At 44.7% G+C, this 81,585-nt stretch carries 70 protein-coding genes; 35 read left to right on the top strand and 35 right to left on the bottom strand.

The annotated features are described in order from the left end of the window. Window positions 1-627 precede the first annotated feature (627 nt). The gene (locus tag JWH17_RS14365) at window positions 628-2,586 is read left to right on the top strand and encodes an STT3 domain-containing protein (RefSeq protein WP_205223321.1); all 1,959 of its coding nucleotides are present in this window, start codon (window positions 628-630) and stop codon (window positions 2,584-2,586) included. Between the two features lie 8 nt (window positions 2,587-2,594). Here the strand turns inward: JWH17_RS14365 and JWH17_RS14360 are convergent, their stop codons facing one another. The 5 genes from JWH17_RS14360 to JWH17_RS24120 form a co-directional block, all read right to left on the bottom strand. After that, window positions 2,595-3,455, bottom strand: coding sequence for a hypothetical protein (locus JWH17_RS14360; protein ID WP_205223320.1), 861 nt, complete (start codon window positions 3,453-3,455; stop codon window positions 2,595-2,597). After that, window positions 3,449-4,261: an ABC transporter permease gene (locus tag JWH17_RS14355; protein WP_205223319.1), complete on the bottom strand. Its 813-nt coding sequence runs from the start codon at window positions 4,259-4,261 to the stop codon at window positions 3,449-3,451. The genes JWH17_RS14360 and JWH17_RS14355 overlap by 7 nt, the downstream gene beginning before the upstream one ends. Continuing rightward, window positions 4,258-4,998 carry an ABC transporter ATP-binding protein gene (locus tag JWH17_RS14350; RefSeq protein ID WP_205223318.1) on the bottom strand — a complete coding sequence of 247 codons (741 nt, stop codon included), beginning with the start codon at window positions 4,996-4,998 and terminating at the stop codon, window positions 4,258-4,260. Before JWH17_RS14350 ends, JWH17_RS14355 begins: the two co-directional genes overlap by 4 nt. A gap of 66 nt (window positions 4,999-5,064) precedes the next feature. Beyond that, a complete protein-coding gene (locus JWH17_RS14345; RefSeq protein WP_205223317.1) occupies window positions 5,065-5,484 on the bottom strand; it encodes a hypothetical protein in 420 nt (139 codons plus the stop codon). A 56-nt stretch (window positions 5,485-5,540) separates the two neighbouring features. Then, a complete protein-coding gene (locus JWH17_RS24120) occupies window positions 5,541-5,771 on the bottom strand; it encodes a type IV pilin protein (RefSeq protein WP_205223316.1) in 231 nt (76 codons plus the stop codon). A 407-nt stretch (window positions 5,772-6,178) separates the two neighbouring features. On the opposite strand from JWH17_RS24120, the gene JWH17_RS14335 reads away from it, so the two are divergent. From JWH17_RS14335 to JWH17_RS14280, 12 genes are all read left to right on the top strand, one after another. Continuing rightward, window positions 6,179-7,663 (top strand): sensor histidine kinase, encoded by a 1,485-nt coding sequence (locus JWH17_RS14335; protein WP_205223315.1) that lies wholly within the window; start codon window positions 6,179-6,181, stop codon window positions 7,661-7,663. After that, entirely contained in the window at window positions 7,660-9,054 is a 1,395-nt protein-coding gene (locus JWH17_RS14330) for a sigma-54-dependent transcriptional regulator (RefSeq protein ID WP_205223314.1), read from the top strand. Before JWH17_RS14335 ends, JWH17_RS14330 begins: the two co-directional genes overlap by 4 nt. Before the next feature lie 26 nt (window positions 9,055-9,080). Beyond that, window positions 9,081-11,252 (top strand): STT3 domain-containing protein, encoded by a 2,172-nt coding sequence (locus tag JWH17_RS14325; RefSeq protein ID WP_205223313.1) that lies wholly within the window; start codon window positions 9,081-9,083, stop codon window positions 11,250-11,252. Window positions 11,253-11,517: 265 nt separating this feature from the next. Continuing rightward, window positions 11,518-12,066 carry a GspH/FimT family pseudopilin gene (locus tag JWH17_RS14320; protein ID WP_205223322.1) on the top strand — a complete coding sequence of 183 codons (549 nt, stop codon included), beginning with the start codon at window positions 11,518-11,520 and terminating at the stop codon, window positions 12,064-12,066. Further along, on the top strand, window positions 12,063-12,713 hold the full coding sequence (locus tag JWH17_RS14315; RefSeq protein ID WP_205223312.1) for a prepilin-type N-terminal cleavage/methylation domain-containing protein: 651 nt from the start codon (window positions 12,063-12,065) through the stop codon (window positions 12,711-12,713). The genes JWH17_RS14320 and JWH17_RS14315 overlap by 4 nt, the downstream gene beginning before the upstream one ends. Next, a complete protein-coding gene (locus tag JWH17_RS14310; RefSeq protein ID WP_205223311.1) occupies window positions 12,703-13,158 on the top strand; it encodes a type IV pilus modification PilV family protein in 456 nt (151 codons plus the stop codon). Before JWH17_RS14315 ends, JWH17_RS14310 begins: the two co-directional genes overlap by 11 nt. A 9-nt stretch (window positions 13,159-13,167) precedes the next feature. After that, on the top strand, window positions 13,168-13,773 hold the full coding sequence (locus JWH17_RS14305) for a pilus assembly PilX family protein (RefSeq protein ID WP_205223310.1): 606 nt from the start codon (window positions 13,168-13,170) through the stop codon (window positions 13,771-13,773). A gap of 66 nt (window positions 13,774-13,839) precedes the next feature. Then, window positions 13,840-20,022 carry a pilus assembly protein gene (locus JWH17_RS14300; protein ID WP_205223309.1) on the top strand — a complete coding sequence of 2,061 codons (6,183 nt, stop codon included), beginning with the start codon at window positions 13,840-13,842 and terminating at the stop codon, window positions 20,020-20,022. A gap of 307 nt (window positions 20,023-20,329) precedes the next feature. Then, the gene (sat, locus tag JWH17_RS14295; protein WP_205223308.1) at window positions 20,330-21,607 is read left to right on the top strand and encodes a sulfate adenylyltransferase; all 1,278 of its coding nucleotides are present in this window, start codon (window positions 20,330-20,332) and stop codon (window positions 21,605-21,607) included. A 299-nt stretch (window positions 21,608-21,906) separates the two neighbouring features. Then, window positions 21,907-22,992 carry a 3-dehydroquinate synthase gene (gene aroB, locus JWH17_RS14290; RefSeq protein WP_205223307.1) on the top strand — a complete coding sequence of 362 codons (1,086 nt, stop codon included), beginning with the start codon at window positions 21,907-21,909 and terminating at the stop codon, window positions 22,990-22,992. A gap of 57 nt (window positions 22,993-23,049) precedes the next feature. Beyond that, window positions 23,050-23,544, top strand: a complete 495-nt coding sequence (locus tag JWH17_RS14285) for an FmdB family zinc ribbon protein (RefSeq protein ID WP_205223306.1) — start codon at window positions 23,050-23,052, stop codon at window positions 23,542-23,544. Window positions 23,545-24,210: 666 nt separating this feature from the next. Next, window positions 24,211-25,434, top strand: a complete 1,224-nt coding sequence (locus JWH17_RS14280) for a bifunctional nucleoside/nucleotide kinase/histidine phosphatase family protein (protein ID WP_205223305.1) — start codon at window positions 24,211-24,213, stop codon at window positions 25,432-25,434. 65 nt (window positions 25,435-25,499) lie between these two features. Here the strand turns inward: JWH17_RS14280 and JWH17_RS14275 are convergent, their stop codons facing one another. Continuing rightward, entirely contained in the window at window positions 25,500-25,850 is a 351-nt protein-coding gene (locus tag JWH17_RS14275; protein ID WP_205223304.1) for a hypothetical protein, read from the bottom strand. 275 nt (window positions 25,851-26,125) lie between these two features. Between JWH17_RS14275 and JWH17_RS14270 the strand changes: the two genes are divergently transcribed. The 5 genes from JWH17_RS14270 to JWH17_RS14250 all read left to right on the top strand — a co-directional run bounded on the left by JWH17_RS14270 (window position 26,126) and on the right by JWH17_RS14250 (window position 31,405). Continuing rightward, window positions 26,126-27,256, top strand: a complete 1,131-nt coding sequence (locus JWH17_RS14270; protein ID WP_205223303.1) for an SPFH domain-containing protein — start codon at window positions 26,126-26,128, stop codon at window positions 27,254-27,256. 72 nt (window positions 27,257-27,328) lie between these two features. Then, window positions 27,329-28,573, top strand: coding sequence for a TFIIB-type zinc ribbon-containing protein (locus JWH17_RS14265; protein ID WP_205223302.1), 1,245 nt, complete (start codon window positions 27,329-27,331; stop codon window positions 28,571-28,573). A gap of 61 nt (window positions 28,574-28,634) precedes the next feature. Continuing rightward, a complete protein-coding gene (locus JWH17_RS14260; protein WP_205223301.1) occupies window positions 28,635-29,153 on the top strand; it encodes a nucleoside deaminase in 519 nt (172 codons plus the stop codon). Between the two features lie 5 nt (window positions 29,154-29,158). After that, complete coding sequence (locus JWH17_RS14255; protein WP_205223300.1) at window positions 29,159-30,184, top strand: radical SAM protein; 1,026 nt, start codon at window positions 29,159-29,161, stop codon at window positions 30,182-30,184. Window positions 30,185-30,190: 6 nt separating this feature from the next. Then, on the top strand, window positions 30,191-31,405 hold the full coding sequence (locus JWH17_RS14250; RefSeq protein WP_205223299.1) for a tetratricopeptide repeat protein: 1,215 nt from the start codon (window positions 30,191-30,193) through the stop codon (window positions 31,403-31,405). 159 nt (window positions 31,406-31,564) lie between these two features. On the opposite strand, the gene JWH17_RS14245 is transcribed toward JWH17_RS14250, so the two are convergent. The 4 genes from JWH17_RS14245 to JWH17_RS14230 form a co-directional block, all read right to left on the bottom strand. After that, complete coding sequence (locus JWH17_RS14245; protein ID WP_205223298.1) at window positions 31,565-33,613, bottom strand: methyl-accepting chemotaxis protein; 2,049 nt, start codon at window positions 33,611-33,613, stop codon at window positions 31,565-31,567. Window positions 33,614-33,882: 269 nt separating this feature from the next. Then, on the bottom strand, window positions 33,883-34,620 hold the full coding sequence (gene tatC / locus JWH17_RS14240) for a twin-arginine translocase subunit TatC (protein WP_205223297.1): 738 nt from the start codon (window positions 34,618-34,620) through the stop codon (window positions 33,883-33,885). Continuing rightward, window positions 34,617-35,075 carry a twin-arginine translocase TatA/TatE family subunit gene (locus JWH17_RS14235; protein ID WP_205223296.1) on the bottom strand — a complete coding sequence of 153 codons (459 nt, stop codon included), beginning with the start codon at window positions 35,073-35,075 and terminating at the stop codon, window positions 34,617-34,619. The genes tatC and JWH17_RS14235 overlap by 4 nt, the downstream gene beginning before the upstream one ends. Before the next feature lie 273 nt (window positions 35,076-35,348). Next, window positions 35,349-35,681 (bottom strand): nitrous oxide-stimulated promoter family protein, encoded by a 333-nt coding sequence (locus JWH17_RS14230; protein ID WP_205223295.1) that lies wholly within the window; start codon window positions 35,679-35,681, stop codon window positions 35,349-35,351. 355 nt (window positions 35,682-36,036) lie between these two features. On the opposite strand from JWH17_RS14230, the gene JWH17_RS14225 reads away from it, so the two are divergent. The 9 genes from JWH17_RS14225 to glyS all read left to right on the top strand — a co-directional run bounded on the left by JWH17_RS14225 (window position 36,037) and on the right by glyS (window position 44,538). Beyond that, window positions 36,037-37,341 carry an adenylosuccinate synthase gene (locus JWH17_RS14225; protein ID WP_205223294.1) on the top strand — a complete coding sequence of 435 codons (1,305 nt, stop codon included), beginning with the start codon at window positions 36,037-36,039 and terminating at the stop codon, window positions 37,339-37,341. A gap of 172 nt (window positions 37,342-37,513) precedes the next feature. Next, complete coding sequence (gene rpoZ, locus JWH17_RS14220) at window positions 37,514-37,777, top strand: DNA-directed RNA polymerase subunit omega (protein ID WP_205223293.1); 264 nt, start codon at window positions 37,514-37,516, stop codon at window positions 37,775-37,777. Between the two features lie 12 nt (window positions 37,778-37,789). After that, window positions 37,790-38,941, top strand: coding sequence for a molecular chaperone DnaJ (gene dnaJ, locus JWH17_RS14215; RefSeq protein ID WP_205223292.1), 1,152 nt, complete (start codon window positions 37,790-37,792; stop codon window positions 38,939-38,941). Beyond that, window positions 38,934-39,428, top strand: coding sequence for a cyclic pyranopterin monophosphate synthase MoaC (moaC, locus tag JWH17_RS14210; RefSeq protein WP_205223291.1), 495 nt, complete (start codon window positions 38,934-38,936; stop codon window positions 39,426-39,428). Before dnaJ ends, moaC begins: the two co-directional genes overlap by 8 nt. A 47-nt stretch (window positions 39,429-39,475) precedes the next feature. Next, window positions 39,476-39,838: an RNA polymerase-binding protein DksA gene (gene dksA / locus JWH17_RS14205; RefSeq protein ID WP_205223290.1), complete on the top strand. Its 363-nt coding sequence runs from the start codon at window positions 39,476-39,478 to the stop codon at window positions 39,836-39,838. A 7-nt stretch (window positions 39,839-39,845) separates the two neighbouring features. Beyond that, entirely contained in the window at window positions 39,846-40,844 is a 999-nt protein-coding gene (gene galT, locus JWH17_RS14200; RefSeq protein ID WP_205223289.1) for a galactose-1-phosphate uridylyltransferase, read from the top strand. A gap of 8 nt (window positions 40,845-40,852) precedes the next feature. Beyond that, the gene (locus tag JWH17_RS14195; RefSeq protein ID WP_205223288.1) at window positions 40,853-41,209 is read left to right on the top strand and encodes a response regulator; all 357 of its coding nucleotides are present in this window, start codon (window positions 40,853-40,855) and stop codon (window positions 41,207-41,209) included. A 91-nt stretch (window positions 41,210-41,300) separates the two neighbouring features. Continuing rightward, complete coding sequence (locus JWH17_RS14190) at window positions 41,301-42,029, top strand: GTP cyclohydrolase, FolE2/MptA family (RefSeq protein ID WP_205223287.1); 729 nt, start codon at window positions 41,301-41,303, stop codon at window positions 42,027-42,029. A gap of 433 nt (window positions 42,030-42,462) precedes the next feature. After that, window positions 42,463-44,538, top strand: coding sequence for a glycine--tRNA ligase subunit beta (gene glyS, locus JWH17_RS14185; protein WP_205223286.1), 2,076 nt, complete (start codon window positions 42,463-42,465; stop codon window positions 44,536-44,538). A gap of 77 nt (window positions 44,539-44,615) precedes the next feature. Here the strand turns inward: glyS and JWH17_RS14180 are convergent, their stop codons facing one another. The 9 genes from JWH17_RS14180 to hcp all read right to left on the bottom strand — a co-directional run bounded on the left by JWH17_RS14180 (window position 44,616) and on the right by hcp (window position 54,759). Next, complete coding sequence (locus JWH17_RS14180; protein ID WP_205223285.1) at window positions 44,616-45,014, bottom strand: cytochrome c3 family protein; 399 nt, start codon at window positions 45,012-45,014, stop codon at window positions 44,616-44,618. 238 nt (window positions 45,015-45,252) lie between these two features. Next, entirely contained in the window at window positions 45,253-46,104 is an 852-nt protein-coding gene (gene ccsB, locus JWH17_RS14175; RefSeq protein ID WP_205223284.1) for a c-type cytochrome biogenesis protein CcsB, read from the bottom strand. Between the two features lie 116 nt (window positions 46,105-46,220). After that, the gene (locus JWH17_RS14170) at window positions 46,221-47,582 is read right to left on the bottom strand and encodes a cytochrome c biogenesis protein ResB (protein ID WP_205223283.1); all 1,362 of its coding nucleotides are present in this window, start codon (window positions 47,580-47,582) and stop codon (window positions 46,221-46,223) included. A 275-nt stretch (window positions 47,583-47,857) separates the two neighbouring features. After that, window positions 47,858-49,129 (bottom strand): (Fe-S)-binding protein, encoded by a 1,272-nt coding sequence (locus JWH17_RS14165; protein ID WP_205223282.1) that lies wholly within the window; start codon window positions 49,127-49,129, stop codon window positions 47,858-47,860. A gap of 26 nt (window positions 49,130-49,155) precedes the next feature. Then, window positions 49,156-50,544, bottom strand: a complete 1,389-nt coding sequence (locus tag JWH17_RS14160) for an FAD-binding oxidoreductase (RefSeq protein ID WP_205223281.1) — start codon at window positions 50,542-50,544, stop codon at window positions 49,156-49,158. 210 nt (window positions 50,545-50,754) lie between these two features. Further along, the gene (locus JWH17_RS14155) at window positions 50,755-51,261 is read right to left on the bottom strand and encodes a shikimate kinase (protein ID WP_205223280.1); all 507 of its coding nucleotides are present in this window, start codon (window positions 51,259-51,261) and stop codon (window positions 50,755-50,757) included. 361 nt (window positions 51,262-51,622) lie between these two features. Further along, a complete protein-coding gene (locus tag JWH17_RS14150) occupies window positions 51,623-52,366 on the bottom strand; it encodes an ATP-binding protein (RefSeq protein ID WP_205223279.1) in 744 nt (247 codons plus the stop codon). A 52-nt stretch (window positions 52,367-52,418) separates the two neighbouring features. Then, window positions 52,419-53,054, bottom strand: coding sequence for a ferredoxin-like domain-containing protein (locus JWH17_RS14145; protein WP_205223278.1), 636 nt, complete (start codon window positions 53,052-53,054; stop codon window positions 52,419-52,421). Window positions 53,055-53,127: 73 nt separating this feature from the next. Continuing rightward, the gene (hcp, locus tag JWH17_RS14140; RefSeq protein WP_205223277.1) at window positions 53,128-54,759 is read right to left on the bottom strand and encodes a hydroxylamine reductase; all 1,632 of its coding nucleotides are present in this window, start codon (window positions 54,757-54,759) and stop codon (window positions 53,128-53,130) included. Window positions 54,760-54,878: 119 nt separating this feature from the next. On the opposite strand from hcp, the gene JWH17_RS14135 reads away from it, so the two are divergent. Then, a complete protein-coding gene (locus JWH17_RS14135; RefSeq protein WP_205223276.1) occupies window positions 54,879-55,541 on the top strand; it encodes a Crp/Fnr family transcriptional regulator in 663 nt (220 codons plus the stop codon). 56 nt (window positions 55,542-55,597) lie between these two features. Here the strand turns inward: JWH17_RS14135 and JWH17_RS14130 are convergent, their stop codons facing one another. From JWH17_RS14130 to JWH17_RS14115, 4 genes are all read right to left on the bottom strand, one after another. Continuing rightward, window positions 55,598-57,214 (bottom strand): sensor domain-containing diguanylate cyclase, encoded by a 1,617-nt coding sequence (locus tag JWH17_RS14130; protein ID WP_205223275.1) that lies wholly within the window; start codon window positions 57,212-57,214, stop codon window positions 55,598-55,600. A gap of 40 nt (window positions 57,215-57,254) precedes the next feature. Further along, window positions 57,255-57,590: a PilZ domain-containing protein gene (locus tag JWH17_RS14125; protein WP_205223274.1), complete on the bottom strand. Its 336-nt coding sequence runs from the start codon at window positions 57,588-57,590 to the stop codon at window positions 57,255-57,257. 59 nt (window positions 57,591-57,649) lie between these two features. Next, a complete protein-coding gene (locus JWH17_RS14120) occupies window positions 57,650-58,393 on the bottom strand; it encodes a L,D-transpeptidase family protein (RefSeq protein WP_205223273.1) in 744 nt (247 codons plus the stop codon). Window positions 58,394-58,857: 464 nt separating this feature from the next. Next, the gene (locus JWH17_RS14115) at window positions 58,858-60,012 is read right to left on the bottom strand and encodes an MBL fold metallo-hydrolase (RefSeq protein ID WP_205223272.1); all 1,155 of its coding nucleotides are present in this window, start codon (window positions 60,010-60,012) and stop codon (window positions 58,858-58,860) included. Between the two features lie 850 nt (window positions 60,013-60,862). Between JWH17_RS14115 and JWH17_RS14110 the strand changes: the two genes are divergently transcribed. Together JWH17_RS14110 and JWH17_RS14105 are read left to right on the top strand one after the other, a co-directional pair. Next, complete coding sequence (locus JWH17_RS14110; protein WP_205223271.1) at window positions 60,863-62,701, top strand: hybrid sensor histidine kinase/response regulator; 1,839 nt, start codon at window positions 60,863-60,865, stop codon at window positions 62,699-62,701. A 334-nt stretch (window positions 62,702-63,035) separates the two neighbouring features. Beyond that, complete coding sequence (locus JWH17_RS14105) at window positions 63,036-64,277, top strand: BaiN/RdsA family NAD(P)/FAD-dependent oxidoreductase (protein ID WP_205223270.1); 1,242 nt, start codon at window positions 63,036-63,038, stop codon at window positions 64,275-64,277. 259 nt (window positions 64,278-64,536) lie between these two features. Here the strand turns inward: JWH17_RS14105 and JWH17_RS14100 are convergent, their stop codons facing one another. From JWH17_RS14100 to JWH17_RS14090, 3 genes are all read right to left on the bottom strand, one after another. Beyond that, window positions 64,537-65,160, bottom strand: coding sequence for a lytic transglycosylase domain-containing protein (locus JWH17_RS14100; RefSeq protein WP_205223269.1), 624 nt, complete (start codon window positions 65,158-65,160; stop codon window positions 64,537-64,539). Then, on the bottom strand, window positions 65,160-66,476 hold the full coding sequence (locus tag JWH17_RS14095; protein ID WP_205223268.1) for a M18 family aminopeptidase: 1,317 nt from the start codon (window positions 66,474-66,476) through the stop codon (window positions 65,160-65,162). The genes JWH17_RS14100 and JWH17_RS14095 overlap by 1 nt, the downstream gene beginning before the upstream one ends. A gap of 108 nt (window positions 66,477-66,584) precedes the next feature. Further along, the gene (locus JWH17_RS14090) at window positions 66,585-67,337 is read right to left on the bottom strand and encodes a putative metalloprotease CJM1_0395 family protein (protein ID WP_205223267.1); all 753 of its coding nucleotides are present in this window, start codon (window positions 67,335-67,337) and stop codon (window positions 66,585-66,587) included. Window positions 67,338-67,736: 399 nt separating this feature from the next. On the opposite strand from JWH17_RS14090, the gene JWH17_RS14085 reads away from it, so the two are divergent. Then, complete coding sequence (locus JWH17_RS14085) at window positions 67,737-68,852, top strand: tRNA-queuosine alpha-mannosyltransferase domain-containing protein (protein WP_205223266.1); 1,116 nt, start codon at window positions 67,737-67,739, stop codon at window positions 68,850-68,852. A gap of 101 nt (window positions 68,853-68,953) precedes the next feature. On the opposite strand, the gene JWH17_RS14080 is transcribed toward JWH17_RS14085, so the two are convergent. The 8 genes from JWH17_RS14080 to JWH17_RS14045 all read right to left on the bottom strand — a co-directional run bounded on the left by JWH17_RS14080 (window position 68,954) and on the right by JWH17_RS14045 (window position 75,050). Then, window positions 68,954-69,847, bottom strand: coding sequence for a protoheme IX farnesyltransferase (locus tag JWH17_RS14080; RefSeq protein ID WP_205223265.1), 894 nt, complete (start codon window positions 69,845-69,847; stop codon window positions 68,954-68,956). Beyond that, window positions 69,840-70,436 carry a cytochrome c oxidase subunit II gene (coxB, locus tag JWH17_RS14075; RefSeq protein WP_205223264.1) on the bottom strand — a complete coding sequence of 199 codons (597 nt, stop codon included), beginning with the start codon at window positions 70,434-70,436 and terminating at the stop codon, window positions 69,840-69,842. The genes JWH17_RS14080 and coxB overlap by 8 nt, the downstream gene beginning before the upstream one ends. A 22-nt stretch (window positions 70,437-70,458) precedes the next feature. Continuing rightward, window positions 70,459-70,746, bottom strand: a complete 288-nt coding sequence (locus tag JWH17_RS14070) for a cytochrome C oxidase subunit IV family protein (RefSeq protein ID WP_205223263.1) — start codon at window positions 70,744-70,746, stop codon at window positions 70,459-70,461. Between the two features lie 17 nt (window positions 70,747-70,763). Then, window positions 70,764-71,360: a cytochrome c oxidase subunit 3 family protein gene (locus tag JWH17_RS14065; protein ID WP_205223262.1), complete on the bottom strand. Its 597-nt coding sequence runs from the start codon at window positions 71,358-71,360 to the stop codon at window positions 70,764-70,766. Between the two features lie 39 nt (window positions 71,361-71,399). Next, window positions 71,400-73,046, bottom strand: coding sequence for a cytochrome c oxidase subunit I (locus tag JWH17_RS14060; RefSeq protein ID WP_205223261.1), 1,647 nt, complete (start codon window positions 73,044-73,046; stop codon window positions 71,400-71,402). Window positions 73,047-73,067: 21 nt separating this feature from the next. Beyond that, window positions 73,068-73,856, bottom strand: coding sequence for an SCO family protein (locus tag JWH17_RS14055; protein WP_205223260.1), 789 nt, complete (start codon window positions 73,854-73,856; stop codon window positions 73,068-73,070). A gap of 191 nt (window positions 73,857-74,047) precedes the next feature. After that, window positions 74,048-74,593: a DOMON domain-containing protein gene (locus JWH17_RS14050; protein WP_205223259.1), complete on the bottom strand. Its 546-nt coding sequence runs from the start codon at window positions 74,591-74,593 to the stop codon at window positions 74,048-74,050. 31 nt (window positions 74,594-74,624) lie between these two features. Next, window positions 74,625-75,050, bottom strand: a complete 426-nt coding sequence (locus tag JWH17_RS14045) for a DUF2231 domain-containing protein (protein WP_205223258.1) — start codon at window positions 75,048-75,050, stop codon at window positions 74,625-74,627. 545 nt (window positions 75,051-75,595) lie between these two features. Between JWH17_RS14045 and JWH17_RS14040 the strand changes: the two genes are divergently transcribed. From JWH17_RS14040 to JWH17_RS14025, 4 genes are all read left to right on the top strand, one after another. Further along, on the top strand, window positions 75,596-76,117 hold the full coding sequence (locus JWH17_RS14040) for a shikimate kinase (protein WP_205223257.1): 522 nt from the start codon (window positions 75,596-75,598) through the stop codon (window positions 76,115-76,117). Next, complete coding sequence (locus JWH17_RS14035) at window positions 76,117-77,865, top strand: ARMT1-like domain-containing protein (protein WP_205223256.1); 1,749 nt, start codon at window positions 76,117-76,119, stop codon at window positions 77,863-77,865. The genes JWH17_RS14040 and JWH17_RS14035 overlap by 1 nt, the downstream gene beginning before the upstream one ends. A 76-nt stretch (window positions 77,866-77,941) precedes the next feature. Next, window positions 77,942-79,021 (top strand): nicotinate-nucleotide--dimethylbenzimidazole phosphoribosyltransferase, encoded by a 1,080-nt coding sequence (cobT, locus tag JWH17_RS14030; RefSeq protein ID WP_205223255.1) that lies wholly within the window; start codon window positions 77,942-77,944, stop codon window positions 79,019-79,021. A 119-nt stretch (window positions 79,022-79,140) separates the two neighbouring features. After that, the gene (locus JWH17_RS14025) at window positions 79,141-79,593 is read left to right on the top strand and encodes a hypothetical protein (protein ID WP_205223254.1); all 453 of its coding nucleotides are present in this window, start codon (window positions 79,141-79,143) and stop codon (window positions 79,591-79,593) included. 132 nt (window positions 79,594-79,725) lie between these two features. Here the strand turns inward: JWH17_RS14025 and xseA are convergent, their stop codons facing one another. Further along, complete coding sequence (gene xseA / locus JWH17_RS14020; protein WP_205223253.1) at window positions 79,726-81,084, bottom strand: exodeoxyribonuclease VII large subunit; 1,359 nt, start codon at window positions 81,082-81,084, stop codon at window positions 79,726-79,728. Between the last annotated feature and the right edge of the window lie 501 nt (window positions 81,085-81,585).

Below are 81,585 nucleotides of genomic sequence, written 5' to 3'. Positions count from 1 at the left end.
GATTAATTTTGGTAAGAGGGTCACCGTTGCTGTCGATTTTACGCATCCGATTATCAAGGTCGAAGAATCCTGGCTGAAACATATCGGCTCCATCAAGTAAAAAACGGCTTAGAAGATGATGGAAAAGTATAACATAATATCAATATTTCAGACAGTTAAAACACTATTTGCGCTTGTTTTGCTGTAGTAATTATTCGAGAAACCCTTAAACTATTTTTTTCATGGTTATGAACTTCCTGGGTACCATGCGGTTAATATTGCCTTCCATATCTTAGCAGGATTCTTTCTCTATTTACTCCTTCGAAGGACTTTTAATCGTGCTGTAATTTGTTCATCCCATGTTCATTGTAAATGGATAGCTGAATTAAGCGCTTTGCTTTGGTTGGTTCATCCATTGATAACACAGTCCGTTGCATGCATTGTGCAAAGGGGGAGTGTTATGGCTGCTTTTTTTATATCGTATCAATCTCTCTATACGTTTTTGGCCAAGCTAAACAGGGAAGCGGTAAAGAAGGTAATGGGATGATAGTTTGACCATTTTGGGGATCTCCGCTTGAGAGGTTCATAGATTAAAACCACTGGTTTACTCGGTGGATAGTTACCGTTGAAGAAAGCATTATGGATGTTATGGAGAAATCAAATCAGTTTGCCGTAAAAGATATCCTCATGCTTTTACTTATAGTTGGTGTTGGGCTTTGGGTTAGATTGGATAATTTGATTACCTGGTACGATTTTCCAGATGCCGCCTTCATTGACGGACAGCCACTGTTGACTAATTTCGATGGGTATTATTATCTTAGGTTAGCTAGAGATTTGGTGGAACATTCCTATACGGCCACCGACACATTGCGCGCTGTTCCGGATTACTGGCCTCGTCCGTTCCCGCCGCCACTTCTTTCGTACGTTATCGCTAAGTTGGCTCAGGTTACCCTCTTTTCTTTAGACTGGATTGGAGTAACCCTTCCTGCAGTTTTCGGAGCGTTACTGGCTCTTCCTCTTTTTGGTTTAGGGTGGATATATGGTGGGCGTGTATGTGCATACACCGCAGCTTTATCTGGAGTTCTGTCGCATTATCATGTTTTTCGGACGCAGCTTGGATGGCTTGATACTGATTGTTTAAATGTTTTTTTCCCATTAGCCATAACCTTGAGTTTTATGGGGTTTGCCTTATGCCGCGATTGGAAGAGATATTTCTATTTTTTTTTAGGGGGCTTAGGCTACTGTCTCTTCATTCTTTGGTGGGATCAGGCCACACAAGTAGTTACTGTTTTGAGTGTGATCCCAGCCGTTCTTGCTTTGGTGTTTTATTACCGTCCGTCATTGCGTGAGGGCATTGTTTTTGTTGCCATACTAACAGCGGTTATAGTGCTGTGTTTTTCTTTTTTTGGCTGGGGAACATTGGGGCAGGTTCTCGCCAGAATTTTTTCCTTATATCGGTATGTATCAAAAGGTGAGTCTGGGCTCTTTCCTAATATTGGCGTAACGGTGGCAGAACAAGGTCCCGTGGGTTTTATGGAAGCTGTTGATTTAACCGCCGACAGCTTTGTTGTTTTTATCTTTGCCGTGATTGGTATTTTTGTTCTGGTTTGGCAGCAGCCAAGAAAAGCTCTTTTTTTGATACCTTATATTCTCTTAGCTCTTTTTTCTTTGTTTTTTGCCCGGCGCTTTCTCCTGTTTCTTACTCCTGTATTTGCCATAGGGTTCGGTGTTTTTGTTTTCCGGGTGTGGTCTATTAGCACCATGCGGACGATGGTAAGAGGCGCTACCCTTGTGTTGCTTTTAATTATAACTGCTGGGTGGGTCCACAGGGAATATAGTGATGGATTTCTGCCGCAGATGCGACCTGAGTTAATAGCCGGAATGCGTGAACTGGAGATTAGTACACCTAAGGATGCTGTTGTTTGGGCATGGTGGAGTTATGGGTACGCTCTTAATTATCATGCTAGAAGACCGACTATAAATGATGGGCAGGTGCATAGTGGTGAGAGGACGGTATATAATGGACTCCCGCTGGCTGTGACAAATTTTCGCCAGGCCGCAAATTTCATCCAATTTTATACCGTGCAGGGGAAAAGAGGGTTGCATAAATGGTATAAAGCTGTTGGCGGTGAGTGGGCAAAAGGGTATGCGTTGGCACTCACCATTTTGGGAAATGGTCCGGAGCAATGCGGTGCGTTTTTGGATTCGCAAGATCGTGCCCTTTTGACTGGTGATGCTGATAAATGGTGTTCCTTCTTTTTTCCTGTACCTGAAAAACCGGTGTACCTCTTTATTAATGACCATTTACGCTCTTCAACAGGATGGTATTGGATGGGCACTTGGGATATTGGACGGCAGCAGGGAATTTTACGGAATGCTATTGAGAGTGAAGTGCCTGCGATGGAAGAAGCAAGAGAGCAAAGAATCCCTGTTTTATTACAGCGTCGTGATCTGACTCGAAAAGAATCAGAAACGTTATTTAAGAAATCGGTGTTTGCAAGGCTGTATATTGATCGACACAGGCCTGATAAATATTTTTTTCCGATCCAGGTTGATACCAAACCTTATCAGATATGGCAGGTAAAAGGGGACATGATGGGGCAGTAGTAATGTCTTTATTTTTTTTCAGAAGAAACTCGTAGGTCACTGGTTGTATAGACCTTACCGTTCTTAAGGAGGATGAATTTGCCGCCATATGGGTCAGAAGGGATGTTTTTAATCATCCCTTCACGTATAAGATCTTCAAGCTTTTCAGGTAATCGTTGATGTTTTTTGCGATAGTGTAGCACGGTTTTTTCCAACTCATGGATTCGTTGTAATGCCGTTAATCTGGTTTTAAGTTGTTGTTTAAGTATGAGGTCGTAGGTTTCACTGATCATTTCTTCCAGAAAAACAATACCGGCGATCGTCTGGCTGCCATAGAGACTCATCCTTGAAGCGAGGGCCTTGATAAAGGAGGGCGCTCTTGGTCTTTTTGCGGCTTCACGAAGGAAAAATGCTGCTTGAGTTGCATTTTTTTGAAAATAGAAGTGATTGAACCCGAGATAATAAAAAGGACGATAATCCTCGATTCGAGCTTTGCTTGCCTTGAGCAGTAAGTTGTTCACTAACTCGAAATCTCTGATTTGCCATCCTATAAACATTTCAGCAAAGACGTACGGGTCCCAGAACCTGGGATCAAGGTCGGTTATCCTGTCCAGAGTGTTGCCTATGAGTTGCCACTCATCTTGTTCCGGCAATACGTTTTCCCCGATATTGTACCCCATAAAAGTCATTGTTTGCAGAAAGAGGAGATCTGCTGTAGCCCCTTGAAATTCAAGAGAGAATGCCTGGAGCAGGTTAGAAGGCAGGGTGCCGATGCGGGTGTAAGTTTCCTGTAAATAAATGCCTCTTATCTCTTTGACGGGTTGGACCAGTACCGCGTTGAGGGCAAAAGCGGTACAAAAAAGAAAGAGAAATGAAAATTTTTTCAGCACAGGTCTCTACGGGTAAAAAGAACAATGGAAAGAGATAATACGGCGACAATATAGACTCCTGCATAGGAGGTAAGGACCGAGAATTGGATAAACGGGATGGGTATGCCGTGCGCTGCTGATAGCTTGTGGTCAAAGGCTGCAAGATTGGGGAAGATGTATTGTGTCGCTTGTACAGTCTTTTGCAGGGGCATGGAAATAAGAATACCCGGTGGCGGTGATTCGATGAATCGGACAACATCGTCCATCAGGTGCCCGACAAGATAGGTGGCAAGGGTGAGGAGCGTCGCCAGGAAGGAGGTGGTGGTTATGCTGCACCAAAGTACAACCACTGCATTGAGGATACTGATACCGAAATAGTTGAGCAGCGTGGAGGAAAAAACAGCTAACAGGGAGTAGCTTTTGAAATAGTGTTCACCGTAGAGCAGGATACCACCTTGGATGGCTATGATGGTTGCTGCAAAAAAAAAGGCCATGATCATTCCGGTAAGTAGCGATATGCCGATATATTTGCCAAGTATGTATTGGGGGCGTGAGATGTCTCTTGACAGAATGGTGACAACTGTACGTTTGTCTATATCACCTGCCAGTAGGGTTATGCCAAGAAAAAACGGAACGAGTAAGCCGCCGATGCTGATGGTGGCCAGGCAGAAATCGAGGATGATTTTTGATATGTCCCGCATGAAGAAACCACTGATAAGGACGGAGAGCGTCATTGCCAGCAGGGCGACAATGAATACACAGTACAGGATGCGATGTTTGAGACCTTCTTTAAAGGTGAGAAAAGCGACGGACCAGAGCTTGTTCATTGCACTCCCATAGAAACAGTTTTGAGAAAAATTGATTCAAGTTCATTGGCACCGCCAAGCTCCTCTCCTTTGAGGACACATGCAAGTTGGCCCTGGTGCATGATACCGATGCGGTCGCAGATTCTTTCAACATCTGTAAGTATATGGGAACAGAAAAGAACAGTGTTACCCTGTTGATTATAGTTGTTTATAATGTCGATTACCAGCTTACGCCCCACAGGGTCAAGGCCGGACATGGGTTCGTCGAGGATAAGGATTTCCGGTTCGTGGAAGAGGGCATAGGCAAGGGCAGCCCGTTGTGTCATGCCCTTGGAAAACCGACGGATTGATTGATTCCCCGATTTGTCCAACTGTACCAATTCCAGGAGGTTGTTACTCCTTTCCCTTGTCTTTTCCTTTGAATACCCAGCAAGCTGTCCTGCAAAAGAGAGGTGATCCTGAAGAGTGAGGTGTTCATAGAGGCAGGGATTTTCTGGGAGGTAGCCAACCTTTTTGAGTGATGAAGAAATCTGCGGGGAATGGCCGCAGATAGTAACCTTGCCTTGCGAAGGACGAATGAATCCAGTGAGAATTTTCAGGGCGGTGGATTTACCGGCTCCATTGGGACCGACAATTCCAAAGACCTCTCCTTCAAGAACCGACAGAGTTAATCCTGTGAGCGCTGTTTTCTTTTTACCCAGGTCTGCAGTGTATGTTTTTTTGACGTTATCAAAAACAAGGTGTTTGATTTTTATCATGGGTACATAAAAAAACCCTTGCATGAAAAATACAAGGGTTTTTGACAAATATATGTGAAAAAAAGATTAACTGCTAGCGTTCCCCATATAGGTCCAGTCACCGAATGGGTTAGTCCCGTCGTAGTCATCAGTCCCGGCAGCACCAGGTTGGAAGTCGCCTGTATTTACAGTACCTGCGTCATCGGCATCCGGGTTGGCAGTCTGGTAATAACCGGATTCGGTAGATTCGATGCCGTAAACCATGCGGAAGTCCGACTGGGCGTTTACGTTTGTCGTTGCAAGTGCAAATGCATTGGGGTTGGTGTCGTAGCTCATCATTACACCAGGAGACAAGTCAATAGATAGGGTACCAGTTGTGGCACTATCACTTATTGAAACAGTGTTGCTTATATTCTGATCAGAAAGGGCTAGTGCATTTGAGGAAAAGAAAGGTATTGCTATGAGAGAGGCGATAGCCAAAGTAGATATCATATTTTTTTTATTCATAGTTAGACTCCCATGATTATTTTTAAATTATTTGCCTGTGTTAGTGTGGAAAGAGTTTAGTTAGGATAGTGTTGCCACTCAGCAAAAAAACCTTCCATATCAGTTCGTGCATTACGGCCGTCGGCTAGAGATGCAGAGTTATTGGCACGGGAGCGGTACTTGGTGAACTGGGGGATAGCAATCGCTGCCAAAATACCGATGATAGCAACAACGATCATTAATTCAATCAGGGTAAAACCCTTTTGACCATCTTTTCTTTTCAATTGTCTGTTAAACGCTCGAATCATGTGATCCTCCTTGGATTTATTCTGTTCAGGTTTGAGCATAGTTTGATAGTTTTCCCCTGTCTAGCATTTGGTGTGCCAGAAAAAATAAAATGGCTGCTTTTCATTTGATGACAGTTGCTTGAGGCGATTTTGTTCCCTTAAGTTTGCTGTTAACCTGGGGCGGAGAGATAGTTATTTTTCCGATTAGTGACGAAAAAGGGCACTTGTTTTGCCAAGGTGACCTTTTTTGTCATTTCGGTCTTTGCTTTTCTCTGGCTCATTTTTGTCAAAATGGATTCGTCCTTGATCCATTATTAATTTTAACGTAATAATAGTTAAATAAAATGTTAAAAATGATAATGCATGTGTAAACTATTTTTATAGTCACCTTGAAGAGTCTAAAAGTTTCCTTTGTTTTTATGAGCTTTATGCTCACTTTTATAGCCATGCTAATCGCCAACGGACTGGTTGTTTTGTTTTGGTATAATGATGCTATTACGCGCGAGATGCAATGTTTGGAGCAGAAAATCACCCATGCCTCCTCCTATTATGATGGCGCTAGAGGGTTTGAATCTTTGATTGACACTATAGGCGAACAGAGTGGAGCTGAATGTCTATATATCAATAGAGATGCTCAGGCAAAATGGCTAATATCCAGTGATAAATGTACAGCAAGGCTTGAAACTGTTATTCAGCAATCAGGGGCAAGTGGGACTACAGTCCGTCATGTTGGTTCTATGCTTAATCCCTTCTGGTCCCGTCTCTATTTAGCATTCAACGTAACAGCAGAGGATGACACTCCTTTATTCATTGCCCTGTCAATGCCGCTCAGGAGAATTTTCGATGATCTATGGCAAAAGGAGAAGATCGTATTGAGTTGCCTGGTAGTGAATGCCCTTATTTTTGCCATGTTGTTTTTTTATAGATTTTCAAAGTGGTATTTGCGTCCTATGGACAGACTGGTCGAGCTTGCAGATACCTATAAAGCTGATAATGATTTCGCTTTTTTGGGTGCAACCTCCCAAGGAGAATTCGGTCAACTTTCGCGCTCTATGCATTCCATGTTGGCTAAAATTGAAACAGACAGGCAGGCTTTGCGTCAATCGCTCAAGGAGTTGGAGCAAGTTAATAGAGAGTTGAAAGAAGGGCGACGCGAAATGGTTCAGGCTGAGAAGCTTGCTGTTACCGGCAGGCTGGCGGCGGGTCTGGCCCATGAAATTGGGAACCCCCTCGGGATTATTGGGGGATATATGGAACTGATGAAAAAGAATGATATTCAATGTGAAGAGCGGCTTGAGTATCTATGCAGATCCGAAGAAGAGTTGTCCCGTTTACATGGGCTTGTGCAAAAGTTGGTTGATTGCGGCCGCCCCTCAGTAATTTGTAAAGAACTTTTTCATGCCCATCCGATTGTTACCGATGTTGTTAATACTCTTCGTTACGGAAAAGCGGTGCGGGAGATTAATTTTACCGTTTCCTACAAGGCTGCAAATGACAAAGTTGAAGCAGAAGTCGATGGTTTAAAACAGGTGTTGCTTAACTGTGTACTGAATGCTGTCGATGCCGTGCAGGAAAGATATGGCAATGACGGAGGTCATATTGCCATACGAACCAGAAATAGAACATTGGGCGAAAAAGATTTTTGGGTACTCCAGATCGATGACAATGGGTGTGGCATTCCTGCTGCACAGCAGGATTCCATTTTTGACCCTTTTTACACCACCAAAGCTCCTGGAAGAGGTACCGGGCTTGGGTTAACCGTTTCCCGTTCAATAGTTGAAGTTGTCGGGGGAAAACTTATATTGAACAAAACTTCTTCCCAAGGCACCACCATGGAAGTTCTCCTGCCGTTGGCCGGTATAAATGAAAATGTTTTGTCCGGCTGCCAGCGATCGAGCGTTACGACATCATGAAGAATCCATTACACAAATTACTTATCATTGACGATGAAGCAAACATGCGTCATATGCTCGCCGCCTTGTTGAAACGCCATGGTTACGCTATTTGTGAAGCAGGTGATGGTAGGCAGGGGATACAGTTGTTACAGGAGCACCCTTTTGATTTCGTTCTCTGTGATGTGCGCATGCCGGAAATGGATGGGCTCACTTTTCTCCAGGAAGCGAGAGAGGTTTCTCTCTCTGCGACCATTATCATGATGTCGGCTTACGGTAGCGTGGAAGATGCTGTACAGGCCATGAAACTTGGTGCCTATGATTACATTGCCAAACCCTTTAAAGAGGATGAAATTCTGTTGGTCCTCGAAAAGGCGGGCGAGCGCTCCAGGCTGATTGAGGAAAATAAGAACTTAAAGAAGAAGATTGCGCTAGTAGAAGCGTCGAAAGGTTTTGCTTCAATGGTAGGTAAGTCGCCGGCTATGCAGGGTGTCTTTGAACTGGCTACCAAGGTGGCCCCCTATAATACCACCGTTCTCATTACAGGTGAATCCGGTACTGGTAAAGAACTCGTAGCTCGTGGTATTCATCAGTTGAGTCATCGAAAAGACGGACCATTTATTGCCGTAAATTGTGGGGCTATCCCTGAAAATCTATTGGAAAGCGAACTCTACGGTTATGTGAAAGGTGCTTTTACCGGGGCTGTAAGCGATAAACCCGGTTTGTTTGAAGAGGCCGCCGCAGGAACTCTCTTTCTTGATGAAATTGGAGAACTGCCCCTTGCCATGCAGGTAAAACTTCTCCGCGTACTCCAGGAGCATGAAATAAGGAGGATCGGTTCGTCGCGAAGCAGAGATGTCGATGTTCGAGTCATTGCGGCAACTGCACGCAATTTGGAGCACATGGTAACAGAGAAACGTTTTCGCGAAGATCTCTTTTACCGACTCAATGTTGTTAATGTCTGTTTGCCGCCACTCAGGGAGCGGCGCGACGATTTGCCCTTGCTCTGCGATCATTTTATTCGCAAAATGAATCATCGGATGGGGAAGCAGGTGACAGATATTGTTCCCAAAGCAATGGAGCTGGTCATGAGGCATGACTGGCCAGGGAATGTGCGAGAGTTAGAGAATGTGATTGAGCGAGCTGTAATTCTGGCTGAAAAAACGGCGATCCTTCCGGAAAATCTTCCGGAAAGATTTGGCGCCATATCCAGAAACCGTCGTATAAATGATTTTCTGGGTACTTATTCACTGAAGAAAGCTAAAATGATCATGGAAGAGAAGTTGATAGCCAGGTCCATGGAAGCTTCTGGAGGAAATAAAAGTAAAGCCGCAAAAATGCTGGAAATAAGTTACCCTTCCTTATTGTCCAAATTAAAGCGTTATAACCTCCATGAACGAAAATATCGTTAAATTTTGCCTGCTGCCTCTGCCCGTCTATGAGTAACCGTGTCCACAAATGGCTTGTTTTTTGTCTGTTGACGATCATTATCGTCTCTGGGATGCTTGCCCGGCTTTATCCCATTGGCAATTGGTTGGAGCATAAGGATAGATTTTTCTTTAATAATAAAGAAGTTCCCTTGCTGGTTACTGTTGATGGCTATTTTTATCTCGAAGCTGCTCAAGCCGTACAGCAAAATACCTATAATGCAGTTGATCCCAGGCGTCACGTTCCTGTTGGGCATGAACGATCCTCTGTTCCTCCGCTTCTTTCAGTCCTGCTTGCAGGTTTAAACACGTTGACAGGGGTTTCTCTTGAATGGTTAGCCATTTTGCTCCCTGGAGTTATTGGCGCATTCTTGGCGATACCATCCTGGCTAATCTGTACAGTTCTTCTGGAAAAAGTTCGACAGCCTGTGTGGAGAAAAAACCGGTGCTTGGCCGCTGCTCCCTGGGCTGCGCTCGTTGCAGCTTGCTTTACCATTTTTTCTCCAATGTATCTTGAGCGCAGTGCTCTTGGATGGCTTGATACCGATATACTCAACATCACTTTGTCGTTATTATTATGCTTTCTCGGGATAAAGATTGCCGACAGTAAATCTGACTCGGAAGGTGTGGTTGCATTGGTGATATTTGGTGCAGTTGCATGTGTTTTTGCTTGGTGGTGGGATCAGTCATTGACAGTGGTACTCGCTTTAGCAGGAGTTCCTTTGGCTGTAGCCCTTCTTTTCTTGCTTTTCCGGGACCGCAAAAGATGTTTGCTCCTCTTTACTTGTCTAGCTCTTTGCTGCGTGTTTATTGGTTGGTGGAAGGGGTGGAGCACTCTTAATCCAAAAGGGCATTTTCAGCATATTGTCAATATCTATAATTATATTCAGACAGATGGAGGTGTGTCTGTTTTTCAGCCTTCGGGTAGGACTGTTTCTGAGCAGGCTGGTGCAAATTTTGCTGTTATCGTCGCAAAAGGATTCGGGGGGCTCCCTGCATTTGTAATTGCGGGTAGTTTTTTCCTTCTTCTGGCACTGCTTACCCAGGGGTATATTTTATTTTTGGCCGGTATTGTTTTGGTCGGTTTGTTATCCTTTGATGGATTACGGTTTATTATTTTTCTCGCCCCTGTTTTCGGCTTGGGTATGGGGTTTGCTGTATATTTTGTGTTCTGCTTGGTTCGTCAGCGGTGGATAAGTTTGAGCATCTTGGCAGCTATTATCGGGATTGGTGGGTTTGGACTTGTTGAACCTGTTAAAAGTCTCCAATGGCGGGTGCCCCGTCGATTGCCGGTTATTTTTGACGCTATGCGTACGATAAAAGCGCATTCGTCTGAAGAGAGCGTCATATGGGCGTCTTGGGGGCATGGTCACCCGCTTGTCTATTACAGTGATCGAGGTGTGATTGCTGATGGGATGTATCATTCTGCACAGTTGCAGTATGTACTTAATTATCCGTTGTCTGTTGCCAGTGACCGGTTGGCGGCAAATTGGATATCTTTCTATGTCGCACGGGGGCCTTCGGGGTTGCGAAAGATAAATGAACAACTAGGGGAGAACAGCGAAGACTGGGGAGAGGGACTGGCAGGATTGCAGAAAATCCTTGCAGCAGGTCCAGTAGAGGGGCGAAAGATACTGGATAAAGAGTATGGGGTAAACGGCACAGAGGGGGAGAGTATCTTGCAGTTTATTTTTCCGACTCAACAGCGGCCAATGTTTCTTTTACTCGATTATCTGATGCTGAACCAGGCCTGGTATCCCACTGGACAATGGAACGTGAAGCTGAGAAAGCAACCTACTCGACAACATTTTATAAGCATGGATCGGGTTCAGTTGGGGAAAAATGGTTTTCTTCGAGCAAGAAACCTGAATAATAAAGTAATGATTGATATCAGGAAAGGGAGGGTGGATATTGCTGGAGATACTATTGCTTTGCGTTCCCTTTCTGTTCGGGCAGGGGATAAAATGTTGAGAAAAAGGTACAAGCATTCTAAAGGAATGGTTGTATATGCCAATCTTGGAGGAGCAGTCGGCATGCTGGGTAGCCAAAAGGTGGCAAATGCATTGCTCCCTAAGCTGTTTTTTGAAACTGCCAAGTCAAAGTATTTCACCCCTGTTGATAAGCATATGCCTTTTTATTCTCTTTGGAAGGTGAACGGAGAAAAGTATCACGGAGAGAAATAGGCTTTTGTAAAATTTATTACTATTTTTTTCGTCATGTTGTAAAATTTTTTGTCATTTTTTTATTTTTGGCGATAAGGACATTGGTTGAAAGTGCCATGTTATTACCCCGATATTAGGTTGTAAATGGCTTTTATTTGTTTAAGGAAAATGCTATGGGGTAAAAATTGCATGGTATTAGTCGTTGGTGATTTTTTTCTATCATGATATATGGAGATAGTCTTGAATGGTAAGCGGTTGCTCAATTCGTTTTTTAGGAAATAACACCATGGAATTAATACAAAGAAATGATCAATCTGTTTCCCGGGGTGGATTCACGCTCATCGAACTGATAATGGTTATATGCATCATTGGAATACTGAGTACAATTGGGTATTCGCAAGTGCATAAGTGGCTGCCTGACATGCGGCTCAAAGATGCAGCCCAGGATATGTACGGGCACATGCAAAAGGCAAGACTGGGAGCGGTGAAAACAAATGATACCTGGGCAGTAGTCTTTGATAAGGGAGACAACTCCTATTCCCTTTTTTCCAGTTGGGGCGTTGATAATGACAATGAGGGTACTGTTAACTTAGGGATGTACAAATACGACATCAAGTATGGCCATGGCGCAGCCGACTCTTCAGTTGTTGGTACAACAGACTTCCATGACGACATTACTTATACAGGCAATACGGTCGTTTTTAATCCGCTTGGGACAGGCAGTGCCGGATACATCTATCTGGAAAACAAAGAGAGTGACACAACCTATGCTGTAGGTTCGCAAACAAGTGGCGTTATCAAAATAAAGAGATGGGGTGGAGGAGCATGGCAATGATAATATGCTCACATAGTTTTTTTAGGCAGAACAGCAGAGGGTTCACACTGATTGAACTCATGATTGCCATGGTTATCTCAACCATGATTTTGGCTGCAGTGTACGGGGCATATAAGGTCCAGCAGGACCATGGCCTTGCCCAGGAGCAGGTGACTGAGATGCAGCAGAATTTGAGAGTGGGCTTGAATGCGTTGGTACGTGAGGCTAGATATGCCGGCTATGACCCCGACGATAAAGGGTATGGCATTACGGGATTAGGTGCAAATGAGTTTCGCTTTACCATGGATAACGATGATGGTGGAATGGATAGCCGTGATTTGGCTTTGTATGCGCCCGGAGATGCCGATGCGGACGATACAAATTCCGTCAGGATTACCAGCGGTGGATCAGCTGTTGCTGATAACATAGAGGAGTTAGAGTTTCGGTACTTGAATGAGGACAATGATGTAACAACTATTCCTCAAGACATTCGAACTGTAACCATTACCATGCTTGCCCGTGCAGATAATCCGGATAGAAAATTCACCAGTGTAATGACGTACACATCTCCTTCAGCTACAACCTGGGGACCACATAATGACAATTTCCGGAGAAGAATGCAGTCCGTGACCGTCAAATTGAGAAATATGGGGTTAAATGATGAATAAGAAATGGCTGCAGGAAAGCGCTGGTTTCACTCTCATAGAGGCCCTTACGGCTATGGCCGTATTATCAGTTGGGATCATCACCCTGTACACCATGCATGTCGTTGCCATTAAAGGCAATTCAGTGGCGAACAGCCTGACAACTGCAGCAAACTGGGGGGTGGACAAGGTTGAGCAACTACAGGCTCTCCCTTATGATGATCCAGAACTGGATGATGGTGCCGGTGATAACGACGGCTGTGTCGGTCTGGATGATTGGCCCGACGCCGATTTCGGACCTGTGACAAATGGTATTTATAGCGTTTACTGGAATGTGGCTACTGATTGTACGCTTACTGCTGTACCTTTGGCGCAGCGACCAAAGCATATTCGGGTTATCGTGAACAGGTCTATACGAGGAGTCGATAAACAGGTGGTGTTTAACTATATTAAACAAAACAGTATGTAAGGGGTTGCCTTGAAATATTATTTTGTGAAAACAAGTGAGGAAGAGGGGTATATCCTCGTCGTCACATTGCTCATAATGCTGGTGTTGACCATCATTGGTATTGCTGCCAATCGTAATACCACTATCGAATTGCAGATAGCCGGCAATGACCGGACGCAAAAAGAGACCTTTTATGATGCTGATGGGGGCACAGAGCTTGCCCAGGAATTATTGGAACAGAATATTGCCTGTTTGAGCTTTTCCTCTGTCAACGTGAACGGGTTCAATGCAGATGATACCTATAAAATAACCGTGGACAATGACTCCCTTGGTTTTTGGCGTGCTTTTGCTCCTGTTTCTCCACCGACTGACAGCGATAGAACATTTTATTTTCCAGAGTACAGCGGGAATGAGCCGCATACCAATTTCAAGCTGGGCGGCAATACAAAACTTAATACAGGTGCTGCCATTCAAATGGCTGCCGGGTATGAAGGGCGCGGTAAAGGGATTGGTACCGGTGGTGCCTCGCTCGTCTATGATATTTTCTCTAATCGAATTGGTAAAAACAACAGTGAATCTCTTATCTACGTCGAATATTATCATATTCTTGGCCAGGAAGGGGATTGTTATTACTAGGTTTTTTTTTCGTAAATCAAAGGGTCCGCATTTACCATGAGTGATAGTCAGGAAAGGAGATATAGGATGAAGAGCATACAAGTTGCACCAGGGTCTCTTTGGATGTTGGTGTTGTTGTTATTCGCTTCCTCGCCAGTTACTGCTGCAGCAAGTGTATGCTCTGAGGGGACAGGGGTGCCACCTTTTCTTCAAGGAGGAGCAGATCCGAACCTTTTGTTGATGATCGATAATTCAGGCTCTATGCTCGACTTGGCTTATACCGATTCAGCTGCGCAGTGTTTTGACGACACTTTTTTGGTCGATGCAGATGGTAACTCCGATACTACCATGCAATATGCCGGTAATTTTGAGCGGGATACATGGTACGAGTGGAGCTTTGGGCTGTATGATCCTTGGTCACACAACACGGCATATGGTGGTAGTGGGCAGCCTCAGCGGGTATATGTAAACGGTATTATTTATCAAGTTGATGGGGCATGTACTTCTTCCGGGGAAAATTTGCTCGATGATACCGGCTGTGAGTGGGAAAAGATCTCCGAGTTTGAGTTCTGGGGTAATGGTGTTACCTATACGGCTGGGACAATTTTGTTCCGCAATAATCAGTTGTATAGCAATGTAGCGGATTGTGAGAGTTCTGGAACCAATTTGGAGAACGATACTGTTTGTGAATGGGAACCCGTGGACTCAACCTACCAGGGCGGCCACACAAACGGAGATATAGTTAGCTATAAGGGGACGTTTTACGAGGCAATTGGCACACCGGATGAGTCACCTGAAGAGGATACAGATGGCAGTGACTGGTTGATGCTCGATGAGGGAAAATTTGTTGCCACTACAGTCACCGATATTTCGACCCATTGCGATGCTGCAGATGGTACGGCGGAATACAATGATAATCTGTGTATATCAATAGATACGACCACCACCCCGGATACGGTTACGCAATTTGTAGCTAGTGGTAATTTCCTCAACTGGGCATCAGCTTCAAAATTTGACGTGCAGAAGCAGATTCTCACCGGCGGCAAATATGACTATGCAAACAAGCGTCTTGTTTCGGAAAGCAGGGGGTGCTCTGGGCTTGGTTTCGCCAAACAAGTGAGTCTCCAGAGTACGAATATATTGACCCTGAGGGTCAGAGGGAAGACAACTGATGGTAACCTCTTGCTCTGGGACCAGGTAGATTCTACAGATGACACAACTCGTATAGAGATATTGGGGGTTACGTCCTTTGGTTTCGATTATTCGAAATGCGAGGGCGCTGTTACAAAAATCCTAAACCATGGTCTCAATGGCGCACAGAATGAAATTGATACTTGTCTTGAAGCACCAGCAGGTGTCACCAACGGAGACCAACGGGCCGCCCTGAATCACGCCCTGCAATATTGCTGGCAGAGCAACCCCCAGTTAAGCAAGATATATAAAGAAACAGGAACAGGTAGTGGAACCTGCGATGTTGTCTACGATGCCTTTGCACCGTCCAATATCCAGCCATGGTACAATGCCTATCACTGTTATGGCATTTTTGATCCACAAACACCGCATGACGAACGTGTAGGGTATGTCGGTCGATGTTGGAACCAGGGGACTGCTATTGTTGACAACGATGATTCCGGAAGCGGAACACCAGCAGCCTGTGTTCCCAAGGCTGCTGTTCCTGCAGATGATGGCGGATGTGACGGTGACTGTGAGTATGGAGACCCTTATTATAGGTATAAAAATGATGGTGGATATAATTACGAGTGTACCAGTCACCAACAAAATAGTGGAGAATGTCAAAACGATAATTCGTACACCCTTCTCTATGAGTGGGATGATGGCTCCGGTTCCTGTTTGTCGAGTGACGTCGGCGGAGATGATTCTGACCAAGAGATAATTGCCGGATGGAGCGGTGAAATTGACGGTGATCCTTACACCAAAGCGCCTGACAGCGTGACCACGGCTGAGGCTGAAGCGGCAGATATTCCAACTTCCACCGGCCTAAATAGTGATGCGCAATACCTCTGTATCTGGCAGGCAATGGAAGATTACTGCGATGATATGACCAGGCCCGAGGTCATTGATCCCTCAGAAGAGGCAAATACGACAACAGAATACGGCAATATACCCGCCAATCTTATTGATGCCGGAGTCATGAATCAGTTGGGCATAGATTATCCCCTCATGGTGATGAAGGGGTATATTGCTCACGATGAAAGACCAGAAAATATTATCCAGAACCAGGCAAGCAAAGGACTTCGTATCGGTGCCATGGCCCTCAATTTCGTCGGTGCCCAGACAGAATGTGATGCTGCGTATGTTACAGAGGGGATTGAACGCTACTGCCCACAAGGAAATCTTGATGGTGCATTGGTAATTACCCCCATAAGATCAGGTGAATATATTGCTGACAACGATGATGCCACCTATTCATCCGGGGTCAGGCGACATGTGGATGATGTAGCTGCCAGTATTAACGATATGCGAGCTACGTCCTGGACTCCTCTGGGCGAAGCGATGTTTACAGCGATAGGCTACTTCACTCAAAATAATCAATTATGCCTGAATCGTGACGAATCGGGAACGTGTATAGATTTCCCCATAGGGGATGAGAGTGATCCTATTCAATACTCCTGTCAGGATAATCACATTATCTTGATCACTGAAGGTGAGTCGACCGCAGATATTAACGCGACGGTTGCCTCGTTTGTTGATGATCCCAGCCTTTATTATGGAGAAGGTGCTGTCGCTGATGATGATACTACCGGTGACGATGATGCTGATGATACGGTCAATAGCTGCTCTTCTCTGTTTGGAAGTACATTTTTCGATGATATGACGTGGTGGGCTAAACATGCTTTGCCATTGTATACTGTCAGGCAGCTTGAAGGGAACGACAAACAACCTATTTATACCCATGTTGTGACAACCGGCGATTTGGAAGACAGTGGCACTGGGGAATGTAATCCAACTACACTGATGGAGCAAGCTGCGCAAAACAGCGGTGTGGCATTATATTCAGGGGAAGACCCTGATGATCTGGAGAATAATCTTGAAGCCGCCCTTGCCGATATTCTCAGCAGGGCCTCTGCGGGTTCAGCAGCATCGGTAATATCCAGTTCGCGAAGTGGTGCCGGGGCTGTTTATCAAGCCATTTTTTGGCCGGAAATATCAGACAGTGACGGCAATAGCGTCCAGTGGGTTGGAGATCTGCATGCACTCTTTTTAAGCTCCGACGGATTGTTGTATGAAGATACGAATGGAGACGGCATTCTCTCCCCATCCGGTGATTTAAATAATGATGGTGATGTTGATGATGCAGGTGATATTGATGATGGATCTGGAAATGATATAGGGACTGATAAACGTATTGTGTTCTTTTATAGTGATACTGCTCAAAGAACCAGAGCTTGCTACGATATCACCAATTATGATTTTGATACAGGAACGTGTCCTGATGACCCTGATCCAGGTAATTTTCTTGAAGGTGACTGTGGGGAGAATGGGTTTACTCATTGCGCAGAACTTGATGATGTTAAATTCCTCTGGGCAGCTAACCAGCGATTAAGGGAAAAAGATCCAGTTTCTCGTACCATTTTTACCTGGAACGACCTGAACAATAACGGAATTGTAGATGATTCCAATAATGACCCTGATGATTTCCCTGACGATGAAATAATTAATTTCAATACATCTGCTGATTGGGCTGGATTGAATACTGCTGCCCTGGCCAGTGGCCGTGGCTCTGTAACCGGCGATTTTTTGTCCAGTGACACGGATAAATGGGCTAGCTTTGTCGACAACGACGGTTCAGATATGGAACTTGACGCGATGAATGCCCTGGTGAGTTGGATACGAGGCGAGGATATGCTTCTCTCTGAAGATAACGATGACCTCAATGTGAACGGACGTCTGGATAAGGCGTTACGGAGCAGACAGTTTAACTTTGACGGGGTTACCGAGGAGTGGCGCCTGGGGGATATCATTCATTCCACTCCTGTGGTTGTGGGCAGACCGGCTGAAGCATACCAATATGTCTATCGAGATCCCACATACGCGCTCTATGCTGCAGCCTGGAATGAAAGACGACAGACTGTTTATTTGGGAGCCAATGACGGTATGCTCCATGCCATCAATGGTGGCTACTATTATGAGCATCTGCTAGGTTTTTGCTGTAACCCGGTTAATGAGGACGGAGAGTGTGAGACTAATGACCAACCGGTAAATGGGGTTTGCGCAAATGGTCCTGACTTGGGTGAGGAATTATGGGCCTATATCCCCTATAATTTGGCACCCCATTTAAGCTGCTTGGCGAATCCGAACTATACCCACAAATATTATGTCGATCAAAAACCACGCATTTTCGATGTTCAGATTTTTGAAGAAGAAGGAACTTGCTCGACTGACCTCATTGGTGATGATTGCGTCCACCCTGGCGGGTGGGGGACCATATTGGTCGGGGCTATGCGTTTTGGCGGCGCCCCGGTAACTGCACAAGATCAGCACGGTTTAGCTACTGATAATCGAATCTTTACCTCTGCATATTTTGTTCTGGATATTACCGATCCTGATTCTCCGCGGTTACTTGGTGAAATGACCATGACTTCTGAACAGGAAGATGGAGAAGACAAGTACGTTGACCTTAACTATACTACCTCTACGCCGACCATGGTGGTGATGAAAGATGATGATGGCGAGGTAACATCTGACTGGTATTTGGTTTTAGGTAACGGCCCCACTGATATCGATGGTTCCAATGAAGCTGGCGAGCAGGGACGAATTGCTGTTATTCCATTAAAATGGCTGGTAGGAGATATAACAAGCTGGACGAGTGGGATACCTGCCATGATAGATAACTCGCTGAGTGCGAGAACTGCATTTCGAATTCCAAATCGAAGGCCAGATGCAGCAAGTGAGGGGGGAAGGTTTTTAGTTCCATTGCCGAGTGAAAATGCAAGTTTTATTTCTGATTTGATTACCGTTGATTTTGATGTGGAAAACCTTACTGGAAGTATTGACACCGGCGCGTTATATAAATCAGATGCTGTGTATTTCGGGACAACTGATGGTGTAACGTTTAGCACATATGATAACGATGATACGAAATACTGGAACGGAGGAGGTCGGCTGTTTCGGTTAGTAACCAAAAAAATAGATGGAGATGGTGTGGAACAGTTTTCGACTCCTTCAGAATGGCCTGATCAGTGGAGTTCCGATGATAATGATCCCATCAGATTATTAATAGATGCAAAGGCGCCTATCACTGCTGCTCCTTCTGTTGGTTATGATGGGTACAATTTCTGGGTGTATGGTGGAACCGGTCGATTTTTTGATAAGGATGATAAAACCGATAGGAAATCGCAACGGTTTTTTGGCATACGTGAACCAGTGTCCACCCCGTCAGTAGGTGGATTTGCCTGTGCAGATGGTATTTTTACCTGGAATGAGATTGAATGGGATGTAGACAATGATAATACAGATAATAATCAAACATTGGTAAGAAACAGTATACCTGGCAGTAGAGGGTTGATGCGCACTGATGCTTTTCTTGTTGCTGAAGAAGACCAATCGTCAATTTTTAGCGGTCTCCTGTCAACACCTGTCTCTTATCTCAGGTTTGGTTACTGCTATGATGATGATGAGGATTCCTCTACCGCCGATTATTGTGAATACAATACGAGTGAGATAGCAAGTTTAGCTGGAGTAAGTGATTATAAGCAAGTGTATTGGCCAGATGATATGGCACGGACTGTCATTTATCTCGATCCCGCTAATCCTGCTGATAACGACGAAATGGCTACCTTTGACAACCTGCAGAATTATATCGCAGGTACAGGGTGTATTGGTGAAGACACGTCTACCGGCATTGATGGTTGGTATCGTGAATTTCATGATGAGCGGGAAAGAAATATTGGTCAGGCATCTCTTCTTGGTGGCCTCCTCGTTTATACCGGTTATCGGCCGGATGATGATATATGTGAGCCGGAAGGGGAGAGTTTTCTGTATGGGATACATTATCAGACAGGGACAGCCTGGAAGGAAAATGTTTTTGGAACATTTTCTAATGATAGTGGTGAAAGTTTTGTGATGGATCGGCTTGGTCTTGGACGGGGCGTGGCCACCACCCCAAGTATGCATGCCGGGACAGGAGAAAATGACTCCAAGGCATTTATTCAGACGAGTACCGGTGAAATTATTGAAGTTGAACAGGAAAATTTACCCATTAGTAATACCAGAAGCGGGCGCTCTGCCTGGAGTGATAGGCGGCAATAATTTTATTCTTCTGGGTAGCTATATCTACATCCATATATTGTGGTTTAGCGATTTCTTTTGAGCTGAGTTGACATCTGCGAAATCGTGAAGATTCTTCCTCTGTCACTTTTATGGGTTTAATCAAATATTTTGATTAAACCCATAATTTTTTCTCTTGACTTCTCCTCCACTCCCATTTAAATAGTATCATTTACTGAATAGCGGTTCAGTTTATCGTTCTGCTGCTACATTCACATTTGATGATGTCAGAACGGATATTTATTATAGGCTTTAATCCCTATTGATAACTAAACAGAGAGGAAACATTATGAGTAAGTTAGTTGCGCCTCACGGCGGTAAAGGTCTTGTTTGTGCTTTACTTGAAGGTGCCGAGCTTGAAGCTGAATTGGCAAAAGCAAAAGGTCTCAAGCAGGTAGAAGTTACAGATCGCGCTAAAGGCGATTTGATCATGATGGGTATCGGTGGATTTTCCCCTCTTGAAGGATTTATGGCAAAAGCTGACTGGAAAGGCGTTTGTGAAAATTTCCAGATGGCAGATGGTACATTCTGGCCTGTACCTATTACCCTCGATGTATCTGCTGCTGATGCCGGTGAAATTAATGAAGGTGACGAAATTGCTCTGGTAAATGATGGCGAAGTATATGCCACCATGAAAGTTACCGAAAAATACGAAATGACCGAAGCCGACAAGAAGTGGGAATGCGAAAAAGTATTCATGGGCGAAGGTGAAGAGTCTGTAGACGGCAAATTCTGGGAAATCGCTCCTGACGATCATCCTGGCGTAATCATGGTTATGAACCAGAAAGAGTTCAACCTTGCCGGACCTGTAAAAGTACTTTCTGAAGGCGAGTACAAAAAAGAATACCCAGGCGTATACCTGAAGCCTGCAGAAACCCGTGCTATGTTTGATGAGCGTGGATGGGCAAACGTTGCAGCACTGCAGCTTCGTAACCCAATGCATCGTTCTCATGAGTTCCTTGCCAAGATTGCTGTAGAAGTATGTGACGGCGTTTTGATTCACTCTCTGATCGGTAACCTTAAGCCTGGCGATATTCCTGCGGAAACTCGCGTTAAAGCCATTGAAATCCTCATTGAAAACTACTTTGTTAAAGAGAACGTTATCAATGCCGGTTACCCACTTGATATGCGCTATGCTGGTCCTCGTGAAGGTCTGCTCCATGCTACCTTCCGTCAGAACTACGGTGTAAATAACATGCTGATCGGTCGTGACCACGCTGGCGTTGGTGACTTCTATGGCCTGTTTGAAGCTCAGGAAATCTTTGATCGCATTCCTGAAACTGGTGATGCTGCTAAAGATCTCCAGTGTAAGCCAATGAAGATTGACTGGACATTCTATTGTCACAAATGTGATGGTATGGCTTCTCTGCGTACATGTCCGCATACCAAAGATGACCGTGTTATCCTTTCCGGTACCAAGCTGCGTAAAGCACTTTCTGAAGGTGCTGAGATCGTTGATCACTTTGGTCGTGATGAAGTTCTTGATCACCTCAAAGCTTACTACGCAGGACTTACCGAAAAAGTTGAAGTTAAGATGCAGGGTGCCGCTTCTGGTGAATCCATGTAATTAACGCTTCTTTTTTTAGCGTTTGTTGTTTGAGGGGGTACCGGGTTACGGTATCCCCTCTTTTTTTTCTTTTCATTGTTTTAATATACGGGTAAACGATTCCTATCATAAAAAATGTGATAGGTTACCGAGACCCTCGGTTTTTCATGCTGTTCATCCCATTCAGGGTGGATAAGCGCAGCGCATCCACGCGGCATCAGATGCCTGGAATTGGTGGATGCGCTGCGCTTATCCACCCTACACAGAAGTAGCACCGCCAGAAGATTCGTATCATAAAAGATTACAAAGGTTACTGTGTCATGAAGGAACAAACTCTCATAGTCGGTCTGGATGAGCGTAGCTACCCTATTCACATAGGTAGTGGCGTGCTCAATCAAATTGGTCCTACTCTAGCCGCTGATCCGGTAGGAAAGCGATACGGGATCATCAGTGACGATAACGTTGCAGAACTATACGGTCAGCAAATAATCGCTTCGTTAACCGACGCAGGCCTTGCTTGCGAGTTGATCGTCTTCCCAGCCGGTGAAGAACAAAAACACACACTGACAGTCACCGATTTAGTCAGTGAGCTTGCCGGGCGAGGATTTGATCGCGGTGATGCTCTTGTTGCCCTTGGTGGTGGTGTTGTTGGTGATATCACCGGTTTTCTTGCCTCTATCTACATGCGGGGTATTCCTTTTGTGCAAGTTCCAACCTCTTTACTTGCTCAAGTTGATAGTTCTGTCGGCGGCAAGACAGGCGTTGATATCCCTGAGGGGAAAAATCTGATAGGTACCTTTTATCAACCCAGGGCCGTGTATATTGATATAGACGTATTGAAAACATTACCTCCGGAAGAATTTCGTGGAGGTTTGGCCGAAGTGATTAAGTACGGTGTCATTATTGATAAGGATTTCTTTGCCTTTTTAGAAGAAAACCAAAAGGCAATAAGGGACATGGAACCTGAAACACTTGTTTCCATGATTTATACTTGCTGCCAAATCAAGGCCAACGTTGTTGAGCAGGATGAACGAGAAGGCGGATTAAGGAGAATTTTAAATTTCGGGCATACCATCGGGCACGCGGTTGAAGCCGCTTCCGGATTTAAAATTATCCATGGCCTGGCAGTGTCCATCGGTATGCATGCGGTAACGCAACTGGCAATCCAGGGTGGATACACCACGGATCCGGTGTTGCAAACCCTGGATAACTTACTACGTGCCTACAACCTACCTTTGGAAATTCCTGCTGAGCTCGATCGAAAAAAGATAAGAGCCTATTTACAGACAGATAAAAAAACTGTTGGTGGCCAGATTTTTTTCGTCCTACCGGAAGAGATAGGCAAGGTCATTATTACTGATCAGGTGAGACCCGAGGATATTGACCTTGTGCTTGGTAATAGTTAAAATTCACTTTTTATAGGCTAACTCCTCTTTCAATCTCATAATTACACTAAAATCATTATGCCCATTTACGAATTTTACTGCGACCAGTGCAACACAGTCTTTAATTTTTTTTCACAAAGGGTCAACACCGAAAAACGCCCAGATTGTCCCAAATGCGGTAAAGTAGAGCTAGAGAAAATGATGTCGACCTTTGCCACTATCGGCAAAGCAAAAGAGGATGACGGGAGCGATCCTTTGGCCGGCATGGATGAGTCAAAAATGGAACAGGCCTTTGAAGGACTTATGCGTGATGCCGAGGGAATGAACGAAGACGATCCGCGGCAGATGGCAAATTTAATGCGCCGTTTTTCAGAGAAAACCGGGCTTTCTCTTGGCGAGCAGATGGAGGAAGCCATCGCTCGTATGGAAGCAGGCGAGGACCCTGAACAAATAGAGCAGGAAATAGGGGACTTAATGGATTCGGATGATGCATTCAGCCTTGAAGCAATGAAAAAGAAAGTGAAGAAAGGACCTAAACCACCAGTGTATGACGATAAATTGTATGAACTCTAAGGATTATCTAAAGGTAACTCACCGGGCTGAGAATTCTTTGATTTATCCCTCCGTTACGCTCATGGAACTGTAATACCTAAATCTTGCATGGCAAACATGACAAAAATGCTTTTAGTTACGTTTTTCCAGACTGTTATCGGTTTTATCAACAAGAAATCAGTTCCCTTTTATGTGAGTTACATTTAAGAGCATTTTTCTCATGCTTGCCACCCTTCGGGATTGCCGATTTTACCGAATCTGCATTGTTTGCGCACACTTGAAGTACTACAGTACGTCTGCGTGTACGCAGCCTCGCACTTTCGGCAAACTTGGCAATTGCAGTATTTAGGTAATATGTTATTTCACTACCAGTGTTCCTGCCATCGGCATTCTTCTTCCCGGTACATCCCCAGTGATCGTCATCTTTTGCGTTGCATCTCCAAGGATTAGTTCTCTCGTAAACAACTGCTTAGAACAGCCAGTTCTACTTTATTGTTTGCTTGTTTGCTGGTTGTGCGTACAATATATCTATTGAATCAACAGCTTGGATTTTTCATTACCACTGTTGAAAGTGGGAATTGCAAAGGAATTTACCCAGCGTAAAGCACATGTATGTAATTGAACAAATTGATACTGCAGGCATGAGCAACCCGGGATAAAGGCGCTTACGGAGAGAGGCAGGAAACAATGAATAGAAAGCTCGTAATAGTGATGATGGGGCTGCCCGCCCGCGGTAAATCGACCATGGCGCGAAAGTTAAGCCGTACGTTGGAACTTGATGGAGTAAAAAGCGCGATTTTTAATAATGGTGACCTTCGCCGGCGGATGAGTGAAGAGAATACTTCTTCATCAATATTTTTTTCGCCGGGGAATCCTGAAGGTGTTGCTTTTCGAGAGAAAATATCTTCGGTAAATATTGAGAATGCCCATAAATTTCTTCGCGGAGGGGGCTGTGTTGCCATTTTAGATGCCAGTAACGTGACTCGTAAACGGCGCCGGAAAATTCAAGATACGTTTTCTGAAACACCTTTACTGTTCATTGAATGTATGAATGCGGATGATGAAGCTTTGGAAGCCAATCTTGAACGTAAGGCAGGTCTCAGTGAATTCAGCGATCGCACCAAAGAAGAGGCGATAGCAAGTTTTTTAAAAAGGATCAAATACTACGAATCCATCTATGAGCCTTTGGATGTGGAACCCAACCGCATTCTGGTGGATTCGTTTGAAAGTTGTATTTTGCAGGAACAAGCCAGCTATGAGGTGCCTTATTATGACCGTATTCGTGATATTTTAACCACCAGGGTGGTGCGGAATCTTTTCCTGGTTCGTCATGGAGAGACTTTTTTTAATGTGGAAGACCGCATCGGCGGCAACAGTGAGCTCACTGACAAAGGGTTTGAGCAGGCCAAATCTTTGGCCGAGCATTTTGCCACCCAGCGCATTCCTATCATATTTACTTCCAATTATAAGCGAACCCTGCAAACAGCAGAAACTATAAGGGAACGTCAGGATTTTTGCTCAATTATTGCTTTACCTGAATTTAATGAAATTCATGGCGGTGTTTGCGAAGGGATGACCTATAAGCAGATCAGCGAGCAAATGCCGCATGTCGCCAGGGCAAGAAGATTAAATAAATATAATTACATTTATCCTGAAGGCGAGGGGTATAAGACCATGGAAGAGCGGGTGCATCGTGGTCTGAAAAAAGTATTTTATCTCAACAATTACGATGAAAATATTATGATTGTCGGCCATAAGGCCGTGAACAGGATGATTCTGTCCAAATTTCTTTCTCGCCAGGAAAAAGAAATACCCTACATTTATATGCCGCAAAACCGTTATTATCACATTCAGATCAACCCGCATAAGCGGATTTTTGAGCTCATACCCTACCATACCGCATCTGTTTGAAAGCAGAGAAATGTTTGGGCGGGTAAATTTTCAAGCTGTGGATGAGGCCCTCTGTTTGTATAGGGTTACTGGAGTGAGGTTGTGTCGCTGTTGTCAACCCGGTGGCTGATACCGTGTTTTTTCTCTTTTTCGCTGATGATTGCCTCGGCTTCCTCTTCACTTATATCCAGTGAGTCGGCTAATTGTGACAATGAATAGCAGGGGGTTCCGTCTTTGCCATAGCCGAGAGGTTCTAACTCTGGAAAACTTTCCATGGTGGCATGGCCGGATGCCTGTTTGAGCAGTTCCTGTATTTCCGGAGGGCCATAAACAAGGAGCCATTCCACCGCTTCAGCCCATACCTTACTGTCCACTGTCGGATGGTTGAGGATTTCCATTGCCGTTTCTGTATCCCATTCCTGCCTGAACTGTGTCATAACGTTATTCCTTAAAAATATTTTGGTACCTTGCAGGTCCTATACTATACTGAAAGGAGTTATCCTCACAACCACTAGTTTGTCTCCACATATGAAAGATGTGAGTTGATCAACAACAAAAAAAGCACCAAAAAATATCATCGCCTTCAATGGTGTATCAAGGTTTTTTTTACTTACCTTTGCAGAAATTTTGTAAGCATGATGTTGAGATTGATTGAAAAAACCGTTTATAGTCGGAGGCAAGTTCAATATGCCCTTTACGAGGGAAAGGACCTATGGAAGCAAATAATCTTATTTTTTTAGAATCACTGGAATGGTTTGATGAGTCCGGCGAGGCACTGTTGCACCGTTTACCTGAGCACGGCTCAGGGGAGATTAAGTTTGGCGCCCAGCTAACAGTGCGTGAAAATCAGGCAGCGGTGATGTTTTATAAGGGGCGTGCCTGCGATGCCTTTCCTCCGGGACGACATACCTTAAAGACCGGAAATATTCCCATTCTAACCAAGATCCTTTCTCTTCCCTGGGGGATGACCAGTCCCTTGAGGGCAGAAGTATACTTTGTCAACCTCAAGGTTTTTACCAATCTCAAGTGGGGGACCAAAGATCCGGTGGCGTTTCGTGATTCAGAGCTTGGTCTGGTCAGGTTGCGCGCTCACGGTGTGTTTAATATTCGGGTGGTGCAGCCGATACTGTTTATTAATACACTTGCCGGTACCATGGGAAAATATACAACCCGGCAGATTGAAGATTATTTACGCCGGGTGATTGTTTCCAGATTCAATGATTATCTCGGCGAGACGCTTGACTCCCTTCTTGACCTGCCAGGCAGCTTTGATGAGCTTGCTATAGGCCTTCAGCAGCGGCTGGTAAAGGATTTTCAACGATTTGGCTTGGCACTGGATAATTTATATATCACTTCGATTACGCCGCCACCAGAGGTGCAGGAGGCCATTGATGATAGTGGACGTATGAATGTTATTCAGGATATGGATAAATTCGTACGGATGAAGGCGGGCATGGCCATGGAAAAGGCCGCGCTTGGCACGGGGGAAGCCGCAGCAGGGATGGGATTAGGCATGGGGATGATGATGCCGGCTTTGTTTGGGAGTATGCAACAGACAGGGCAAGGGCGGGGAGACGCAGCAAAAGGTGGAGCTACAACTGTTTGTGAGGAGTGCGGCAATGCCGTTCAAGGCGACGCCAGATTTTGCCCTTATTGCGGCCACCAGCAACTTATTATTGCTCAGTGTACCCACTGTGGAAAGAATGTAACACCTGGTGCTCGATTTTGCTCCCGCTGCGGCCATTCAACCGAGGACAAGCCAAAAGCTGTTCAGTGCGGAGAATGTGGCAATGAAAATTTACCCGGTGCGCACTTCTGTAATCAATGCGGGATGAAACTGTGATGGATGGAGCAATTGCAGGTTCTAGGTATGATACAGCAAAGAGTTATAGCACCCTGTGAGTAATTACAAAAAATGAACATCAAGGTTGCTCAGGAATGCCCGCAATGCGGTGCCGCGGCAACGCTGAATGAATCTGATCGACTGCTGACCTGCTCCTATTGTGGCGTTAAAAATTTTTTGCAGCCGGCCGGTATTTTTCGTTATCTGCTCCCGCCGACGATAAAGGAAGAAGAAACTGCTTACCTGCTGGTCCCCTACATTCGCTTTAAGGGGACAATTTTTCTTGTAACGGATAAAGGGCTCTCACACAAAGTAGTTGATACCACCCAGCTGGCCGTGAATGTTCCAGGCTTGCCGCCATCCCTTGGCGTCAGGGCACAGGCAATGCAGTTGCAGCATCTTAATCCTGCCACAAACGCTCGATTTTTAGTTCGAACCCTTGAGCCCAACACCATTCTCCATAAAGCGGCACAGATATCTCACCTTACTGCCAAGGCAGGGAAAAATCTTTTTCATCGCGCCTATATTGGTGAAACACTGAGTGTGATTTATCTTCCATTGATACACACTGATCAAGGTTTGCTGGATGCCGTTAATCAATACCCCCTGACTGCGGAAACAGGTACCCGCCTCAGGAGTAAAGCGCTCAAATCATCCTCCTACCATCCCCAGTGGCAGCCCAGCTTTTTGCCTTCTTTGTGCCCCCATTGCGGGGCAGAGGTGCAAGGAGCACCCGACTCCCTGATAGTGCATTGTTTTGTTTGTGATCGCTGTTGGAGAATGGATGAAAAAGATATGCAAGAAGTTGTTTTTCAGGTTGTGGATGGTGACCAGCATACGGCATTGTATATCCCTTTCTGGAAGCTGCAAGCATCGGTCACGGAGCTTAATATTTCAAGTTTTGCTGATTTTATAGCTCGTACCAATCAGCCAATTTTGCCCCAGGCTGATTGGGAAAAGAAACCCATGCAGTTTCTAGTGCCTGCCTTTAAGGTGAGACCAAAAGTATTTATCCAGGCAGGGCGCCAGGCTACATTGGGACAGTGGAAGCTGCCACAAGGTAAAGGAAAAAAAAGAGATCCTTTTTTTCCTGTGACGTTGTCATCAACAGAAGCAAAGCAAGCGATGAAAATTATACTTGCAGCATCAGCAACCAGCCCCAAAGCTATTTTCCCGCATCTACCAAAAGTAAAGGCTGTTGTGAAGGGAATGGGCCTTGTCTATTTACCTTTTACCGACCAGGGTCATGACTGGGTGCAGCCGCACACCGGCGTGACAATAGGTAAAAATATCCTGCGCTTTGGCCGCCGAATGTAATTTTGACAGCATAGTCGTTCCATGGTATAGACCCATTTTTACTCTAGCATTACAAAGACCCATGGTGTTGCAAAATAATCACGAAAAGTTCATGCAGGAAGCGCTTAAAGAAGCGCGCGTAGCCCTTGATGAGGGAGAGTTTCCTGTTGGTTGTGTATTTGTTGATAGGAATAGAATACTGGCCAGGGGCAGGAGGCGAAACAGCAGCGAACAGTTTTGCAATGAAATTGATCATGCTGAAATTGTCACCCTGCGGGCATTCCTGGCCGAGCATCCTGATTATGATTTTTCTTCAGTGGTTGTGTACTCCACCATGGAACCCTGCCTGATGTGTTATTCCACTATGCTTCTTTCCGGTATTCGTTCTTTTGTATGGGCCTATGAAGATATCATGGGTGGCGGCACCAATCTTCCCTTGCAGAGTTTGAATGCGTTGTATGCACAGATGCAAATTACCCTGGTGGAAAAGGTGCAGCGAACAGCAAGTTTGAAGCTTTTTCAACAGTTTTTTAGCAACTACTCTTATTGGCAGGATAGCCTGCTGTCACGATATACTCTTGAGCAAGTCATTGAGGAATGATGTCCATGGATACGCAACCTCTTGCACGTACCGTCGGGTTTAAGACCGGTGAACGAAATGTTTTTTTCCACCTTTTAACCGCTTGCAACCTTTCCTGCCGCCACTGTTATATTAACCCCGATCAACATGGGGTGCAAACTCTGGAGCTTGAGACAGTCCTCCAGTGGCTGCGGCTTTTTAACGACGAGCAAAAACAATCAAACCTTATTTTACTTGGTGGCGAGCCGACCATGCATCCAGATTTGTCGCAAATTATCAAGGCCGCCAAGGCAATGGGATTTGCCGTTACCGTTGATACCAATGGCTTTTTGTTCCACGATTTGCTGGACAAGGTGACTCCCAACGAGCTTGATTATTTGAGTTTTTCCCTGGACGGTCCGGAACCGGCTGTGAATGACCCTATTCGTGGGGCAGGGGTTTTTGCCACCTGTACAGCGAATATCAAGAAGGCGGTAAACCGTAAATTTGCCACCAGTCTCATCTATACGGTCTCCAGTCTTAATATTGATCACCTTTATCGGATGCCTGGACTTGTAGAGGAGCTTGGTATTGATCGATTTTTCATTCAAGTTATCGGCCTGCGTGGAAAATCCGCTACTCCGAGCAGTGGTGATGAGGGGAGCTGGCAGGTCGATCCTCAACGTTGGCTGGATATTGTTCCCGGGGTTGCGGCCGATGCTGCAGCCAAGGGCACCCATGTCGTGTATCCCAAGGTATATCTTGAACCGGAAGAAACCTTTGAGTGTGCAGGTATGGTTGCGGAAAACTATTTTGTGTTTCCCAACGGAAGGGTATATCAGTGTCCACTGTGTGAAGATCACCCCATCCACAGTTATGAGATAAAAGCAGGTAAGCTTTGTCATCGTTCAGGACTGAATGAAGATCGTTTTTTTCCTCTTTCCATCCCGGAAGGATGTGTGATGAACAAACTCCTGCAACCGGAAAACATCAGCTATCAAGATGATGGTAAACCAGAACACCGGATCTCCTGCTGTTTACTGAAGCAGGAAATGAGGCCAACAAAGAAATAGTGATCCATGGTAGTAGATAAACGACTAGAACAACTTCAACAGTTATATACCAAGGCTCTGGACCTCCACAGCCTTGGAGAATTTTCCCAGGCAATAGCACTCTACGAGGAGGTTACTGGAGAGATACCCGATGCCGACACGGTGCAGTACAACCTTGGCCTTGCCCTCTACCATGAAGAGGAATATGAAAAGGCTAAAGAGTGTTTTCAGCAGGCTGCTGCCGTCAACAAATCCGAGACCGACTATTGGTTTAACCTGGCGCTTACCTGCAACAAACTGCATTTGTTTGCAGAGGCTGTTGCCGCTTACAAACAGGCGTTAGCGCTTAGACCCGATGATGTGGAAATTTTGTACAGTCTTGGTTGCTGCTGTAAAGAGTGCGGGGCGACAGAAGAAGCGGTACAGGTATATTCCCATGTTCTCGAGCTCGATCCTTCCTATGCACCGGCGCTGAATAATTTGGCATACCTGCTTCACTTGCACGACGACCATGAGAACGCGGTGCAAAATTACCAACAGTTGCTTGAAATTGATCCGGATCATGCCGGGGCAAAACATATGATTGCTGCGCTCAAGGGAGAAACGTCTCCTGCTAAGCCCCCGGAAGAATATGTGCGGAGCCTGTTTGATAGCTATTCAGAGACCTTTGAAGAAAATCTGGTGGGTGATCTTGACTATCGTGCACCGGAAAGGTTGTGGAATCTGTTTAATCACGGGCCACGCAAAAAAAAATATGAACACTGTATAGATCTTGGATGTGGTACCGGCCTTTGCGGAGAACTTTTTCGAGAGTGTTCAGATAAGCTGACCGGGATAGACCTTTCGCCAAAGATGATAGACATTGCGCGCCAAAAGCAAATCTATGACACCTTGGAAGAGGCTGAACTGATCGCGTATTTTCATCAACATCATCAGGACCCGGCTCCGTTTGATTTAGTTCTCGCTGCCGATGTTTTTATCTATCTGGGCGATCTCAAACCTGTTTTTCAGGCTATAACAGCGGGATGTCGGGATGAGGTACATATTTGTTTCTCAATAGAGTCTGGAGAAGGTGAGGACTGGATGCTTCATGCAAATGGCAGGTATTCACATTCCCATGACTATATTTTGGCTGTGGCAAAAGAAAATGACCTCCAGGTTTGCCATTTTGAACAGGTAGCGTTGAGGCAGGAAAAGGGCGGCGAGGTTAAGGGGCTTGTCTATTTTTTGAGGGCGCTATAACAATTTGCTCTATTGACTCGCTCATGATTCAAGGTACTCTTGCTTTGGAGCGTGAGTAATTTGTTACGTGTTGATTGTTGTGAAAAAGAAGAGACCCAAAAAAGGCGCCTGCACGAAGCAGACGCCTTTTTTAAGGGGAAGAAATTTGAACGGCTGTTATCAGACTTTAAACTGAGCGACCATATTCTTAAGCTTGTCAGCGACAGCGGAAAGTTCCCGGGCACTATCCGTAACCTGGCTACTGGCCCTATTCATTTCGTTGGCACTATTATTAACTTCGGCTATATCCGACGCAATTTCTGAAGCTACTGCCGAGCTTTGAGAAACATTTTCGTTAACTTCACTTATACCGGTTGAAGCCTGGCTAACGTTTTCCGCAATTTCTCTGGTGGTTGCGGTTTGTTCTTCCACTGCAGTGGCGATGGTTGCCACAATCTGGTCCACATCGGCAATGACCGTGCTGATTTCATTAATTTCTTTTACCGTAATACCGGTAGCCTGCTGAATACCCTCTATCTTGGTTTTGATATCCAGAGTAGCTTCCGCGGTCTGCTTGGCAAGGTCTTTAATTTCGTTGGCAACAACCGCAAAACCTTTACCTGCCTCGCCGGCTCTGGCGGCTTCAATAGTGGCATTGAGTGCCAGTAAATTTGTTTGTTCGGAAATTTCGGTGATCGCCTCGGTAACCTTGGTAATTTCATTGGCAGCCTTGCCCAGTTCGTCGACCCGGTCGGAAGCCTTTTCAGACTGATCAACCGCCTGCGAGGTAATCTCTTTGGCTCGACCTGAATTTTGCGCAATTTCAGTGATGGTAGCGTTCATCTCTTCGGCCGCTGAGGCAACCATATTTATATTGACTGAAGCCTGTTCCATGGCTGCTGCCACAGAGTCTTGATTGGCGCTCATTTCTTCGGCAGCTGCTGCCACCTGGTTGGATCGGTTGGCGGTATCCTCTGCGCCGCTGGACATCTGGTTGGCAATGGCTGCAAGTTGTGAGGAGGATTCATCAACACTGGATACGCCTTTATTGACGTCGGTGATAATGGTTCGTAAATTACCTGCCATGTTGTTCAACGATTTGGCCAGTACACCGATTTCGTCTTTCTGGTCTACGTCCATGGTTTGGGTCATGTCGCCATCAGCCATGGCTTTGGAGAGGTCGACCCCTTTGGCCAGCGGTTTGGTAATGATAACAGTAAGGTAGAAACCAAGGGCCAGAGCGAGGGTAATGCCGACAACTATACCGATAAGATTTATGGTCCGTGCTGTTTTGGCTACAGTTTGAGCTTCTTCTGCAACTACGTGGGAGCCTTCCACCGCTTTGTTGACAATGGTATCGATGGCGTCAAAGGTATTTTTTTGGTGAGTGGCCGCTTCCACGAGCAGCAGCGTGTTCATATTACTAAACGCGTCATACGCTGTGGTTATAATAGCTTTCATTTCATGTACAATTGCAAAAACCTCTTCTGATGCAGGGTAGACAACATCCTTCATTGTTTCTTCGGCCTGCAAGATCTGCCCATTGGCCACGTACTGTTTAACCCTGCCGACTGCCTGGTGAAGCCTGGCATGACTGGGCTTGATCTTGGATGCAAGCGCAACCAGTTCCGGGTTCGTTGTATCCATGTTGTTGAGCCATTTGCCGAGCGAACAGGCATTCTCATCAGTCCCGCCTGTAAAGTCCGTGCCATTGGAGATGAGTTTGTCGGTGTTCGCCAGCAGGGCGAGGTGAGCAATCTCGAATTGTTGCATGTGATTATTCAACTGCACTGGATTGGTTAAATCACTGGCAACGAGTTCTTTGGAAAATTTGACTGCTTGATTGTTGGCAACTACCCATTTGCCAATATGGTCGCCGAATGCCTTCCATTCGGGTTCAACGGTTTGAAAAAAAGCCAGTTCCATGAATTTGCTCTTGGCAGCACCGTACACTTTTCTTGTATCAATAAGGCCTTGGTGAACGGCTTTTCTTTGTTCCTTGCTGGCAAAAGGGGTGAGCAAAGTTCGCATGAGGGAAGCAATGTAGTTGGCCTCACTTTTGATAATCAACATGTTCTGTACTGCGGGCAGGGCGTCTTCCGTGAGCACTTCGGCTTGCTCATGAAGTTTATTCTGTTGCTGCATGGCCAGTAAGCCTACAACAAGTACAATCATTGCGGTAAGTATAAAACCGCCCACCAGTTTTACCCCAAGTTTAAGATTTTTCATTTTTCCTCTCTTTTTTAAGCGTTGTGTGTCCAACTCTTATTAATAATTGTTATTATAGCAAAGTTGAAACGCAGTTTAAGCTGCTTGTATTATCGGGGCCTAAAATGAGCAAGTCAAGGATGAAAATGAAGAAAATGATAGAATACTATTAGAAAAGCAATAGCAGGAGAAGGGGTTCGTACGGTATGAAATCGAATGTAGAGTTATAATAAATTACCCAAAAGCCAATGGAATTGGGTTGGAGAATGAGGAGAAAGGTCGTTTAAGTATTATTTGCTGCTTGTTGGTTTGCTCTTACCTTTGAAAACACGCCCGGCAAGGATACCTGCTTCATAAAGCAGAAACAGAGGGAGACAAAGGAGCACGGTAGCTGTGAGTTCTCCAGTGGCCAGTAAAAAAGAAAGCACCATTATTGCTATATAAAACCAGGTGCGTTTGTTAAAGAAATAATGAGGGGCAACGATTCCCGTACGGATCGCCATGACCATAAGAAACGGAATTTCAAAGGCAATGCCAAAGGCCAGTACCATTCGGCCGACAAAGGTCAGGTATAAACCAAACTTGGGCATGGGGGTGAGGTTTGGCCCGGCGTAGCTCATAAAAAAAGAAAGGATCTTTGGTAGGGCAATAAAAAAAGAAAAACAGGCTCCGCCAAGAAATAAGAACGTGGCCCAGAGTACAATCAGGCGGGCTGCTTTTTTTTCACCTGCAAGAAGCCCTGGGGAGATAAACATCCACATCTGAAAGAGTATGTAGGGAAAGCTGAACAGGATGCCTGCCAACAGTGATAGTTTGATATAGCTTATAAATGCCTCGGTAAGTTTGGTGTAAACAAGTTTCTCAAGCTCTGGTGCGGCGGTAAACAATGGCTGCATACAAAATGCAGCAATATAATCCTTGCCGAGATACGCAACAAGGGTACAGAGAAATACTGCACTGATAATGCGGATGAGGCGCTTTCTCAGTTCTTCGTGATGGGGGCGAAAGTGGTCAAATGCGGTTATCATTTGGCAGATTTTCTCTCCGCGTTGTCAGTATCATCGGCAGGTGTTGTTTCAGGCGAACTATCCGCCACAGGAGAATCGTTGTCCTTGTCCTGTGGTGTACTTTCAGCGTCTTCTTCCCAAGGGCGTAGGTTTTCCGGAGAGAGATCGATTGGTTTATCCTTATCTGCCTCTCCTTCGTCAACAGGGGCTTCAATGGCTTTTTGCGACCAGGTCTGGGTTTCGTTATCAAGGACCCGTTCCTTGAGGTCAGCGGCTGTTTGTTTCAATTCACGCTGCACTTCATTGAGTGTGTCGTCCTCTTCAGACAAGTTTTCTTTTAACTGGTTGACGGTTTTTTTCATCTCCATCAACCCTTTCGCAAGTGATTTGGCAAGGTCCGGGAGTTTGTCCGGTCCTACCACTATCAGAGCGACAGCGAAGATGACTATCATTTCAGGAAGACCAATTCCAAACATAAGAGTAGGCTCAACTGGTGAATTTTTTATAACTTCAGGGTAACTGTTCAGCAGTATCGCTCGGAATCTGTGTTTACCTCTGCACATGATCAGGCAGGAAGGTAGAGTGTTATTCCAGCAATCCAGACTGGTTATACCCATCTGGAGTACTGCCGAACCAATACAGATCGAGCTGAAAGCAAGGGTATTTGTTGTTCGCTGAGCAGTTACACTTCCGGCTTACGAAAACGGTCCAACCTTACGGGATTTAAAAAGACGTGTCAAGCGGTCTGGTTATTGCCGCTCGGGTGTTTTCTTGAGACCATCGATGAGGTGGTGAAGGGACATGATTGGGTTCGTGAACACCATGCGTGGCCCCGCATAGCGCATGATCTTGCGAATTTTGTTTTGCATATCAGGTTTGTAACAGTGCACAGGGCATTTACCGCAGGTTGATTTTTGTTCCTGGAAAGGGCAATGATGCAGTCGTTGCAGCGCGTAGTGCAAAAGTTCTTCACACTGTTCACAGGGAGGCGATTGTGCTTTATGGTGATCTTTGCAGTAACGATTGATCATCAGGGCCACGCAGTCGGCTTCCCGCTGCATCCTTTTGGAGGTGAATTTCATAATCGTTATTTATCACTTCCATATTTTGTATTGGATAAGGCATGATGTATTACTCTTTTTCCCTGATTTTATACTAGAAACCTCTCTTTTTTCCTTGATATATATCAAATCAAACTGGATAGATCTCTAACCCGCTGGTAATAGGTTTTACGACGCGACATCCCCCGGAAATAGACTCTTGTAATGTATGCAGGTTGTTGAAATTAGGTAAGAGATGGATTGTTATGTAGAGGGCGGTTAACCCCGATTTGACAGAGGTGTTATTTTTTGCTATATTAATCCGGTTCAAGTGAGGCTGGCACCTAATCGTGGTCGGCCTTTTCTTTTGTTATTTAGTTCAATTCCAGGAGATATCATGACCAGTGTTGTAGTGGTCGGCACCCAATGGGGTGATGAAGGAAAGGGGAAAATCGTTGATCTGCTTACTGAATATGCAGACTATATTGTCCGTTTCCAGGGCGGAAATAATGCCGGTCATACATTGGTGGTCGACGGAGAACAGTATATTTTTCATATTATCCCGTCCGGAATTCTATATCAGGAAAAAACCAGTGTTATAGGTAATGGCGTAATAATTAATCCAGAGGTTTTGCTGCATGAAATTGCGGAACTCAATAACAGAGGATTGCCCATTACTCCGGAGAGACTTCTGATCAGCAGCAATGCGCATTTGATAATGCCTTATCATCAGAGTCTGGATATTGCCAGAGAGGCGTCTCTCTCTAAAGGGCAAAAAATAGGCACAACCGGTCGCGGTATAGGGCCCTGCTATATTGATAAGGTTGGTCGAGTTGGCTTAAAGGTCGGTGATCTGCTTGATCCAGCTTTGTTTAAGGCGAAACTTGAGGCCGTGATTGATGAAAAAAACTTTATCCTTACCCGACAATATGACGCAGAGCCTGTAAATGCGGAACTGGTAATTGAGCAGTTTGCAGTTTTTGCGGACAAACTGGCGCCTTTTGTTGATAATGTTTCCATTGTCCTTGATAAGGCTCGCAAAGCTGGGAAAAATATTCTTTTTGAAGGTGCACAGGGAACCCAGCTTGATATTGATCACGGAACATATCCTTTTGTAACTTCTTCCAATACCATCGCCGGCAACGCTTGCATCGGCTCTGGTTTTGGTCCTGCCCATATTGATGAAGTTATTGGTATTCTTAAAGCCTACACGACCAGAGTCGGAGAGGGACCTTTCCCAACAGAATTGCCGGAAGGTGACATTGTTGGCGACACTTTACAGACGAAAGGGCATGAGTTCGGTGCAACAACAGGGCGAAGAAGACGTTGCGGTTGGTTTGATGGAGTGGTTGCAAATGATGCCGTTCGCCTCAATGGCCTGACTGGTTTTGCAATTACCAAGCTTGATGTTTTGTCAGGCCTGCAAAAGTTGAAGATAGCAACGCAGTATCAGGTAGAGCAGAAAAAATATGATTTCATGCCTGATAATATGCGAATCGCTCAATCGGTACAACCTGTGTACGAGGAAGTAGAAGGGTGGGCCGAAGAAATTACAGATGTTCGTTCCTATGATGACCTGCCCCGTGCAGCAAAGGAATACCTCAAACGTCTGGAAGAGTTTACCGGAACTGCACCTGCGATTGTTTCAGTCGGTCCTGATCGGGATGAAACATTGCTGTTGAGAAATCCGTTTGAAAAATAAGTGGTGATCTGATCGGGGAGTGTCTCGCTCCCCTTGCCATTTTTTTCAGAATGCTTACAAAATTCATTGCTGGATTCCAGCCTACGTTCCAAGCTTATATCTGGAATCCGCAACCTTAAATTCAATATTCCGAATATTTCATTCCGGAAGTTTTTATTATGGAGGCTACAAGATGGCTCGAATCACCGTAGAAGACTGTCTTGAAAAAGTGGGAGACGATAATCGTTTTTCCCTGATTCATCTCGCTGTGGAGAGAATTCGCCAGCACCGCAATGGAGAACCTTTTCTTGCTGCTGGGAAAAATAAGGAAGTGGTAATGACGTTGCGTGAGATCGCTGCGGGAAAGGTAACCTTTGACAATATTCACGATCTTCCACGACAGCGCAGATCCAAAATTACTGAATCCGAAGTCGAAACCAGCGACAATAACGAATAGAAACATTTAGTTATGAGTGAGAGCTATTACGAACTTCTCGGTGTATCAAGAGACGCATCTGCTGAGAACATAAAAAAGGCATATCGTAAATTGGCAATGAAGTATCATCCGGATCGCAATCCGGATGATAAAGAGGCCGAGGCAAAGTTTAAAGAAGCTGCCGAGGCGTATGAAGTGCTCAGCGATCTTCAAAAACGCCAAATTTACGACACTTACGGGAAAGAAGGTCTGCGGAGTAGCGGGTACAGTGGCCCGGGAAACAACGATGATATTTTTTCTCACATTAACGATATGTTTGGTGATATCTTCGGATTTGGAGGGCGTAGCCGTCAACGTGATCCAAATGCACCTGTCCAAGGTGATGATCTTCGCTATGATATCCAGATATCATTTATGGATGCTGTACACGGTGTGAACCGTGAAGTTGAAATAACAAAAAAAGAAACCTGTCTTACCTGTGATGGTACCGGGTCCAGGCCAGGGTACCGACCGGAAACCTGCCCCAGTTGTCACGGAAGGGGACAGGTGGTACGGTCTCAGGGCTTTTTTCAGGTAAGCACCACCTGCCCGCAATGTCATGGCGCCGGTCAGGTGATAAAGGAACCTTGTAATGATTGCCACGGGTCAGGATTGGTCAACAAGAGCAAGACCGTCAATATTCGTATCCCAGCCGGTGTCGATACCGGGTCAAGAATGCGGCTCTCCGGAGAAGGAGAAGGTGGCCGCCGTGGAGGTCAATCAGGCGATCTGTATGTCATTATTCATGTTGAAGAGCATGAATATTTTCAGCGTGATGGTCAGCTTATCTACCTGAGCCTTCCTGTGCCGATGGTACAGGCTGCTTTAGGGTGTGAGGTGGACGTGCCTACGATCCATGGTACTACAAAATTAAAGATTCCTGCCGGGACCCAATCAGGTGATCGTTTTACTCTGCGCAAGGAAGGTGTGCCTAGCCTCCGTGGTGGAGGTAAAGGGGACATGATCGTCGAAGCCCAGGTGAAGACACCCGTCAAATTGACAAAACAGCAGAAAGAGTTACTTAAAGATTTCGATGAGATGAGTAAAGAGCGGGAAGAGGAAGGTTTTTTCGCCCGTCTTTTCCATACCCATATAAGCAAACAGAAAAAGAAAGCAGATAAAACAGACAAGGTTGCCAATGGTTGATGAAAATCCTCTGTCCCACTTCGATGAGGCCGGCAATGCCCGGATGGTGGATGTGGGGAAAAAAAATGATACGCGACGAAAGGCTACGGCTGAGGGAACCATATCCATGTCTGATCAGGCGTACTCATTAGTGCGCCAAGGGAATGTCAAAAAAGGAGATGTGCTGGGGGTAGCTAGGATTGCCGGGGTAATGGCAGTAAAAAAAGTAGATCAGCTTATTCCCCTTTGTCATCCTCTTGCGATTACCGGTGTTGATATAGAATTTTCTCTTGATGATAAGCAGAAAGCAATCCATATAGAGGCTACTGTGTCGATTACCGGAAAAACAGGGGTTGAAATGGAGGCGCTTACTGCCGTTTCCGTGGCCGCTTTGACAATCTATGATATGTGCAAGGCGGTTGATAAAAGTATGGAGATTTCTGATATTAGGTTGTTGAAAAAAAGTGGTGGTAAAAGCGGGTTATTTGAAAGATCAGTAACAGAATGATATACTACAGAAAATATTATTAAACCAGTTTGCCGGAGTCTGCTGATATGGATGAAAAGGATTTGGCGCAATTAAAAGAGCAACTTGAAGCGATTAAGAACGATATTTCCTCTGATGTTGAACAGACATTAACAGAAATAGCGCATCAAGAAGGTAATATTCCTGATCCCAATGATCGAGCAAGTGTGGAGTCTGACAGAACGTTTGAACTCCGTATTCGTGGAAGAGAACGGAAGCTTATGGACAAAGTTGACGAAGCTCTTAATCGTATCGAAGAAGGCACCTATGGCATCTGTGAAGGTTGCGGCGAGGATATTTCTGTAAAAAGGCTTAAGGCCAGGCCTGTGGCTACCTATTGTATCGATTGTAAAACCAAATTAGAACAACGGGAAAAGGCACAGGGGCGCTAGAAGAGTTATGCCTGAATTAAGAAAAGATCCCATTTTGGGACGATGGATCATTATTGCCCAGGAAAGGGGGAAGCGGCCGACTGATTTTATGGTTGAGGAATACAAGGTTAAGGGAGGATTTTGCCCTCTTTGTCCCGGTCATGAAAAAACAACGCCTGACGAAGTCCTTGTTTATGGGCGCAATGAGGGGACGGCAAACTCTTCCGGATGGCAAACACGGGTCGTGCCCAACAAGTACCCGGCCCTTGTCATCGAAGGCGAATTGGAGAAACAGGGTGAAGGGCTTTATGATCGGATGAATGGTATTGGTGCCCATGAAGTGATCATTGAAAATCCTTCTCATGAAAAAACATTTGCAGCCTTGTCCCCGGAAGAAATGATCTTCACCTTCAGGGCTTTTCGGGACCGTATCCGAGACCTTGCACAAGATGAAAGATTTCGATACGTGATGGTGTTCAAAAACTTTGGTAAAGCGGCTGGAGCTTCCCTTGAACATTCACATTCCCAGCTGGTAGCCCTTCCCATTGTACCACGCAGGGTTTCTTCGGAACTTGAAGGAAGCCTTTCGTATTACAAATACAAGGACAGGTGCATATTCTGTGATATCATTCGACAGGAAAGACAGCAGGATATACGTAGGGTCTGCGAAAATGATTATTTTGTAACCATCACTCCTTATGCGCCTCGCTCGCCTTTTGAGATGTGGATAATACCACGTTATCATCATTCCAATTATGCGGCCCAAGATGAAAACTCTCTTCAGGCGCTTACAGATATTTTTTCAGAAAGTCTGAGGCGGCTGGATGCCTGTATACCAAACGCGCCGTATAATTTTGTTTTGCATACCCAGCCACTTCGTTCTCCACAGCTGGATCACTATCACTGGCACTTTGAAATTGTCCCCAAATTAACCTCCATTGCAGGCTTTGAGTGGGGAACCGGATTTTATATTAATCCAATGCCGCCGGAAGAGACCTGTAAATACCTCAAGGAAGTCGAACTGTAGGTGGGAAAATGGAACCAAAACGTATTTTGCTTGTTGATGACGAACAGGGCATCCAGTTGCTTTATCGGGGAGAGTTCGAAGATGAAGGATATGAGGTGATCTCTGCCTATAATGGGGAAGAGGCGCTGCAAAAATTCAGTGAAGAAAAACCCGATTTAGTGATTCTTGATATTAATATGCCGGGCATGAACGGAATTGAGGTACTTCGGCAGATGAAAGAACTCAATTCCCGGTTGCCGGTTATTCTTTGCTCTGCCTATCCTGAGTTTAAACAGGACTTCGGTACCTGGGCTTCAGAGGCGTATATTGTCAAATCCGCCAACATTGATGAGTTGAAGGCCACTGTAAAAAAATATCTTTCCTGATGTTTTTGGAAATATTTCGAATACATGAACTCTGCTTGATTTTATGTTTCCACTTGCCTCAACAGCCTGACCCCCGCTTTGCAGATTCCTAATGAAAGATATTCAGAGCCTGGAGGATACCAGACGAATAGATATACGTAAGGTAGGCGTAAAAAATATTTCTTATCCGGTTACCGTCCTGGATAAGTCGAGAAAAACGCAGGAGACAGTTGCTATTGTCAATATGTACGTGAACCTGCCCCATCAATTTAAAGGGACTCATATGAGTAGATTCATTGAGATCCTTAATCGCTTTCATGGGCGATTCAATCTTGAAACACTCCATCTCATTTTGCAAGAAATGAAAACTCGCCTCCAAGCCGAGGCTTCCCACATTGAAATCGCATTTCCTTATTTTTTTACTTCTACCAACTTAAGAGCCCTGTTTAAGTCACAAAGGTACGATTGCAAAATGATAGGTTCGCTTGAAGAGGAACTTGATTTGGTGGTAGAGGTCGAGGTACCCGTCCCACTGCTCAACGGCAACGAAAATGCGACAATTGCAGCTAACGGTTATGCAGGCTTCTGGGGTACAGCCATTGTTTCTGTTAGATTAAGCCATTTTTTGTGGCTTGAGGATTTGATTGAGCTTATTGAAAGCAGTGCTGCACGATCGACTGATCTCAAGAGTAGCGCTGAAACCATTTGTCGCAAACTTGGCACAGCCCTTGCCAACCATTCCGCTTTTTCATGGTATAAGGTAGTGGTAGAAAATGTTACATGCGGATATACCACCTCTGCTTCTGTTGAAGGGCCAATGGCTGTAGACGAAAAAATTTGACCCTTTCCCCTGATTGTAACCTGTCTTGAAGAGTGATATCGTTCAACTACGCTCCTCCGGTCCCTATTCTGGGCCAATGCATGCCGATAATATAGTACCCACGCATATGTACACTTTTGGAGTATAGGCTACCTTCAAGGCTCCAATCATAAACATAATATCGAAATTTCCAGGAAAAGACATTTTCAAGATGCCCTCAGAATCTTGCAATTATTGCTGATTTCTTAGGTTCTTGTTTTCTTGCCAAAAGGTAACTGTTATTGCCGGTATTTTCTCATTAGGGTAAGGTTGTATCCCGTCAGACCGATTCAGGTCTTGTTTTCTTGAAAAGCCTTTGAAAAGAGGCTATAGAAATTGTGTCGCAATATTATTTTGAAATGTGTTGCAATACCGTTTTATTTACCATTTTAGCTAATTACATCTACGGACAGCAATGAGCGAGCTACTATTTGAAATTGGGACCGAGGAAATACCTGCTGGATATATTCAGTCGGCACTTGATTTTTTACAAGCAGAAGCAGAAAAGAAGCTGAAGGAACTTGGCCTCAACTCCAGTGGTTTTAAGACTTTTGCCACTCCAAGGAGACTGACCCTCTCGGTTGATTTTATTGAAGAGCGTCAACCTGATAGAACTTTAGAACATATTGGTCCTTCGACCGTTGCCGGCTATGATGGTGACGGTAATCCAACCAAGGCTGCCATCGGTTTTGCCCGCTCCAAAGGCATGGATCCAAGTGATCTTCAGGTGATCAAGACAGCCAAGGGAGAATATTTAATGGCTGTTGAGGATGTACAGGGCAAAGATACCCTTTCTTTACTTCCCGGTGTGCTTGAATCTCTTATTCGTGAGTTGGTTTTCCCAAAGTCCATGCGCTGGGCAGATACTGCAACGGCTTTTGTCCGCCCGATTCAGTGGTTGGTTGCTCTTTATGGTGGGCAAAAGGTCGATCTTGTTTTTGAAGGGATCGTTGCCGGTACGACCACCCGTGGGCATCGCTTTATGTCTCCTGATACCTTTGATGTTACTGGTACCGAGCAGTATCTCTCCACTTTGGCCGAAAAATATGTGGTTGCAGATAACAAGATAAGGCGTGAACTCGTGATCAGTGAGGTAAAGCGTGCTGTACAAGAACATTCAGGGATAGCAGACGCACAACCTGTTCTCCATGAAGGTTTAATAGATACGGTTACTAATCTTGTTGAAAAACCTTACGGTGTCTGTGGAAGTTTTGATGAAAAATTTCTTACATTGCCCGATGAAGCGTTAATAACCTCCATGCGCGAACACCAGAAATATTTTCCTGTTGCCGATAAGGACGGAACGCTCCTTCCCCGTTTCGTGGCTGTTAATAACACCGATATCAAGGACATCGATCTTGCTGCAAGCGGACATGAAAGAGTATTACGAGCTCGGCTTGAGGATGGTTTATTCTTTTTTAATGAGGATAAAAAAAGAAAACTCAGCGACAGACTCGATCAGCTAGACGGGATTATTTTTCAGCATCAGCTCGGGACCATGCTTGCGAAGAGCAGGAGAATGGAAAAGATTGCTGCCATGCTGGCGGATAAGATACAACCAGCACTCAAAGAGGCAACCATGAGAGCTGCTAGGCTTGCAAAAGCCGATTTGCTCACAGAAATGGTTGGCGAATTCCCTTCTTTACAGGGGATTATCGGTAGCGAATATGCCTTGCATGACGGCGAAGATCAAACGGTTGCCCAGGCCATCCATGAGCACTACATGCCCGTCCGTGCGGGGGGGCAACTGCCTGCCTCACTGCCCGGTGCTTTTGTAGGGTTAGCTGATCGCCTTGATACTTTGGCCGGCTGCTTTGCCATAGGCGAACGGCCCACCGGTAATAAAGATGCCTTTGGTTTACGCAGGCAGGCGATTGGGTTGCTCAATATTTTAAAAGGGCTCAATATTAATCTGTCATTGTCTGCAGTTATAGAGGCAGCTCTGGCTGCCTATGGAGACCAGATCAAGGTCCAAGAGCACACCGCAGATGAGATTCTAGATTTTATACGCCTTCGTTTCGAAAATGAGCAGGTGGCCTCAGGTGTTTTACAGGAGGTTGTTGATGCTGCAACAGCAACCGGCTTTGATAATCCTCTTGATTGTCTGGGGCGGATTCAGGCATTGGATGCAATTCAGAACCAACAAGACTTTGCCGTGCTTGCCGGTGCATTTAAACGAATCAGGAATATTATCAAAGACAACACTGAGACTCAGGTAGAGCCAAATCTGTTGAGTGATGCGGCAGAAAAGGATCTTTATGCGACTCTGGAAACCGTTCGTTCTAAAGCTTTACCATTGCTGGACGAAAAACAATATGACAAAGCATTGCTGGAGATGCTGGCAATGAAATCACCAGTGGATCGGTTTTTTGATGATGTCATGGTTATGGCGGAAGATGCCCGGATCAGGCAAAATAGATTGAATTTACTCACCGCATTGGGTGAGCTTGTGCTGCAGGTAGGAGACATTTCAAAGATGCATGTAGAGTAACGCATAACTCTTCTATAGAATAAAAAAAGGCTGCTCAACGTGAGCAGCCTTTTTTTATGCATTACGAGCAATAGATATCATCCCTGTTTAGGATGACATACTCCGCATTTTGCAAGATCCTTTGATGTCTTAGCGTGGCAACCCTTACATTGAGCGTGAGCAGCGCCTTTGTAAGTTGCCAGTTCTTTCGGCATTGTTTCGCCTTTATTATGGCAGGACTCGCATTTTTCAATTTTTTGCCCTTCCACATAGGCTACCTGCTTACCAGCATCATCTTTTGCGTGATGGCATTCGCCACACTCCAGACGACCCTGGTGGGCAGCATGTGGAAAAATAGCTGGCTTTGGCTTTTTGGCCTTGTCAATGGTTGATTCCAGTGTCATGTCTGCAGGTCCTTTGTCGCTGGCAGTTGCGACGCCGAAACTGACCATGCCCATGAGTGCTAAAGCTGTACAGCATGCTAAAATTTTCTTCATATCAATCCTCCTTTGATATTTTTAGTATATGAACAAAAACAGCTATTGAACGTTAATTGTATAGCTCTTAAACCTAGCCTTGTCAACAGATGTCCGGGGAATGAGAGACTGTAACCTCCTCAAATAGAGTACCTCTTCACGGGGGTGATAACTCTTTGATTTATTATACCTAAAACCTTTACCTGTAAGTAGGTACCAAATAGAATTACATTCTTGCTGAAAGTTGCCTGTGGGAGCATTAACTGGAGCCGTAGCTATGAAGACCGGAAAGAAAAAAGTTAACGCCGAAGTAGGTAAAAAATACGGCAACAAAGCCGATGATGGCCAACCAGGCAATGCGTTTGCCGCCCCATCCTCTAGTGAACCGGGCATGAAGGGTAATGGCATACACAAACCAGGTGATAATCGACCAGGTTTCTTTGGGATCCCAACTCCAGTACGTTCCCCAGGCCTCATTGGCCCAAATGGCTCCGGTAATAATACCTGCTGATAACCACATAAACCCAAATACAATGGTTTTGTGGGTCAGGTCGTCAATAATTTTTAATTCCGGTAAAGAAGAAAATAATGTGGGTGCTGCCGTTCTTTTCTGCTCAGTGCCTGCTTTTAACAAGTAAATAAATCCAAGAGAGCCTGCGACCGCAAAGGCACCGTAACCAATGAAGCAGGTAACAACATGGGCGATAAGCCAATTTGATTGCAATGCAGGAATAAGCGGACTTATTTGATCGTTTATTCGGTCTGAAAAAGAGGCATAGGCAATGGAAACAAAGGCAAAAGGCATCACAAAAGCGCCGATGATTCTTGCTTTATATTTTATCTCCATAAAGAGGTAGAACAGCGCTGTACACCAGGAAAAGAAAATAAGTGATTCGTACATGTTGGTCAGGGGGGCATGTCCAATTCCCATTTGGTAGGACTCATACCAACGCATGCCGATGCCGATAGTTTGGATGAGTAAACCTCCGGCGGCAAGGAGCATACCGATGAAACCGATTTTCTTATTTTTAAAAAGGAAAAGCGCGAGATAAAAAGCTGTTGATAGCAGGTATGCTATCATTGTGATGCCGAAAAGTTGTGAACTGTTCATGAAAATTCCGTTGGCTGATAGAGTTACGTTTAAACCACTCTTATATGGTCAGGAAAAGTTCTGCAGCTTACCTGGTTTGTTTGTCATTATCGGAGCAGTATGCACAGAATTGAAAATTACTCATCTGTTGCTTCAAAGCGGGTGGCCAGTCTGTTGAAGGTTTTTTCAAAACCGATTTTGTTCTTATTGGTATTACCGGCAACAATGATTTCTGTGTTTTTTCCTTTTTGCTGTATGAAAACAAAAAGTTTTCTATGGGACATGAAAAAAGCAATATAAAGGCCGACCAGCATTAAAATACAGCCCCAGTAGACTAACCATACACCTGGGTCTTTGGTTACCTGTAGTCCTGTAGCGTAAAGTTGCTTGGCGTTAAATGTATAGGTGCCGGAAGGACGTTCTATCATAGCTTCCTGCCCCATGTTGACCCAAAATGTGGAAGGATCCCCTTGGTTGTCAGTCAACCAGACCTTTACCCTCTGCGTAACCTTTCCTTTGGCTTCTTGGTTAATAATACCAAAAGATATTCCGCCTTCCTGCCATTCCAGCTGTTTTGCGGGGGGAACAACCCTCTTGATCTGCTTGTTGGTCCGATTGTTTTGCAGCGAAACAACAAAATCCTGATAAGGCTGATAGCTTGATTGATAGAACGTCACCCCTTTATAGGTCAAGGGTGCGTTGACCTCAATATCTGTTGATAAAATTTCCTGATCGTTTTCCAGCACTGTGACCTTGGAAAGATAGGTCTTGGGCATCCCATTACTGTAATATTCTATGTCGAAAAAGTCGCAGCGGACTGTAAACCCAAGATCAATAGGCTGGCCGCTTTTGAAACTATAGATGACTTCAGACTCCCTGGTTTCCGGAATCATAACAGACCCCTTAAACGCGAAGGACGGCTTGTGGAGAACCTTTTTGGCTATCATTGAGGAGCCGATAACAGCGCCTAAGAGAATGATAAGGATAGAAATATGGACAACATAGACTCCAAACCGTGTCCATGGGCCTTTTTCTGCAAAAAACAAGGTGCCTTGTTCATTGTCTCGTTGAGTTGTTTTCCACCTTTCGTTTGTCAGTATGGCGTGGACTCTGTCTACACTCATTTCTATGGTTGTATGCCAGGTGAACGAAGAACTGAGCGACATTTTTTGCAAACGCTCGGGACTGATTGCCAAATTATCCTTTTTTATGATCCTGATGACCTGGGGAATCCGGTCTATGCTGCAGACAATAAGGTTGATGGCAAACAGTAGTAACAGCAGGAGAAACCACCATGAATTATACATGTCGGTGAGCTTCAACAACTCAAAAAACCTTGCCATTTGCGGACCATACTGCTTGGCATAAAAGGAGGCTGGAGAATTTTGAGGAATGATCGTACCAATGATGGATGTTGCTGCTAAAACAAACAGCAGGAACAGGGCTAATTGCACCGAAGAGAAAAAAGCCAGGATCGGGTTTTTAGTAGATTTCGTCATTGAATGCATTATCCATTTTCAAGGGAAGCATATCATGCATACAAAATGGGCATACATGGTAGTGCATGATCGGGTGGAAAAGAGCTAAAAAATATATCATTTTGCACAACAGCGCATGTTTTTTAGCTGATCCGGGTAAAAATCGCAATTACTTGTTTGGTCGCAACGGGTATCGGGGATGAGGACGTAAGCGCTAGCCAAGACCATATTGGTAGTAAAGCAGTCCTTGTCATAGATTCACCGGTTGGCGCTATCTTTTTGGTTCTTTCTTGCTTTCACTTCCACTTTTGATCCAGAGCCAGTGCCTTGCTGATGAGCTCAAGGATATGGATTGTCTGTACATTGAGCATGGCGTGATTAATCGAATCCTGCAATTGCAGCATGCAACCCGGACAGGCTGTTGCCAAGAGCTCTGCTTCGCTCGCCTTAATGCCGGCAACCTTTCGTTGACCAATAGCTTTACTGTATGCATAATGATGTGCTGAAAAACTTCCACCAAGGCCGCAGCAAAGATCGCTGTTTTCCATCTCTTCATAATGTGTATTGGGCAGTGATTGAAGCAGGGCCCTGGGCTCATTAATAATGCCCTTTGTCTTAAGATGACAAGGATCATGGTAGGTTATGCGAGTACGCTCTTTTGTTGTGGGCAATGCTGCCAAGATATCGGCCAGTCCTTCCTGATAGAGAAATTGATGGATTTCTCTGACCTTGCCTGCAAAGTCGGCTTGCTCTTCAGTACTGTTTGGATCAGTCTCACCAATACCGGAATGGCAGGAAGCGCACCCGGTTACAATATAAGCAACCTCGTGAGCTTTAAAGGCTTCCAGGTTTGTACGGTTTAACTGCTCTATAAGCTTCGTGTCACCGGTAGAGCGGGCTGGAATGCCACAGCAACCCTGGGTACGTGGTGTAAACACTGAATACCCTAGATGATTGAGCAAGGAGGCCATTGCCACCCCGATTTTGGGGTAAATATAGGTAATGGCACATCCTGCAAAAAGGCCGACAACCGGTTTGTCGGGCCGGCCTTGTATAAATTCCGGCAGTTCTGTAAAAAGATTTTTGGAAGCCACTGCAGGAAGGGTGCGCTGCGCGTGACCGGAAACTGGAAACCTGAGCCGAAGACCGCTTGTTTGTGGCACCTTTTTAAAGAGTACCGGAGACAAAACATCAGCCGTTTTCACCAAAGCTTTTAACAGGGGGGGATGTCCGGTGAGTGCTGCCACTGTTTTACCGGTGAGTGAGAGTCCTTTTCTGTTACTGATTTCACGTCGCATCGCACCGACTATTTTGTCGGTCGGGACCTTGTTCGGACATTTAACGACACATGAACCGCACATAAGGCAAAGGCTGACATCCTCTTCCAGACGCGAGTCAATGGTTACGGATTCTTCGAGCAGGGCCTTTGCCAGGGCTAGTTTACCTCTGGCAACGGCTCCTTCCTGTCGCGCTTGGTCATAAACCGGACAATGAGCCTGACACGCACCGCAGCGAACACATTGATTGATGGCATCCTTATAAGGGGTTAGTTCGTTATAATCAGTCATGCAGTGGTTGGTGGTATGATGATTTTTTAAATGGTTGATTCCAGGAAAATTTTGCCTGGGTTAAGAATGTTGAGCGGATCCAGCGCTTTTTTTATGGTCTGCATGTACTTCCGGGTAGCACTATCTATTTCCATGGGCAAATAGGCCGCTTTGGCTGTGCCGATGCCATGTTCGCCGCTGATGGAACCTTCCATATCAACGGTTGTCTGGAAAATTTCCTGGAGCACCCGTTGAACTGTCTCCGGCATACCGGGTTCTTTGAGATCGACCATAACATTAACATGGATATTGCCGTCACCTGCATGGCCGAAATTGACAATCGGGACATTATATTTAGCAGAAAGTTTTTCAAGAGCACGTATCATGTCCGGCACTTTGGACCTGGGCACGACTATATCCTCGTTGAATTTGTCAGGGTTGATTTTTCGCATGTTAGGACTCACACTGCGACGTACACTCCAAATAGCCTCTGACTGTTCTTCTGTCTCTGCAATTTCCGTGTGTAGTACATCAAGCTCACTCACCAATTGAATAATAGTTGCAGCCTGTCGTTCAAGGATGTCGGCATCTCCATCCACTTCAATGATGAGCAGGGCGCGACATTCTTCAGGTATATCTAAGGCCGAGTTATGGCGGATGCAGGCAAGCGTGGTCGCGTCGAGAAATTCCAGGGTGGTGGGGATAATTTTGCCACGGATTACCGTAGAAACTGCCTGCGCTGCACCTTCTATGGATGCAAATTGGATCAGCATGGTCTTTTTTGCAGCAGGCTTGGGTAAGAGCCGGATGATAATTTTGGTAATAATTCCAAGAGTCCCCTCTGAGCCGACAAACAGCCTGGTGAGGTCATAACCGACCACATTTTTTATCGTTGCTCCACCCGTATGAATAATATCACCGGTCGGAGTAACTACTTCCAAACCTAAAATGTAGTCTTTGGTCACTCCGTATTTTACACATCTTGGACCACCGGCGCATTCAGCCACATTGCCGCCAAGTGTACAGAACTCTTTTGACGCAGGATCAGGTGGGTAAAAAAGCCCGAGTTTCTCAACTTCTTTTTGCAGAGAGGCGGTTACCACTCCAGGTTCAACTGTCGCAGTGAGATTGTCCTCATCAATGGCCAGAATGCGGTTCATTTTTGTTAAGACGAGAACTATCCCCCCCTGTATAGGAAGAGTACCGCCGGTAAAGCCACTACCGGCACCGCGCGGGATTATGGGGACGCCGTGCTGGTTAGCGAGCTTGACAACGTCGCTTACCTCTCGGGTGGTCGTTGCATAGATAACCGCATCCGGAAGATATTCTTTTTGAGTGGCATCGTAACTGTGAGTAATTAAATCTGCAGTTTCGGTGTAGACATTGTTTTTACCGACTACATTTTGCAGTGCTGTATGAACCTGCTCTGTGATCATGTGTGTTTTTTCTGCAAGAGAGGATTAAGGAGAGTGTGCATGCAAAGCATTTTGCTCTGCAGAACAGCGCATTAATAATAAGGAGACAATATAATAATGTTTGTTTACAGCCGCTTTAATTATATTTAGGGGGGATAGATAGGCGATCGTGGGTGGGAAGTGTCTTGTTGACTAATTGATACCTGCGACACCTATGTCGATTCGTCTTTTTCACATCTTATTTCGGTAGGTTGAGGCAATTTCTTCTGCGACCTCCTCTTGGTCAAGGTCAGAGCAGGTGATGATGGTGTCCGCATATTTGCGGTATAGAATCTGGCGTTCAGCGAAAAGTTCCTGAAAGCTCTGGTTGTCCGCCTTGGCAATACCGCGGGTATCAAAATTTTTGATTCGTCGTGTTATTTCTTCAAAGTCTACATTAAGAAAGACAAGGGTAGATATCGTCTGTAGATGACGCATTGCCGGTTCGCTGTAGGCTGCACTGCCTCCGGTGGCAATGACATGATTAGTGATATTGAGCTTGCATATCTCATTTTCTTCTATGCGTCGTAGATGCATGTAGTCGCCGGCATCGATGATTTCCTGCAGGGACTTTTGCTGGTTGATTTGAATGAGGACATCCGTATCAATAAATCCCATGGATAGAGTCTTGGCAAGGATGATGCCTACTGTACTCTTACCGGCTCCCGGCATGCCTATCAGGGTTAGGTTAGTTTTCATGAAAGCGTGTTTTGACCCAAAAGGTAATGTTCAATAATGAGGTGGTTACAGCGCTATTAGTAATAACGGATAAGTAGGTGCCAAGCAAGTCCGTCGTCTCAACCTTGGGTAAAAGAAGCATGAGATAACAGTATATAATCCATTGACCCAGCATCAAAAATGCCCCAAAGGCTAGGAGTCTGTCGGACTGAACCCTTTCTCCTCAACTCGTCGTTATTACAGAAAAAATAATACTCGCGGGTAAGCGTAGACTCCGATATTAAGTATATGGCTGTGCCTATTTTTCCGTTAATGCCTTTATTTGAAGAAAAAATTGCTCAATCAGACCGGCTCCTAGGAGACCTTTAGAGCGTGAAGAATCTTACCAGGCACACTCTTCCAACACTGTTCCGCGGGTAGATATGACGACCTGCTTTACAGGGATATCCGGTTTAACGGCATCATAAGCCTTTTTAATAATGTGCGTCATCGAACCGCAACAGGGTACTTCCATGATTAAAATGGTGAGTGACTTTAGCTGAGCAGTCTCAAATATTTCGGTAAAACGCTGGATATAGAGCTGCTGATCGTCGAATTTAGGGCACCCCATCATCACTACTTTTCCCGCTATATAATCCTGCTGGATATGAGGATAAGAAACTGCGGTGCAGTCTGCCGCAACGAGCAGGTCACTTTTTTGCAAAAAAGGCGCCGTTGCCGGGATCAAGCGAATTTGTACCGGCCAGTGCGAGAGAGCTGATCCTGTTTGCACACTTGGTGTGTTGGTACTTTGGCAGGGCGAAGCTGGTTGCAGTGTTTGCAGTTGCGCGGATGGGCATCCACTCGGAGCCTGTTTGGCTTGTTGGGTGTTGCCAGCTTTCATGCCGGCCAGGTATTCCTCCACAGCCTCTTCGTCAAACTCGTCTGCCTCCCGTTCTATAATTCGAAGAGCTCCGGTGGGGCAGGAACCGAGACAGGCGCCAAGACCATCGCACAGTTTGTCGGCGACCAGACGGGCTTTACCGTCTACGATCTGTAAGCTACCCTCGGCACAATCAGGAACACATTGTCCGCAGCCGTCACACAATTCTTCATCAATTTCTATAATTTTTCGCAAGTTTTTCATTTTTTATATCTATATGGTGATTTATTTGCGGGATATGGGCATATTCGTGAAATCAGGAAAGAACAGCTTTATGTAAAGCTTCTATCCCAACCCGCTCCATGAACCTGGCGCTGCGTGTTTTAAATTGAGCAGCAGTACTGTAGTAGAGTAATGTCCTCTCTATGAGAGCAACCGCTTCGTCCTCTGTAAGTCCGTCAGCAACAATGTCGCCTATTCTTGGCCTTCCCCCTCCATTGCCGCCAAAGGTGAATCGCCAGCCGTTTTTCTCAGCAACTAGACCGACATCGCGAATCCAGGATTCACAGCAGCACATCCTGCATCCTGAAATACCAACTTTTACTTTGCTGGGCAGAGGATTTTTTAACTCTATTTTTTTTAACCTGTCGTGCAGGTGCAGCGTGTCACCAACCCCATATTTGCACCAGGTATTTCCCGGACAGGCCTGAATGTAATGGAGACGACCGTTTTTGTGGGGTGGTTTTGCTGGTGTGTTTAGTTCTTTTTGAAGACTCTCCAGCTGTTGCGGTTCCATACCGAGGAAGGCTATACGCTGGGCGCCTGTAATTTTTGTGCGGGGCACATTATATCTTTTGACCACGTCAGTGATTTTTTCGAGATCTTCAGGCGAGAGCATGCCTGCGTCCATATCCGGCATAACAATATATGTCTTGTGATTTTCTCTGGTCATGTTGTTTGAAATACTCTTCCTGTCGGTGAGATCCGACCGGAAGAGTTTTTATTGTTGGGTAAAGAGGTACCTGCTAGCCTAGGATAGCCTGCAGATCTTCTTCCGGTGTTGCTGCAACAGGTTTGATATCGAAGGTATCAACCAAAAATTGCAATACAGCTGGAGAAATAAAAGCAGGAAGGGATGGTCCAAGACGGATATCTTTGATCCCAAGGTAGAGCAGGGTGAGCAAAATCGCTACTGCCTTTTGTTCATACCAGGAGATAATCATTGACAGGGGAAGGTCATTGACTTCACATTCAAAAGCTTTTGCCAGAGCAACTGCAATTTGAATGGCAGAATAAGCGTCATTGCACTGGCCCACATCCAGCAACCTTGGAATTCCACCTATAGCGCCAAGATCCTTATCAAAGAAACGGAACTTTCCGCAGGCAAGTGTAAGAACCATGCAGTCGTCTGGTACTTGTTCGACAAATTTGGTGAAATAATCACGACCTGGCTTTGCACCGTCACAACCGCCAACAAGAAAGAAATGTCTGATAGCCTTTGATTTAACAGCTTCGATAACTGTATCGGCAACGCCCAAAACTGCATTACGGGCAAAACCAACCATAACATGACCCTGATCGGCATCGTCGGTAAAGCCCTCCATACTCAGGGCCATATCAATCACTGCACTGTAATCTTTGTCCTCAATATGCTTGACTCCAGGCCAGCCGACCAGACCGTTGGTGAAGATGCGGTCCTTGTAGTCATCCTTGGGTTTTTGGATACAGTTGGTGGTAAAAAGAATCGGTCCGGGAAAATTCGGAAATTCTTTGTGCTGATTTTGCCAGGCAGTCCCGAAATGGCCATAAAAATGGTCGTATTTTTTGAGCTCAGGGTAGCCATGACAGGGCAGCATCTCACCATGCGTGTAAACATCAATCCCTTTGCCCTCTGTTTGCTTAAGCAGGAGCTCAAGGTCATGGAGATCATGGCCGGTAATAAGAATACATTTATTTTTTCGATGGCCAAGTGGTACCTGAGTGGGAACAGGGTGTCCGTAATTACCGGTGTTGGCAGCATCGAGAAGCTCCATTGCACGAAGGTTAATTTCTCCAGCCTTCATGGCAACCGGCACGCACTGCTCCACAGTAAGCCCTTCTGCAAGCAATGCACACAAGGCCTCGTAACAGAATCCTGCAACTGCAGGATCTTTTTGTCCTAGTATGGCGGCATGGTCTGCATAGGCGGCGATACCTTTTAAACCGTAAAGCAGGGTTTGTTTCAGCGAACGAATGTTTTCATCAGTATCAAGATTTTCGATCAGGTGCAATGCTTTGCCCTGATCAACCATTCCAGCGATTGTATCTGCAGGGAGAAAAGTTGCAGGCGCTTCGGAAAAATCTGTTTTCCCGCCGGCTGCCGCTACCTTGGCCTTCATTGCTTCACGATACTCAATGGTTTTGTTAATCAGCGCAAAAAAACGATCCGGATCAAAATCAACATTAGTGAGGGTGGAGAAAATGGCCTCATAGGTGTACAAGTCCGTGGCTTCATCAACGATGCCAAGTTGGCGAGCTTCATTAGCGTAAAGAGCCAGCCCCTGCAATGCGTGGATAAGGAGATCCTGAAGATCGGCCACTTCTTCATTTTTGCCGCATACTCCAGCTACATTACAGCCTGTTCCTTTTGCAGTTTGTTCGCATTGATTACAGAACATAGTAGTTTTTCCTCAAGTGAGTTATTGTAGGTTGTGTGTCATATTGAATGCACACATCATACACCTAAGAGTGGTTCTTCAATTGATCTAGGTCAAAAAATAAATTTTTATTAAAAAAAGTGAAAAAAAAAGAAATTCTCAAAAAAAGCCTGCTTTTTAACGGTTTGCCTGACGAGCAACTCGATGCTCTGTGTAGTATTTCCGTTTCGAAAAAATATCAGCGTGGGCAGGCTGTGTTTCATGACGGCGAGCCTGGCAATGGGTTTTATATGGTGGCTAGCGGAAAGGTAAAAATTTTCAAATTATCAACCGACGGCAAGGAACAGATCCTGCATATATTCGGTGTTGGCGAGCCTTTTGGTGAGGTGCCTGTTTTTCATGGTACTCCTTTTCCTGCTTCGGCATCTACCCTCGCAGCTTCGGAGTTGTTTTTTTTCCCAAGGTTGGAATTTATTAATTTACTCAAAGCCAACCCATCACTGGCTTTGAGCATGTTAGCTGTCTTGTCCATGCGATTGCGAAGATTTACAACCCAGGTTGAAAATTTGACCCTGAAAGAAGTGCCTGGACGGCTTGCCTCTTACCTTCTCTATCTTATAGAGGAGCAAAACAGGGAAGAAGAGGTGGTGCTCGATGTTCCCAAAGGGCAGTTGGCAAGCCTTTTGGGAACAACTCCGGAAACGTTGTCTCGAATTTTTGCAAAAATGAGCGAAGAAGGGCTGATCAAGGTCGCAGGCAAGACCATTCGTCTGCTTGATTTGGAGCGCCTTCGTGAGCGATGAGAGGTCTTTCTATAGCATGTATGAAAAAAAATTTTTCAATGAACAGGTACTGTTGATTAATTTTTTGGAGGTTGGGTATCGCTAAAGAAGAGGTACTGATTTTTTCCCTGACTCTTAGCCAGATACATTGCTGAGTCAGCATTGCTGAGTAGTTGGCTCACCTCATCACCGTCTGCAGGGAAAAGAGTTATCCCTATACTTGCTCCCACTTGAGCTTGTGCATTGTTGATGGTTATTGGCTGGGAAAGGATAGCTATAATTTTAGCAGCAATGGTTGCAATGTCTTCCTGGGAGGCAACTTCCGGGATAAGGATGGCAAATTCATCACCACCAAGGCGTGAAACCGTATCAGATTTTCTGCATGTTTTTCGCAGGCAATACGCTACGTGCTGCAGGAGCGTGTCTCCAGCGTCATGGCCTAAACTATCGTTGATGTTTTTAAAGCCATCGAGGTCAACATACATCAGCGCCAACGTATTATTGTATCGATTTCCATGCGAAACCGCTTCTTCGAGGCGGTCGAAAAAATGGCGCCTGTTGGGCAGGTTTGTCAAAGTGTCAAAATAGGCCATTGTTTTTAATCTATTTTGAGCAATTTTTCTTTTGGTAACAGCATAGGCCATGCTCCACGATCCGATGGCTGTCAAAATGAAAAGAACAGCACCCAGAATCAAAAATTGCATAAAAATGGCATGGGACTTTTGGTCAATTTTTTGTTGTGGAAGAAATGATATCAGATGCCATCTGTATTGCCCGATGGTTCCTTTTGCCGGCGATGCATATTGACTTGGTTCAGCCTCATCCAGCATAGGCAGCACAGTGTTAAATGAATAAAGACCTTCTGGGGTACCTATTTGTTCCTTGGCGGATGATTGTATTTCTTTCCAGACTTCAGGCGATTGGATCGCCAATGAAACATCTGCTTTATCCTGAAACATAAAACCCCACTCGTATGCAGGGTCAGGGTGCCTGAGCCAATACCCTTGATTATTGACCAGCATAGTTTGACCAAGTGATACCCGCTCGATGGAAAGTAGGCTCGTGAGTATATCCTGGCCTAGAAAATTTAAAACGAGTACCCCACGTTCTGTACCATGGTTATCAAAAACCGGTGTGCATAATCGGATCATGGGCTTAAAGGGTTGCTCAACCGTTCCATGTTCTACATTCAGATCGAAAGGAGAGACAAAGACCTCGTCTTTCTTCAGCGAAACACATTCTTTATAATAATATCTGTCAGCTTTTGACTGTAGCTGGTCGTCCGGGACAATGAGCGGTTCACCTTGATTGAAGTTTACCCGTAAGATTTCCATCCCCTGTTTATCGATGTACCTAATCTGGTCATACATACGAGTACTTTTTGCCAAAGAAATATATTCCTGCCCCATCAGGGTGAGTTGTTGTTTTTTTTCGGTCCGCAGATATTGGCGGAGTTCGTTTTGGTCTCGGAGAAAAAAGATGTCTGCCTTGATATCCTTAAAAATAGAGCTGATCCTCTTTTTCCGTAATTCAAGACCGTATGATTCCTGGATTTTAATGAAGTGTGTTAAGTCTCTTGTCTCTTTTTGATAAAAAAAAGTGAGGAGACCACTGAGGATCGCACCGGTTGTGAAAAACAGGATAAAAAAGAGCTTAATGCTGGGGCGATAGAGTGGTGTCTGCTCTTGGATCATGTCTCTAACATGGGGTGATGTTGGATAGGTAAGGTTGCGTTTATTTGTCAGATTGATCCCGTAGGTGCATCAAATTGGTAATATGAGCATAACTGTCAGGTGAAAGTGTAGAAAAAACCATTGCAAAACCCTCTGGTTCATGGCGACAGACGGTACCGACAACTGTGAATTGCAAGGTGCTGCTTTTCCCTTCCAGCGTAATGTCAACGGAGCAATCCGTCTGTAGGGGTATTTTGGTTTCTGTTATAATAAACAGTCCTTTAAGGCTGATATTTTCGGTTTTAACTGCGGCCGAGAGTGTCTGCCCGGAGTCAAAATGGACCAGTGCTGTGGATGTAAAATGTATACGTTGTGCTTGTCGGCGTTCGTTATTCATTGGTGTAGCTGCCAAGTTGTTGATTGATAAGGAGAGTCAGATATATTCAGTTGTGGCTCTCAGTTTAGAGAGTAGCTGTTCTTGACCACGGTTATTATCGGTAATTGTTTTCGTTTTTCAAAAAAAATATACATTGGCGCCATTGATTTCCAGAAGTTGATCCAGGGTGATTGGGAAAAACGTTCAAGATTGGGCTTTGTAAGTGCAAATGGAAATATATGTACTTCTACTTTTTGTTGCCCAGCGAGTAATGCCTGTTGCACTGTAACGTAAATTTCCTCCATCTTTTTATCACCCATGGCGAAGCATCCTGTGGAAGAGCAACCTCCATGGATCATTATGTTGCTTCCATCCCGATGATTATTGAGATCGTATAAATTTGGATAGCCAATGTCAAACGCAAGATGGTAACTCGATGTGGGGTTGAGTTGGTTACGTCGGACATGGTAAAAACCTTCCGGACTTTGCAAATCGCCTTCTCTTAATTTGGGACCAGGATATCCGGAATAGGTACAAATAGGGTAGGAGGAAAAAAGCTCAAATGTTGTGTCTTTTTTGACCCACAATTCAAGAATGCCCGGCAACTTGAGGATGCGGATAAACACCTGATTACCGAGGGTAAGTCCTCGGGCGCTGAGTTTATGACCTACCTCGTTTTGGATGGCTGAAAAAAAATGTCCAGCCTTGCCACCGGTTGGGCTCCCCTCGGTCGCGTTGCAAGGCGCTATGGGCGACGCTACCAGCAACAAAAGCAGGGTAAAAAAAAAGTTCAGGCGGTTACACGTCGGCATCTTTTTCGGCATTGTTTCGATTAACTCACTTGTGGAACTTGTTCTGCAAGTGGCTGAGTCTCGCCCGAGGGAGGAACTTTTTGATTAAAAACGAAAAACAGACTGTTAATTATTCAATTACTCTTTAAGCAATAATATCAATTCATTTTGTTTAAAATCAAAAAGTTCATAAGAAACTCGGCCTAGCTTTATCGGTAACAAGCGTAGTTAGTCTTAAGCCGGCACCACGTACTCAACGTGTGTTTATCTCAAAAGAGTTTTCAGGCGAACCAGCATCCTTGGCGGCCATGAGCCTGAACATGGTTTATTGTCTGCAATTCACTCTTATCCCTGTAATCAAGGGAAAAACAAGCTAGCCATAAGCCACGACCTGCTGTGTCGGCAACGTATTGAAGTCTGATCAACAGCGTTGCCGCTCGGTATCTGCACCGCGTTTTGATCGCTCGTGAATTATTCAATAAAAATAGCCACATTTGTTACTGCGCTTGCGTTTTGGCATAGGCAGATGCCGCACATTCATTTTTTCCGAGATCAAGTTCTTCTTGTTTATCGTCTTCAAACTGTTCAAGGTTGGCATTTACCAGGCGGATTTTAGCATATTCCTCCGGCTGGGGACGCATATTGTCTTTGATGAATTGAATGAATTCGTTTAACTCTTTGATATCGTATATGTTTTTGTTTCGAGCTAACACCTGTTGTAAAGGGAGGGTAAATACAAGATCATCATTGGCTTCAGCCCAGTCAATATAATGACCAGGAAGGACGTTGAGCTCCGGATCAAGTTGCTTGATGAGCTGGATTGAATCATAAAGCAGGTGTGCCCACTCTTCTGCTTTACCGCCAAGGTCGGGTCTTCCGACAGAATTGATAAAAATCATATCACCGGAGATGATATACTTTTCATCAATGATAAAACAGGTCGATCCCGGCGTGTGCCCTGGAGTGAACAAGACTCTCACCTGCGCTCCCCCATTGCTGAAGGTGAATGTTTCCCCGTCCACCAAAGGCTTATAGGGGTTTTTAGATCCTTGAAAGTCCTTTTCGTTAGCATGAAAGATAGCGCCGGTTGTATTTGCTATATCACGGCTTCCAGCAATATAATCTGCCTGCAGATGGGTTTCAAAGGTCCTGACAACTGTGCATCCTTTTTGTTTTGCAAAATCCAGGTAAAAATCAATAGCTCGTGAGGGATCAAAAAACATGATTTCCTTGCCGCTTATGAGCCCGTAACTGCACGATGCTTTACCTGGTCGAATAAACTGGTAGAGCTCGTAGGTGTCATTTTTTTCGATTATTTTGGGGACCAGAAGATTGCCCCAGGATTTGATGCCGCCTGCAAGGTATCCAACATCTTTAAATCCATTTTTTTCTAAAATTTCAGCGACATATTTGGCTGACCCTTCTTTAGCACATACTATCTTTATTTTTTTGTTTTTTGGTACCCGATTGACCGACTCTTCTTCTATTTCCATAAAGTCATAATAGGAGACATTGAGCATTTCAAAAGAATAAGGACTTTCAACCTGAAATCGTTTGAAATCTTTATCGTTACGAACATCGAGGACAACGATATCCTGTTTTTCGGTAAGCCATTGAAAAAGGTCTTTTGCCTGGTATTTGAAAATTGCCATGAATTTTTTCTCCTTACAACATGAGGGCCATATATAGACAAAGGGGTCTTGAAATGAAAGAACGTAAAGATGAACTCTTTGTCTACAATATAACAGGAAAAAAACAAAAAGAAATAGGTAACTATTCAGCAACATCCTTCCTGCGCACTATCTGACTGAAAAGCAGAGCACAGGTATAAGGTCATTTTACCTGATAGCCTTTTTGTCCAATATCTCGGAGCCTAGTGCTGACGCCTTTATGCTTAGGAAATTACTACGGATGTAAGCGAATAATCCGAAAACAATTATTATCGCATGTATTTTTTTCCATACCTCAATCGTGCCCTAAAATTCTCATTATCCACGGGGCCGTTAGCTGTACAGGGGAAAAGGGAAAGGTGGAGGTGTGTTTGTTGTTATTTTTGGTGGGGAAAGGTTATGCCTTGTCGAAATGCAAAGACAAAGAGGGTAACGTGGTATTTTCTGTCATCACTCATTTTGTATTTCCATTTTTATTACGTAAAAATTGCTGTTTAAATAGCAACTTTTCCTGTTTTTAATTTTGACAAAAAATGCCTTTCCGTCCTAGGATAGAAGAGAATGCTTTTACTTGATTTCTTTCAATTTATATTGTGGTTCGTACTATTGTGAACACGATCTCTCTCAATTCAACAGTGCTCCATCTGCATAGGATTTGTTTGATACTCATCCTTTTTTGCTTTTTGGGAAGTTCTCTTTGTGCCGGTTCTGTGGATCAACTTTTTCCAATCCAACAAGACAAGAGGTATGCAGCGTTCGATAGCTGCTTTGAGGGAGTTACAAAGGTTGAATCGGTTATTTTTTTTTAGCAACGAAACAAGACAACTAAACAATGAGTTATAATTCTGTCGGTGATTTTTTTCTTTCCTTACTAAGGAACTTCACCGAATATATTGATTTGTCTTACAGACCTGCATTCGTCACAGGCGGACTCACCATTGTTATCATTCTTTTGATTCTATTGTTTGTTCTCAACTATCGAAACAAGAAAGTTATTTTTACAAAAAATGAAGAATTAAAAAAGGCTGAAGCGCGATATCATCTTATTTTTGAACAATCGCCTATTTCGTTATGGGAGGAGGACCTTTCAGAGGTAAAGAGCTACATTGATGACCTTCAGGCTGAGGGTGTACAGGATTTTGGGTTATATTTTGAAATGCACCCAGAGGCCTTGCGAGTGTGTGCTGATAAGATAAAGGTTACAGATGTTAATGCGCGCACGCTTGATTTATATGAGATTGACGATAAAAACGATTTGTCAGGAATAAAGGATATTTTACCTCAGGGGTCAGAGTGGATTATCAAAGAAGAAATATTGGGGTTTCTCGATTGCGGCTCCTTTGACGTGACAATTTCTGATCGTACGTTGTCTGGTAGAAATCTGACCATTGAATTAAGAGCTGTTGTTGCAGCTGGCTACGAGCAAAACTGGGAGAAAGTATACGCCTCAGTTATTGATATTACGGAGCAGACCCAACTCAAGCAGGAAAAAAAGGAGTATGAAAAACAAATACAGCAAACCCAGAAATTAGAAGCAATAGGAAGTCTCGCCGGTGGAATTGCTCACGATTTCAATAACATCCTTTCTCCCATTATGGGGAGAGCTGAGTTAATGTTACTTGAAGCCGGCAATAATGAAGTAATGCAGGAGCATTGTCATCGGATACTGGATGCATCCAAAAGAGCGCGTGATCTTGTCAGGCAAATTTTAACCTTTAGTAGAGAGGTGAAACAGGAAATAAGACCGGTTTCCATGGAGAAGGTCATTGAAGAAGTTATGCAGCTTATTCGTCCTATTTTGCCTGCGACTATTACGCTTGCCCAGGAAATCCCGGCTAATTTGCCTTTGGTTATGGCTGACACCACCCAGTTACATCAAGTGATCATGAATTTGATTACCAATGGTTTTCACGCCATGGAAAATATAAAGGGTACTTTACAGCTTGAACTTAGCGAAGTTTTTTTAGGGGTTGATGATTGCGACCATGAAACACTCTCACCCGGGCGGTATCTTTGTCTTACCGTTGCAGATACCGGACATGGGATGGATACAACGACCATTGATAAGATTTTTGATCCCTACTTCAGTACCAAGGCAAGGAACAAGGGAACCGGCCTTGGGTTGTCCGTAGTACATGGTATTTTGCGAGGCTATGGTGGAGGTATCCGAGTAACAAGTGAGGTGGGCAAAGGAACCACTTTCTTTGTGTATCTTCCTGTTATTGAAATGAAGAAAAAGAGTTCCACCAATAAGAATGTGCATGGGCCAATTCCCAGAGGTGACGAGCATATTCTTTTGGTTGATGATGAGAAATCTGTTGCAGAAGTCACCAAAAACATGCTTGAAAGAATGGGCTATAAGGTAACCATGCGAGTGAGCAGTCTTGAAGCATTGGAGGCATTTCGTAACCTTCATGACCGGATAGATTTAGTCATAACTGATCTTACCATGCCTCATTTTACAGGACTGCAACTGCTTGCACGGGTGAGGCAGATTAATGATCAACTTCCGGTTATAGTTACGACCGGGTTCAGTGAGCAGCTCGATATTGATAAATCCTCTGCTTTAGGCGTTAACGAGTATCTTGCAAAACCTGTCCTTATGGAAGATTTAGGTCGTTCGGTGAGGTCTGTACTTGATGAAGTCAAGACAGGGATGACTTACTCGTAACAAACAATAAAGCTATCTTAAAAATTGCTAATCCATCCAACTTCCTTGTAACATCCAAAATTTTATCTTCTGCGGTAAGGGTCACTGTGGTAACCAATGTATATGCCTGTGGCTATTTTTTTTTCGTCTGTTTCAATTGTGGACGAAAAATTTAATTATTCAAGACGCCCTCTAACCAGAAAAGAGTAACAGTAAACAAGGAGATGTGATAAAGAGTGCTCTATCCTGCAGATAAGTTTTTTTTTGCAATGCAAGCGCATGAGCGTCGTTCCCAAAAAAAGTTGCTCCCTTAGATTTCTTTATTTTCCCTTTTATTCGTTTAACACATTTTATAATGGCTCAAAAAAAAATAATTGTCATAGGCGGAGGTGCATCCGGACTGATGGCTGCTGGTGTAGCCGCAACTAACGGTGCGCATGTCATTTTACTGGAAAAGATGAAAACTCCGGCAAGAAAAATTCGGATAACCGGCAAGGGGCGTTGCAATATTACTAATACGGCTCCCATTGTCGAATTTATCGATCATTTTGGTAAATCAGGCCGTTTTCTCAGGCAAGCATTTGGCCGGTTTTTTTCAGGTGAACTTATAGCATTTTTTGAAAAGCGTGGCTTAAAAATCGGCTTTGAACGAGGAGGACGCGTTTTTCCAGCAGATGGTGATGCGCCCCTTGTTGCTCGCCTATTGGTCGATTGGGTCAAAGAGGCGGGAGTAGATTTACGCACAGAGATTTCGGTTGTAGACCTTCTGGTGAAAAAAGGACAAGTTGCAGGAGTGGTGTGCGGCCATAACCAAAAAATATATGCTGATGCCGTTATTCTGGCAACTGGTGGAGCCAGTTATCCGCGCACCGGTTCTACTGGAGATGGGTATCGTTTAGCACAATCTGTTGGTCACACCATCGTTACTACTCGCCCAGCGCTGGTCCCACTCCGTACCGCGGAAAGGATTGGTAACGGTTTAGCCGGACTGCAATTAAAAAATATCAATGCCCGTTTGTTCATCAATGGAAAGAGAAAAACCCAAGCATTTGGTGAACTCAGTTTTACCAAAAATGGCCTTTCCGGTCCGATTATACTCACTCTAAGTTCCCTTGTTGTAGATGCACTACGTTCAAGAGCACAGGTGGCTGTCATTTTAGATCTTAAACCTGCGCTTGACGATGCTAAGCTTGAAGCCCGGATGCAGAGAGACCTGCAAAAACGACCCCATGATCCTATGAGTAGCTTTCTTAGGGGACTTATGCCTCGCGAGTTAATCCAGCCTTGCCTTGATTATGCTCAGATCGATCACAATATGACTGCGGTTATGCTGCCTGCTCAAGCTAGAAAAAAAATACGACACTGGCTTAAAAATTTTAGATTTGAGATTACCGGCTATGGTTCCCTTGAAGAAGCCATCGTTACTGCAGGAGGGGTTAAAACAGCGGAGATAGATCCGTGTACCATGGAGTCGAAAAAGAGTAAGCGCCTGTATATTGTCGGCGAACTGCTGGACATACAAGCTGATACCGGAGGATATAATTTGCAGGCAGCTTTCAGTACCGGCTGGGTCGCAGGAAAGGCTGTATGCGGGTAAAATCCTGACCAGTTGTTAACTTCGTTAAGATTGCTTATGAGAGCATTGTGTCTAGCCCGAAGGGGGAACTTTTTGATTTAAAACTGAAAACAGGTTGTTAATTGTACAATTACTCTTTAAACAATAATATCAATTGATTGAGTTTGAAATCAAAAGGTTCATGAGAAATTCGGGTTGTTCAATTATACACTGTTTGTATGTGAAACTGGCATGTCGTTGACGATGATAGATCCTGATCTGTCTAAAAAAAAGCTGGTAATCAGCGCTTATTTTTTAGGAAATAAATAAAATAGCCGTTGACCTTGCCAATGAGGTTGAGGGTTTCTTTATACTGGGGAGGGCGATTGTTGGTGATCGAGTATTCACCTGCATTCCACGCTGCTACGACCAAATCCAGCTTGCCTTGAAAATTGTAATTGTATTTGGATATCAGGTAACAGGTAAGCAGGATATTTATGGATGGGTTGTACAGATCCTGGGGGCGAAGATTGAGCAGTCTACGCTTGCTGACATACCGAAAATTTATATCTTTTTTGGCTAATTCACTGGCCGCCTGTTTGCCTGTAGGAAATGTTATTTGACAGAGTCCTTTCGCATCTTTACTGGAAGTTGCCCTTGGGTCGCCATTGGATTCAGCCAGCATGAGCGCACGGATGAAATTTGCATTTACCTTGTGACGAGGCTTGAAATAAGAAAAAGAGCTGAAATATTCAATAAGATGATTAAACCTGGCCACATTGGCGGCCTGTTGATTAGTAACGGATATGTTCCTGTGTTTTCTAACATATTGTGACAGCGCTGCTTTGGCATCTGCAGTGTACACGAGATAGAGCAAGCTGAATATGAGCAGATAGGAGAGTCTGCGGGAAAGATATCTCTGCATTATACATCCTGCCGGCGAAGCTGTTCCTGTTGTTCCTGGAAAAATCCGGACAGTACTTCGGAAAGATACCAGCCATCCAGGTTACCTACGGTTTCCCTTATTGAATGCATGGCCAGGGACGGGATCCCGATGTCAACTGTAGGCACCCCGATGGCTGCAGCGGTTAAGGGGCCGATGGTTGATCCACACGCCATGTCATTTCGCATAACGAATTCCTGCACAGGTACTTCTGCTTTCTCGCATATCAATTTGAACAGACCACTGGTGACACTGTTGGATGCATATCGTTGATTGGCATTTTTTTTGAGTACTGGTCCTCTGTTGAGTTTTGGTAAATGGTTCCCTTCATATTTGGTTGGGAAATTAGGGTGCACGGCATGGGCGTTGTCCACGGAGATAAACAGCGACCTGCTGGTCACCCGGGTGCGATGAGCCGGCTCCGGGTAGAGGCGTTCAAGGACGGATTGCAGAAACGAGCCTTGGGCACCGGTGGTGGATACAGAACCTGTTTCTTCGTTATCATTGAGTACAATCATAAAATCCTGTGGTGCTTCGGTCATTGTTGCAGCTTTTATCAGTGCATAGCAGGAGAGAAGGTTGTCAAACCTTGCACTGGTCAGAAATTCTTTATTAAAACCGACTTGAGCAGGTGGTTGTGCATCATAAAAAAACAGGTCAAAGTCAAGTATGGAGGTCGCTTGATTGGCAGGACAATCCATATCAAGCTGTTCTTTGAGCAGGGCGTGGAAATCCGGCGTTATGTCGTCGTGAGCCATTAATGCCAGCGGAACAATGTCATTTTGCTTGTTGATCGAACGGTTGTCGTTTGCTTCTCGATCAAGGTGAATGGCCAGACTGGGAATAATGGCGACCGGTCTTTTGAAATCAATGAGCCCAGACTGTATTGGTCCCTGTTGAGGCTTCCAGGTCAGGCGGCCTGCCAAGGAGAGATCCCTGTCAAACCATGGATTGAGCAGCGCTCCCCCATAGACCTCGACCCCAATCTGAATGCAGGATTGAGTTGTAATAAGTGGTTGGGGTTTTACTTTTAAACAGGGGCTGTCTGTGTGGGCTCCTGCCATTCGTAAAGTTTGGTGTGGGTGAGGTGGTTGGGTCAGGTTGAAAGCAATGAGGCTGGAGCGGTTACGGGTTACGTAATAGGCACCAGGTTCAAGTCCCTGCCAGGAGGCAGCCTCGTCAAGTCGTTGAAATCCGTTGAGGGAGAGGATTTCCTCACTGTTTTTCACAGCATGAAAGGGGGTGGGGGAGTCCTGGATGTATTGGAAGAGTCCCTGTACAAATTCTGTTGGTTGCATTGTATATTTCCGGGGTCAAAAAAGAATACCCTGTACAAGAAGCCAAGGGTAGCGGATAAATGTTAAACGAGCTTTAAGTACTATGTTGCAAAGTTGTAAGATGACTGTTCACGCAACAGCTGTAAAAGCTTGTCGGGATAATGAGGGCGTAGTTGCACTGTTTTCAGGCTCTGTTGACTCGACAGTCGTTTCAAGTTCCTTTGAAGGGCGGGCAGCTGATTCATCTGCACTGGCTTTTTGCATTTCCTGTCTTGCCTGGGCTTCTTTCTGAGTGGCGGTGGCAGCTATTTGTCGATCTGCTGAAGAAGGGTTTGCCGGGGCCAGTGCTGCTTTTCGAACAGTCTGCATTTTTTGAAGAGTGGCTTCCGGGGTACTTTCTTTACTTATATCTATCGGCACCTCGCCACCTACGGCATACCTTTTGCCGTCGGGTCCTTTTTGGTAGGTATATTGTGCACTGCCTGCAGCATACTGGCCTGCATTTGCCAGATGCGCCTGTTCGTGACTGCGAACTTCCATGTCTCGCTGTTTGAGTTGTTCAACAGCACGTTGTTCTTCAGCGTTGAGTTGTGCTATCTGCTGGTTGTTTTGGCGAGGTTGGTTTTCAGCTGTGTCCTGTTTCTCCCCTTGGGCATCATCTTTGTTTTGCGCCAAGCCGGCAGCCAAGTGTCTGCTTTGTGGTGACAGTGTTATACGATCAAGCGTTTCATTAGTGCCTGTATTTTTAGTAAGATCAGCCTGTGACGCCGGCACAGGTACACTGATCTCTCGAGCTGGTTGCGATTTGAGTTGGCCTGATGTATAGCCACCACCCAGAGAGGGTAAAAGCGCTGTATGTGTTGATGCCTGATTGGAATACATGATGATAGCAGAAAATAATAAGTTGTGTATCAAGCAAATATACGGCAAAAAAATGACGATGTACAGGTGCAAAAGAACTTTTCCAAGCCTATTTTTGCAAAAATATTTTAACTGCGCATAAAAAATATCGTGAGAGCAGAGGCTTTTGAGAGATGTCAGTCAAGAACAGCCAGTTCTAAATAGAAAAAGTGAAGAAAAAGAAAAGCTTGATTTTCCGGGTTGTATATTTTGCTTTGCAACTTATCAAGCAGTGCTCCTGGTACATGCAATCAGGCTGGATAATGATAAGGATGCTCCTTTTTACAGCATGGTGGTGCGTAAAGTAAGCGTAGGCTCCGTAGAGTGCTCCTGAAGCGTTATTCTGCTTTGTCATTTTTAGAAAGGTCTTGAGTGTAAACCATGCAATCATTAAAAAAACATTACCTTATTATTGAGCCTTATTACGGCGGTTCCCACAAAATATTTATCCAGGGCTTGCAAAAAGAATTACGTGATCAGGATTTCACTTTGTTAACCCTCCCGGCGAGAAAGTGGAAAATGAGAATGCAGCTTGCTGCTCCCTGGATGGCTGAACAGATAATTGGGTTTATTCAAAACGGGTATCGATTCGATGGAATACTCACGTCTACCTTTATAGATGTTGCTGTATTGCGCTCCTTATTGGCCGGCAGGGGCATCTTGCTTCCTGTTGCCATCTATTTTCATGAGAATCAATTTGCCTATCCTTCCAGGCCCCAGGATCAGGCGCGTTTTCAGTTCACGGCCATTAATTTTACTTCAGCGCTGTGTGCAGATAGCCTGGCCTTTAATAGTGAGTATAATCGATCAACTTTTTTATCTGGAATTAGGCGTTACCTTAAAAAAGCTGCTGACATTAATTTGCATCATTTAGTCAATGATCTTTTTGAAAAATCGACTGTGATTTCTCCTGGAATGGACTTCTCGCCTATTGATGCCCTTGGGCAAGGAACAGAAAGGCCAACCAGTCCTGTCGTGGTTTGGAATCATCGCTGGGAGCATGATAAGAATCCGAACTCTTTTTTCTCTACGCTGTTTGAGCTTTCCGAGCAAGGGGCTGATTTTCAGCTTTTGGTTTTAGGGGAAACGTTCCAGGATAGTCCGGAAATATTTGACAAGGCAAAGACCAGGCTTGCAAAGCATTTGCTCCATTTTGGTTATGTTCCTGATCGGACCCGGTATTATAAAATGTTACAAAGAGGAACTATTGTGGTTTCAACAGCCATTCATGAATTCTTCGGCATGTCTGTACTCGAAGCCGTACGGGCAGGCTGTGTGCCTTTGGTACCTGATCGCTTGGCATATCAAGAACTTTTTCCTGTGGAGTTTCGCTACAAAAAGAATCAGTTGAAAAAAAGATTGGGTGATCTGATCGATCGTAATGAGCAGATGAGCCAGGAAAAAAGTCAGGCTCTCACGACACCCCATTCATGGAAAACTGTGGGCGCAGAGTATGTTCATTGGCTAAGTGCATTGAGGAAGGAAGAAAGATCGTGACCCTTCAGCAACAGTCAATCTGCACATAGTATGGCCCAAAATAGTCCATTACTCCATGGTTGACCAGCCTGCTTGCGCGTATCTGGAGAATTGCAGAACAGTTACAAGATTTCTAGAATTGCAATCAGTGAAATATTGAAGAAAAAAGAAATGTTAAGGACTTGAAAGAGACGGCTGTAATGAGATGGAGAAGGACGAAGCACGAGGTGAAAAGAAAGCAGCCCCACAGTGAGGAGGGCGATTGTGCCGGTGGAACATCTTGAAAAAATGGTGAGAAATCCGGGTAAGCTTGAAATGATGAGGCCAACTGATGCATAGGCAAAAATCCAAATCCACGTTATCCGCCGTAGTTTGTTTTCAGAGAGGGCAACTGCTAAATTAGGGTGATCGACACGGATATAATCATTTTTGTGTACTAATAATATGAGGAAAAAATGAGGAACCTGCCAGAGATAAAAAAAAGTGGCAATGGCTGCTATTCTGTAATCAGCTATCGAGCCTCCAGCGGCACACCAGCCGATGACAGGTGGAAGTGATCCTGCCAGGCCACCAATCAGAAGAGAGAGGCTGGTTCGATGCTTGAGCGGAGTATACAGGCCATTGTAGATGATAACTCCAAGTATGCCCAGTAATAAAGTCCTAGCCGTTGCATCGATTGTTAATAGCAATAAAAAGGCGACGGCTATCAGACTGCCGAGAAAAGGTATAACCATAGCGGGCGAGAGTTGACCCGTGACAAGCGGGCGGTGGCTCGTTCTTTGGTAGAGCCTGTCGATCTTTCTTTCTTGCAGACTGTTGAGCGCCGCAGATCCGCAGGCCAGGAGAAACATAGCCAGAGTGAGCAGGACTAGAGTACCGTTTATCGTGCGAGTATACAGGATATAACCAAAGCCTGCTGAAAGAGCGATGGGTATACAAAGTACCCCTTTTATTAGCTGCAGCCAGGGCACTATAAAGGCAAAAAAAGGGGAGCTTGCCTTGATCGTGCTACTCATCTTCTTGATCGAGCCATTCCTGGTACTGATTTTTAGGGAGGACAGTCAGCTTGGCAACCATTTGAGAATGATCCAATCCACAGTATTCGGCACATAAAATGTCGTATTGTCCGGGCTCGTTGGTTCTAAACCAGACATAAGTAGGAAAGTTTTTAACGGCATCTGCTTTGACTCTGAAAGCAGGGATATAGAAACTGTGCAACACATCCAGAGACTCAATATTGAGCTTGATAGGTGTATGGGCCGGGACAACCAACTCATTTTCTGTTTCTTTGTCGTTGTCGTAAATAAAAATCCAGGAAAACATCTGCCCTAAAGCCTCTATCTGCACTGCGCCGGCTGGAACATTACGTAGGCCCGTGTATGACTGCCAGCCGACCCAGAACATTGAAAGAGCAATGATAGTGGGGATGACTGTCCATAGAAGTTCGAGTTTCCAGTTGTCTCTAATATCTGCAGGTTGAGGGTGTTTAGCGCGGCGATACCGAAAGACAAAATAGACCATGACGACGGTTATGCCCGCCAGAAATATCGCAGAAACAATGAATATATACCAGAATGCGCGATCTACCCCTAATACAGGATCCATATTTTATACCTTTTCTCCAATATTATCGGAATGCTACATCCCAGAATGTAAAGCTTATCATTATTGCCAGGAAAAAAATGGTGCATAGAAAAGAAACTTTAATGGCTTTGCCTTCGTATTTTAGATGCATGAAAAATAAAAGGACAAATGTAACTTTGGTCGAAGCAATCCCAAGAGCTAAGGGAACATTCATAATGCCGAGGTCAACATAGCTGACGCCTACGGTTATCCCTGTAAGCATAAGCAGGATTGCAAGAACAGCTGCCAGGGTTTTGTATCCCATCAAATGCTGAGGTGCATCATTTTGCATAACCACTCCTTACAATCTTATAACACCAAGTAAAATAGAGGAAAAACAAATATCCAGATAAGGTCGACCAAGTGCCAGTAAAGGCCTGAATTTTCAAGCATGGCAAAGTTATTATGCTCTATTTTGCCCTTAGCCACCCATATAAAGCTGACAGCAAGTAGGGTCATGCCGATAATAACATGGAGGCCATGGAGGCCTGTAATCACATAATAGAGACCGAAGAAGATATTTTCACCAGGAGGGCCGTTGGTCAAGGTTTCAGAGTTAGGGTAAATGTCGTGGTGAAATTTATATCCCCATTCAAAATACTTGTTCACCAGGAAGACAACACCGCATAGAAAGGAAAAAGCCAGCAACCCCAGGGATAGCTTTTTGCTGTTTTTTCGGATCGCGGTAATGGAGGCTGCCACAGTAAAACTCGAGATGAGTAAAATGACCGTGTTCAGGGCGCCGATAACCCTGTCGAGCTGTTTGCCCCCGGATACGAAATCATCGGGGTACATGTGCAGGTACACGGCATAGAGAACAAACAACCCTCCGAAAAGAATGATTTCTGTGTAAAGAAAAAGCCACATGCCAATTCTTATGCCAGTAAAGTCACTCTTGTTTTCCATAAAAATCTCTCCTAACCGAATTGAATAGTGATAAGTGGCTTAGGGGGTAACCTGTCCTTTTTTGCCTGCATTTTCAGCGGTCAGGATTTCTGAAAAATCATAGGGATATTCTTTTACGTTGGGTTCAGCAACAAAGTTATGTAATGGTGGCGGTGAAGGGACTGTCCACTCAAGGGTAACCCCACCCCAAGGGTTGATGGAAGAAATCTCCCTTTTTCTGAAACTTAAAACAAGGTTGATCAACATCAACATAATGCCGACAAAGAGCAGCAATCCACCAGCAGCGGCAAGGGCATTGCCTTGTGCAAATTGCGGCAAATAGTCATAGTACCGACGCGGCATACCCTGCATGCCAAGAATAAACATTGGAACATAATGGAACATGAAACCTACTGTAGCCAAGGTCGCAGCTATGTAAGCACGTTTGAAGTTGTACATGATGCCGAACATTTTGGGCCACCAGAAGTGAAGCGCCGCAAAGAAGGCAAACCCGGTACCGCCGAACATGGTAAAGTGAAAGTGGGAAACTACGAAATGAGTGTCATGGACATGGATATCCGTACCCGCTGCTCCCAAAACCAGTCCAGTTAGTCCTCCAACTGAAAAAAGATATATAAATACAAGCGCATAGAGGAGAGGTGGCGTCATCTCAATGGATGCTTTGTACATCGTCGACACCCATGAAAATACTTTGACTGCCGTTGGGATAGCCACCAGGAAGGTAAGCAATGAAAAGACAAATACAGCAGTATCGCTCATGCCGCTGGTATACATATGGTGTGCCCATACCAGTGAGCCGGCAACCGCTATCCCCAATGAAGAGATAACAATGGCTTTATAACCGAAGATGGCCTTTCGAGAAAAGGTGGGAATAATTTCCGAGATGACACCCATGCCGGGGAGAATCATCACATAAACCGCTGGATGGGAGTACATCCAGAAGAGGTGTTGGTACAGCAAGGGATCTCCGCCTTTGTCAGGGTCAAAAAGGCCGATATTGAATGCTCTTTCAAAGATGACCAGCAATAGAGTGATGGAGATAACAGGTGTGGCCAATAGCTGCACCCAGGCCGTTGCATATAAAGACCATGTGAAAAGAGGAATTTGCATCCAGCCCATGGCTTTATGACGCATCCGGTGGACCGTTGTAATAAAATTAAGCCCGGTAAGCATAGACGACATCCCCAGAATAAAGGCAGCAAAAACCGTAAGGGGAACATTGTTGTTGGTACCGACGCTGAAAGGCACGTAGAAGGTCCAGCCGGTATCCGGGAAACCCCCAGCTGTAAAAAGCGATATGATTGCCAGCAGACCACCAAACATATACAGATACCAGGAAAGAAGGTTTAACCGCGGGAAAAAAACATCATTGGTGCCAAGCTGGATCGGAAGAAAAAAATTGCCGAAGATAGCGGGAATAGCAGGGATGACAAACAGAAATATCATGATAACGCCATGCAGGGTAAATGCAGAGTTGTAGATCTCTGCCGACATGATGGTTTTTCCGATAGTCATTAATTCGATGCGGAGAAGAAAACCTACGGTTAGAGCAACTGTGAACCAGAACAGCACGGCCCATAAATACATGATGCCCAACCGTTTATGATCATGGGTTAGTAACCATGCCTTGACTCCTGTGAGTCCAGCAGGGGAGGGGGTATCAAAAAAAGAGTGTATAGCTGGCATGGAAACACCTTTCAATCCTGATTATTTTTTTTTGCGCAGGAAAAAGAAAACAAAATAGAAAAAACCTGCAACTAGCAGGGTTACTGTTGAGAGTTTAAGAATAGTGAAAATAGTTTGGTTTTGTTTGGGGCTGTAGTTGAAACAAAAAGAGAGAAAACGGCGAATGGAAGTAGCCGGTGTTCCTTTTTCAGCTTCTGCAAGGGCGAGGTCAACATCGCCATGCAGGAAAGACCCGTAAATGTATTTGATAATTTGTCCTTCGCTACTCAGGGCCACCAGTGCAGAAGGATGGATAAATAGATGATCACTCTGCTTTTTGAAGGTATAGCCGATAGCATTGGTAACACGAAGAATGTTTTCTTTGTCGCCGGTGAGAAATACCCAACCATCCTCTGGGAAATCTGGGCCAAGTAACTCTGTATAATTTGGTTTTGCAATAGCAGCGGCTTCAGGTGGTTCCACTTCGTTAAAACTCATTGAAATTACTCGGAATGAACCCTTCGGATGGCTTGTTTTTTTTATTGCCTCTGCCAGATTAGCTTGGTCAAATGAGCATGCCCTTGGACAAAAATAATAGACAGGGAGGAGTAACGTCGGCCGATCTACAAGTTCGGCAAGGGTTATGACTTTGCCTTTCTCATCTTTAAAAGTGGCTTCCAGTGGAACAAACTGACCTGTTTTTTCCGTCACCCATTCTTCAGGAGCCACTGATTGCTGCTCAGAAAGAGAGAGGCCTTGTTGGTCATGAGCAGCGTGCTCACTATGGTCCATTTCAATTGGACTCTCATGTTGCTGATGGTTCTTGTGCATCTGCCCTTCCTCTGCCAGAGGCATATTGGGCGAGGTAAGCGCAAGCATTAGTACTAGGAAAAAACACAATCTCAATATAAGCTGCATGCCGTTTGTTGGTTTTATGTTGGAGATGACAAAAGAGTACACCACGATGAGGAGGTGGTGCACTCTTTTCACTGGAAAAATTGCATACGCAGGAGTTGTCACTCTTACTCTTTTACACTGCCATTACTAAGATTGACTATCATCGCTTTGTGATATGTATGTTTCATGCGGGTTGAATCTCTGTCAGGGCCGTAGGCCAAAAGCACCACCGTATCTCCCTGAAGGTCAAGGGTTGCATCAAGGGAATCCCCTGATTTGACAGGGATGGTAAACTCCAGTGTTGTCTGTTTGCCCTGTTCGGAGCCTCCGACGACTGTCACATCATTGTTACCGCCTCTTTTCGTGTCTTGACCGTGTTGGGTGGCCTGGGTCCCAAATTCATCAAAAATGGAAACTTTGCCGCCTTTGACATAGCCGACAATAAAATCTGCGTCCTTCATTTTTTTACTGGGATTAAACCCAATTCCAACCCAGCCCTTGGTGGGTGCCGTCAGTTTTACTGCAAGCACATCACCATTGATCGACCAATCGAAACGCATCTTGTCGGCAGTGACGGAATGCTGGTAATCTGCTGCTGAAGACTGGGCAGTAAAGAGCAATGTACAGACAAACAGTGACACCAAGACAGAGGCATATTTGGATAACGTCATGAAAAATCTCCTTTTTTTTATTATGGTGTTGTTAACCGCCATATACAAGTTCGCCGCCTGAAAAACCGAGACCAGTAGCGCAGACAAGGCAAAAGACATAAACAATAAACAGTGTTTTGGGATCAGTACCTCCCCTATTCATTTTGATAGAAAGACCAAGCAGTATGACAAGTACTGCTGCTAAAACCATTTTAATAACGATGAGCGGTTGATAGGTGCCGCCGTAAAAATATTGCCAATCAAGAATGCCGGCTATGATGGTTGGAAAAATAAATATCAGGGCAAGAACAGAGCAATGTAAGGCCGTTTTTCGCAGGTCCTGCTTGTTGAAATACCAGGCGATAAGGCCAAAGAAAAAACAGCCCATAACCATACCCATTGGAATGTGAGTTGCTGCAGGATGAAGAGGGTGGGTAAAGCCGACGCTTTCTAGAATTCCATAAATAAATGTGGTCATAATCTGCCTCTGCTGAAGTTGAAAGAGCGATTGTTATTTCCGGTAAGCGCGAATGCTGGGATTGTGCGGTAGCCGTTGCTACTGATCTCCTTTTAAAAAAAATGTACTTGGATGTAATTAACCGCAACGAATATAAAGAGTAGTTGCAAAAAATGATACCATATCAGCTTACAGAAAAACAATAATCTATTTTTCTTCAAGAGCAATGGTAACCAGTCATATTTAATAAAGATTTTCTTGGTTTTTTGTGGTGATAGTTTATAGAAAGCCAGCTGTGGATTATTGTTTACTGTTAATTGTCGCCCTATAAAAGTAACCTTAACCCGAAGGGGGAGCTTTTTGTTTGAAAACCAAAAAAAGACTGTTAATCGTGCAATTTATTTTTAAGCAAAAATATCAATTAATTGAGTTTGTAAACAAAAAGTTCATGAAAAATTCTAAGAGATAGCTGCGCAACGCAGGGTGGCGTTAAATACCATTTAAGGACGGATTTGGCCCCGTTTTTGTATATACAATTTATACTGAAAGCATGGAGATACAGGTGTATGGACAACATTATACTCATTGGTTTTATGGGAGTCGGCAAGGGAAGAACTGCGCGAGCACTTGCCCAGGATACAGGTTTAGTTGCCATTGACACAGATGATCTCATCGAATCCATGGCAAAAAAGAAAATACGCAAAATTTTTGCCGATCAAGGGGAACCCGTTTTTCGGGGACTTGAACAGAAGGTAGCTGATTGGCTGAATGAACACGTTACCGGCACTCTTATTTCAACTGGTGGCGGCTTCCATCAAGTTGAAAATTTACGTGATATTGGAATTGTTATTTATCTTCATGGGCGCGTTGAATACATTGTGGAGAAAATTATGGCGCATCCAAATGCAACCAAAAAAATAAAAAAACGGCCATTGTTAAGCGATATAAAAAAGGCCAAAGAACTATTTGACAGTAGGCTGCCGCAGTATCGCAAGTCGGCAGATCACATTATCGATGTTGAAGGCAAGAGTGTTGCGCAAATATCTAGTGAAATTATAAGATTGCTCAAGCTGGAAAGGAGAGGGTAATGACGGAAATGATCCCTTATCAGAGGGGCTTGAATGCCGACAGAGACGCATGGGTGACAAATTTTTATACGGAGAACCACCTGGCATACGAAACTTTTCCCGACATGGTCGCGTCTCCCGAGCAGTTGAATTTTATGGTTCACCTCGAGCGCGAACAGTTCTATTACCCTTGTTCAGATGCTCTTTTTAGCGCGATTATTGAAAAACGTGCCGAGACAATGCTGACCTCGGCATACATCACTATCTGGAGCAGGCTGGAGCGGTTGGTGCGTGAGGTTATAACGGATTCTTACAAACAACAATATCTGTTGAGCCTTCTTTCTATAAAATACAACAACGAAATTTCCAACAAAGTCCACCTTCCAGGAAGGCTTGAAAAACGGTTGCTGGGTATTTTCACCACCATCAGTGAGATTGATCGTCCATTAGCTGAAGTAAAGGAGGTTGAAAATAAGCGGGTATTGGCTTTTATGGAATCAGCAGCTTTCAAGACAGCTTTTGAATCCCTTGAAGGGCTTGAAATCGAGAAAGAAACCACGCTTTTTGATATCGACTTGCAGCTTCACCTGCTGCGCCTAAAACGTCTTCTATTATTGTCATCTATGCGCACTATCTGGAAACATGATACGCCGCCGGATGAACAGACGTTGAAAAAGGTCATGAATAAAGCTCTGCAGGGGAGTCAATGGGATTGGCTAAAGCATTGGCTTCGGGATGTACTTTCCGGAAGACGGCGTCCCTGTATACTATGGCTCGCAGGCAGGTCTGGGGAGATAGTTTTTGATTTAGCGATTATCAGAAATCTCATGAAATTGGGGATACGGATTATCTTGGCTGTGAAGCAGGATTTTTATTACCACCGAGTTTCGTTCATCGATCTCCTGGAAGACACTACCCTTGAAAGTTTGTTGGATGACGCTACTTTTATTTATGATTCGGCTATTTCAAAAAATCAGCTACTTAAGCATCTTGACAGCGATAACAGGTTACTGGTGGTTTCCGATGGGACTCGTGAGCCATTTAATCCGCTTTTAATGTCGGTTACCTTTGCGCGGTCGTTTAAAGAGGCTGACCTTTTGATCAGTCGCAGTCCTGGTTGCCGAGAAACTATCAATAACAGGTTTCAGTTTACACGCGATATTATTTCCATAATTCCTGGAGATGATGGACATATTGACATGCAGCTGAAGCCACACCATGCCGCGACAATTCGTTTTCCCCAGTCTGCTCTGCGAAGGAAAGCAGAGGAGATGGTCAGTATGGTGAAAAAAGAAAAAGAACAGGGGAAGAAGGTGATGTTTTATTCAGCCATAGTCGGCTCTATTCCCGGTCAACTGCAAACAGCAAAAGACATTTTGAGCGTGTTTGTTAAGCATCTTCGTGCGACCCTCCACAATGTGATAATAATCAACCCGGCAGAACATTTTGAAGAAGGGATGGATGCTGATGACATCATGTATATGTGGGAGATTTTTCAGCGATCAGGGACCATAGACATTTGGCGTTTTCAAAGTGTTGCTGATGTGGAAAAATCCTTTGCCCTCATGGAGAAAATGGTACCCCCGGAATGGAGCGGTAAAGATGCTACCTACTCTACCGGGTGTACCAAGGAAATGGATATAGCCATAGAGATGCTCCAGCAAAATCCTGAAATGCAGCTCATTGGGCCACCCCTTGAAAAATTTCAACGTCGCCGTGAGTATGGAGTTGGCAAGTTGTATGATAGATCATTGGTTGAAGGTGTTTAATTGTAAAAAAATTCCCGAGGTGTATCGCCTGGGTAACGCATAAAATTTGTATACATACTGTCAGGAGGACAGCAGAATGCAGGAAAAAGAGAAAATTGGGTATTTGGAATCTACTTGCCGCAATATATATCCCCAGGATTCATCTTATAGAGATAAAGCAAAGGCTCGTTTAGATCAACTGACCATGCCGCACTGGGCGTTGGGAGATCTTATGGATCTGGCCGTAGATCTTGCGGGAATGACCAGGAGCATGACGCCGCCTGTTGCCAGGAAAAAAATGGTGGTTATGGCAGGGGATCATGGTGTGACTGCGGAGGGAGTGTCAGGCTACCCTGCAGAAGTAACTACCCAGATGGTGCACAACATTATGAACAAAGGGGCAGGCATTAATGCGTTGGCCAACAAGGCTGGGGCTGAGGTGTTGGTGGTTGACATGGGAGCTATGGATACATTTGAAGGAATCAAAAACGCTCCAGGTTTTTTAAGCAAGAAGATTGCTCAAGGTACACAGAATATAATGGTAGGCCCAGCCATGACCAAAACCCAGGCAGTTATGGCTGTTGAAGCAGGTATTGAAATAGCTTCTGCACTTGCCGTAGATGTTGATGTGTTCGGTACAGGAGAAATGGGAATCGGCAACACAACACCGAGCAGTGCTATTGCAGCGGTCGTTACGGGGAAAACTGTTGAGGAGGTTACTGGTAAAGGGACTGGTATTGACGATGAACAGTTGACGCACAAGGTAGGTGTTATCAAACAGGCAATTGCTGTCAATAAACCGGATGCCAAAGACGGTATTGATGTGTTGACAAAATTAGGTGGGTATGAAATCGGTGGGATTGCTGGTTTAATTCTTGGTGCAGCTGCGTTGAAAAAGCCAGTGGTGGTGGATGGGTTTATTTCAACTGCAGGAGCGTTAATCGCTTATTTGATAGAACCTTTTGTTCGTGATTATATAATTTGTGCCCATAAAAGCGTAGAGCCTGGTCATAGCTTTATGCAGCAGAAAATGCATTTGAGGCCCTTGTTTGATCTTAATCTTAGATTAGGCGAAGGAACAGGTGCAGCATTCGCTATGCATGCATTAGAAGCAGCAACAGCTATTCTTACCGATGTGAGCACTTTTGCAGAAGCAGGAGTGAGTCAAAAAGAGTAGCCGGGTCATTTTGTACAAAAAATTGTACTTATAAACAAGGCACTCTTGACACCTTAAAATCAAAATGCTATTTTAATAAGAAAAATTACTATATTTGAATCGCATTGAATGGTGCCAACGTGGAAAAAATATTTTTATTCCTTTTCTTTCTTTTATCGCTGACAGCTTTTGGAATCTCTGGTGCTGATGCACAGGATGCTCAAGCATCCTTGCTGGATTCAGCCATGGACCAAAAGCAGTACACTATCCCGGCTGGTTTGACAAAAAATGAACGGCAGTGGTTTATTAAATTTCAGGAAGGGAATTTTTTTGTTGATGGGTGGCAGGATATCACTATAAGCATTTTAGAAAAAACCCCTGTTGCCGAGCAACCGAAACAGAAAATACTGCTAGCCGAATTAGGTAATAAAATCGGGACTGAATGGTGTAAAGACAACGATATTCGTAAAATTGATACCGACATGCTTAAAATATGGGGTAAACAGCTGAAAAATACAGCGAAGAAGAATCCTGACCATCTTGAGACTGTTCTGGTCGCAATCAGTAATGAACTGGATTCGCTCAATCAATAGCGAATAAATTTTTACTCACATCACGTTTGCCTTGGCGCCTTTTTTCTGTGTAGCGAAAAACTAACCTAGGCAATGCACGCAAGTCTTTTTGCGCCTTGAAAATAAACAAAATTCGGCGCAATATTGATACATTTATTTGGTTACAGTCTCCTCGTTTTCAATTGCAGGTTCAACACGGCAAAGAATGTGGCCATGTTGAACCTGTAATTCTATTTTTTCCCCTCCAGTTACTTGACCGGCATCGGTAATAATAGTTCTTGCTCTATCCTTTTTACGGGCTATCGCGTAGCCTCTGGCAAGGGTAGCAAGAGGGCTGATTGCATCAAGAACACCCACTAGATTTTTATACTGTAAATCTTTTGCCTGAAGCAACATGAATACAGCATGCGTCATGCGTTGCTCTAATAAAGCGACTCTTTGGCTATGAGCAGATAATACCGACGTAGGGTTGTGACGTTCTATGCGAGTTTTTTGTTCCTGCAGAGCCAGCCTTTTCCTTTCCAACCCCGTGAAAATATTGTTTTCAAGGGTCATGCCTAACTGACTTACCTTGAGGAGTAATGTGTCGACAGGATGGGCCATATGGCTCAGCCTTTGGCGACTGTAACGGAAACGATGTTCAGATTCCCTGATAGTTCTCTGTAAAGCCTGCAACAATGCATTGTTAAAGGCCGCTATATTTTTTTGTAACTCCATTGCATCCGGTAAAAGCATTTCAGCTGCCCCACTAGGAGTAGGAGCACGGAGGTCAGCTGCAAAATCTGCAATGGTGAAATCAATTTCATGCCCCACTGCGCTGACCACCGGAATGCATGACCGGCGTATTGCTCGAGCAAGCTGCTCATCATTAAAGCACCATAAATCTTCTATGGAACCTCCACCTCGGCACAGAACTACAATATCCGTTGCTTTAAGATTGTTGACAGTGCTGAGTGCTTCTATTATTTCAGCTGGGGCCTGGTGTCCTTGTACTGCCACGGGAACGATTGTGAGAGTGGTATTCGGATATCGCCGTTTTGCAATTTTGATGAAGTCATGGACAGCAGCTCCATCAGGTGATGTGATCAGAGTGATGTTGTTTGGGAATTTAGGAAGTTCTTTTTTTACCTTTTCGTCAAACAGTCCTTCTGTTGCCAGTTTTTTCTTAAGTTGCTCAAAGGCAGCTTGCAGGTTACCTGCTCCATGAAAATCAACGGCATCAACTATAAGTTGATAATCTCCACGAGGCTCATACACAGAGATTCTGCCGCGACAGATAACCTGTTTTCCATTTTGCAATGGTTCTGCAAGGTATCTTTGCTGCATTTTAAAAAGCACGCCTTTTACCTGCGCTTGTCCGTCCTTTAAAGTAAAATAGATATGGCCGGAATAGGGTTTACGCAGGTCCGTAACTTCTCCTGAGACGCTTATAAATGGAAAACGACCTTCCAGGAGGGAGCGGATCTGTTTGTTAAGTTCTGAGACTGTGTAAATATGTGAAGGTCTGTCCATAATACATTTTGAAAATAGTAAGAAAATAGAGTGCGCTGTTTTTTGCTTGATGTGGCGTGTTTTTCTCTACCTGCCAATAGGCCAAAGGGATATTTCCTGTAGGCAGGCGAACCTGGATGTCTCGGGCTAACCTTGAATTGAGAAGGTAAGGCGTCCCTACCATTTTTTTAGAGCTCTATAAAGCAGATTTTGTTTCGTTTGTTGAAAGATGATTGATAGAATCATAAATCCAATGATCCAGGAGTCTGTGACGTTTTGTTATAAGACCTGATAATCGTTTGCCTCTATTTACTTAAGGGTTTCTCGAATAATTACTACAGCAAAACAAGCGCAAATAGTGTTTTAACTGTCTGAAATATTGATATTATGTTATACTTTTCCATCATCTTCTAAGCCGTTTTTTACTTGATGGAGCCGATATGTTTCAGCCAGGATTCTTCGACCTTGATAATCGGATGCGTAAAATCGACAGCAACGGTGACCCTCTTACCAAAATTAATC

The organism is Desulfogranum marinum (assembly GCF_016918565.1).
Classification (GTDB): Bacteria; Desulfobacterota; Desulfobulbia; order Desulfobulbales; family Desulfobulbaceae; genus Desulfogranum; species Desulfogranum marinum.
This window is presented reverse-complemented; position numbering and strand designations above follow the sequence as displayed.

Excerpts from the sequence above, each read along its gene's own strand:
- JWH17_RS14365 (WP_205223321.1), top strand. The coding sequence starts at position 628 with ATGGAGAAATCAAATCAGTTTGCCGTAAAAGATATCCTCATGCTTTTA.
- JWH17_RS14355 (WP_205223319.1), bottom strand. The coding sequence starts at position 4,261 with ATGAACAAGCTCTGGTCCGTCGCTTTTCTCACCTTTAAAGAAGGTCTC.
- JWH17_RS14350 (WP_205223318.1), bottom strand. The coding sequence starts at position 4,998 with ATGATAAAAATCAAACACCTTGTTTTTGATAACGTCAAAAAAACATAC.
- JWH17_RS14345 (WP_205223317.1), bottom strand. The coding sequence starts at position 5,484 with ATGAATAAAAAAAATATGATATCTACTTTGGCTATCGCCTCTCTCATA.
- JWH17_RS24120 (WP_205223316.1), bottom strand. The coding sequence starts at position 5,771 with ATGATTCGAGCGTTTAACAGACAATTGAAAAGAAAAGATGGTCAAAAG.
- JWH17_RS14335 (WP_205223315.1), top strand. The coding sequence starts at position 6,179 with ATGCTCACTTTTATAGCCATGCTAATCGCCAACGGACTGGTTGTTTTG.
- JWH17_RS14330 (WP_205223314.1), top strand. The coding sequence starts at position 7,660 with ATGAAGAATCCATTACACAAATTACTTATCATTGACGATGAAGCAAAC.
- JWH17_RS14325 (WP_205223313.1), top strand. The coding sequence starts at position 9,081 with ATGAGTAACCGTGTCCACAAATGGCTTGTTTTTTGTCTGTTGACGATC.
- JWH17_RS14320 (WP_205223322.1), top strand. The coding sequence starts at position 11,518 with ATGGAATTAATACAAAGAAATGATCAATCTGTTTCCCGGGGTGGATTC.
- JWH17_RS14315 (WP_205223312.1), top strand. The coding sequence starts at position 12,063 with ATGATAATATGCTCACATAGTTTTTTTAGGCAGAACAGCAGAGGGTTC.
- JWH17_RS14310 (WP_205223311.1), top strand. The coding sequence starts at position 12,703 with ATGATGAATAAGAAATGGCTGCAGGAAAGCGCTGGTTTCACTCTCATA.
- JWH17_RS14300 (WP_205223309.1), top strand. The coding sequence starts at position 13,840 with ATGAAGAGCATACAAGTTGCACCAGGGTCTCTTTGGATGTTGGTGTTG.
- sat (WP_205223308.1), top strand. The coding sequence starts at position 20,330 with ATGAGTAAGTTAGTTGCGCCTCACGGCGGTAAAGGTCTTGTTTGTGCT.
- aroB (WP_205223307.1), top strand. The coding sequence starts at position 21,907 with ATGAAGGAACAAACTCTCATAGTCGGTCTGGATGAGCGTAGCTACCCT.
- JWH17_RS14285 (WP_205223306.1), top strand. The coding sequence starts at position 23,050 with ATGCCCATTTACGAATTTTACTGCGACCAGTGCAACACAGTCTTTAAT.
- JWH17_RS14280 (WP_205223305.1), top strand. The coding sequence starts at position 24,211 with ATGAATAGAAAGCTCGTAATAGTGATGATGGGGCTGCCCGCCCGCGGT.
- JWH17_RS14275 (WP_205223304.1), bottom strand. The coding sequence starts at position 25,850 with ATGACACAGTTCAGGCAGGAATGGGATACAGAAACGGCAATGGAAATC.
- JWH17_RS14270 (WP_205223303.1), top strand. The coding sequence starts at position 26,126 with ATGGAAGCAAATAATCTTATTTTTTTAGAATCACTGGAATGGTTTGAT.
- JWH17_RS14265 (WP_205223302.1), top strand. The coding sequence starts at position 27,329 with ATGAACATCAAGGTTGCTCAGGAATGCCCGCAATGCGGTGCCGCGGCA.
- JWH17_RS14260 (WP_205223301.1), top strand. The coding sequence starts at position 28,635 with ATGGTGTTGCAAAATAATCACGAAAAGTTCATGCAGGAAGCGCTTAAA.
- JWH17_RS14255 (WP_205223300.1), top strand. The coding sequence starts at position 29,159 with ATGGATACGCAACCTCTTGCACGTACCGTCGGGTTTAAGACCGGTGAA.
- JWH17_RS14250 (WP_205223299.1), top strand. The coding sequence starts at position 30,191 with ATGGTAGTAGATAAACGACTAGAACAACTTCAACAGTTATATACCAAG.
- JWH17_RS14245 (WP_205223298.1), bottom strand. The coding sequence starts at position 33,613 with ATGAAAAATCTTAAACTTGGGGTAAAACTGGTGGGCGGTTTTATACTT.
- tatC (WP_205223297.1), bottom strand. The coding sequence starts at position 34,620 with ATGATAACCGCATTTGACCACTTTCGCCCCCATCACGAAGAACTGAGA.
- JWH17_RS14235 (WP_205223296.1), bottom strand. The coding sequence starts at position 35,075 with ATGTTTGGAATTGGTCTTCCTGAAATGATAGTCATCTTCGCTGTCGCT.
- JWH17_RS14230 (WP_205223295.1), bottom strand. The coding sequence starts at position 35,681 with ATGAAATTCACCTCCAAAAGGATGCAGCGGGAAGCCGACTGCGTGGCC.
- JWH17_RS14225 (WP_205223294.1), top strand. The coding sequence starts at position 36,037 with ATGACCAGTGTTGTAGTGGTCGGCACCCAATGGGGTGATGAAGGAAAG.
- rpoZ (WP_205223293.1), top strand. The coding sequence starts at position 37,514 with ATGGCTCGAATCACCGTAGAAGACTGTCTTGAAAAAGTGGGAGACGAT.
- dnaJ (WP_205223292.1), top strand. The coding sequence starts at position 37,790 with ATGAGTGAGAGCTATTACGAACTTCTCGGTGTATCAAGAGACGCATCT.
- moaC (WP_205223291.1), top strand. The coding sequence starts at position 38,934 with ATGGTTGATGAAAATCCTCTGTCCCACTTCGATGAGGCCGGCAATGCC.
- dksA (WP_205223290.1), top strand. The coding sequence starts at position 39,476 with ATGGATGAAAAGGATTTGGCGCAATTAAAAGAGCAACTTGAAGCGATT.
- galT (WP_205223289.1), top strand. The coding sequence starts at position 39,846 with ATGCCTGAATTAAGAAAAGATCCCATTTTGGGACGATGGATCATTATT.
- JWH17_RS14195 (WP_205223288.1), top strand. The coding sequence starts at position 40,853 with ATGGAACCAAAACGTATTTTGCTTGTTGATGACGAACAGGGCATCCAG.
- JWH17_RS14190 (WP_205223287.1), top strand. The coding sequence starts at position 41,301 with ATGAAAGATATTCAGAGCCTGGAGGATACCAGACGAATAGATATACGT.
- glyS (WP_205223286.1), top strand. The coding sequence starts at position 42,463 with ATGAGCGAGCTACTATTTGAAATTGGGACCGAGGAAATACCTGCTGGA.
- JWH17_RS14180 (WP_205223285.1), bottom strand. The coding sequence starts at position 45,014 with ATGAAGAAAATTTTAGCATGCTGTACAGCTTTAGCACTCATGGGCATG.
- ccsB (WP_205223284.1), bottom strand. The coding sequence starts at position 46,104 with ATGAACAGTTCACAACTTTTCGGCATCACAATGATAGCATACCTGCTA.
- JWH17_RS14170 (WP_205223283.1), bottom strand. The coding sequence starts at position 47,582 with ATGACGAAATCTACTAAAAACCCGATCCTGGCTTTTTTCTCTTCGGTG.
- JWH17_RS14165 (WP_205223282.1), bottom strand. The coding sequence starts at position 49,129 with ATGACTGATTATAACGAACTAACCCCTTATAAGGATGCCATCAATCAA.
- JWH17_RS14160 (WP_205223281.1), bottom strand. The coding sequence starts at position 50,544 with ATGATCACAGAGCAGGTTCATACAGCACTGCAAAATGTAGTCGGTAAA.
- JWH17_RS14155 (WP_205223280.1), bottom strand. The coding sequence starts at position 51,261 with ATGAAAACTAACCTAACCCTGATAGGCATGCCGGGAGCCGGTAAGAGT.
- JWH17_RS14150 (WP_205223279.1), bottom strand. The coding sequence starts at position 52,366 with ATGAAAAACTTGCGAAAAATTATAGAAATTGATGAAGAATTGTGTGAC.
- JWH17_RS14145 (WP_205223278.1), bottom strand. The coding sequence starts at position 53,054 with ATGACCAGAGAAAATCACAAGACATATATTGTTATGCCGGATATGGAC.
- hcp (WP_205223277.1), bottom strand. The coding sequence starts at position 54,759 with ATGTTCTGTAATCAATGCGAACAAACTGCAAAAGGAACAGGCTGTAAT.
- JWH17_RS14130 (WP_205223275.1), bottom strand. The coding sequence starts at position 57,214 with ATGATCCAAGAGCAGACACCACTCTATCGCCCCAGCATTAAGCTCTTT.
- JWH17_RS14125 (WP_205223274.1), bottom strand. The coding sequence starts at position 57,590 with ATGAATAACGAACGCCGACAAGCACAACGTATACATTTTACATCCACA.
- JWH17_RS14120 (WP_205223273.1), bottom strand. The coding sequence starts at position 58,393 with ATGCCGAAAAAGATGCCGACGTGTAACCGCCTGAACTTTTTTTTTACC.
- JWH17_RS14115 (WP_205223272.1), bottom strand. The coding sequence starts at position 60,012 with ATGGCAATTTTCAAATACCAGGCAAAAGACCTTTTTCAATGGCTTACC.
- JWH17_RS14110 (WP_205223271.1), top strand. The coding sequence starts at position 60,863 with ATGAGTTATAATTCTGTCGGTGATTTTTTTCTTTCCTTACTAAGGAAC.
- JWH17_RS14105 (WP_205223270.1), top strand. The coding sequence starts at position 63,036 with ATGGCTCAAAAAAAAATAATTGTCATAGGCGGAGGTGCATCCGGACTG.
- JWH17_RS14100 (WP_205223269.1), bottom strand. The coding sequence starts at position 65,160 with ATGCAGAGATATCTTTCCCGCAGACTCTCCTATCTGCTCATATTCAGC.
- JWH17_RS14095 (WP_205223268.1), bottom strand. The coding sequence starts at position 66,476 with ATGCAACCAACAGAATTTGTACAGGGACTCTTCCAATACATCCAGGAC.
- JWH17_RS14090 (WP_205223267.1), bottom strand. The coding sequence starts at position 67,337 with ATGTATTCCAATCAGGCATCAACACATACAGCGCTTTTACCCTCTCTG.
- JWH17_RS14085 (WP_205223266.1), top strand. The coding sequence starts at position 67,737 with ATGCAATCATTAAAAAAACATTACCTTATTATTGAGCCTTATTACGGC.
- JWH17_RS14080 (WP_205223265.1), bottom strand. The coding sequence starts at position 69,847 with ATGAGTAGCACGATCAAGGCAAGCTCCCCTTTTTTTGCCTTTATAGTG.
- coxB (WP_205223264.1), bottom strand. The coding sequence starts at position 70,436 with ATGGATCCTGTATTAGGGGTAGATCGCGCATTCTGGTATATATTCATT.
- JWH17_RS14070 (WP_205223263.1), bottom strand. The coding sequence starts at position 70,746 with ATGCAAAATGATGCACCTCAGCATTTGATGGGATACAAAACCCTGGCA.
- JWH17_RS14065 (WP_205223262.1), bottom strand. The coding sequence starts at position 71,360 with ATGGAAAACAAGAGTGACTTTACTGGCATAAGAATTGGCATGTGGCTT.
- JWH17_RS14060 (WP_205223261.1), bottom strand. The coding sequence starts at position 73,046 with ATGCCAGCTATACACTCTTTTTTTGATACCCCCTCCCCTGCTGGACTC.
- JWH17_RS14055 (WP_205223260.1), bottom strand. The coding sequence starts at position 73,856 with ATGCACAAGAACCATCAGCAACATGAGAGTCCAATTGAAATGGACCAT.
- JWH17_RS14050 (WP_205223259.1), bottom strand. The coding sequence starts at position 74,593 with ATGACGTTATCCAAATATGCCTCTGTCTTGGTGTCACTGTTTGTCTGT.
- JWH17_RS14045 (WP_205223258.1), bottom strand. The coding sequence starts at position 75,050 with ATGACCACATTTATTTATGGAATTCTAGAAAGCGTCGGCTTTACCCAC.
- JWH17_RS14040 (WP_205223257.1), top strand. The coding sequence starts at position 75,596 with ATGGACAACATTATACTCATTGGTTTTATGGGAGTCGGCAAGGGAAGA.
- JWH17_RS14035 (WP_205223256.1), top strand. The coding sequence starts at position 76,117 with ATGACGGAAATGATCCCTTATCAGAGGGGCTTGAATGCCGACAGAGAC.
- cobT (WP_205223255.1), top strand. The coding sequence starts at position 77,942 with ATGCAGGAAAAAGAGAAAATTGGGTATTTGGAATCTACTTGCCGCAAT.
- xseA (WP_205223253.1), bottom strand. The coding sequence starts at position 81,084 with ATGGACAGACCTTCACATATTTACACAGTCTCAGAACTTAACAAACAG.